The sequence below is a fragment of the Rugosimonospora acidiphila genome (assembly GCF_039543385.1).
GTDB classification, from domain to species: Bacteria; Actinomycetota; Actinomycetes; order Mycobacteriales; family Micromonosporaceae; genus Rugosimonospora; species Rugosimonospora acidiphila.
Window position 1 is genome coordinate 57,452 of the sequence record NZ_BAABJQ010000002.1, and the last position, 114,928, is coordinate 172,379.

Sequence of the window (114,928 nt, forward strand, 5' to 3'; positions counted from 1 at the left end):
CAGCTGGTGCACCACACCGGCGCGCTGCCGGCCGACGCCGAGATTGACGCCGCCGTCGCCGCGGACGGACCGGCGGATCGCACCAGCCATGGAGTACTCGACGCGCTGTCCCGGACGCCGGTGCCGCCAGGTGTGCCCGGCACCGAACACGTCTACTCCAACGCCGGCTACGTGTGCCTGGCGGCGGCCGCCGCCCGGGCGGCCGGCCGGCCACTGCCCGACTTCGCCCACCGGTACCTGTTCGAGCCGTTGGGCATGGTCGACACCCGCTACTGGCCCGGCCCGCTACCGGCGCCCGCCCGGGCGGCGCCGCTGGCGGCCGAGCATCCGGCACCGCTGTCACTGGGCGACGGCGGAGTCTGGAGTACCGCGGCGGATCTGATGCGGTGGAACGACGCGCTCAACGCCGACCGGCTGGGCATTTCGGATCTGCTGCAGACACCGGGCAGGCTCAACGACGGGACCGTGCTGGACTACGCCTGGGGCATGGGTGTGCGGTCGCGCGCCGGGCACACCGTGTACCGGCACGGCGGCGGGTGGCCGGGGCTGCGCGCCCTGGCGGCGCGGGTACCCGACGCCGGAGCGAGCCTCGTGATCGCGGCGGTCGCCGACGACACCGAACGCCGCGTCGGCCTGGCCGATGGCCTGCTCGACGCTCTCCTCGGCACCGCGGCACCCTGACGGCGGGCGTGAGCACCCAGCGCCGATCCGGTGTCGCTCCCGGGCCGATCGGTGGGTGCCGATGGTTGACACGAAAATGGTGTTGTCCCTGCGATCAACACGTCGTACCTTGGATTCAGCAAGGGAACCCGAAGCACCAACCACCACCATCGCCGATTGGCAGGAGTACGACCGTGAGGACCTGGACCGCCACGCAGAGCCGGCAAGCGATGCCGGTGCTGTGTGCCGCGCTGCCCATGGACCGATTCGAGTCGGCCTACTGTGGCGAGCCGGAAGCGCACCACGCGGGCAGGTGGCGAGGCTAGGAAGCGCAAGCTCCTCCAGCCGCCCGCCCCGCCAGGGACCGGGCGGTTTTTCGTTGCGGGGCAACAACTTCATAGGGGTGTAGCTCAGTAGGTAGAGCGGCGGTCCAAAGAGACCGTGTAGCGCGGGTTCGATCCCCGCCACCCTTGCGTACGGCCCCAGCATGCTGGCGGCGCATGGCACAGCCTTGAAAACTCCACAGTGGATGGCATACATACAACAACGGCCCGGTCGTCGGCGACGCTGACGTCGACGGCGGCCGGGCATTTCGGGGGCGAGGGAGCTGGTTGACCCGCCTGCCTTGGGAGCAGGACACACCGGGTTCGATTCCCGGGTCCCCGACGTATGGGCCGCGCGTCACTGGTGTGCGGTGCTGCCTGGCAGGCAGCGCGTGAGGGGTTCGACTCCCCTGCGGTCCACCCATGCCCTCTTGGTGTAACCGGCAGCACGGTTGGCTGAAAACCAGCGAGTCCTGGTTCGATTCCGGGGGAGGGCATTCATGGACCGTTGGAGCAGTCGGTAGCTCACCCGACCCTCATTCAGGAGGTCGCGGGCGGTATCCAGACGATGGGGAATGGTGTAACCGGCAACACGCCCGGCCTTGGACCGGGAGACGATCTCGCTCGTGCAGGTTCGAGCCCTGCTTCCCCAGCACAGGCCCCGGTAGCCCAACGGTAGAGGCGGCGCGTTCAAACCGCGTCCAGTGCGGGTTCGAGTCCCGCCCGGGGTACGCATGTCTTCGAAGCTGCGGCTATGGCTCAACGGCAGAGTGCCACCTTGCCATGGTGGAGACCCGGGTTCGACCCCCGGTAGCCGCTCCATCGTCCACACCAACAGCCGAAGGAGGTGACCCGGTGGACGCTGTACTCGTCGTCAACGCCGACCTGGGGCCGCTGCACCGGGTCAGTGTGAAACACGCGATCAGGATGTTGCTGCGCCAGGTCGCGGAGATCCACGAGGCCGAGCCGGACCGGCTCATCGGCGTCTACCCGATGCCGAGGGTCGTTCGTCTGGTGCAGTACGTCGTCACGAAGTGGCGGTACTCGGCCGGACCAGCCTGGTCTCGGACCGGTGTCATCGCCCGGGACGAGGGCCGGTGCGGGTACTGCGGTGGTCACGCGACCACCGTGGACCACGTCATGCCGCGCTCCCGTGGAGGTAAGAACACGTGGCGCAACACCGTGGCCGCCTGCGGCGGCTGCAATCAGCGCAAGGGTGACCGGACGCCGGCCGAGGCGCGGATGCCGCTGCGGGTGACCCCGCGGGTTCCGACGTGGGCCGCCCTCGCCGCGCGCTGATACCGGTCGGCGGGTTCCAAGGGCTCGCCGGCCCCTTTCCGGGTCGGCCAACCGGCAGGCCGCCGCGCTCTGAACGCGGTAATCGAGGTTCGAATCCTCGTCCGGGATCCAGGCCCTCGTAGCCCAACGGTAGAGGCACGACGTTGAGGACGTCGACGGTGCCGGTTCGAATCCGGCCGAGGGTACGCGCATGCCGGTGTAGCTCAAATGGTAGAGCAGCGCTCTTGTAAAGCGCGGATTGCGGGTTCGATCCCTGTCACCGGCTCTCCATGCCAGCGGAGCAGGTCGGGACCTGCGTCGTCCTCGTAAGACGGAAAGAGCCGGTTCGAGTCCGGCCGCTGGCTCCGTGGGCCGGGTGCTGGTGCACAGCGTCGCCTTGCAAGCCTCGCGTGCCCGGTTCGAAACCGGGTCGGTCCATTCAGGTGCTCGTGATGGAACTGGTAGACATGCCGGGCTCAGGTCCCGGTGCCGGTGAAACGGCGTGGGAGTTCGACTCTCCCCGAGCACACTCATGGTGGCGTAGCTCAGTTGGTCAGAGCGCCAGACCGTCAATCTGGAGGCCGCCGGTTCGAGACCGGTCGTCACCGCCATGGAGAGCTGGCCGAGTGGTAAGGCTGCGGCTTGCTAAGCCGTCGATGGGGTCACGCCCCACGGGGGTTCGATCCCCTCGCTCTCCGCCATCCCGTCGTGGCCCAGCGGTCAGGGCACTGCCCTCATAAGGCAGCGATCGGTGGTTCGAATCCACCCGGCGGGACGATGGATCAGGCCCCGGTGGCTAAGTGGATCCAGCTCTCTGTTAAACGGGCTGTGGCGCAGCTTGGTAGTGCGCTCGCTCCGGTGGCGAGAGGCCGCCGGCTCGAATCCGGCCAGCCCGACTCAGGGAGGAGCCAGCCGACGTGGTGACGGCACCCCGTTCGAAGCGGGACGAGCGCAAGCCTTGGCGGTTCGACTCCGCCCTCCTCCGCCTGTGGTGAGGCCAGCCGACCGGTGCCGGCCGCGGTCCTGAAAACCGTTGGGGCTCGCCGCCCGTGCGGGTTCGACCCCCGCCCTCACCGCCAAGCCCCCGTAGCTCAGAGGAAGAGCAACCGGTTCTTAACCGGTGGGTCGGGATGTCGGAATTCCCCGGGGGCACAACGCGGCACGCGCCGGACGCGCAGCTGGGTCTTCTAAGCCCGGCACGCCGGGTTCGACTCCCGGGTGCCGCTCAACCTCCCGCTAGCTCAACGGACAGAGCAGCGCTTTCCTAGGGCGTGAATCGAGGTTCGAATCCTCGGCGGGAGACCATGCGCCGCTAGCTCATCAGGTTAGAGCAGCTGACTTTTAATCAGCGGGTGCGGGGTTCGAGTCCCTGGCGGCGTACTGCGGGTGTGGTGGAGTGGAACCATACGGGGCCCATAACCCCGAGACGCCGTTCGAATCGGACACCCGCCACCAATGCCCTGGTAGCTCATGGGGAAGAGCACTGCTTTGACGTGGCAGGGGTGCCCGGTTCGAGTCCGGGTCGGGGTACGCGACGCGCGTTCGGTTATAGGTAGGCCCCTGCGCCTTCACCGCAGAGAAACGGGTTCGAGTCCCGTACGCGCGACTATTTTTGGCATCACCCGCAGCGGGGGGTTGACCCGTCAGGTGCAGGGTTCGAGTCCTGCTGCCGGAGCCGTGGAGGAGCCGGCTGGTTTCGGAACCGCCGCTGGAAACGGCGGGCACTTTCGGGTGCCGTGGGTTCGAATCCCACCTCCTCCGCGTTGTTCAGGCCCGTGTAGCTCAGTGGTAGAGCGCTGGTTCCACACACCAGAGATCGGGGGTTCGATCCCCTCCGCGGGTACGGTGCTTGTAGCGCAGTGGTTGTCGCGCCGGGTTGTGGCCCCGGAGCAGGCGGGTTCGATTCCCGTCAGGCACCCTCTTGAGAGCCCGCCGACGCTGGAGAGTCGGGCTGGTCTGTAAAACCGGTGCTTCGGCTGAGTGGGTTCGAATCCCTCGGCTCTCACCATGCCCCCGTGGCCGCAGGGATGGCGCTTGTGGTCTCCGGATCCGGAGGCCGCACGCTCGAATCCCGTCGGGGGTACCCAGTGACCTGGTGGCGTTCCTGGTGGAGCGGCCCGCCTGCAAAGCGGGTGATGTCGGGGTTCGATTCCCCGCCGGGTCTCAGTGCCATCCACTGTGGACGTTGATCGGAAAAGGGCTCCGAGGCGGCGAAGTGCTCACCCCAGCCTCAGTTCGGCGGTCCGAGCCGGACGATCCGCAGGCCGACATCGTTGAGGATGTCCGGCAGTCGGCTGATCGCGTTGCGGTCCTTGTCGCGCTCGCTCTCGGACAGTTCGTCCCAGCCGACCACGGACGGGTGCAGCCTGCGCTCGTCGTCGCGCTGCGGGCCGTAGCGCCAACCGGCGGACGTTCGCTCGTCGAGCCACCGCTGATGCTCCACCGTGGCGAGCAGCTCGAGCTCGTCCGCGCTCAGCGAGTGCGGCGGTCCGTCGCCGTCGCTCGGGGCGAGGGTGCAGCCGATCATCCGTAGTTTCGCGCCGATGTGCGCCGCCTGGTCGCGGCTGGCCGTCCGGTAATGCTCGGCCAGCTCCTCCCAGGTGCACATGGTCGGCCTGACACCCATCGCCTCACCGGTCGCCAACTGCTCCGCGACGTAGTGCTCGTGGATCGCCCTCGCCAGATGCTCCAACAGATCCTCCTGTATCACCGCCGGACGGCAGGCCAGTTCGTTGACGCCGATGAGCCAGAGTCGACCGTCGAGGTCGTCCAGCAGTTCGCCGCCCGGGCCGTGGAACGCGGTGCCGTGCCGGCCCAGGCGGTTGAGTCGGATGACCACCGACCGGGTGCCGCCGCGCCAGAGGCTGGCCGCGGTCAGCCCGGTACGCAGCGCCGCCTGCTCGTCCTCGTCGCAGAGGTACACCCGGTCCGGCGTCGGCACTTCCGCGTCCAGCGTGTCCGCGCAGCGCAGGTCGCAGCTTTCCCGGACCACCCGCCAATGTCCGGTGATCTCCCCGGCCGCCCGCGCCGCGTCGGGTCCGACCAGGCGGACGGCGAGCCGGTCCGGACCCGGGTGCAGGCGCCACAGGAGGGCCAGTTCGATGAGGACCCGGCGGCCGAACCGGCCGAGCCCGACGATGACGACCGGGCCGGACACCATCGGTTGGCGGCGGACCAGTTCCCGCGCGGCGAGTTCCTGAAGATTGAAGAAGTCGAGCCGCAACTGGGGCGACGCGGCGATGCCGAGCCGGCGCGCCCGCAGTGCGGTGGCCAGCGCCGGGTCGCTGATGTGCGCGTATGCCTTCAGTGGCGTGCCGATGCGGGTACCGCCGATCCGGGTCAGTGTCACGGCGAGGTTCACCGCACTGTCGAGGTTGTCCTCGGCGCACAGATATAGCACCTGCGCTCCACGGATACCAGCGTCCTCCAGCTCGTCAAGGGTGCCAGAGTCGACGCGGACCACGTCCCGGCCGGGCACGCCGAGCGTCGAGGCCAGTTCCAGTGCCTCCGGCGTCTGGCCGACGACGATCGCGTGTTGCTTGACCCGGCGGATACGCCACCGCCGCCACCGGTCGGCGAAAATGGTGTGGGCGGCCTCGATGAAGGCGTACAGGGTGACCGTGGGCGCCAGGAATCGGGCGGTCTCCAGCGGCCAGGGGATCCTGCCGCCGTCGCCCATGGGCGCGAAGTTCAGCACGAACAGCTGGAGGGTGTCGTACGTCATCGCCAGTACACCCCGGCCATATTGCTCGGCCCGCGCGCCGACCAGGTATTCGCTGTAGCCCCAGAGTCCGAAGGCCAGGGACAGCGCGCCGAGCAGCGCGACCACCGCTATGCGGGTGGCGGCGGAGGGCACGGGTCTCATCCAGGCCCCTCTCCCGGTTGGCTGTGGCGGGCAGGCTATCCGGTGAGGACTACCTTCAGTCGGCTCGCGGTCGGATCCGCGTGTTCGCGGAAGACCCGTTCGGCGTCGCTCCACCGCGCGTGGCCGGTGATCAGCCGCCGGAACGTTGCCAGGTCCTCATGCACCGCGCGGGCCCCGACCGGAAGGTAGGTCTGCCACGGTGGTGAGATGCTGCCCACGACGCACAGGTTGCGCCGCACGATGGTTTCCACGCCGACCGCGTGGGCGGTCTCCGCCGGATTGCCCAGGAGCAAAACCCGCCCGCCCGGGCGCACGGCACGCAGGCAGACCGGCAAGGTCTGGCCGTACGCGTCGTGGCCGACGGCCTCCACCACGATGTCGGCCCGCCCGTCCAGCTCGGCGTCCCAGGCCGGGTAGCCCTGCGCGTCCACCAGGCAGGCGCCCAGCGTCCGGCGGTACTCGTTCGGTTCGATCGCGGCGAGGTGCGCCACCCCGCGCCGCCGCAGCAGGATCGCGGCGATCAGCCCTATCCCGCCCAGCCCGACGATCGCCACACGCGCACCCGTGACGTCGCCGAGCCGATCCAGGCCGTGCAGCACGGCCGCCGTGGGCTGGCCGAGGGTGGCGTAGCGTAGGTCGTGCTCGCTCCAGTCGGTCAGCGGCGTGACCTGCTCGGCGCGGGCCAGGTACACCTGCGCAAGCCCGGCGTCGCGCTTCGGGATGGCAAGCACCGGCGTTCCCTCGGCGATGCCGGCGACGCGGCTGTGCTCCACGATGCCGACGCACTCGTGGATGGGTGCGCCCGGCACGAGCGGAGGACTGAACCGGGCCCACTCGCCGGTGAACTTCGGCACGTCCGACCCGCATACCGTGGCGAAGCGCAGCCGCACCGATACCTCGCCGTCGGCGGGCACCGGCCAGGGCAGCTCGACCGGTTCCATTCGCCACGCCCGGGTCACGTGCAGCGCCGGCATCCGGGGGCTGGTCATCACCGGGTGTCGTCTTCGGTGGACAGTTCGTAGGTCTCCGGCGCGACCATGGTCAGCTTTTGGGTCCACAGTCGCGGCACCGAGGCGCACGGTCCGAGACCGCTGCTCAGCTCGAACGGCAGGTTGTGCCAGGCGCAGCGCACCCAGCCGTCGACCACGTAGCCGTTGGCGAGGTCGGCGCCGGCGTGTGGGCACCGCCGGGCGAACGCGAAGACACCCGCGGCCGTACGCGAGACGCACGTGCGCCGGTCGACCGGGCGGATGCCGTCCACCGGCAGGTCGCCGAGGTCCCACCGCCGCGGGGTCACGGCCGGCCCGTCCGCTGCGACGCCGGAGCGTCCGCGGTGCGTGGCCGGACCGTCCGGATGGCCTGTCGCATGCCGCTGCGGGTCAGCCGCGAGCGCAGCGAGCTGATCCGGCGCATGGGCGTCTGTAGCAGCCGCAGGTCGTGGTACGGCACCCAGCCGGTGCCCTCGCGGCGATAGGCGGGCGGACCGACCGTGATCCGGGTGCTGACCACGAACCGGGTGCGGTCGGTGAGGTTGATTTCGGTGGAGTGCACGTGGTCGCCGTGGAACAGCAGCACGTCGCCCGGGTCCAGCGCGATGCAGCGCGGCAGACCGACGGGCTGCCCCGGATCGCAGGCCTCGTTCTCGCGGCGCAGCCCGTCGCGGTACTGCGAGGGAAAGAACAGCATGCCGTTGCCCGGCATCACCGTGCCCAGGGCCATCCACAGGTTGATGGTGTTGGTGCCCTGGCTGAACCAGGAGTCCAGATGCGGCCCGTGCGGGGTCATGAAACCGGCCTCCCGTACCAGCATCGTCCGGTGCGGCGCGATGACGTCCTCCGGCATCATGATGCGGGCGTAGAAACGGCCGCAGACATACAGCGGTCGGGACTGCGGGCGAAGGCTGCGCAGCAGCCGGCCGGTCCACACCAGTGAGCGGCCGGTCAGGGTGGCCGCCAGCCGCCGCCGCAGCTCGAGCGCCTGAGGGACGCTCAGGTGCTCGTGCAGCCGCTCCACGCCGTCTGCGGCCACGCCGGCCCGGGCCTGTGGCGAGGCCACCGACTCGACCAGTTCCAGGGTGTGGCCCAGCAGTTCGTCGTAGATGTCCAGCCGTTGCAGGGCCCCGGTCAGGTCGACCAGCGCTCCGGCCAGCACGTCGTCGAGGTCGACATCGACGCCCTCGGTGCCGGCCGGGACCGACCGGACCGCGGCCAGCGGGGCGGGTGGGAAGTTGGGCGGTGTGGGGTCCGAGTTTCGGTAGTCCATAGACACGCTCCCTCGTCGCTATCGAACGGGCCGCCCGTAGCCCGGCCGGTCAGGTCCGGTGCAGCAGCAGTTGGGTGAGGCGTTGGTACGACCGGGGGCAGTACCGCAGGAACAGGTCCGGTTCGACCAGCTCGAGCTCCATGAGTTTCGGGTCACCCGCCCGGTCGACGAGGAAGTCGACCCGGGCGTAGGCGGGCGCCGAGGGCGCCGCGGCCAGCACCGCAGCGCAGTACCGCGCGATCCAGTCCGTGGCGGCCACCGGCTCCGTGCGGCCTCCGAAGTGACCCTGCACCCGGAAGTCGCCGGCCGCCGGCGTTTTGCGCACGACGTGACTGAGTTCGCCGCCGAGGTAGACCGCGGAGAATTCCCCGAGCGTCTCGATGTCCGCCTCATATACCTGCGCCAGCACCGCCTCGGCGGGGGCCTGCCGCTGGATGGTCTGGTAGGCCAGCTCCGGCGAATCGCACAGCCACGCCCGGCGACCGCCGGCGGAGATGGTCGGCTTCACCACGATGCGGCACTCGCCGAGCTCGTCTCGCAGCCTCTGCGCGGACAGTGCCGAGCCGGTCAGGCCCAGCACGGTACGCGGCAGCGCCACGCCGCGCTCCTGCAGCTCCAGCAGGTAGCGCTTGTCGGTGTTCCACGCGATCAGACTCGCGTCGTTGGACGTCCGGCCACCGACCTGCTCCGATCCCAGCCAGCCCAGGAAACCGTCGAGGTGCTCCGAGTAGTCCCACGGCGAATGCAGGTGCACCGAGGTGTACCCGTCCCAGGCGACCTCCGGGGCGTTCCAGACCGGTAGGTCGGCCTCGGCGCCGGCCCGGCGGAGCTGCTCGATCAACTCCACGGTGTCCTCCATGCCCTCGCCGAGCCGGGCGGCGGTGACCAACGCGACTCGCTGCTCTACCACTACAGATCGCCTCCCTCGGGCCGGATGCCCGTGATCCCCCAGATCACGTGGTCCATCGGATCCGGCGAACTGCGCCGGAAGTCGACCCATTGCATGTTTCCCAGCAGGCTCGGCAGCTGGGTCTCGGTGGTGCCCTCCAGCAGTACCGGAATCACCGGGCAGCCGCGGGCGAGGAACTGCTGCAGCACGTACCACATCTCCTGGCGCTGCCAGGGTCCGATGCCGCTCGGGCCGAGCACCACTATCGCGCTGGGAATCGAATCGACCTGCTCCTGCAGGGAACCGAGCCACTGCTGGCCCGGAACGAGCTCCCAGATGTCCAGCCACGGCCGGATGCCCCGGGCCCGCAGCCGACGCACGAGGTCGACCACGGCCTGCTCGTCCTGGTGGCTGTAGGAGACGAACACGTCGTACAGGTCGCGCTTCTCCTTCAGCTGCACCTCCGCCGAGCGCAACGAGACCACCCGTTCGGCCGCGGCCCGGTGCTCGATGTCGTCCGTCCGGGACACCACGGTGGACTGTGCCGCCCGGGTCATGAGTGCCGGTTCCGCCGGCTCACCCGGCAGTTCGATCCGGCCGTCGCACACGCCACAGGTCATCCAGGACAGTCCCCGCTCGCGTCGCCGTCGCACCTGATCGGGTGAGACCACCGTCGCGCAGGTGCCGCACACCACGGTGACCTCCCGGGTGACCGCGCCGCCGACCGCGAAGTGCAGCAGGTTGGCCAGGCACAGCTCATGGAAGACGGCCAGTTCCACCTCGGTCACCTCGCGACCGTGCCGCACGTCGACCCGGATGCGCCCGGCGCCGTCGTGATCGGTACGGATCCAGGACCGGTGCCCGTTGGGCCGGGTGAAACAGGCTGTCATCGTCCACAGTTCGTAGTCTGTGAAGATGCCGGAGGCGTGCAGGGCGACCACCAGGGCGCCGTGGGCGTAGTCGGCGAGCGCGGTGAGGCGGTAGACGATTCCCCTGGCCAGTCCCTGCCAGGCCGACTCGTCGGGCAGCCGGCGCACGGCGCTGGGGAAGCGCAGTGCGGCGCCGGAGCTCTCGCGGATCACCACGCCGGCCGCGAGGAACTCCTGCAGGGCCGCATGCAGCAGGTCCCGCTCCCGTTCCCGGTCGTCGACCCGATCCGTGACCGGCAGCGGGACGCGCTGGGCCAGCACGTCGTCCTCGTTGAGCGTCCCGTCTCCGGCCGGGCAGCGTTGCGCGGCGACGAGCAGCATCGACGCGTACGAGCGCAGCAGCGCCGGGTCGAGCAGCACGAGGTTGCCGAAGCTCAGCCGCCGCACCAGCCCCTCGACGTCCAAAAAGGACAGTAGCGAGCGGAACTGCTCCAGGGACGGCTCGGCGGCCCCGAGCCGGCTGCAGTGCCGCACGTACTGCGCGTGGAAGGTGTGAATCCGTTCGAGGATCGTGCCCTGCGAGACACTTTGCAGCACGAACATCCGCAGTCGCTGGAAGCCGGCGTCGGAGGTGATCACTGGGACCCGGTCCCAGGCGATGTTGTCGAGGATCATGGTGCGCAGGGTGTCGATGTTGGTCCCGTCCTTGGCGCTGGTCTCCACCACGCCGAGCAGCCGCTCGATCTCCTGCCCCAGCGCCTGGCTGGGCAGCGGCTTCTGGACGCTGCCCCGGTCGACCCGGGCGACGACCACGATGCGGGCCGGCGCACCGTACGGCGTGGCCTGCGCCGTACGCAGCAGCGTCTCCCACTCGCGGATCTCCTCCCGCGGATCGGTGGTGTTGCGGTTGTCCAGCACCAGCAGGGCGATCGCCATGTCCTCCACATCGAGGCGCTGCATCAGCCGGTAGATCGGCTGGCCGGCGAAGTCCCAGAGGAACACCTCCCGGACCACTTCCCCACCGTCGTCGTCGACCACCACCCGGCTCAGCAGCGAGGCCCGGGTGCCGTGGGTGGACTCGGTGGGCTGGAACTGTTCACCGCGTAGCGCCGCGGCGAGCGCGGTCTTACCGACCCCGGTGTTGCCCAGCACGCCGATGCGGCAGTTCGCGTACCGCGGGGCACTGGTCTCGGCCGTGACCCGCCGGATCAGCGCGGGATCGTAGGACCAGGCGGTCAGGCGCCGGTCGCCGTCGCCGGTGGTGACCAGCCCGTCCTCGCTCGGGTGGAACCGCACGGTGCCGTACCAGTGGTGGTGGTCGGCGCTCTCGTCCACGACGTCGATCAGCTGGAACGTGTCGGTGCGGTAGAACCGGACGGCATGGCCGTCGTCCTTGACCGCGAGCAGTTGCTCATCATGCGACAGAGACAGGTCGTGCGGCGTTGCCTCGAACCCCTCGATCACGTGCAACAGGGCATGGTCGCGCCCGTCCCAGACCCGTACCGTGCCGTCGCTGGAGGCGCTGAACAGGGTCGGACTGTGCCGGGCGGGCAGCACCCGCAGCACGAATCCGCGGTGCGCGGCGATGTCGGCGCGCAGGTCGGCGGTTGCCGGGTCCCAGATGCGCACGTGTCCGTCGCGGGCGGCGGTCACCAACTGCCCATCGGCGCCCCAGAACGCGTCCTCGATCCGCGCGTGGTGCGCCGGTACGGTCCGCAGCGCGGCGCCGTCGGCGGCCTGCCACAGGCGCACGGTGCCGTCGTAGCTGGCGGAGAACACCGTGGCACCGTCCGGACTCCAGCCGACCGCGTGCACATCGTCCGAGTGGCCCCGAAGGGTGATGGTCTCGGCCCGGCGGGCGAGATCGAAGACCCGGACCGTGTTGTCCCGCCCGCCCACCGCGAGGCTGGTTCCGTCCGGCGACCAGCACGAGATCCACAACGGCTTCGCCGATGCGGTGAACTCGTCACGCCTGCTCAGGCTCGGGTAGTTGAGGATGCTGACCTTGCCGGTCTGGTCCGGCACCGCCAGCTGTGCGCCGCTCGGGGAGAAGGCCGCCCGGGTCAGCACCGCGGGTGCCGGTCCGAACGACGCCCTCGCGACGAACGCGCTGCTCGCGTGGGTCATACCCAGCTCCCTTCACATCCGGCCGCCGGCCGGACGCAGGAGACGGTCAGTAACCGGCATCGGGATCAGCCGCCAACCCGGGTCGTTTGCCGGCCAGCAGAGCCTCCCGGCAACGCCGGAAATCGGCGAGCACATCGTCGTCGGCGGTCACCCCGGCGATGTGCGGCGTGATCGTGGTGTTGGGCAGGCTCCACCAGGGATCCTCGGCGCCGGGCGGTTCGACGGGCAGTACGTCGAGCACCGCCCGGCGCAGCCGGCCGCTGGCCAACGCCGCACGGATGCCGGAATAGTCGACGGTGGCGCCCCGCCCGACGTTCATGAAGCACGCGTGGTCGCAGGCGTCGAACAACCGTTGGTCGAACAACCCTCGGGTCTGGTCGGTCAACGGGAGGGTGGAGATCACCCATTGGGCCGCGCCGAGCCGCCGCAGCGCCCCCGCCAGATCCACGACCTCGTCGAAGCCGGGCACGAGTTCGCCCCGGCGGGACACCCCGAGCACCCGCAGACCGCAGGAGCGCAGCAGTTGGCCGACGGCACCGCCGATCCGGCCGACACCGAACACCACGGCAAGGTCGTTCTCCAGCAGCCGGACCGGCTGGCGCCGCCAGTCGCGGCGTTGCCCCTGCGCGGTGAACGCCAGCGACTGCTGCGTCTCGACGAGCATCCAGCTCAGCAGGTACTCGGCGATCCTGCGCCCCATCCGCCCGGTGGTGCGGGTCAGCAGCGTGGCGGACGGCCAGGACCGACCGCCCAGTAGGCCGTCGACGCCGGCGTTGGTGCTGTGGAACCAGGCGAAGGCCGACGGCGGCCAGCCCGATGGCAGCCTCGCACCAATGTGGACCCTGCGTCGGTCCGCCTGGATCTCCTCGGATGCCGGCAACTCGGCGAGCCACTCGATGTCGTCTCCAACGAGCTCGGCCAACGCGGCCCGCAGGTCGGCAGAGACCTCGGGCGCCGCCGAGTAGCGTGCGGAGCGAACCCAGTCACCGGGCGTTGCGGTCCCAACCACTCGTCCTCCAGGATCGCGCTCACGCACCCACCGTGCGGCCCGACTCGCGGCTCATCCTAAGACGGATCGAACGAGGTCGACAGGACCGTTGGGCTGAATTGTCGCTCCGCGAGGCCAACGACCTGCGGATCAAGCGCCCGGCCGAGTTGGCTCTTGGCCGGAGATTGACGACAGAGATCAGCCTGCGGCACCGGCGGGGTTACAGGCGGAATGGGGTCAAATCTGTGTTCCACTGTCCGGCGCACGCGCCCTTGTTGCGGCCGCGCCCGGCGAGTTGACTCGCCTCACAGCCACTACTCTTAGTGATGTCGTCGTAGGTGCCGGGGAGGGCGTCGCGGTTCGGCCGCTGACCGCTTGGGCCTCGGCCACGGCCGCGGCGGACCACGTGAACAAATCTCCTTCTCGTCGGGCGGCGCTGTCCCACCAGTTTCGGAGCAAGGAATGATCGATCGACGTACCCTGTCCGCAGCTCTTGTTCTCCCGTTGACGGCCCTGGGCCTTGCCGTTGTCTGCGCCGCGCCGGCGTCAGCGGCCGGCGCCACCGGCCGGGTCTACGCCACCAACTTCATCGATGACACCGTCTCGGTCATCAACGCCGCGACCAACACCGTCACCACCACCATCCCGGTCGGCAACAATCCCGGCGGTGTCGTGGTCGACCCGGCCGGAAACACCGTCTACGTCGCCGACTTCAGCGACGGCAAGGTCGAGGTCATCGACGCCGCCACCAACACCGTCACCACCACCATCCCGGTCGGCAGCGTGCCCGGATACCTGTCCATCAACCCCAGCGGTACCCGCCTCTACGTGCCCAACGCCGGCGACAACACGGTGTCGGTGATCAACACCGCCACCAACACCGTCACCACCACCATCGCGGTCGGCAGCGCCCCCACCATGGCACAGGTCAGTCCGACCGGGTCAACCGTCTACGTCACCAACCAGGTCGGCAACAGCGTCTCCGTCATCAACGCGGCCACCAACGCGGTGACCGCCACCATCAACCTCGGACTGGGTGCCTCCCCCGCCGAGACCGCCGTCACCCCCAACGGGGGCAACCTCTACGTCGCCAACGCCGGCGCCGACAGCGTCTCGGTCATCAGCACTGCCACCAACACCGTCGCCACGACCATCACCGGTGCCTGCGACAAACCGGGCGGCGTGAAGATCACCCCCGACGGGACGGCCGCCTACGTCGCCTGCGGCCTTGACAACACCGTGCTGGTCATCGACACCGCGACCAACACCGTCACCACCACCATCCCGGTCGGCGCTAACCCCACAGATCTGGCCCTGGACGCCACCGCCACCCACCTTTACACCCCGAACCTCGCTGATGGCACCGTCTCGGTCATCGGCACCGCCACCAACACCGTCACCACGGTCACCGTAGGCGCCTTCCCGGTGGGAGTCGGCGCCCAGCCCCCGGCGGTGCGGTCGGCCGATGTGGATGTCGACCTGACCGCCTCACCGCAGCTCCAGCTGCTCCCCCCGTACATCCAGGTCGACGTCACCGCCCACAACCTCGGCCCCGACGCCGTCGCCTCGGCCACCCTCAGCACGGCCATCCCCACCGGGGTCACCGCCACCAACCTGAGTTCCGGCTGTAGCCAGACCGGTGCCACGATCAGGTGTACCTACCCGAACCTCGCCAGCTCCGCCAGCGCGACCAAGACCTTCCGGCTTCCCATCGGCCTACTCACCCTCGGCACCGTGTCCCTTGCCGCCACCCGTACGGCGTCCAACCTCATCGACCCGAATCCCGCCAACGACACCGCCACCGACACCTGCCTTGTCCTGTCGGTCCTCCTCGCCACCTGTTGAGGCGAGCGCGGATCAGATCGGCCCGGTGACCCCTCCCGGCTCCATTTGGGGCCGGGAGGGGTCCCGCCACAGCGCGTTCTAACCTTGGAGAATGGCGCGAATCGAACTGGTCACCACCATCGTGGCGGGTCCGGACGCGGTGTTCGACGCTTGCCTCGACGTCGATACGCATACCCGCTCGATGGGAAGGAGCGCGGAACGTGCGGTCGCGGGCGTCACGACGGGGCGCCTGAGCGCGGACGATGTCGTCACCTGGCACGCTCGCCACTTCGGCATCCCGTGGCGCATGACCGTGCGGATCACCGAATACCAACGGCCGGTCCGCTTCGTCGATGAACAGGTCAGCGGTCCATTCGGTCGGTGGCGACACGAGCACGTCTTCGCCTGCGACCCCCGCGACCCCACCACCACGCTCATGCGCGACGTCGTCGAGTTCACCGCCCCGGCGGGCGCAGTCGGAGCGTTGGTCTCCACCTTGGTCCTGGTTCCCTACCTCCGACGGCTGATCGCACGTCGTAACGGATTCCTCGCCCGGTCCTTGACTGCCCCGACGATTGACTGATCTGACAAGCCTTCAGGCGGCGGACAGCGATTTCACGATCGCGTCGGCGGCGTTGCGGCCTTCGGGCGCCGGGACCAGCGGATAGACGTGTACCGCGCCCTCGCCGACCGTCGTGGTGAGCTGCCACCCCTCGGCCTCGGCCCGCGTGCGCAGCAGCTCGGCGTCGGGCAGGGAAAGGTCGCGGGAACCGACGTAGACGTCGGTCGGGGGCAGCCCGGCCAGTGGGCCGTTGACCGGGCTGAGCCGCGGGTCCTCGGGATCGTCGCCGCCGGCCCACACCGTGCCGATCTCGATGAGCCCGGCCCTGGCCAGCCACGGGTCGCGCGCCTCGACGGCGGGCAGGTCCGGATTGCTCAGGGTCAGATCCAGCCACGGGGAGATCAGCACCAGCCGCCCTGGCCCCGGCAGGCCGGCCCCGGCCAGGGTCTGGGCGAACCCCAGCGCCAGACCCGCACCGGCGGAGTCACCGGCGATGCTGACCGTTGCCGCGTCCACCTCGCCGATCAGGTCGCGGTAGACCTCGGTGACCAAGGGGTACGCGTCCCGGTAGGTGTGCCGCGGGGCGAGCCCGTAGATCGGTACCTCGACCCGGACGCCGGCCCGCGCCAGCCGGGAGATCAGAGCCCAGTGCTGGGAGACGATCTCGTTGACGTAGCCGCCGCCGTGCAGGTAGATGACCGCCCGGGTGGCCGGTCGGTCGTTCGGGGCGACGGTCCAGCAGTCGAAGCCGTTGACCTGCCGCCGACTCACCCGATGCCGTCTGCCCAGCCGGGCGGGAGGCTGTGACGGGCCCTTGGCCGCGGCCAGCATCCGGCGAGCGCCGGCGACGGTGGCGAACCTCGGCTTGGCGGTCAACCGCACGTACCCGGCCACCGCCCTCATCAGCAGGCTCGTCACGTCCGGTTCCCTCCCCGTTGTGGTGGCCGGCCTCAGCGTACCGGCGGCACCGGCCGCGACGCTCACCGCTGCCGCGGCGAAGCTGGTTGGGTCTCTGACAGGATGACAGCGGACATGCGGGTGACGATCCGACGCGCGCGGGGCGGGAGCGGTCGAATGGCGATACTGCTGGACTTCGAGAAGGTCCGCGACGACGGCCGGGAGGTCGAGTACGTCTTCGGGTACCCGGAGCTGAACCGCCGCCTGGTCATCCTGAAGGACAGCCAGCAGGGCCGGGCGCTGGACGGGAACGAGGACCGGGACTACGCGGCCGTCCTGGTCAAACTGCTGCGGATCCGGCGCTCTCGCGGGACCTGGCCGGTCAAGGGCTCCTACGCGGCCTGACGGGCCGATCGGCACTCTCTGTCAAGCCTCCGAGGACCCGTCCACCCGCCGGACGGTCAGCAGCGCGGCGGCGGCCACCACGCACAGCCCGGCGATGCCCTCGACCACCCACAAATAGTCACCGGTGGCGTCCCGGATCGCCGCCGCCCCGAGGGGGGCGAGCGCCTTGGCCACGGTCAACGGTACGGCGAGGATGCCCGAAAGGGTGGCGTAAGCGGTGGTGCCGTACCGGTCGGCGAGGATGGCGGGGCGGGCGATGGTGGAGACACCGAAGCCGAGCCCCACGCCGAGCGTGGCGAGGACGGCGCCGAGGTTCCCGCGTCCCACCAGCGGCAGGCAGGCCGCCGCACCGGCCTGCACGACGAACATGGCCGCGGTGGCGGTGGCGGGGCTGGCCCGGCGGATGGTGGCCGTGGTGGCCAGGCGCCCGGTGACGGACAGGATGCCCAACAGCCCGGCGGTGTTGGCGGCGAACTGCGGGGTGTGGCCGAGTTCGGTGAGGTACGCGACGAGGTGGACCCCGACGGCGGCGACGGCGGCGTTGCTGGCGACGAACGCGACGGCCAGCGCCCAGTAACCGGGATCGCGCACGGCCGCGGACACTACGCGGCGCCGCTCACCGTCGTCACGTGACCGATCGGCGCCCGCCGCGCTCGGGGTTTTCCCGGCAGTACCCGGCGGTGCCTGCCGCTCATCGGCAACCGGCCGGGGCGCGCGCCGGACAAGCAGATGGCCCGGAATGGTGATGGCGGCGTGGATCGCGGCGAGGACGAGGATGGCGGAGCGCCAGCCGTACCGGCCGACGAGATGCCCGGTCAGCGGCAGGAAGATGCTGGAGGCGAAGCCGGCCACCACGGTCACCGCCAGCAGCGCGGTGCCGCGCCGTTCACGGAACCAGGCGATGACCACGGCGAAGGCCGCCTCGTACAGCACGCAGGCGGTGGCCACCCCGATACCGGTCCACACCAGGTACAGGGCGAGGATGGTGTGCACCCTCGACCAGGCGAGCAGGAGCAGGGTGGCCGCGATGGAGCCGCCGGTCATGAGGGCCCGTGCGCCGTGCCGGTCCAGCCACCGTCCGACCGGTACGGCGGCCGCGGCACTGGCGAGGATCGAGCAGGTCAACGCTCCGGCGATGACGGTGGTACCGGTGTGCAGGGCGGTGGCCATCGGGGTGAGGAACACGGCGTACGCGTAGTAGAGCACGCCGTACCCGACGGTCGTGGTCGCCGACAGCGCGGCGACGATGAGCCACCCGTACGTCGGCACCCCGGTGGCTTCCCCACCGGCCCGGGTGGCACGCGGTGCGTGGAGGTGGGTCACGAATCGGGTCGCCGCCTACACGCCGAGAGACGCCGCGCTGATCACCTCGTCGAGCACGTCACGGGAGTTGGCCAGGTCGGCGATCATCCGGTCGATGCGCTCCCGTTCACCGGTCAGGTCGGTGACCAGTTGCGGGGTGGCTATCTCCGAGGGGCCTCCGTCGGCGTCTCGCATGCACGGCAGCAACTGCCCGATCTTCTTGCTGTGCAGCCCCGCGGCGAACAGCTCCTGAATGCGCACCACCCGGTCGACCGCCTGCTCGGGATAGTCCCGCTGGCCACCGGACGTGCGATCGGCCGCCAACAACCCCTGCTGCTCGTAATACCGCAACGACCGCTCGCTGACTCCGGTGCGCCGCGCGAGTTCCCCGATCCTCATCACACTCCTCACGCTTGCAGCTGACACTGATGTTAACTTCTACCGTGTCGGCATGACGAACACCGATCTGTCCCAGACCAGCGAACCGACACTCTTCGACTACCGCCCCATCACCCAACGTCCGGCGATCCGCTGGCCGGGCGGAGCCCGGGTGGCCGCGTACATCGGCCTCAACGTCGAGCACTTCCTGCTCGACCGCCCCTCCACCAGCATCTGGCCCGGCACCGCGGACCTCGTCCCGGACGCGCTCAACTACGGGTGGCGCGACTACGGGGCACGGGTCGGGGTGTGGCGCACGATGGACATCCTGGACCGGCACGGTATCCGGGCCAGCGTGCTGCTGAACTCCATGGTGGCGCAGCGGTACCCGCAGATCATCGAGGCCGGGCGCAGCCGCGACTGGGCCTGGCTGGCCCACGGAAAGACAAACTCCATCCTGCACACCGGCATGTCGCTGGACGACGAACGCCACGTGCTCACCGAGATCGTCGACACCATAGCGGATGCCACCGGCCAGCGCCCGCGAGGCTGGATGGGACCGGGGCTGACCGAGACGCTCAACACCCCGGCGCTGCTCGCCGAACTCGGCCTGAGCTACGTGCTGGACTGGACCAACGACGACCAGCCGTACGAGCTGAACGTCCCCGGCCTGATGAGCGTCCCGTACACGCTCGAACTCAACGACCTCGGGCTGTTCGGCAAGGGCACCACTGGACCCGAATTCCTGCAGATCGTGAAGGACCAGTATGAGCAGTTGCACGCCGATTCCGCCGACAGCGGCCGGGTGATGGCGTTGGCCCTGCACCCGTTCGTGACCGGTCAACCGTTTCGGGCCAAGTACCTGGATCAGGCGCTGGCCTTCCTCGCGGCGCAACCGGACATCTGGCTGACCACCAGCGACGAGATCGCCGAGCACTACCGCCGCACCGGCGGCCAGCAGGAGCGGCGTAAGGCCTGAGGGCTGGTAATGATCGCCCGCCATCGACTGCCGGCCACGTGCGAGGATCGTCGCGTCAGTTGAGATACCGGTGGATGGCATGCCGGATCTGCTCGGGTGTCATCGGCTCGGTGGACAGGGCGCTGTGCAGGACAAGCCCTTCGATCAGCGCGTCAACCTCGCGAGCGGTGGTGGGGTCGAAGTGATACTCCAGGGCACGCCGGCTGCGTTGCATCCAGGCCTGGGTCACGGCCCTGAGGGCGGGCTTGCGCGCGGCGGCAAGGTAGAGCTCGACGGCGAGGATGAGGTCGCGCTCGCCGCCGAGTAGCTGGTCTGAGATGACGGCGATCACGGCTTCGATGGCGGACTCCCGGTCGGGGGCTGCTCGCAGGCGCTGGTCGAAGACCGTGGCCACCGCGTCGGCGTGCCGGGTGAACGCCTCGGCGAGGATCTCGTCGAGGCTTGCGAAGTGGTAGGTCATCGAGCCCAGTGGCACGTCGGCGGCGCGGGCGATCTCCCGATGGGTGGTAGCGGCGACGCCGTGTTCGGCGATGACGCCGAGCGCGGCGTCGATGAGACGGTCCCGCCGACCGGGGTCGTGGCGGCGCGGCCGCCGGCCGGCGGAATGCGCAGTGGTGGAACGGCTCACTGCGGCGCCGTTTCGATCGTGCGGATTACGCGGGCGGGGTTGCCGACCGCGACCACGTTCGCCGGCAGGCTGCGGGTGACCACCGCGCCGGCGCCGACGACGGTGTTGTCCCCGATGGTGACGCCGGCCAGGACGATCGCCCCGCTGCCGAGCCAGACATTGTCGCCGATGACGATCGGCTTCGCGGCCTCCCACTTGGCCCGGCGTGGCTCCGGATCCACCGGGTGTGTCGGGGTGAGCAGCTGCACGTTCGTGCCGATCTGCACGTCGTCGCCGATGGTGATCGGTGCGACGTCGAGTGCGACGAGGCCGAAGTTCGCGAACGATCGGGCGCCGATGCGCAGGTTGCTGCCGTAGTCGACCCGGATCGGCGGCCGGATCTCGGTGCCCTCGCCGAGGGCGCCGAGCAGTTGGGTGAGCAGTGCCCGTCGCCCCTGCGCGTCCCGGGCCGGCGCCGCGTTGAACGCCTCCATCAACTCCGCCGCACGCAGCATGTGCTCGGCCAGTTCTGGGTCGTCGGCGAGGTACAGGTCGCCCGCGAGCATCCGCTCCCGCATCGAGCGGTCATCTCGATCAGAGGTCATATGTACGACAGTACGCAGCGGTCGGCGCCGGCCAGTTCGACGCCGGATCGCGCCCCGGGACGCGCCCGGCACGGACCCGGACACGATCGGGTGACGGGGCGGTAAAAGGCGACTGGGCCCGGGTGCGTTCCGGCACGGTGGAGCCGCCCTACTGTTAGCTCGCCATCATCGGGATAATGAAGATAGTTCGGACGATCGCTTCCATCGTGACACTCACCGTGCTCGCGGCCCTCGTCGGCACGGCCATCGCAGTGCCCGCCGAGCCGGCAGTCGTCGATACCTCCACCATCTCGATCCTCGCTGCCGGCACACTGTCGATCACGGCGCCCGCCAACGTCAATCTCGGCTCGACCCGTGCCAGCGGCACACTTACCGGCTCGCTCGGCACCGTTACGGTCTCCGACACCCGAGGCAACCTGGTCGCCGCCTGGACCGCGACCGTCAGCAGCACCGACTTCACCACCGGCCCCGCCACCCCGGCCGCGACGATCGGCAAGGCCAACATCCGCTACTGGTCCGGCACCGCCACCGCGACCAGCGGCGTCGGCGTGTTCATCGCCGGACAGGGCACGGCCTCCAGTGCCGTGGTGCTGTCGACCACTCGCACCGCGTTCAACCTGACCGCGGGCGTCGGGAACAACTCGGCCTCCTGGAAACCGACCGTCATCGTCACCGTCCCGGCCACGGCGCTCTCCGGTACCTATACCGGGACCATCACCCATTCGGTCGCCTGACCGGACCCAGTTCCGAGACTCCGGCCGCGACCTGGTCGGGGGGTCCGGGCGGGGTGTCCCCCGCCCGGACCCTCACTCATCAGCCCTGGGTAGCGGTGGTCGGGGGCGCCGGCAGGGTCTGCGCCGTGAAGCCCGTCCGAGCCGGGCCGGCGACCCTGGCCGCCTGTGCCCCCACGCCCGTCGAGCGCGCCTCGTAGATGCGCGTGTCGTTGTTGTCGTTGCGGAACACGAACGCCCAGGTGGGGTCGGTCCCGGTGGAGTACTGGAAGACCGTCGGGTCGGTCGCCGCGACATCACCCACCGTGCTGACGCTCACCCAGTCCCGCCACTCTCCCGAGCCCTGGATGGTCTCGCCGGTGCTCCAGATCGCACCGTCGGCACCCCGGGCGACCAGCTCGGTCTTACCGGTTGACGGGCTCAGCAATGCGGCCGGCGGCCCGGCCGCGGTAAACGTGCCGATCGTGTCCCAGGTCTCCGGGAACGCGCCGGTGGCATCCTGCTTCACGGTCTGGATCGAGCCGTCGGCCGCCCGCGCGAAGATGGCCAACCGGTTGCCCGGGTAGGCGATGACCGAGGGCTGGCCGGTGAAGCCGGAGCCGGCCAGCGTGGTGCAGCCGGACGTGGTGCGGTTGCTCGCGTACAGAACGGTGGTCACCGCCCCGGACGGGGTCAGCGCGAACACCTGGAGCCCGCTGGCGACCGGCACCACCACGGGGGTACCGGACAGGCCGCCGACCCCGAGGCTGACCCAGGAGGCGTACCCGCCGTTGGCCGCCTTCTCCGGCAGCGCCCACAGCACGCCGCTCGCGTCGACCGCGAAGGCGACCAGGGTGCCGTCGGTCTGGCGGGCGATCGCCGGCTCCGAGGCCATCGGGCCGGCCGGGTCGCTCCAGGCACCCCAGACCGCCGGGTCGTTGCTGGTCTCGGTGTTCACCGCGATGGTGCCGTCGGCGTTGTGGGCCACCACGGCCAGCTTGCCGTCGGCCTGTCCGGCCAGCGACGGAGTGCCGGTGAGCGCCAGCGTGCCGGAGATGACCGTCCACTGCACCGACAGCACGTTGTTCGGGTCGGTCTGGTGGCCGTGCAGCAGCCAGCCGACGTTGTTGGTGTAGGCGTACTCGATGGTGCCCGCCGATCCCCCGTTCGCGGGCGCCTGCATGGCGACCGTCGGGGTGAACTTCTGCAGATCCACCGCCGCGGCCTCGCGCGGCGCCAGGTTGGTCAGCGCCACCACGTTGCCGGAGGCCGGCGTGCCGCTCCCCGCCTCACCGGACGCGCCGACGGCCGCTTCCGCCTTGCCGTCCCCGGTGATGTCGCCGAGCGCGACCCCGGCGCCGAACGCGTCACCGGTCTCGTTGCCCTCGCTCACGTCGGTCTGCCCCAGGCGCCGGCCGAGGTTGAGGCTGCGGGTCGAGCCGGTCTGCCGCGGGCCACCGCCGAACAGGTACGCGTCGCCCGCGCCGGTCGCCGTCCCGTACGACTTGCCGGGCGCGCCGATCAGCAGGTCCGCGTACCCGTCCTTGTCCACGTCCCCGGTCGCCAGCGAGGCGCCGAACTTGTCACCGGCCCCGATCACCTCACCGGTGTACGACTCATCCAGCGTGTACCCGGCGGCGACCTGCGAGGACGCGCCGGGGAAGATGGCGATCGAGCCGCCGGCCGGCGCGGTGGCCGGAGCCTCGCCGGGGATGCCGACCGCGATGTCGGCGAAGCCGTCCTTGTCGAAGTTGCCGACGGCCACCGCAGTGCCGAACGCGTCGCCGGTCTCGCTGGCGCCGCCGTCGCTGCCCTGGCTGCGGCCGAATCCGGCGCCCTTGCCGCCGCTGGCGCCGGGGATCACGTAGATCGCGCCGCTGCCGGCCGGCTCGTCGCCGGGTGCCTCGCCGGGGGTCCCGACCACCAGGTCTGCGTGGCTGTCCCCGGTCACGTTCCCGATCGCCAGGGAGGTGCCGAACTTGTCACCGGCCTCGTTCGTGCCCTGCGCATCGGACTGGTCGACCCCCCAGCCACGCACGACGCCGGTCGACGATCCCTTGTAGACGGATGCCGATCCACTGTGGACGGTACCGCCGCCGGGCGCCTCACCCGGTGCCCCGATGGCCAGGTCGGCGTACCCGTCACCGTTGAGGTCACCGGCCGCGAGCGCGGAACCAAAGGCGTCCCCCGCCTCGTCGCTGGCACCGCCGGTGGTCTGGCCGTAGAAGGTTCCGGTGTTCAGGCCGCTCGCCGAGCCGGGGAAGACGGCGACAGCGCCGGAGCCGGTCGCGGTGCCGACCGCCTCGCCGGGGATGCCCACGGCCAGGTCGACGTACCCGTCCTTGTTGAAGTCGCCGGCGGCCAGCGCCGCGCCGAACTTGTCACCGGCCTCGTTGCCGGCGCCGATGTTGGTCTGGGTGAGCCGCTTACCGGTGGTCGACAGCCCGGCGGCCGAACCGTTGAACACCGTGACCGTGCCGGAGGCCGCGCTGCCCACCTTGTCGGCTGGCGCGCCGACGGCCACGTCGGCGAAGCCGTCCTTGTTGAAGTCGGCGACCACGACCGCCGACCCGAACTTCGCCCCGGCAACGTCGGCGCCGCCCGTGGCGGCGGCGGGGTACACGATGTGGTGTGTGTACAGGTCGGGCGCGACGCACGCGGTGGCGGCGTCGGCCGGCGACGGCGCCACACCGGCGACCACGAAGGCGGTCGCTGCGGCGGCCACCGAGGCCGTACTGAGCAGGCGGATTAACTGACGATGAGCCATGGCGCCCTTTCCCCGATATGTTGCCCGTCGCGGACGCGACGGGCACGTTGACCGCGCCGGCAGGTTTCGACGCCGGCACGGCAGCGTGCTAGTCGAACCCGACCAGGTTGGGTTGAAGCATCTCCGGATCGTCGGCGTGGAACACACGCAGTAACCCGTTCCTCACCCGCCCGATATCCTCGGCGCCCAGCTGCAGTTCCAGCACCACCCGGGCGGGCAGCCTGAGTACCTCGCGAGCCTCGTCGGTGAGGTCCACCTCCACCGATGAGTCCCGCCAGGTCACCGTCCGCACTCCGCCGTAGTAGGTGCGATGGTCGGCGGTAACCACGCAGTAGGGCGGCGATCCGGCCCGCCCGTCCCCGTAAATTCCGCCGACTCCTCGCTGAAACTCCAGGCCAGAGACGTCGCCGTTGGCCTCTTCCCGGAACAAGGCCAGCGCGTAGTAGTCGCCGCGCGCGCTGGACTCTTCCTCCTGAATCTGGTTTGCCGAAAGGTTCATCTGTGACTCCCAACCATCATTTCGGCCAGGTGCCGCTCGGCCCGTGGTACTGGATGTCGGCACCCATGCCCTCGATGAACTCGCTCATCAAGTTCTTACACCGGCCGCACGGATCCAGCTCGCCCCACAGGTGCAGCGTGTCGCCCTCCTCGACCGGTACGTCAGCATGCAGCCCGAAGTACGGATCGTTGGGAATATTTTGTTTCGCCGGCAGCCCGAACATTCGCATCAGCCGGTTTTCGGTGTTCGTGACGGCCTGTCGGTTCCAGCCGCCCGGGACCTGGCTCTCCTCGGGCGTGGTGTTGCCACTCCACAGGCTGCCGGACACCTTGGAATTCCCTTCGGCGTCCCGCAGGTCGTAGGTCAGCCGGTGGCCGGCGTCCTTCGGAACGAACGTCGCGCAGTTGTGGACGAGGACCGGGGTGTCGCCAGCGAGTACGTAATAGGTGTGGACACCGTCGATCGTGAGGTTGTAGACCGTGGTGGTCAGCGTGTACGCGTCGGTGGAGACCACCGACGCGTCGGTGTCGTTCTGGCCCTCCAGCCGCTGCCCGGGGGTCAGCGAGTAGGCGTCCTCCCAGTGCCCGCCCGCCGTCGGGTCGTGGCTGATCGGCTGGCCCCGGTCGTCCACCCAGAACGGGTGGTTGGCGGTGGCGATGACGAAACCGTTCGCGTGCTGGCCACCGGCGCCGGTCGCGGCCGCGCTGGCCGCCACCGTCCCGGCCGAACCCCCGGCGCCCACGCCGGACACGGCTGCGACCGCGATCGAGACGAGGCTCTTCTTGCCGGTACCGGTGATGACATCGGTGACCGGCTGGACCGAGGTCTTCCCGGTGGTCGGGTCGGTGGCGATCACCTTGTCGCCGATCCGCACGTCCTCGATCCGCCGGTGGCTGCCGTCGGCCATCAGCACCTCGGTGCCGGCCGCGAAGCTGTTCCCGCCGCAGACGCCGCTCGCCAGCTTGCCCGCGCCGTGCAGCAGGCCGCCGGTGGCGGCGCCCACCACGCCCTGTTCGAGGACTTCCCCGGCATTGATGTGGCCGGTGGTCAGCAGCTGGGTGGTGGCGTCGCTGCCGGCCGCGGCCAGGCCGCCGCCGAGCATCGCCACGGCGAAGCCGCCGCCGAGGCCCCCGGTCGCCGCGGCGATCGCGCCGCCGACCCCACCGGCCACCGCACCGATGGCCGCGCAGCCGGCGATCGAGTGGCCCGGTGGACAGTTCATCGCGTTGGCCACGGCGCCGCCGACCGCGCCGGCCAGCGCCGCGCAGCCGACCGCGCCGACGCCGGTCCAACCGATGGCCACGCCACAGCCGATGCCGACCAGCGCGCCGGCCGCGATGCCGGCGATCTCGCCGGCGTGCTCCTGGGCGAACTCGGACACCGCCTGCGCCGCGGTGTCGACGGCCTGCACCACGACGCCGGCCGCCTGCACCGCCTGCTGGTAGATCACCTTGACGGACTTGGCGACATCCTGAACGACGTCCCGCACGGTGGACACCACCGAGGCGGCCACGTGGGCCGAGGCGGAGACCACCTTCTTCAGCCCGGAGTAGATGGGCTTGACCGCGGCGGCCAGCGCCGGCAACGGGTTGTGGTCGGCCGCCCACTTGGCCGCGCTCTTGGCGACCGCGGTGACGTGTTTCGCGGCCGCGAGCGCCGCGGCCTTCGCCTGGGCTGCTTTCTGGGCCGCCCATTGGGCGGCGGCGGCGGCCTTGTTGTAGACCCACTTGGCGGCCGAGACCACCTTGCTCGCCACGTATTTGACCGCGGCCTTGGCCTTGTCGTAGACCCACTTCGCGGCCGAGGAGATGGCGTGCGCGACCGTCTTGACGGCCGACCAGGCGTAGTTGGCCACCGTGACGGCCGCGTGGTAGACGGTGCTCGCGGCCTTCTTCACCGTCGAGGTGACGGCGTGCGCGGCCTTGTGGCACCAGCCGCAGGAGGGCCAGTGGCCGTCCGGGTCGGTCTCGTCCATCGGGTCGCCGGCCGCGTAGGTGTAGCGGTTGGCCAGGATGGAATCGCCGGAGGTGTAGTCGACGTCGTCACGGGAGTCGAAGGTGCCGCTGCTCGGGTCGTACCAGCGGGCGCCCATGTTTACCTGATCGGTGTCCGGGTCGGTCCACTCCCCCTGGTACCCGAGGTTGCCGTCGCTGCCGTCGGTGGCGATGACGTTGCCGTACGGGTCGTACGCGGTGGACGAGGACAGGCCGCTCAGCGTGGTGTCGTCCGGGTCGAAGCCGCCGACCACGTCGCCGTGCTGGTCGGTGACTGCCAGCTGATCCTGCTGATCCTGCTGGCCCTGACCGATCGCGAGCAGTTCGTCGAGGGCGCCGTAGGCGTAGTCGGTGGTGCCGTCGGAGACCGGCTGGTCGTCCTGGCCCGCGTAGTCGAACGTGGTGTCGTTGCGGGTGGCCAGCCGATCCAGGCCGTCATAGCTGTAGCCGTTGCCGTCGTCTGAGATGAGCCGGTCGAAGGCGTCGAACGAAAAGTCCTCGGTGTACCCGGAGCTGGTCCGGGAGGTGAGGTCGCCGCGGGCGTCGTAGTCGTAGGAGTATTCGCCGTCGGAGAGCACCCGGTCGCGCTGGTCGTACGTGGCGGTCTTGTCGCCGGCACGGGTGCGGTTGCCGGACGCGTCCCAGTCGTACTGGGTGGTGCCGGCGCTGCCGTTGGTCCACGAGGTCAACCGGCCGGCGTAGTCGTACCCGTACGTGTTCTGGGCGGCGCCCGCCGTACCGGCGGTGGTCTTGCTGGTCAGATCGTCGTTCGAGTCGTACCCGTACCCGATCGACGACACCGTCTGATCGGCGCCGTTGCGCAGGGTGTCCGAGTCGGTGCGCCCGAAATCGTCGTACCCGTAGGTGCGCACCCGGCCGGCGCCGTAGTCCACGGTGGACAGTTGCCCGGACGCGTCGTACCCGAGGGTCTGGGTCACTCCGGTCAGGCCGTCGGTCTCGGTGTTCAGGCGTCCGTTGAGATAGCCGAAGGTGGCGGTGCCGGCCGCGTCCGTGCGGCTGGTCACCTGGCCGTCGCCGTCGTAGCCGAAGCTGGCCGTGCCGGACGGGCCGGCCGCGCTCAGCATCAGCCCGCGGTCGTCATAGGTGTAGGTGTCGGTGCCGCCGGGCGCGCTGGCCTTGGTCAGCCGGCCGGCCAGGTCGTAGTCGAGTGCCCGGTCCGTGGTTTGCGCCTCGGCGCCGGTACCGGTCTCGGCGGTCAGTCGGTCGGCCGCGTCGAAGGTCCGCTGGTCGGTGACGCCGCCCGGTGCGGTCATCGCGACCGGGTTGCCGTTGGCGTCATAGGTCGCCGTCCAGGTGCGGTCGGCCAGCGCCGGCTGGGTGTCGGTGGCCGGTTCGATGACCGCCTGCGGCAGGCCCAGGCTGTTGAAGGTGTAGATGGTCGAGTTCTGGCGCCCGTCGGTGTAGCGGGTACGCTCGCCGGCCGCGTCGTACCCGAAGCTGGTGGTGATCGACGAGCTGTCGGTCACCGGCTCGGTCTGGCTGGTCAGCTGGTCGAGCGCGTCGTAGGTGTAGGTGGTGTCGTGCTTCTGCGGGTCGGTCGCGGTGGTCAGGTTGCCGGCCTGGTCGTACCCGTAGTGCTCGGTGCGCAGGACGTTGCCCTGAGCGTCGAGGTCCGAGTCGCTGCTCAGCAGGCCGAAACCGTCGTACACGCTCTGCGAGGTGCGGCCCATTCCGTCGGTCTGGCGCACCTGCCGGCCGTCGAAGTCGTACCCGTACTGGGTGACCACGTGGGACGGGTCGGTGCTGCGGGTCAGCTCGCCGGCCTTGTCGTACTCGCTGGTGGTGGTCGCTCCGGTCGGGGAGACGACCGAGGTGGCGTCGCCGGCGTCGTCGTAGGTGTATCGGGTGGTGAGGTTGACCGCGGTCGGCTTGCGCTCAACCTCGGTGAGGGTGACCGGGCGATCCAGGTCGTCGTAGGTGGTCTCGACGCGCGCCCCGGTCGGGTCGGTCACCGACAGCACGTCGCCGGTGCGCGTGTAGGTGTAGTGCCACACGGCGCGGTCGTCGTTGGTGGCGCTCGGCTCGTCCTGGGTGACCATCCGGTTGAGCCGGTCGTAGGTGTACTTGGTGACGTTGCCGCGCGGGTCCTTGGACTCGGTGACGTTGCCCAGCGCGTCGTACTGGCTGGACGAGACCGGCGTGATGGTGGAGCCGGCCGGCAGCTTGTACGGGGGCTCGGTGACCGAGGTCTGGCGGCCCAGCGCGTCGTAGCCCACCCGGGTGACGTTGCCGAGTTCGTCCTGCGTTTCGACCGGCTCGTCGAAGGTGTCGTACCCGGTCAGCTGGGTCGGATTGGTGGTGACCGGCGCTTGGCCGTCGTGCTCGGTGGCCACCGCGGGCATGGTCACCGTGGTCGGCCGGTTGAGCGCGTCGTACTGGTAGGTGGTGGTGTACTGGGTCGGATCGGCGCCGGAGACGTTGCCCCGCGGGTCGACGGTGGAGGTGAGCAGACCCCGGGGGTCGTAGTTGTAGGTGGTGACCCGGGTCGCGCCGCCCGCGGTCTGGGTCTGCCGGGTCTGGTTGCCGGACAGGTCGTAGTTGTAGTCGACGACCTCCGGGGTGGCCGACACCGCCCACGGTACGTTCGAGGGGTTGCCCGAGGTCCGGACCTCGGTGACGTTGCCGTCCTGGTCGTAGGTGAAGGCCGTGGCGCGGGACAGGCCGCCGGGGTCGACCACGGTGCTGGCCACCTGGCCGTTTGCCCCGTAGGTGGACGCCGTGGTGACGCTGCCGTTGCCGGTGACCTGCTGGGTGGGGTTGCCCGCGGCGTCGTAGGAATCGGACTCCACCACGTAGTCCCTGGTGCTGCCGTCCGGGTTGTGCATCCCCTTGAGGGTGATGGACTTGAGCAGGTCGTCGTCGTAGTAGGCGTACTCCAGGTGGTGGCCCATCGCGTCGGTGTCGCTGACCATCCGGCCGGCGAAGTCGTACGCGTAGGAGTGCAGCACCAGTTCGTCGCCCGGCCCCGCGTCGCCGGCACCGTCCGGGTCGTCGTGCCAGTCGCGCAGCCGGATCTCGGCGATCATGTTGCGCGCGGTGTACCCGTACTCGTACTCGTTGCCGTTGGCGTCCACCATGGACGTGCGGTTGCCGAAGTCGTCGTACCCGTAGCTGGTCTCGTTGCCCAGCGCGTCGGTGACGCGGACGAGGCGGTCGTGGTCGTCGTAGTCGTAGGTGGTGGTGCGGGTCGGGTCGCCGCCGAGCAGGTCGGCGACGTCCGTCCTGGTGAGGTTCCCGTCGGCGTCGTAGGTGTTGGTGGTGCGGCCCTGGTGCTGCACGTTGGTGACCACGTCGGTGGTGGGTGGCTCGGTCGTGCTTACCAGTCGCGACAACGCGTCATAGGTGTAGGTGGTGGTGACGCCCGACGGGGTGGCGCTGGACACCTCGGTCTCGCTGACCTTGCGGCCGAGGGCGTCGTAGGTGAACGTGGTCGTCAGCCCCGACGGGTCGACGGACTGGGCCAGGTCGCCGTTGGCGTAGTAGCTGTACTTGGTGATCGCATTGCGCGGATCGGTGCTCTTGAGCAGCAGGCCCGGTGGCATCGCGCCGCCACCGTAGGCGGCCTCGGCGCCGGTGGTGAAGGTGTTGAAGGTGGTTCCGTTGTCCGGGTTGGTCTGGGTGGCCACCTCACCGGTCGAGCTGTAGGTGTACGAGGTGCGGTAGGTGTTATCGGTGGCGCTGGCCGAACGGGCGTCCCTGGTCTGGATCGGCACGTCGTTGCGCGGGTCGAACGGGCTGGTGACCGTGGGGTAGGTGTTGTACGAGGTCTGGCACTGCGACGGTGTCGTCCTCGTCCGGCACGTCGTGGTGGAGGTGACGTTGCCGCGGGCGTCGTAGGTCATGGTGACCGTGTCGCCGTTCTCGTTCGTCACCTGGTTCTGGAAACCGTTGGCGTCGTAGCCGAACGTGCGGATCGCCATGCCGTCGAGGTCGTGCCCGACGAAGACCGGACCGTCGGCATCGCCCGGAATCGTGGTGCAGAACTGCGGGTCGCCCGGGTCGGGGCTGGTGCACACCTGGCTCGGGGTCGGGGTGGGCGCCGTGGTTGGTGGCGTGTAGCCGGCCTTGTCCTCGTCCTTGATGGTCAGGCCCAGCGGCGAGCCCGAACGCACCATCCGCCCGGCGAGCGCGTCGTACTCGTACAGGTAGGGCCGGCCGGACGGGTCGAGGACCTCCACGGCGCGGCGCAGGTCGGTGTCGCCGCCGTAGACGACGGGCGCGCCGATCGTCCAGGTGCCGCCGTTGTCGTCGGTGTAGGTGGTCACCCGGTCGGTGTCCGTGTCGTACCCGACCTGGGTGGCGACCTTGCCGCTGGGCAGCGTCACCGTGGTCAGCTGGTCGGCGGCGGTGGTGCCGTACTGGTAGTGGGCGGCGACCGCGGTCGGACCCAACGGGTGGGTGTAGGTGGCCACCTCGTCGACCACGCCGTTGTAGTACCGCTGTGCCGTGCTGCCCCAGCCCGGCCAGGACGTGGGCGACGACGCGTAGCCGGCACCCACCTGGTTGTAGGTCAACGTGGAGGTGTCGCCCGGGGACCCGGTCAGCGTCCCCATCACCGCGCCGTCCAGGTACAGCGTCTGGGTGTTGCCCATCTCCGACAGCACCGCGTGGTGCCACTTGCCGTCGTTGACCAGCTTGGTGGAGCTGATCGGCGCCGCGGTGCCGGTCCAGAACTGGCCGTGCAGCTTGCCGTCCATGCCCTGGTAGAGCACCGGCACGCCGAGCGTGGACGCCTGCCCGACGGCCTTGTCCTGGTACCCGACCAGGGGCCCGCCGCTGCTGGTCACGGGGGACTTGAACCACAGCTCGACCGCCGCGTCCCGGCTCTTCTTGAGCAGCCCCTCGGGCAGGTCCAGATAGGACGAGGTGCCGTTGAACGTGCCCGCGGTGTCGGCACTGCCGGCCAACGGGCTGCCGGTGGTGCCCAGCGTCACGTTGTGGTACGTGCCGGCGTCCTTGCCCAGGTTAACCGCGATCTGGCTGCCCGCCGCGGTGCCGCCGGACTCACCGAGCCGGTAGTAGGACTCGGGTCGGTCGTCCAGCACGCTACTGCGGTAGTGCGACCCGGTCTCGTAGTCGTAGCCGGTGCACACCGACCCGGGCGCGCACACCTTCGTGAGCAGGTCCCCGGTGTAGGTGTAGTTCCACGTCAGCCTGGCCCCGTCGACCGGGTCGGTGCTGACCGTGGCCACATGCGCGCCGCTCCAGGTGAACGTCAGCGACCGGCCGGCGGTGTTGGTCTGGCTGTTGGACACCTGCGCCTTGGTCAGCTTGCCGGTGTTGTCGTAGGTCAGCACGACCGAGCGCAGCGCGACATCGGTGATCTTCGCGAGCCGGCCGCCGGCGGCGAACTGGTAGCTGCTGCCGGTCTTGTCGAGCAGCTTCCAGCCGCCGGTGCCGTCCGGGGTCAGTTGCGCGTCGCGGCCGGCCGGTGGCGCGTAACTGCCGTCCGGATTTTTGCCGAACCGGACCTCTTCACCGTCCGGATAGGACACCACGACGTTGCCGGTACCGTCGTTGTCGGGCACCAGCTTCATGTCGTACTGGGTGGTCCACCCCGCACCGAACAGCGAGGTACGCCGCGGGTCCAGGCTGTTATACGTACGCACCACCGTCAGCGCCGGTCCCACGGTGGCCTCGGACGCGTCGACCGCGGCGGTGCTGTAGTTGCCGACCTGCGGGTCGTACTCCTTGTCCTGGGTGCCGTAGGGTGCGTTGGCCACGTGCGAGGTGATTTCCGGCTGCGGCACCGAGGTCAGCAGGGCGGACCGGTCCGAGGCCACCTCGTTGCTGGCGTCCTTGACGAAGGACCGCCACAGGTAGGTCTTGCTCCACTTCAGCTGCCCGGCCGGCACCGTCCACTCGGGAGTCTTTTGGTAAGCGGTGGTCGTGCAGTTGACCGGGTTGCCCGAGGCGTCCTGCTCGCAGACCTCGAACCTGTACTGCAACGAGCTGCCCGGTGGGGCGTCGATGTCCAGCGCGTTGGCCCACAGCTGCGGGGTCAACGTCTGCGCCTGGTACCCGTTGGGCGGGAACAGCGCCTGGAACACCGGCGGGATGTCGAACACCTGGATCACGATGCGGCCGGGCGGCACCTGCTCGTCGGTGAACACCGGGCCGCCGGTGCGCACCATGGTGAAGTCCAGGAAGTACTTGCCCGGCGGCAGCGCCTTGATGGTGGCGTCGAGGGTCACCTTCGCGTTGCGGGCCACGGTGCTGGTGAGGTTGGCAGCGCGCTGCTGGGTGACCGCCTTGCCGGTGTCCTCGTTGTAGGCGCGGTAGGCCAGGTAGTAGTTGCCGGGCGTCCAGGCCGCGGCGCTGAGGTTGGTGACGGTCACCTTGACGGTGCCGTTCTGGTTCTGTAACACCGGCGGGTTGGGCACCGGGCTCGGAATCGAGTACGTCGCGTTGTACGGGCTGTGCGTCACGTACAGCTTCGGCGCGTTCGCCGTACTCGTGCCGGCGAATGCCTTCCACGTGTCGCTCTCGCCGCTCGGGGCCTTGAAGGCCAGACCGTAGTTCGGCTGCCCGTTGACCCAGCCCTGCACCAGCTTGCGGCCGGCATTCCCGAGGTCGAACAGCACCGCGCTGGTCGGGCAGCTCGACTGCGACTGCCCGAGACCGATGTGCCCGTACGCGAACGACTTGCTGGTCAACGCGGAGCCGACGGACGGGGCGCTGCTGTCGTTCGACGACCACGACGAGGTGACCGGGTACACGCTGACCGGGCGCGCCTTGCACGACTCCGCGTCGTAGTTGACCACCTGCAGTTGGGCACCGTAGATGGTGTGGTACTGCAGCTGGGAGGGCAGGCCACCGAACTTGATGTACGAGCTGGCGTTGGAGCCGCCCACGTCGCCGACCTGCAGCTCGTTGTTGCCCGATCCGCCGTGCCCGCCGCTCACCACCAGGCTGCTGTCCGCGGCCGAGGAGGCCACGCTCGGGTCGACCCGCACCGGGAACGCGCGAGCCGGATCGGCCAGCCACCCGGCGTCCAGCGTGACTGTCAGCGCGAGGTTCGCACCGGCCCCGGTGAGCTGGTAGGTGACGCCGGCCCCGCCGTCCCGGGCGCCGGCCGCGTCCGACATCGACCCGGCCGGGATCACCGCCCGGGGGGCGCCGGAGGCGTCGCTGAGCACCACGTCGCCGCCCGACAGCCGCGCGGACAGGCCGGTCAGGTGCAGCGGGAACACGAACGAGGTGGGCGCCTGCGCCGAGTGCAGGACGAGGGTCTCCTTGACCCCGCCGTCCACCGACTGCAACTCCACGTCCACGCCGGGGCGCGCGCCCGGGTAGGTCACCGCGCTGCCGGACGCGGCGCCGGCGACCCCGGCGGCGCCCTGGAGCGCGAACGCCATCGCGTGGCCCGCGTCGAACGACACGCTGGCCAGGTCGGCCGCGTCGGCCCGCCCGGCCAGCCGCACACCCACCGAGTCCGCGGCGTTGCGCCATCCCCCACCGGCCGGCACCAGGCGCGGATCGATCGGCGCCCAGCTGCCGTCGGTGCTGCGGTAGTTCACCGGCGTACTGGAGAACTCGGTGGTCTCGGTGCCGTCAGTGTTCGCGTACGTGGTGTCGTACGCGCCCCGGTGCCCGGACTCCGGCATGCTCGTCTTCGGGTCGTACCCGCGAACGGTGCTCGGCGGCGGTGCGACCACCGACGCGGTGTTCGGCTTCGGTTTGGGCGGCGGCGCGGCGTCGTGCAGCGGATAGGTCGAGCGCAGCGTGGAGGGCTGCGTGTGGTTGCCCGAGGAACCGACGAGATGTTGTTGACCGGCCGCCGATCCCCAGCGCTGCGCCGGCATTGCCCCGACGCGGTGATGACCGCCTCCACCACCGAAGTGCGGCAACGGCCACGTCGAGGTGACCGGCACGCCTCCGCCGTCGCTGGCCTCCACGAGCAGCAGCGACAGCGTCACGAGGATGGCGCTCACCCGTAACGCGCGGTCGCGCAGTGTCCGAAGTCGGCGATCCTTGCGTCCGTGGACGCGGTCCAGCCCGAGCATGTCTCCCCCGTATGCATGCATCCGCCAGATGTATAGCAGAGGAGAACTATATGAAATTTTCGATCATTATCAACGCCGGGTAGACGGCGATGATTATCACAGCGATCGATAGCTCGGCCGTGATCGGGTCCGGTGCAGCGAGAACGTCAGGAACACCGGGGCGGCCCGTGATCGACAGTCGCAATACCGACATTCCCGATGCCGGTCATACGGGTAGCATCACCCGTTTGGCGGCGCCGCGCCGGCTTCGGCCGGGATCCTGGCAGCGGTGCTGGCGGCGCGGCACTGCCCGGGTACGCCTACTGGAGCGAGGGTGTGCCGATCGTCCGCAGCAGGCGGCTCACCTCGTGGGCCATCGCGGTCCGGGCACCGGCCAGATACTTGCGCGGATCGACCACCGCGGTGTCGGCGTCGAGGAACTGCCGGACGCTGCGGGTGTAGGCGACGTTCAGCGCCGTGCCGACGTTGATCTTCCGCATCCCGGCGTCGACGGCGCGCGCGAGTTCCTCGTCGGGCACGCCCGAGGAGCCGTGCAGTACCAGCGGGACCGGCACCGCCGCCGCGAGTTCGCGGATGAGCTCATGGTCCAGGGCCGCCGTGCGGGTGGTCATGGCGTGCGAACTGCCGACGGCCACGGCGAGCGCGTCCACGCCGGTGTCGCGTACGAACTGCCGTGCCTCGGCGGGATCGGTGCGCACTCCGGCGGCGACGTGTTGTTCTACGCGGTGCTGGCGACCATGGCGTTCCCCGCCTACACGACCCTGATCCCGCCGACCCCGCCGGATTCCTCGGCCCGGCCCACGTCGCCCGGTACGGCGACGACACCAGGCTGCTCGTGAAGCTGCTCAACCCGACCCAGCGGCTGTTCGTGCACTTCCACCCCGACGCATCCTTCGCCGCACGGCACCTCAACTGCCGGCACGGCAAATCCGAGGGCTGGATCATCACCGACGTCGACCCGGCCGCCGGCACCGGCGAGGTCTACCTCGGGTTCCGGGACGGCGTCGAGGGCTCCACGGTGGCCGCCTGGGTGGCCGGACAGCGCGTACCCGCGATGCTCGACGCGATGAACCGGATCGCCGTGCGCCCGGGCGACACCTTCTTCGTTCCCGCCGGAACTCCGCACGCGATCGGCGCGGGCATCACCGCCGTCGAACTGCAGGAGCCGACGGACTTCTCGATTCTGCTGGAGTGGACCGGTTTCGACCTCCCGGCGCGGGCGCGGCACCTCGGCCTCGAATCCGACGTGGCACTGTCCGCCCTGGACCGCACCGGCTGGGACGCCACCCGACTGGCCCAACTCCGCCTGGTCCGGGCGTCCCAGGACCCCGCCGTCACCCGGATCTTCCCAGCCGGCGCGGACCAGTTCTTCCGCGCCGAGCGCGTGCGGTCCCCGGCGACGTTCGAACCCGAACACACCATCCTCATCGTGCTGGACGGCGACGGTGCGCTGACCGCCGACGCCGGCACCATCGAGCTCCATTGCGGTACCTGCGTCCTGGTGCCATTCGGCGCCGGCGGGTACCAGCTCACCGGAGCGGTCGACGCCATCCGCTGCCTGCCGCCGGCGCCCTGACCGGCCACGCGCCCCGGCGGTACCGTCTCCCGTAGGCGCGGCCGACGCCGCGTCCCCATCGCTCAGCCGATGTCGTGCCGGTGCGCGTAACCGATCGCGGCGGCACGGTCGCGGGATCCGGTCTTGGCGAAGATGCGGTTGACATGGGTCTTGACCGTGTGGCCGCTGAGGAACAGCCGCCGGGCGATCTCCGGATTGGTCAACCCGTGCGCGATGAGGCCCAGGATCTCCAGGGCTGCGGCAGCCGTGGAGCCGGATCTGGCCGAAGCTCCGCAACTATGCATGAGCGTCATGGCTCGACGCGGCCGACGTGGTTTCGTCGTCGCTGATCGCGCATGAGCGTGGGCATCCGGCGACACTCGGATGGCGAGGTGACCCGGTGGCTCGGTGAGATCTCGGTCTCGTCCGAGGTCACGGTGATTGACCTCAACGTGACTTGAAGTTGCAGGCTTCCGCTGTTCGTGTCGGGGAAAGCCCGTGTCGGGAACGGAACGGAGAAGGTAGCGTGCGAGTGGTTCAGGTGACCCAGTTCGGGGGGCCTCAAGCGCTGATTCTCGGCGAGGCGCTGGATCCGGTGCCAGGGCCGGGCCAGGTCGTGGTCGAGGTCGCGGTGGCGGGCATGACGTTCGTCGAGACGCAGATCCGGCGGGGGGTCGATCGATGGCACGAACGGCCGCGGTTGCCGTACGTGCCGGGCGGCCTGGTGGCCGGGCGGGTGGGCACGGTCGGCGAGCGAGTTGATCCGGAATGGTTGGGGCGGCGGGTGATCGCCCGCACGGGAGAGACCGGCGGCTTCGCCGAGCGCGCGGTGGCCGCGTTCGGGGACCTGTTTCCGGTGCCTGGCGGACTGGGCCTGCCAGAGGCTGTCGCCCTGTACAGCGATGGCAGCACGGCGCTGGGGCTGGCGGAGAACGCCAGGATCGCCTCGGGTGATTGGGTGTTGGTCGAAGCGGCGGCCGGTGGCGTGGGCAGCCTGCTGGTACAACTCGCCGCGGTGGCGGGGGCGCGGGTCATCGGAGCCGCTCGTGGATCGCGCAAACTGGAGGTGGTGCGGGAACTGGGCGTCGACGTGGTGGTTGACTACTCCGAGGCGGACTGGGTCGAGCGGGTGCTGGATGCGACCGGTGGCGCGGGGCCGGATGTGGTGTTCGACGGTGTCGGCGGCCAGATCGGGCGGGCTGCGTTCGAGATGACCGCCCGCGGTGGGCGTTTCTCGGTGCACGGCGCGGCCAGTGGCGATGTCACACTCGTCGACCCCGAGGAGGCGCGCCGCAGGGGTGTGGACGTGATCGGCATCGGGCAGCTCTCGAGTTTCCGACCGAACGTAGCGCGGTGGGCGCAGCGGATGATGTCTCAGGCAGCAGCGGGACTCGTCCGGCCGATCATCGGGCAGACCTTCCCGTTGGAACAGGCCGCGGACGCGCACGCCGCGATCGAGAACCGGACCGCCGTCGGAAAGACCCTGCTGCTGATCTGACCGGGGCATCGCTACATCGGCCTTCCGGTCCGCGGTGCTTCGCCCGCGCCCTCATTCGATCCGCAGGGCGTCGGGTCGGGTCACGGCTCGGAGGAATGGCAGCGTGGCGGCCGTGGCGAGCAGGCAGGCGACCAGCGTGGCCGCACCGATGGCGGCGTACCCGTGCCACGGTAACGGCGGTGGGGCGACCCCGGTCGACGCGCTGAGCCCGATGAGCAACCAGGAACTGGTGGCGGTGACGAGTACGGCGAGGCCGATGGTGAGCACCAGCGGCAGCGCCGTGTACAGCAGGGCGCCGCGCCGTAGCACCCGGACGGGGGTTCCCATCGCGGCCAGTGCCGAATGTGCCCGGTGCCGCTCGCGGATGCCGTCGGCGGTGGTGACGGCCAGCGAGAGCCCGCCGGCCAGCACCACGGCGATGGCCATGAGCAGCGCCGCACGGGTGTAGCCGCCCGAGGAGGACCGGGTCAGCGCCACGGCCTCCTCGGCGGTCACCGGTGGAGGGGGGGTCTGCTGCCCGCCGAGGCGCGCTCGGACGCCCTCCAACGTTCCGGCCCGGCCATCGGTGGCGACGAGGAGGTTCGGGAACGGGCGTGCGCCCGACCATCCGGCGACCCGCCCGGAGCATCGAGCCTGGGCGCCTTATACCCTGTCGACCGACTTTCGCGACGGGACGGGGTGGGCTGGCTTGTTAACCGAAGCGGTCAATGGGCGGGAGATCGTCGTCGCGGTTGCGGCCATCGGTGGCGGAATCATCGGTGGTCTCATCTTGCGCACGGTGTTCGGATGGGCGGCCCGGGGCCTGCGCCGGACCCGGTGGACCGGCGACGAACTGGTCGCGGACCTGCTCCGCAACGTAACGTTTGTCGCCGCCGTCGTGGCCGGCCTGTGGGGTGCGGCGGTCAGCCTTCCGCTGACCGCACAGGCACGCGACGTGGCCGGCCGCGTGCTCATCATCGCGCTGGTGGTGGTCAGCACGGCGTACCTGTCCCGCATGATCGGTGGGCTGATCCGGTCGGTCACCGAAGCGCGAGTCGGCATCGCCTCGTCCGCCTCCATCTTCGTCAGCATCACCCGGCTGGCCATCTTCGTGCTCGGGATGCTCGTCCTGCTCGAGACGCTGGGGGTGTCGATCACGCCGGTGTTGACCGCGCTCGGCGTCGGCGGGCTCGCGGTCGCCCTGGCACTGCAGGAAACCCTCGCCAACCTCTTCGCGGGCATCCATGTGCTCGCGTCCAAGGAAGTGGAACCCGGTGCCTACATCAGGCTGAACAGTGGGGAGGAGGGGTACATCGTTGACGTGAACTGGCGCCAGACAACGGTGCGCCAGATCGGCAACAACCTGATTATGGTGCCGAACTCGAAGGTCGCCAACGCCATCGTCACCAACTTCCATCAGCCGGAGCGGGAGATGTCCGTGCTGGTGCAGGGACGCGTGGCCTACGACAGCGATCTGGAGCAGGTCGAGAAGGAGACGATCGAGGTCGCCCGAGAGGTCATGCGCGAGGTGAACGGCGGTGTACCGACACACGAACCCACCGTCCGCTTCCATACCTTCGCTGATTCCTCAATCAACTTCTCCGTCGCCCTCCGAACCAGCGAGTTCGCCTCCCAATACCTGATCACCCACGAGTTCATCAAACGGCTGCACGCGCATTACCGGCGGGTCGGCATCCAGATCCCATTCCCGACGCGAACGCTGTTGTCCGCCGAGCGCTCCGAGCGCTCCGAGCAACGGGAGCGCTGGGAGGACCGGGCATCGGTACCGCGAGGCCGGGTGGGTTCGATGACGTGAAAGCCGCGGCCGTACGCTCAGCCGGTCCGCCACCCGCGCCGTCTCCGCAGGAATCGGCCTGACATTCCCGGCACCTGCCTCGTCGTACCGGGAGAAGCCGAGATTCCACACCGATGGGAAGGGGTGGGCAGCGATGCCTACGCAACGCGAGGAAGCCGAAGCCAAGATCAGGCAGCAACTCGAGAGGATCGTCGAAGGAATCCGGGCCAAGGATCTCGAGGGCCTCAAGCGGCTCTACGCAACGGACGTGGTCTCCTTCGACGTCGAGCCGCCGCTGCAGCACGTGGGGATAGAGGCGAAGTTGAAGAACTGGACGAAGGTGTTCACGTTCTTCCGGGAGGTGAATTATGAGCTTCGCGACCTGACCCTTACCGTGGGCGATGATCTGGCATTCGGCCACGGTTTCGGTCGGCTCAGCGGCACGCTGAACAACGGGACGGCGACAGGCGGGATGTGGGTCCGAGGCACTTTCTGCTTCCGAAAGCTCGACGGCAATTGGTTGATCACGCATGACCAGGCTTCTGTGCCGTTCAACATCACAAGCGGCAAGGCAGTGACTGACCTCGAGCCCTGACGGCTCGCGGAATTTCGGGGCGTCGCGGGGTGGTGTTTTCCCATGCCCACCAGACAGCACCGGTGAGCTGATCCGGGCTCAGCCGGCTGCGACATCGGCCATCCGGCGTTCGGTGGCGGTGATGTCCTCCAGGCGGCGGCGTCGGGTCTCGATCACCAGCGCCAGCGCGAGCAGCGCGGCCAGCGCCATCGGCACCGCGCCGACCGCGGCCGTCACCGGCAGAGAAGGCGTTGCCACCGCGGCCACCACAAGCGCGATGATGAGAACCCCGCCCGCCTTGGTCATCGCGGCCACCAGGCCGGTGCCGCGCGAACGGATCCGCGTGGGATAGATTTCCGCGCCGTACGCCGACAGCACCGCGACCACCGAACTGGATCCCCAGATGGGGATCACCAGCAGAGCGTAGAGCAGGTTACGGTGGTGAACCGCCGAGGCGCCGAGGATCGCGAAGCATCCCAGGGCGGCGGCGACGACCGCGTTCAGCCCGATCAGCGTCCACCGGGTCGAGCGGTGGTAGCAGAACGCGATCACAAAGTTCAGCGGGAACCCGATGAGGGCGGAGTCACGCAGCACCCGGTCGGCGGTGACTCCCGAGTAGCCGAGTTGCCGCAGGTTGGTGGGCAGCCACAGCTGGAAGCCGTACAGGACCAGCCCGATACCCACGCCGGCCAGGATGAGCACCGCGGTGAGACCGAGGAACGGCGGACGAAGCAGCTGGCGGTACGCGGTGGCGAGGCCGGACTCCACCTCGAGTTCGGAGCGTTCGATGGGCGTGATCTCGGCGTGGTACAGCCGCAGAACCTTGCGCGCCTCGGCATTGCGGCCGACGGCGAGCAGGTACCGCGGTGATTCCGGAACCCAGCGGATCAAAAAGATCAGCAGCAGGCCGGTGGGCAGGCCGATCAGCCAGAGGATCCGCCAGCTGTAGGTCGGCGTGAGTGTCTCCGACAACCAGCTGGTGATGACGTAGCCGCCGGCGATATCGCCGCCGATCAGAACGATGAGCCAACCGCGGTGACGGGCCGGCACCGTCTCCGACAGCAGGGCGAAGGCCACCGGCAACATGCCGCCGGCCCCGATACCCATGATGAAGCACATCACGAGGTTGAGATTGAAGCTGGGCATCGCACCGCAGATGGAGGTGCCGACGAAGATGACCCCGGCGAGGAGCATCGCGGCTCGGCGTCCGATGCGGTCGCCGAGCCATCCCCAGATCAGCGAGCCGATCACCGTCCCGGTGATCCCGCACAGCGGCAGCAACGCGACCGGGATGTGGGCGTGCGGGTTGAGCGCCGACTGCAGGCCGTACTCTTTGGCTGCCCCGGGGGCGACGAACGCCAACGCGGTCGGCTTCATCACGTCGATGGTGACGGCGATGGCGAGCACGAGGAGCAGGCGGATGTGGACCCAACCGATGCGCGCGTCGTCGATCGCGCGGACCCGCAGGTGGCTCGTCACCTCGTAGTTGGCCTTACGTGGCACCAACCCGTAGCCGGTCAGAGCGAGGCCGACCACGATAGCGATCATTCCGGCGATCATGTCGGTGTCCATCGGCATTCCGGCCAGCTGATAGTGCATGTCGCGGGCGGAGATGTACATCGGTAGGTGTAGGGCTACTCCGGCGGTCGTCAAACCGAGGCCGAGCCAGAACATGCCGGCTCGCCGGCCGCTCCGGCGATAGCCGAGGTCGCCGCGCCGCGCTTCGGTCACTGCCTGGTCAGAGGACATCGTGAACCCGCTCTCGAGTGGGGAACGTGCTGAGCGTCTCCAGGACGAACGTCGGCGAGATCGGCTGCCGGGTGATTTCGATGTCAGCCGTTGGAGTGTATTCACCGGTGCGGGCTACTTCTTCTCGCAGCTTGCTCGATTGCGCAAGGTGGAGCCGGAGTACAGGCTGGGTTACTGGGGACTTTCCAGGGTTCGAAGGGTACGGCCGGCGTGGTGCCCTGGTGGGCGGCCGGTGGCGCGACCGGGCGCCCGGCCACCCCGAGGAGGCCGACCATGACCACGCACACTCCTGTCCTGTTCATCCACGGGCTCTGGCTGCATGCCACGTCGTGGAACTCGTGGATCGACGTGTTCGAGCAGGCCGGCTACGCGGCCTCGGCCCCCGGCTGGCCGGGCGACCCGGACACCGTCGCCGAGGCGCGCGCCAACGCGGAGAGCATCGCCGACCACGGCATCGACGACGTCGTCGCCCACTTCGCGAAAATCATCGAGGGCCTGGACGCGAAGCCGATCCTCGTGGGCCACTCCTTCGGCGGCATGATCGCTCAGAAGCTGCTCGGGCAGGGCCTGGCCGCCGCCGCGGTGGCGATCGACGCCGCGCAGATCAAGGGTGTGCTTCCGTTGCCGCTGTCGGCGTTGCGGGCCACGCTGCCGGTGTTCAAGAACCCCTCGAACCGGCACCGGTCCGTCTCGCTGACGCCCGAGCAGTTCCGGTACGCGTTCGGCAACGCCATCTCGCCTGAGGAGTCCGACGAGCTTTTCGAGCGGTGGGCGATCCCCGCGCCCGGCAAGCCGCTGTTCGAGGCGGCCGCGGCCAACTTCGACCCGCACTCGCCGGCCGCCGTGAACACCGCCAACGAGCTGCGCGGGCCGCTGCTGCTGATGATGGGCGGTCGCGACCACACCGTCCCCGAGTCGGTCACCCGGGCAACCCTGAAGCAGTACCGCCACTCCAGCGCGGTCACCGAGATCATGGACTTCCCGGACCGGGCGCACTCCCTGACCATCGACCACGGCTGGCGCGAGGTGGCCGACGCCGCGCTGACCTGGCTGGGTACGCACGCCGAGGCGATCGCGCGGCCGGCGTCGTGACCCGCCGTACCCGCGCGTCCCGCCGCTGGTCGGTGGCCGCGGCCGCCGTGCTCGCCGCGCTCCTGCTGACCCCGCTGGCACCCGCCGCGTCCGGGTCGCCGAACGGTCAGCCCGTCGCGGATGCGCGGGTCCCGGCCGGGTTCACCGAGCGGCTGACGAGGGTCGGGCAGGTCCGGATCAACTACGTCCGCGGCGGCCACGGCCCGACTCTGGTGCTCCTGCACGGTTTCCCGGAGACCTGGTACACCTGGCATGAGGTTATGCCGGAGTTGGCCCGGCACTACACGGTCGTCGCGCCGGATCTGCGCGGATCGGGCGGCAGCGACGCGCCGCCCAGCGGCTATGACAAGAAGACGCTGGCCGCCGACGTCCACGGGCTGCTCGTGCAGCTCGGGCTCAGCCACGACATCCGGCTGGTCGGGCACGACATCGGCACCATGGTCGCCTATGCCTACGCCGCCGCCCATCCGGACGAGGTCAGCAAGCTCGTGCTCAGTGAGGCACCGATCCCCGACGACAGCATCTATACCTTCTCGTCGCTGACCGCGGATGGTCCGGGCGCCTGGCACTTCGGGTTCTTCAACCTCACCAACGGCCTGCCCGAGGCGCTGATCCAGGGCCACGAGCAGGTCTGGGTACGGCTGTTCGTCGACTCGCTGGAGGTACGCAAGGGCAGCGTCGGCCCGGCCGAGATCGACGAGTACGCGCGGTACCTGCGCGACCCCGCCCACCTGCGGGCGGTCCTGACGTACTTCCGCACGTTCCCTCGGGACATCGCCGACAACGCCCGCTACGGCGCGAAAAAGCTGACCATGCCCGTGCTGGCCATCGGCGCCGCCGGCAGCCTGAAGGACTTCGTGCCGAACCAGGTCGCCGAGTACGCCACGCACGTCACCGGTGTCGTCATTCCCGACTCCGGCCACTGGATGTACGAGGAGCAGCCGGCCGAGCTGACCGCCCTGCTGCTGCGCTTCCTGCACTGACCAACTCCGCATTGACGCATGTTGTGGGGGTCGCCATGGAACTGCACCTGACCGGCAAGGTCGCCGTCGTGACCGGCGCGAGCCGGGGCATCGGCCTGGCCGTCGTCCGGGCCCTGGCCGGCGAGGGCGTGCGCGTGGTGGCCGGTGCCCGGACCGTCACCGGTGAGCTGGCCGAGCTCGCCGGTGACGGCGCCGTGCGGCCGGTGGCCGTCGACCTGTCCACCGTCGACGGGCCGGGCCGGCTGGTGGCCGCCGCGGTGGCCGCGTTCGGGCGCATCGACCTGCTCGTCAACAACGTCGGCGCCGTCGCGCCGCGCCCGACCGGCTTCCTGGCCGTGCCGGACGCGGACTGGATCGCCACGCTGAACGTCAACTTCCTGGCCCACGTACGCACCGTGCGCGCGGCCCTGCCGCACCTGTACGCCGCCGGTACCTCGGCCATCGTGACCATCGCGTCGGTCAACGCGGCGCTGCCCGACCCGCTGGTCATCGACTACGGCGCCGCCAAGGCCGCGCTGGTCAACTTCTGCAAGGCGCTGTCGAAGGAGGCCGGGCCCAAGGGGGTACGGGTCAACACGATCAGCCCCGGCCCGGTCAGCACCGAGCTGTGGCTGGGCACCGACGGCGTGGCCGCCACCCTTGCCCGCGTCACCGGCGGCAATCCCGCCGCGATCGCCGACCGCGCGGCGCACGAGTCGGTCACCGGCCGATTCACCGAGCCGGAGGAGGTCGCCGGCCTCGTCCTCTACCTGGCCGGCGACCTGGCCGCCAACCTCACCGGTGCCAACCTCGCTGTCGATGGGGGCATGGTCACCAGCTTGTGATCTCACCGACGATCGCGTGCAACTGCGCCCGCGCGGTGATGCCCAGCTTCGGGAAGATGTTGTGCAGGTGGGTGCTGACGGTGCGGTGGGACAGGTACAGGGCCTGGCCGATTTCCCGGTTGGTCAGGCCCTGGGCGGCCAACTGGGCGATCTGCAGCTCCTGCGGGGTCAGCTCGTCGCGGCCGGGCACGGGCCGGACCCGGCTGGCCTCACCGGCGGCCCGCAGTTCCTGCCGCGCCCGCTCCGCCCACGGCGCGGTGCCCAGCGCGTCGAAGGTGTTGCGGGCCGCCCGCAACGGCGCCCGCGACTCGACGGGGCGGCGCTGCCGGCGCAGCCACTGGCCGTACGCGAGCTGGGTCCGGGCCCGCGAGAACGGCCACCGGCTGGTCTCGGCGTTCAGCGCCTCACGGAACAGCGCCTCCGCCCGGGCGTCCTCGGCCAGCACCGCCCGCGCGTAGCGCAGCCCGGCGTGCAGGGCCGGCGACGAGGTGCGGCGGCCCGCCGCCTCCAGGTCGAAGACCACCTCGACGACCGCGTCCCGCTGCCCGCTGTGCGCGGCCGCCTCGACCAGGTCGGTCAGGCAGAAGCATCGCAGCCCGACGTGGAACGAGGGGTCGCCCGGGTCGTGCATCCGGCGCAGTTCGCCGTAGGCATCGGCGTAGCGGCCCTCCGCCAGCGCGCCCCGCCCCCGGGCGAGCTGCGCGGTGGCCAGCACCGGCCGCACGGCGGCGGCCACGCCGCGCTGCTCCGCCTCGGCGGCCAGTGCCACCGCCCGATCTGAGTGGCCGCCCGACGCGGCCATCACCGCGGCGGCCGCCCGGGCGATGCCGAAAAACAGCGGCTGCGAGGTCTCCAGTGCCAGCTGCGCGGCCTCCTCGGCGGCGGGAACGCCCGCGCTCAGATCGGCCTGGTGGGCCGCGCACCAGGCCAGCGCGGCCAGCGCCCGGGTCAGCGAGCCGAGCCGGCCCTGGGCCCGCAGGTCGGCCAGCGACGCCGCGCAGCACGCCTCGGCCTGGTCGAAGGCGCCGATGATGACCGCCGCGCTGCCGAGCAGGCGCAACGTCTGCGCGTCCGCGCCGGCGCGTGCGGAGATGCGGCGCAGGCCCTCGATCACCACCGATCCCCGCTCGATCGGCGCCGCGAACGCGAGAATGGCCAGCCGATCGGGATCGTCGGCCTCGGCGGGAAGGGACTCGGTCACCGCCACGACCCGGTCCCTGGCCTCCGCGCCGGCCTGCGACCAGAAGCAGCGCAGGGCGGCGCTGTTGAGCAGCCGCATGGCCAGCCGGACCCCGCCGTGCTCACCGGCGACCCGGTCCGCGACCTCGGCCAGCGCCGCCGGCCCGGTCTTCTGGTCGCGCAGGCCGTCGCCGAAGCTCGACTCCATCCACAGCCGCTGCGCCTGCTGCGCGAACGACAGGCCCCGGGCCTCCGCCTCCCGCAGCAGCCCGCCGACCACGTCGTAGCGTCCGAGGTCGACGGCCAGATCGGCGGCGCGCAGCAGCCGGTCGGCCGAGCGCCCCGGATCGACGGTGAGCTGCCCAGACCGCTGCAGGGCGGCGACGGCGGTGACCATGGCGCCGCGGTGGCGCGCGTGCTGAGCCGCCTCCTCAAGTTCGTCCGCGACGACGTCGTCGGGCCCGAGGCACGCACCGGCCCGGTGCCACACCCGCCGATCGGCCTGCCCGCCCACCACGCCGGCCAGCGCGGCGTGCGCGGCCAAGCGCTGCGCCAGCGGGGCACGCTGCTGGATCGCCGAGCGCATCAGCGGGTGCCGGAAGCGAATGGTGGTGCGGTCGACGTCAACGAGGTGCGCGTCGACGGCCGGGGTCAGGTCGTCGACCGCCACCGCGGCGCCGGCGACGGCCGGGGCGGCGGCGAGGGCCTCGGCAAGCGCGTCGCCGTCGTTGACCGCCGCGACCAGCAGCAGCGCCTGGGCCGCCTCCGGCAGCCCGGACACCCTTGCCGCGAACGCCTCCTCCAGACGGGCGGTCAGTGGCCGCCGCTGCGGCTCCAGCGGCTCGGGCGGCTCAGCGCCACGCCGCGAGGCCGCGATCGGCAGCTCGACCAGCGCGAGGGGGTTGCCGGCCGCCTCGGCCAGCAGCCGCCGCCGCACCTCCTCGGCCAGGCCCGGCGCGCGGGCGTCGAGCAGCGCGCCCGCCGACGCGTCGTCCAGGCGGTCCACGCGCAGCTGCTCGAGGGCGGCGCCGAGCCCGCCGGCGTACCCGTCCCTGGTCGCGGCCAGCAGCACGATCGGGTCGGCCTCCAGCCGGCGGGCGACGAACGCCAGCACCTCGGCGCTGGGCGGGTCCAGCCAGTGCGCGTCCTCGACCAGGAGCAGCGCGCCGGCCCCGGCGGCCGCCTCGGCCAGCAGGTTCAGCACCGCCAGCGCGATCAGGAACAGGTCCGGCGCCGCGCCCGGCGCCATCCCGAACGCCGCCAGCACGGCCGCACGCTGCGGGCCCGGCAGCTCCTCGGCCCGGCCCAGGACGGGCCGCACGAGCTGGTGCAGGCCGGAGAACGGCAGCCGCGCCTCCGCCTCGGTCCCGGTCGCCGAGAGGATCAGCAGGTCGAGGTCGACCGCGAGCCGGCGGGCCTGCCGCAGCAGCGCCGACTTGCCGATCCCGGCCTCGCCGCGCACCACGAGCGCGCCACCGCGGCGGCGGGTCGACTCGACCAGCTCGGCCAGGCGCCGCGACTCCCGCTCACGCCCGAACAGCGCCGGGCCCGGATCGTCAACCGTCATTGCCCATCCGCCTTCCGCGGCAACCGGCACCATCCTGCCCAACCGGCGCGGCCGGCGCCAGTACGTACGCAAGCCGTCACGTGACGTATGGAGCCCGCCCGCCGCGCCGGCCTAGGCTCGAATCCGTGATCACGCGGTCCTCGCCGCCGGAGGCGCGCCGGGCGACCGGCCCCCGGTCGGTGCCGTTGCCGGGCCGGCAGGAACAGTGCCTGGCCATCGACGAGCTCACCGATTCCGTCCGCGCCGGCCGCAGCGCCGTGCTCGTGCTGGTCGGCGAGGCCGGGATCGGCAAGACCCGGCTGCTGGAGTACGCGGCCGGCGCCGCGGCGGACCTGCGGATCGCCCAGGTCGCCGGGTGGGAGCCGGAGGCCCGGCTCGCCTACGCGGCCCTGCACCGGCTGCTGCGGCCGTACCTCGACCGGACCGCCCGGCTGCCGAGCCCCCAGCGCGACGCCCTGGCCGCGGCGTTCGGCCTCGCCGCCGGCGTGCGGGCGGACCGCTTCCTGGTGGGCCTTGCCACCCTCACCCTGCTCGCCGACGTCGCCTGCGGCCTGCCGCTGGTCTGCCTCGTTGACGACGCCCATTGGCTGGACCGGGAGACCGTGGCCGTGCTGGCGTTCATTGCCCGACGGCTGCGCGCCGAGCGCATCGGCCTGATGATCGCCGCGCGCGACGAGCCGGTGCCGCCGCCCGCGCTCGACGGCCTGCCGAGGCTGCCCATCGCGGGCCTGCCCGACCGGGCCGCGCGCGAACTGCTGGCGCTGGCCGCCCCCGGCCGGATCGCGCCGCTGGTCGCCGGGCGGATGATCGCCGAGACGCGGGGCAATCCACTCGCGCTGATCGAGCTGACCGGCCAACTGTCCGCCGACCAGCTGGCCGGCGGGGCCTCGCTGCCCGACCGGCTGCCGCTGAGCCAGGGCATGCGGGCGCACTTCCTGCGGCGCGTCCGGATAATGCCGGCCACGACGCGGTCCCTGCTGCTGATCGCCGCGGTGGCGCCCGCGGACGACATAGCGGTGATCTGGCGTACCGCGGCGCTGCTCGGCCTGCCCGACGACGCGCCCGACCCGGCGGTCGCCGCGGGGATCCTCACGGCCGCGCCCGCGTTCGCCTTCCGGCACCCGCTGATCGCCTCGGCGGTCTACTCGGGGGCCCCGGCGGCGCAGCGGCGCCGGGTGCACGCGGGGGTGGCCGAGGCGACGGACCGCGACGCCGACCCGGACCGCCGGGCCTGGCACCTGGCCGAGGCCACCGCGGGGCTGGACGAGGACGTCGCCGCCGAGCTGGAGCGCGCCTCGCCCCGGGCCCGCGCCCGCGGCGGGTACCCGATGCTGGCGAGGTTCCTGTCCCGCGCGGCGGAGCTGACCCCGCACCCGCAGCGCCGGGCTGGACGCCTGCTCGGCGCCGCCCAGGCGCACCTGGCCGCCGGCGATCCGGTCGCGGCCGGCCGGCGCCTGGAGCAGGCGGCGTCCGGGCCGCACACGCCCGCGATGCGAGCGGCCGCGCAGCAGACCAGAGCCGCCCTTGCCTGGTTCGGCGGCGAGGTGGCCACGGTGGTCTCGGCGATGATGCTGGAGGCCGCCACCGAACCCGATCTGCCCGCGCAGCTGAGCCACGGCATCCTGTTCGACGCCCTCACGGCCGCGATGCTGTCCCGGCAGCACACCGCCGGCACCACGATCGCCGACGTCGCGCGCGCCGCACGGCGGGCGCCCGGCCGCGGCCAAGCCCCGGCCTCCACGACGCGGCTGCTGCTGGACGCCTTCGCCACCCGGGTCCTCGACGGGTTCACGCCGGCCGTACCGCACCTGCGCGCGGCCATGGTGGCGCTGCGTACGGATCGGGAACTGGCCCACGGGGCCATCCCCTTCGCGGCGATCGGCAACTGGGCGGCGCAGGAGTTGCTCGACGACGAGGCGCACGAGGCCATCCTGCGGCACGCCGCGTCGCTGGCCCGCGAGCGTGGAGCGCTGCACGCGCTCGAAACCGCACTGCACGGCCTGGCGTCGTGCGCGACGTGGGCCGGCGACTTCGCCCGGGCCGATGCCCTCTACGCCGAGGCGGCCGACGTCGGCACCATCACCGGGACCGGCGACGACGGCTCGGCGGCCCGGCAGATCGAACTGTTGGCCTGGCGTGGACGCGAGGCGCCGGTACGGGCGGCCGCCGACTGCGCGTTCAACGACTGGGAAGCGCGGCGCGGCCTCGCCGTGGTGGGCAATCACGCCCGCAACGCGCTGGCCATCCTCGAACTCGGGCACGGCCGGTATCAGCAGGCGCTGGCCTGGACGTTGCCCGGCTTCCACGACGACGTGATCGGCCAGGGCAACCGCATGCTGCCCAACCTCATCGAGGCGGCCGTGCGTGCCGGGGACCGGCCCAGCGCACAGGCCGCGCTCGCCCGGCTGGCCGAGCGGGCCAGCGCCAGCGGCACCGCATGGGCGCTGGGGGTGCTGGCGCGCAGCCGCGCGCTACTGACCGACGATGACGGCGCACACGCCAGGTACTGCGAGGCGACCGAGGCCCTGGCCGGCAGCCGGATGGCCACCGAACTCGCCCGCACCCACCTGCTGCACGGCGAATGGCTGCGCCGCCGCAAACGCCGGACGGAGGCGCGCACCCACCTGCGGATCGCGCACGACGCCTTCACCGACATGGGCGCGACCGCGTTCGCCGAACGCGCCCGCGTCGAACTGCTGGCCACGGGGCAGCACGGCCGCCCCCGTACCGTCCCGGCCGGCCACGACCTCACGTCCCAGGAAACCCGGGTCGCCGCACTCGCCGCGACGGGGGCCACCAACACGGAGATCGCCACCCAGCTGTTCGTCACCGCCTCGACGGTCGAGTACCACCTCAACAAGATCTTCCGGAAGCTCGACATCACCTCCCGGCGGCAACTCGCACGTGCCCTCGCCGCGCCGCCCGACTGATCATCGACCCCGTGCTCGGCTACCGCCCGCCGCGCCGGCGCGCGAGATGGGCGACGATGTCGGCGGTAATCTCGACCGTCTCGGGCAGGACTCGCATGATGGCGGCATATACCTGCTCCTGCTTCGAGGGCGGCAATTCCAGGTAGGCCGAGACGGTTGACAGGTAGCCGACGTAGTCGCGAGCACTCATCGTCAAGCGTCGCTCGATCACGAGCTGCTGAACGTCGGCGAACCACTCGGACCGACGCAGCTCCGTACCCGGCCACTGCATCGCGTGTTCCTGTGGCGTCCCGTCCGGAGACGGAACCTCGTCGCTTTCCAGGAAGGGTGCCCGCGCCGCCCGGACCGCCTCCCCCACAGCCGGATCGGCCAGCTGCATTGGTCCTCCGAACGAGGCAACCACGCCGCCCGGCTCCAGCAGCGCGGCCATCCGCGACCACCGACCCTCCGGGTTCGTCCAATGGAGCGACGCTGCCGCATAGACCAGCCCGTAGGTCTCGCTCGGGCGCAGGTCCTCGAACGCGGCCCGCACGGTCTTCACGTTCGCCGGCACGTGCTTGCGCAGCTCCGCGAGCATGGCCGCGTCTGGCTCGGTCGCGGTGACCGTGATTCCCGGCCGAGCGAACACCCGGGTGGCCTTGCCCGTCCCGGCGCCGATTTCGAGGACAGTCCGGAACGGCTGACCCGCGTACGCGACCACCGTGTCGAACAGCTCAACAGGGTACCCCGGCCGGAACCGTTCGTAGGCTTCTGCCACCGCTCCGAAGCTCAATGCGCGACCAGACATACCGACCATCCTGACACGATCCGCGGCGTGAATGGGCAACCTGCGCGGTTCCACCGAGGCCACCCGCGCTCGGTCCGCTGGTCGTGGCCTCAGCACCCGCCTCAGTCGAGGGCGGCGACCTCGCGCACGGCCTCGGCGACGGCCGGGAAGTCCTTACGCAGGATCGCGCCGTGGTTGCTGGCGACCTTCGCGCTGATCCGGATGTTCGGGTTGCGGGCGCACACCGCATCGAGGCCCGCGCGGATGCGCTCCTGCTCATCGCCGCGGCTTCCGAGCGACGTCCCCGAAGCGACCACGTACCGCGCCGGGACGGTGAGGTTGTCCAGCACCGGGCCCAGCTCGCGCTCGCGGGCGAGCCTGCCGAGCTCGATGTTGCTGTCGGCCTGCTGCGCGGCGCTCATCCGGGGGGTCAGGCCCGTCGGGCGCAGCAGCGGCGTGAACCAGCCCATCCGCCGGAACAGCTTGCGGATCCGCTGCTCCATCGCCTCGTCGAGCCAGTCGTACGGTTGCGCGCCGTCGACCAGCACCGCACCTATGGCACGGTCCGGGTTCCGGCTGGCCCAGTGCGCCGCGACGAACGCCCCGTAGGACCAGCCCACGACCAGCGCCCGGTCCACACCCCTGGCCGCGAGAACGGCATCGACGTCCCGGACAGCGGCCTCGAAGGAGTAGTCCGCCGAACGCCGCGACTTGCCACGGGCCCGCTCGTCGTAGGTGATGTGTCGCCACCCCGTCCCCAGCTCCGCGGTCACCCGCCGCCAGTATCCCTGGGTGGCGAACTGGCCGTTGAGGTAGACCACGGGCACACCGGGACCGCCGGTGTCGCTGACGGCCAGCGCCGTATCGTCAACCGGCAGCATGCCGCTCCACTTCGCACTGATCGCGGTGGTGCTGTTCATCGTCATGTCTTCCTCCTGGTCGCGTTGGGTGTCTTGGACGACTTCTTCGGGCCGGCGGTTGGATCGCGGTCCCTCGGCACGGACGGCGACGACCGACCGAATCTCGATCGCGGTGCGCCCGGCCGGGCGGTTCCGGTCCTCGCTGCCTAGAGGCTGTGGGCGGTGATGTCGCCGTAGGAGGTGGTGGCGTGGATGTCGAGTTGGGTGGTGCCGTCGTTCTTGAGGGCGTTGTTGACCCGGCCGTAGCTGGTGCCGGCGTCCAGGGCGGCGGAGACGCCGGTGGCGGCGCCGACGGTGATGTCGCCGGACTGGGTGCGCAGCACGACCGCGCCGCCGGTGGCCTCGGTGATGCGGATGTCGCCGCGGGCGGTGCTGATCTGGGCGGGGCCGTGCAGGCGGCCGATCTCGATGTCGCCGTCGGTGGCGGTCAGGTGCAGGCTGGCGGTTTCGTCGAGCTTGATGTGGTGGTAGGCGCCGTCGAAGGTGACGTCGCCGAGACGCCCGACGGTGCGCAGTTCGGCCGCGGCGGTTTTGGCCTCGATGCGGGAGCCGGCAGGCAGTTTGACGGTGACCTGGATGGAGCCGGTGGGGCCGAGGTACTGGTTCTTGGTTGCGGTTTGGATGCGCAGGGTGCCGTTGGTGTATTCGACGGTGGTCTGCTCGGCGGCCTTGAGGTCGCGGCCCTTGTGGGCGTTGGTGGGCTGGATCTCGACGGTGGTCTCGGCGTGGTCGGCGGCGATGAGTTGGACGCGTCCGGCGGGGATGGTCAGGACGGTGGTGATGGGGGTGGGGGTGGTGAAGGTGTGCATCGTGGTCTCCCGTGTTTGCCCGGTTGTTTCTGACACCGGAAACGCTACGTTGCTTTCCACATCTGCGCAATGATGTCTTTGCTTGTGATGAGCATTCGTGCAGCTCAGAATGCTGTAATCATTGCAACGGGCTCCCGTTTAATGCAATGGCGGAGTGGTTGATCGTTGCAATATATGAAGGTGAACGCTATCGGACCAAGCCAGACCCAGACCGCTGACCTGACCGGTCAGGAGGTCTCGTCGAGCAGCGCGCGGATGTCGACGAACACCCGCTCCTGAGCGTCCGCCGCCTCGGGCGATGTCAGGTCCATGCCCTGGATGAAGCCGCGCCGTTGCGGGCGCGGGCCCGCTCGCGCAGTTCGGCCGGATGGAAGATCGCCACCGGGCGCATTCTCGCATCGATGCCCCGGAAACGGGGATGCTCGCGGGGCGGCAGCCGATCGCAGGAGAGGCGACGGCGACGGCACGCACCATAGTGGACGGTGCGGCGGACCCCGCCGATCGGCCGGCCATGGGACGCCGGTCGACGGGTGCTCCGCGTGCGAAGCAGCTCGAACGGCGGCGCGGGGACCGACTCGGCGGATCAGCGACCGCGCCGGCGCAGGGTCCGGTCGTAGTCCTGGAACCGGGCCTTCGCGATGGTCGACCGGTCGGCCGTGCGCAGCACCATCCCCTCCGAGCTGCCCGGCGCGGCGTCGTCCAACGCGACCCGGGTATGCGGCAAGTGCTCGGCCAGGAACGCGCGGGTCTTCGCCACCTCGGTCGGCAGCTCGGTCGGCTCGATGGTGAACAACCGCGGGGTCAGTTCGACGGACGCGGCCGAGGCCGTGGCGTTCAACTGCCGTTCGTCCACGAACCGCTGGCCGCCATCGTCGCGCCACCGCGAGATCCGCTCGGCCGGCCAGTCCAGCACCTCGGCGTAGTCGTCGATGCGCGCCTCGTCGAACAGCCGCCAGCCGACCGCACCGCACGTCGAGTACTTTTTCGCCGCGGCGCCGATCCGGCCGCCGTACACCTCCAGGTAGAGCACCCGGATCGTGTCGTCACGCTCGGACCGGACGGCCTCGGCCAGCGGCTTGACGGCCGCCACGATGCCCTGCGACGGATTGCCGATCAGATCGCCCCTGGCGTACAGCAGCTCCTCCCGGGAACCCAGCAGGTAACTGCCGTCGGGCAGCAGCAGGACCCGGGCGTTGGTGCCGTCGACCTTCTCGGTGCCGATGACCGGCTGCGCAAAGGCAACGCACTCGTCCAGCAGCCCACCGTCGCGCGGGTCGAGCGCATGGTAGGTCGGGATGGAGGGGTACTTTGTCATCGAGTTGAGCGCGAGCAGGTCCGTGGTCCGCACGTCGAACGTGGTCATGCCATGCTCCGTTGGTCGGTCCTCGTTGATCAAAATGAGGATAGGTCGGCCGACCAACCGATTTACGGTCGACGGGCCCAGTACAGGGTGTGCCCGCCCTGACCCTCCGGGACGAACTGTTCGCCCACGACGGCGAGGCCGGCCCGTTCGAGCCAGGTGCGGTAGGTGGCGTCGTCGGCGTGGCTCCACCACATGGTGGCGGGTCCGCCCAGCCAATTGTCCTCGGTGCCGGTCCAGGCGGTGCTGCCCACCGTGACCAGGAGCCAGCCGCCCGGTCGCAGCCAGGTCGCCATGCGCCCGATCAGGCCGGGCTGGGCACGCAACGGCATGTGGATGAGGGCGTACAAGCAGACGATGGCGTCGAATGACGCGGCCGGAAGATCCAGCTCGGTGGCATCGGCGCGGATGAACACTCCCCCGGGGACCAGGCGCCGCGCACGGTCGACCTGGACCTGACTGATGTCGACGCCGGTGACGCGGTGGCCGGCACCGACCAGGAACCGGCTGACCGGCACACCGCATCCGCAGCCGAGGTCGAGCACCGTGCCCCGGGCCGGCAACCGTTGGCGTAGCTCATCGAGCCACGGACCGTACTGGCCATCTTCGGCGTCATCATCCCGGTACCGGTAGGAGATCGCGTCGTAACCGCGCCGGACCAGCTCGCGCTCATCGTCCATCCCCCGCACGGTACGGACCGGCGGTCAGCCCCTCCACTCCTTTGCCCGCACCGTGGGGTGCGCGCGTGCTCAGATCGTTCCGGTGAAGAGGGATTCGGCGTACGCCCGCTTGTCCGCCGCGCCACGATCGGAGCGCAGGTACCTCGTCCATGCCTGATGCTCGTGCGCCACGGCGCCGAACTCCCACACGCACATCACGCCGCGATGCGTCGAGGAGGACATCGGCCCGAACGGGCCGTCCCGCCGGATGTCCTTGAGGTAGACCGTTTCCCACATCTCGTTGTTGCCGCGCCACGTGCAGACCAGCAGCAGATGGATGTAGTCGCCGGAGAGGTGCTGGATAACGAAGCCGAGATCGCCGGAGATCGGTAGCCGGCCGCCCGCGACCTCCTCGCTGAGGAAGGTGCGAGCCTGTTCGGTGACCGCGGGATCGATAACCTGGTCCTCACGGCGCACGTGGTACCACTTCAGGTAGGTGTCCGGCAGCACCAGTGGCGGGCCGGCCGAGATGTGCTTGGTCACGTGGCGGTAGTCAGGGTCGACGATGTTGCCGACCCGTGCGAGCTGTTCGTCATTCACGGTGACGATCCTGCCGGGCCATCCCTGACATCTTCTGTCACAGGCCGGCGGACTCGCCGCGTGCGAGCCCAGTCGACCGCTGGTCGCCGAGGGACTCCTCGATGCCGCGAAGCATGGCCCGCAGACCGGTCTCGAAGTGGTCGTCCGGTGCGGTCTCGTCGGCGGCCTGCGCCAACAGGTTGTACCGCGGGCTGCCCTTGTCGGGCTTCCGGCTGCGCCGCTGCGCCCCCAGCTGGAGGGTGGACACGCTCAGCGCGTGCCCGATGGTGAACTCGCGCAGGCAGCGCAGGACCCGCAGCGCCGTCGGCGGCGGCAGGCCGGCGTCCCGCAATTTCGCCACCGCCCGGACCCCCATCTCGATCGACGCCGGTGACCGCACCGGCCGGGTGGCGAACACCGACACCGCGTGCGGGTGGCGTAGCAGCACATCGCGCAGTCGGCGGCAGTACTGCCCGGCCAGTCGCTGCCATGGCTCCTGCCACGGCAGCGAGTCGATGTCCAACTCGGCGAACAGCGCCTCGGCGACGCCGTCGAACAGCTCCTCCTGATCGGCGAAGTGACGGTAGGCGGCCATCGGATCGACATTCAGTACGGCGCCCAGGCGGCGCATCGAGAACTTGCGCAGACCTTCGGCGTCGATCAGAGCGAGCGCGGCAGCCGCCAGGTACTCGCGGTTGAGCGCGCGGCGGGTCGGCGCTGGCGGCACCGCGGGATCACTCATCCGAACTCCTGCAGGACGCTCACCAGGGTCTCGGCGAACTCGGCCGGCTGTTCGAGGTAGACGGTGTGCCCACCGGGGAACTCCTCGCACGGCACGCCGAGTTGCTCGGCGAGCACGTGCGCCGGCCGGTGGTACGGCTTGCCGACGCTGTCCCGCCCGGTGGCCAGCCGCCACGGCACCGCTGCGTCGCGCAGCGCGTCCAGGTCGGGCTGATAGGTCAGGCCGACTGGCAGTTCGCGGCGCAGCAGCAGGTCCGCGTTGCCGAGTTGGCGCGTCATCGAACTCGGCCGACCGCCGGTGATCCGGCGCACGGCCGCGCCGACCGGCAGGGCGATCCGGGACGCGCCGGCGACCACGGCCTGCCCTACCGGGGACCGGAACAGCCACGGGGGATCCGTCATGGTCATGGCGCCGAAGGCGGCGTATGCCCGCAGGGGGCTCTTCTCCTGGGCGATCCGGGAGAGTCCGGCGAGGGCCCGCCACTCCGGGCTGTCGGAGGGCAGGATCGACACCAGCGGCGGCTCGTGGGCCACCGCGCCGAGCAGCCGATCACCGTGGTGAGCCAGCATTTCCAGGGCGAACAGCGCGCCGGCGCTGCCGCCGAAGAGGTATGCCCGTTTCACGCCGTAGTGGTCGAGAACCGCGACGGCGTCAGCCGCCTGGGTGCCGGCGTCGATCGCGGCACCCGGCTCGGTGAACCGGCTGCGCGAGTTGCCCCGCCGATCGTAGGTGAGCACGGTGTAGCGCTGGGCGAGCAGCGGAACGACGTTCTCGTACATGCCCGCGTCGCCGCCCCCACCGGAGATCAGCAGCAGTGGTGGACCGTCCCCGGCCCGCTCGCTGTAGAGGCGGGCGCTGGGAACCGCCACGTAGTCCGAGGCCAGGCCCATGGTCTACATCGTAGACTTTAGCTACGGCGTAGACAACGGGCCGCCCTGACGTAGAAAACGGCCGCCGCGGCGCGGACCCGCCGCCGCGTACGGTGGAGGTGCCATGAGCAGCGACAACCGCGGGATCCGCGACGAACTTCTGCGGCTGCGCGAGCAGGCCGCGGCCCACGTCGCCGCCCTGGACAGCGATCTGCGGGAGCTGTTCGAGGCGTCCCGGTCGTCCAACGCCGATGACGAACACGACCCCGAGGGCGCCACGATAGCCTTCGAACGAGCGCAGCTCGCGGCCGTGCGGGACGCGGCATCCCGGCACCTCGCCGACCTGGACGCCGCCGTGCGCCGCCTCGACGCCGGTACCTACGGTGTGTGCGAGCGGTGTTCCCAGCCGATCCCTGCCGAACGGCTTGCCGCGCGCCCCACCGCCCTGCGGTGCGTGCGATGCGCTGCCCGCTCGGTCTGACGATGGAGGTCCGGATGAGCCAGCAACAACAGGGCGCCGGTGCCCTGCCGAACCTCGCCCCGGACAGCCCCGACGAGTCGCTCGCCGGGCAGCGCGCCGACTTCGCCCGGCAGCAGGCTGCGGTACCCGACGACGTCACGGTCCGGGAGCGGACCCTCGGCGCCCGGCCCGCGCTCGAGCTCCGGGTCGCCGGCACCGCCAGTGCCGGGACGCTGCTCTTCCTGCACGGCGGCGGATACGTCCTCGGGTCGCCACGGACCCACGCCGCCCTCACCGCGACGCTGGCCCGCCGAACGGGCACCACCGCCGTCTCACTCGACTACCGCCTGGCGCCCGAGCACCCGTTCCCGGCGCCGGTCGAGGACGCACTCGCCGCGTACCGCGCCGTGCTCGACAGCGGAGTGAAGGCGGAGGACCTCGTCCTGGCCGGAGACTCGGCCGGCGGCGGCCTCGTGCTCGCCACCCTGCTCAGCGTCCGGGAGGCAGGGCTACCCCAGCCGGCCGCCGCAGCCGTCTTCTCGCCCTGGGTCGACCTCACCCTCTCCGGGGCGAGCATGCGGGGCAAGGAGGGCATCGACCCGATCTTCACGAAGGACAGTCTCCGGGTGTTCGCCGACCGGTACCTCGGTGACGGCGACCGCTCGGTGGGGCTGGCCAGCCCGGTGTTCGCGGACCTGCACGGCCTGCCACCGCTGCTCGTGCAGGTCGGCTCGCACGAGGTCCTGCTCGACGACGCGGTACGCCTCGCGGCCCGCGCGGGTGCCGACGATGTCAACGTCACGCTGGAGATCTGGGCCGAGCTGTCGCACGTGTTCCAGGACCGCTTCGAGACCCTGAAGGAGGCGGACCGGGCTCTAGACCGGGCGGCTCGCTTCCTCACCGACCACCTCGGCGCCAACGGTCGGTAGCGGCCGATCGGCCACCCGGGCGGACGGCGTTACCGCGCCGCGCGCGTCACGCACCCACCGGATCGGTGGTGGTCCCCTCCTCGGTGCTGATCACCTCGTCGATCAGTGAGAAGAATGCCTGGATGCCGGCGCGGTCGCCGCCCCGGCGCCGGGACTCGGCGAAGTCCTCGGGCGAGCCCCAGAAGACGATGTCCAGCCATTCGTCGCCGGCCAGCCGGATCAGCCGCGCGCCGAGGAAGCCGGTGCGATCGGCCTGGAAGTCGCGCAGCATCGCCGGCCGGGCGGCCAGCAGAGCGTCGGCGCGCGCCGCGGGCACGCGGAAACGGGTTATTTCGACAGTGGTCATGGCTCCTCGATTCATCGGGTATCGGGCAATCAGCCCTTGATCCCCAGCATCAGCCTGAGCTGGGCGAGCAGGACGTCGCGGAACTGCGCGGGCGACGGCATGGGCTGGTGCTGGACGCGAGAGGTGATCAGCCCGGCCAGGGCGAAGAGCCCCGCCACGCCCTCCAGCACCACTGCCCGCTTCGCCCCGCCCGCACGCCTTTTGTGGATCGTCACGGGGTTATCGCCGCGATGGGAGGTTGCGGTTTCCGCGAAGCCTGACGCGCTGGCATGAAAGCACGGTACCCGCCGTACCGGTCGAGCACCTTGCACGCCCTCGGAGTCGGCGGCCCCGACCAGGCGGGCGCCATCACCTCCTACGCGGAGGAACTGATCCGTCGACTCCGTCCGCGGAGCACGGGAAAGCAGAACGTCCAATACCTGACCGCCGCCGATGCCAACCCCGAGGGCGTGCGCCGGGCGTACGACTCCGGCACCCTCCGGCGGCTGGTCACCGTGAAGCGGACCTACGACGCGGACAACATGTCGCCGTCGTCTCTCATACGAGGTAGCCGACCGAATAGGCGTCGCGCTGGGTGATAGGCCGCGCGCGGAGGGGGTATCGGCGAGGAGGGACGGAAAGGCAACGAGGCCAGGGGGCCACGGGATGACGTACGTGATCGACCGGGACGATCTGGCCCGGCTGTCCACGGCGGCCGCCGGCCCGGTTGTCGCCCCCGGCGACGAGGGATACCTCGCGGAGACCGCCACCTGGAATACGGCTCTCGCGCAACGCCCCACCGTCGCGGTCGGCGCCACGTCCGCCGCCGACGTGCGGGCCGCCGTCCGCTTCGCCGGCGCGAACGGTTTGCCGGTTGCCGTGGTCGCCACGGGACACGGCGCGGTCGTGGCCGCGGACGACGCAGTCATGATCAACCTGCGCCGGCTGAACGACGTCAAGATCGACGCGCAGTCGCGTACGGCGACGATCGGCGCCGCCGTCAAAGCCCAGCAACTGATCGATGCGGCGGCCGAGGTCGGTCTGGCCCCGATGGCCGGCTCGTCGCCCAACGTCGGCGTGGTCGGCTACATCCTCGGCGGCGGAGTCAGTCCCACCCTCAGCCGCACGTACGGCTTCGCCGCCGATCACGTGCACAACGCCGACATCGTCTGCTCGGACGGCTCACTCCGGCGCATCGACGCGAACCACGATCCCGACCTGTTCTGGGCAGTGCCCGGCGGCGCGGGAAACTTCGGCGTGGTCACCTCGCTGACCATGGACCTGGTGCCGATGACGGACCTGTACGGCGGCGGGCTGTACTTTGCCGGCGAGCACGTCGAGCAGGTGGTCGACGCCTACTGCCGGTTGGCGGCCGCCGCCCCGCAAGAGCTGACGGTCTCGATGGCATTCCTGCGACTGGGGTCGGCACCGTCCGTGCCGGAGCCGTTGCGCGACCGCTTCAGCGTCCACGTCCGGATCGCCTACCTGGGGTCGGCCGACGACGGCCAACGGCTCGTCGCGGACCTGCGCGCCGCCGCGCCGTGCCTGATCGACACGGTGGCCGAGATGCCGTACACAGCGATCGCCTCCATCCACGCCGATCCGGTCGAGCCGACTCCGACGTACGAGATGTCGGCCCTGCTCCAGGACTTTCCCGCCCAGGCCGCCCAGGCGCTGATCGCCGCCGCCGGGCCTGGCCTCGACACCCCGGTCGGAATAATTGAGATCCGCCAGTTCGGCGGCGCGCTTGCCGGCGAACCCCGAGTGCCGAACGCCGTCGGCAACCGGGACGCCGCCTTCCAGCTCTCCGCGGCCGGGTTCGGCGCACCGGGCATGGCGGAGAAGTTCCGTGCGCCGTTGGCCGCGCTGACCCAGGCGATGGCCCCGTGGACGACGGGCGGCAAGCAGGCCAACTTCCTGACCGGCTACGACACCACGATCGAGGAGGTCGCGCGGGCTTACGAGCCAGACACCTTCCAGCGTCTGGTGGAGGTCAAGCGCGCCGTCGACCCGCCCAACATGTTCCGCATCAACCACAGCATCGCGCCGGGGCAATGAGCGGGCCAGTTCAGCGTGGTTGGGCAGGTGACCGTTGCGCGGTCAGTCCGGTGCGCCGGAGCACGACGTCGAACTCCAGCGCCACCTTCTTACTGATCGACGCGCTGGTCGCGGCGTTCCAGTTCACGCCCCAGTCCGCGCGATTGATCATTGCACTGCCCGTGAACTGAATCCGGATACCGTCCCGGGGGTCACGCTGGATGCCGGTCCGCTCGAAGGCCACGGTGACCGGCTTGGTGACGCCGCGAATGGTCAGGCCACCGGTGAGTTCGAAGGCGGTTTCGTCGACCTGCCGCACCCCGGTCGAGGCGAAAGCGATGGTCGGATAGTGGTCCCGGTCAAGGAACTTTCCGCGCAACAGGCCGTCGCGCTGCGAGTTGTGCGTCTGGATGCTGCCGGCCTGGATCGTGAGCTTCACGCGTGACCTCGACGGATCGTTACCGTCCAAGTGTCCGCCGCCCGCGAACTCCTCGAACTGCCCGCGCACCTTCGGACCGATCGGGTGGCGGGCAACGAAGCCGATCCGGGTGTCGGCGGTGACGAGGATGTAGTCGCCGGTCAGCTCGCCGAACGTGGCTGTGCCTGTCATGCCATTTACTCCTGGATGAATCAAAGAGGTAGAGGGTTGGTGGTTCGGCTTGCGCTGACAGGTTCAGCATTCAGGCAGCCCGGAGGCGTAACAAGGTAAGCTTCGTGGGGCGATTGATCACGCTGGAGTTATCAGTGGAGCTGCGGGACATCGAGATCTTCCTGACGCTGGCCGAGGAGCTGCACTTCGGCCGCACCGCCGAACGGCTCCACGTGTCCCAGGCCCGGGTCAGCCAGGCCGTCAGCAAACAGGAACGGCGCCTCGGCGTGGCCCTGTTCGATCGCACCAGCCGGCGGGTGAGTCTGACCCCGGTCGGCCGGCGCCTCCGCGAAGACCTGCGGCAGGCCCTCGACCTTCTCCACGAGGGACTCGCTCGCGCCGAAGCGGCCGGCCTGGGCGCGGGCCAGACCCTACGCGTCGGCGTCTTCGGTCACGCGGGACACGAACTACGCCCCCTCGTCGAGGTGTTCCGCGCTCGCTACCCCGGCAGCGATGTCCAGTTCAACGAAATCACCGGCAGTCACCCGTTCACCGCCCTGCGCACCGGGGACAATGACGTGAACGTGCTGTGGTTGCCCGTTGCCGAACCTGACCTCACGGTCGGCCCCACCGTGTACACCGGGGGCCGCGTGCTGGCCGTGTCGGCCGACCATCCGCTCGCCGAGCGCGGCACCGCATCCCTGGAGGACCTCGCCGACTACCACGTCGTCGACCTCGGCCCCGACGCCCCCGAGTACTGGGTCGCGTCCATGGTCCCGACGCGTACGCCGGGCGGCCGCCGGATCCCACGCGGACCTACCGCCCGGACCTTCCACGAGGTCCTTTCCCTGGTCGCCGCCGGGAAGTGCGTCCAGCCACTGGGCGAGATCGCCGCCCGCTACCACAGTCCCCCGGGCATCGCCTTCCTGCCTGTGCGCGATGCTCCGGACGTTCATTGGGCGCTGACTTGGCACTCCGCCGCCGACAGCCCCGCTATCCGCGGCCTGGCCCGAACCGCCGCTGACCTCGGCCCCATCGCGCTATAACGACGACGATAGGAACGCGGAGAGTGGTTGCACAGCGACGCGTACAGGGGGCCGCGCCGCCGAGGCAGAACGGCCCCCTGTATCGGGAAACGGGATAGGTCCGCGGTAATTGCCACCGGCGGCGCCGCTGCCTCTGCGCCGCCGCCGAGACACCCTCGTCGGGCCTGGACAAACTCCTACAGCACTCCATCTGCGCGAACGCCCAACTCTGGGCCGCACGGTTCAGGCTCCGGCCACCCATCCCGTCCGGGCTGCAACTTCTCATGGGCCGTCCACGTGTATAGGGGGCAACATCTTATTTTCGACAAAGGGATGTCATGGGACACGCAGAGCAGGGCCGCGAGCGGGCACACGACGAGCCGGGAGGAGCGCCTGTCTCGGGCACGAGGCGCGGCGGCCAGGTCGTCGGGTACGTCCTCGTCTCCGGGGTCGTCTATCAACTCGACGGGATTCTGCGACGTCACCGCGTCCGGAACCGCTGGATGCGGATCTCCGTACCGCCGGACGCGGTCCCGGGCTGTAGGTCGCGGTGGCCCGCGTTCTACTCGGCCTCTGGCCTGCCCGGGCATGAGGTGATAGACGCGGCGCGGGCGCTGAAGATTCAGCATGAGAGCCTGGAGCGGCTGCGCACCTTCGATGCCCGGACCACCGCGCCGACCATTCGCACCGTGCAACCTTTTGAACGGTCACACCCGTGTCCAGGAAAGGATGACCACTTCGAGGGTCGGATGGGCTGGCGGGATGCGGGCTGATGCTGAGGCAGAGTACGGCGATTTTGTCGAGATGCGGGACTGGTCCGTTTCGCGTACCTCATGTGTGGTGACTGGCATCGGGCCGAGGATGCGGTGCAATGTGGTTGGGGATCGACCTCCCCGACGGGGGCGGCGTGGGAGAACTGTGGAACGATCTCGCGGCGCTCCATCTGGACCGGGCGCAGCGCTGCGTCGTACCGTTCCAACTCACCGACCTGCCCGCGGGCGCCAAGGTGCTCGGCTGCACGGTGAGCTTTCCACCGCTGGGGCAACGGTACGCGAGCGCACAGCTCGTGGTTGGTGATGGGAAGGGCAGCCAGGCGAACGTGGAGCTCGGGGCCACCACCATACTGGGACCGGCCGTACCCGACCGCACGGTCAACGGCCACGCCGTCCAGTGGATAGCGACGAAGGACCTCAGGGCTTCGTGTCGAACGACTTCGTCGACGGTGTGCCGCTCGTGCCGCAGATCGAGGGTGGCTACGGGCAGGCGCAGGCGACGCAGATCCTGGCCGGCATGAGGGCCAGCGCGAGCCTGAACGGGCGCAGCTCCCCGAGCTGGCCCAGCAACCCCGTGGGGCAAATGACCCGGAAGCCGCGGCCGGCCGACGGTGACGCCGTCAGGCCGCCGCGGCAAACCGGATGGCCGTCTGGTCGCGGCCGCGGATACGCTGCCAGGATGGATCCGTCCTTGATTGACAGCCTGCGGGCGGCCATCGCTGACCGCCCGGACGACATTCCCCTGCGGGTACACCTCGCCGAATTGCTACTCGCCGCGCACCGCCGTGACGAGGCCATCGAGCAGCTCGCCCGCGCACTGGCCAGTGATCCCAACGACGCGGGCGTGCGCACGCTGATGGCGCGCGCGATCGCGGGCGATGGCTCAGCCCGCGACAGCGATGCCGAACCCAGCCCGACGCACCCCGCCGCATCGTCACGGGGCAAGGACGACCAGCCCAACATCTCGGCCGGGCCGCAGGCTTCCTCAGCGGACGCGGACTGGTTTGCGATCGTGGAGGACCTGGACGGCGTCATGCCTCCCCGGTTCCTGCGCTCCGATGACAGGCCGGATCCGATCCAGGAGGACGCCGACGGCATCGTGCAGGCCGAGGTCTCCGCGGTACGGCTGAGCGACGTCGGTGGGATGGACGACGTCAAGGCACGCCTGGAGCTTGCGTTCCTCGCACCAATGCGCAATCCGAAGCTGCGGGCGTTGTACGGCAAGAAGCTGCGCGGCGGTCTGCTCATGTACGGTCCGCCGGGCTGCGGCAAGACGTTCCTGGCCCGCGCCGTGGCTGGTGAAATGGGCGCCCGGTTCATCTCGGTGGCGATCGCCGAGGTTCTGGACATGTGGTCCGGCCAGTCGGAGCGGAATCTGCATGAGATCTTCGACACGGCCCGGCGCAACGCGCCGTGTGTGTTGTTCTTCGACGAGATCGACGCGCTCGGCCACAAGCGCAGTCAGCTGCACTCCTCGGTCATGCGAACCCTCGGCAACCAACTGCTGGTCGAACTCGACGGTGTGGCGACCACCAACGAGGGGGTGTTCACCCTGGCCGCGACGAACGCGCCCTGGGACGTCGACGCGGCGCTGCGCCGGCCCGGGCGGCTGGACCGGATGCTGTTCGTCGCGCCGCCGGACGCCCCCGCCCGGGCGGCGATCCTCGAATACCACCTGCGGGACCGCCCGATCGCCAACATCGACCTGAGCAAGCTGGCGGCGGCCACCGAGGCGTTCTCCGGAGCTGACCTGGAGCATCTGTGCGAAACCGCCGCGGAGCACGCGATCCAGGATGCCATCACCTCCGGTGAGGTGCGCATGATCGAGCAACAGGACATGCAAGCCGCGGCGCGCCAGCTGCGCCCCTCGACCGGCGCGTGGTTCGCCTCAGCGAAGAACGTCGCTCGGTTCGGCAACCAGGACGGCAGCTACGACGACTTGGCGCAGTACCTCAAACGGCACCCAGCGACCCGATGAACGAACCGGAGCTGCGACGGGTCGACGCGCTGCTCGAGCTGCGCCGCTGGCAGCCCGCCCAGCAGATACTCGCCGCTGTCGCGGCCGGCGACCCGAACTCGGTTCGAGTGGCGTGCCTGCTGGCCCGGTGCCATCAACTCGCCAAGAACTGGCCGGCGATGCTGGCCGAAACGCAGCGGGCGTGCGCGCTGGAACCGAACCACGAATGGGCCCATCGGCTGCGATCTGTCGCGCTGCGCGAACTGGACCGGCCGGTGGAGGCCGCCGAAGCGGCGCGAGAGGCGCTGCGTCTCAAACCGCAGCTCTGGCAACCGTACGTGGTGCTCGCCCAGGCGCTGCTGGCCCGGCAGGACACCCAGTCCCGGATGGCGGCACGCGACGCCGCGCACCAGGCGCTCACGCTGGCACCGAACGAGATCGAGGTATGGGCGCTCGCCGGCCGGGTCGACGCGACCCTCGGCGACCTGCGCACCGCCCGGGCGCATTATGAGCGGGTACTGGCCGTGTCACCGGACCACGCGGTGGCCCGCAACAACCTTGCCCTGCTGGATCTGCGCAGGTCCCGGACGACCGTGGCCGCTGGCCAGATCCAGGCCGCGATCGCCGCTGACCCTGACAATCCGCTGTTCGTCCACAACGCTCAGGTGGCCGCCACCCTGTGGCTCGGTCGGCTGCACCTGGCCACGTCGGGACTGTATTTCACCTGCTGGTTCGCGGCTGCGGCGCTGCCGTACGGGGCGCCACGCCAGGCGCTGGCAGCGGTGGTCGCGGCGGCTACCGTGACCCTCACCGCCCTCGCGTACCGGCGGCTGCCGCGCGGCATCGCCCGCATGGTCCTGCGGCCGGCGGTCGAGCTGAACAACAAAGCGCTGAGTCTGGCGACACTACGGCGCTCGCACCCAATTTTCATCGCCCTCGCCTGCCTCCAGGTCGGCGTCGCGCTCGCCATGCTCGCCACCACCCTGCCGCTGGGGACGTCGCTGCAGTTTTACACGACGCTCGCCGCGGTACCGGCACTGATCCAGCTGGTCCGCGGCTGGATCAGTGCCGCCTCCCGTGTCAGGCAACGCCGACGCAGCAGGATGTCGCTTCGCCAAGGCCGGGCAGTCCGTGTGGCAGTGGCCGAGACGGACCTCAGCACCAAGGAATACCCCGACGGCAATTGACGACTGAGGTCGATAACTCCGCAGGACATAGGGCGTCATATCTTTCCGGTTCCAGCCGCTGGACGCGCGTTCGGCATATCAGGACATGGGCCGGCCCGCCCTGGCCTGAGCCGATGGCGACCGGATCGCTGAACGACCCAACCGCGCCGGGGGAACGAGGCACCATGCCCCCTCAGCTGAGTGGCCCGACGCCGAGGTGGGAGCGAGTCAGGACGGCGTCGTGACGGCGGTCGGATCGCTGGACTGTACCCGCGGCGCGGACCCCTCCCCGGGCTTCGACTTCACCAGCCACAGGCCGGTGAGTACGGCACCGGCCAGGGTGACGGCACCAGCCGCGACGAAGGCGCTGTCGAGACCGGCCTCGAAGGACGCACCACCGGTTTGACGGGTGCGCACGATGGCGCCGAGTACGGCCACGCCGAGCACCGCGCCGATCTGCCGGGTGGTGCTGCTGATGCCCGACGCGAGCCCCGCCTCCGGCGGGTCGACCGCCTGGATGGCGGCGCCGGTCAGCGGGGACATGGCCAGCGCGAAGCCGACGCCGACGATGGCCAGCCGCCACCACACGTTGCCGTATCCGGTGTTGGCGTGCGCGAAGCCCAGTGCCAGCAGCCCCAGCCCGGCCAACACCAGGCCGGTGGTCACCACGAGCCGGAAGCCGTACCTGGCGGCGAACCGGCCCGCGTACGGGCTGACGACGACCATGGCCAGGGAGGTGGGCAGGGTCTGCAGGCCGGCGCGCAGGATCGAGGCGCCCTGGACGTAGACGAAGAACTGGGAGAAGAAGAAGGCCGAACCCATGAGAGCGAAGCCGACCACGACCATGGCCGTGTTGGACACCGTGAACAGTTGCTGCCGAAACATCCGCAGCGGCAGCATCGGGGCCGAACGACGCGCTTCGACGGCGACGAAGACGGCGAGGGCCACCGCCGCGACGGCGAAGCTACCCAGGATCACCGGTGAGGTCCAGCCACGGGAACCGCCCTCGATCAGACCATAGGTCAGCAACCCCACGCCCAGGACGGACAGGATCGTCCCCGCGACGTCGATCGCCGGTGCGCCGGGGTTGCGGGACTCGCCCAGGGTACCCAGACCGGCCAGCAGCAGGACCGCGCCGACGGGCGCGTTGACCAGGAAGATGGCGGGCCACCCGAAGGCCTCGACCAGGAGGCCGCCGGCCAGCGGTCCGGCGGCCAGGCCAATCCCGCTGAATCCGGCCCACAACCCGATCGCCCTGACTCGTTCTCGCGGGTCTGGGTACGCGGCGGCGAGCAGGGCCAGCGAGGCGGGGCTCAGTGCGGCGGCCCCGATGCCCTGCACCACGCGCCCTCCGGTCAGCCAACCGATCGAGGGCGCGACACTACACAGCACGGACGCGGCGGTGAACACCGCGACGCCGGCCAGGAACACCCGCTTGCGACCGAAACGGTCGGCGAACACGCCGCCGGACAGCAACAGCATGGCGACCAGCAGGACGTAGGCGTCGACTATCCATTGCAGATCGTTCAGCCCGGCGTGCAGGCGCCGCTGCATGTTGGGCAGTGCCGTACTGACGATCGTGCTGTCCAGCAGCACCATGAACTGACCCAGGCAGGTCACCGTGAGCAACGCTGCTCGGCTCGATCGAATGCCTGCGGTCACCGGCGATCCGGCCGTTGTCGCGTCTGCGGGTGCGGTCAACGCTGGCCCCTCTCGTGATGCGGATGACCCACACCATAGTTCGACAATCCCGAACTGTCGAATGACGAGGTATCGTGGGGGCATGCGACAGCTGCCCCAGCCCGCGCGCGACTCGCTGACGCTCGCGCCAGTGCTGCACGCGCTCGGTGATCCGGTGCGCCTGGAGTTGGTGCGGCGAGCCTCGGCCAATCCCGAGTCGACCTGCGCCGCTCTCGCCGACGGCCTGGAGGTGCCGATGTCGACCCTGACCAACCACTGGCGGATCATGCGCGAGGCCGGGGTGATCAGCATGACCGTCGACGGCCGGCACCGGCGGATCCGGATACGCGCCGACGACCTGTGCGACCGCTTCCCGGGTCTGCTCGATCCGGTCCTGCGGCTCGCCGCGGCCGAGTCGCCGGACGACGCCCCGCGGTAGCCACCTGCGCCGAGGCATGAGTGATCGGAGCCTGGGCGGGCATCCCCCCGGTGCGCCATCCACTGTGGACGCCCCATATCGGTGCGATCGGTGGGACTTGATTCCCACCGTTACCCTCGCGCCATGGCATACCCTGCGCCGGTTCCCCCACCGCGGCGAACGAATACCGCCAGAACAGTCCTTATCATCGTGGGAATCGTCGTCGTGGTCTGCTGCGGCGGCGCCCTCACGGGTGGCATCTTCTTGTTCAAGTCCGTCCAAAGCGCCACCGGGCCTGCCCACGACAGCGTCGACACCTTTCTCGACGAGATGACGGCCGGCCAGACCGAGGCGGCGTACGAGGATCTGTGCTCCGCGACTCGCCAGCAGTTCACCACGGAGCAATTCACGCAGATCGTCGATGGCCGGCCGAAGATCGTCCAGCACTCGATCACCGGCACGAACGTCTCGAACTTCAACGGTCACGTCTCCGCGGCGGTCAACGCGGAGCTTCGCTATGCCGACGGCAGCTCCGACACACACCTGTTCCAGCTCACCAAGGAGGACGGGGCGTGGCGAATCTGCGGTCGCCCGTACTGATCCCGTAGCCGCGGCACCATCGTCTGCCGCGCGTGCTGACAGCGCCCGATGCGGTCGCTACGCTGGCGCCGGTATCCGGTCGGAGTACCACCGGCAAGGGGGTCCTTGCGTGGCAGTTCAGATCCGAGGGACAGTGCTGCCGGAGCGCGAACCGCGGTCCTTCTGGATCGACGGCGAGGTGCTGCGCACCGAGCCGGTCGGCGCCACCGAGGCGGTCATCGACGGCGGATGGCTGTTGCCCGGTCTGGTCGACGTGCACACCCACCCCGGCTCGGAAGACCCCGACGATCCCTTCGACGACGCGAAGCTGCGCCAGCACCTGCTCGACCATCGCGACTCCGGCACCCTGGCCATCAGGGCTCCGGGCATGGCCTCCCGCCTGCCCGGCTGGGTCCACGACGACCCGCGGCTGCCGCGCGTGCGTTCGGCCGGCCGGTGGCTGACCACGCCGGGCCGCTTCTTTCCCGGCTGGGGCCGGGAGGTCGACGAGCAGGAGCTCGTCGCGGCCTGCGTACAGGAGGCCACGGCGTCCGAGGGATGGTGCAAGATCATCGGTGACTGGCGGCACGACCAGCCGCCGCTCGCGCTCGCGGTGCTGAGCGCCGCCACCGCCGCCGTACACGAGGCGGGCGGTCGCGTGGCCGTGCACTGCCAGACCGCCGAGGGCTGCCGCAACGCCGTGCTGGCCGGCGTCGACAGCATTGAGCACGGCATGCACCTGGACCCCTCGCTGCTGGACCGGATGGCCGCTGGGGGCACCGCGCTGGTACCCACCCTCGCCGCGTTCGGCGGCGACGTGGATCAGGTCCGGGCGGCTTCGGCCAGCCCCGGCCGGGACTGGTGGCTGACCGGCTGGGAGGGGATGCTGACCACCGCCCGTGCGGCACACGACGCCGGCGTCACCGTCCTGGCCGGCACGGACAGCGTGCCGTTCGGCACGGTGGCCGCCGAGGTCGGATGGTTGATCCGGGCCGGGCTACCGGTCGAGGCGGCGCTCGCGGCCGCGTCCTGGTCGGCGAGGTCCTGGCTGGGGCTGCCCAACCTCGGCGACGGCGCCCCGGCCGACCTGGTCGCCTACGACCGCGACCCGGTCGCCGACCCTGGTGTCCTGCACGAGCCGTCGGTCATCGTGCTGCGCGGCCGGATAGTCAAATCCGCCCGCCAGGCATAACGTTCCACCCACTGCCACCACCCGTGACATCAGGATCACGACCCGTGGATACATCCAGCGCCGGCCGGCCGTTCTGCGTAGCCGCGACTTCCCCATGGGCAACTGTGGTCAGATCGTCAGCCCGTTGGGGACGCCGACCGGCGTCCCCAACGAGGCCGTGGATCAGTTGGTGCTCCCCGTCCAGACAAACTGAGGCTGGGTCGTCGCGTCTCTGGTGCCGTAGACCGCGCCCGGGTTGGCCGTGCTGGTGTACAGCCAGGTATCGGCGTAGGAGTAAAGGTTGTGCGAGTAGGCGAAGTACTCGCCATCACTCTTCAGGCTGCAACTGTCGGTCCAGACGACGTTCTGGGACGACTTGTTGTCGGTGTCGAGGCAGAGGCCGGTTGCCTTGTTCTTCAGTTGCTGTTCGCCCTTGACGCCGCCGACGAAGTCCCACTCCTGGCTGGCACCGTAGGTGCAGGTGGTGACGTAGGCCTTGCCGGTTCCGCCGTTGTTCACGCCTGCGGTCAGACAGTTGCCGGTATAGGCGTTCCTGAAATTCCAGTAGACAGCTGCCGCATTCGCGGGTGTCGCGGGTAGGGACAATGCGCCGATGGCCGCGGCGGCGAGTGCCGCGGTCACCCTGAGGCGCTGACGCAGAAGGGTGCGAATCTCCACGAATGGATCTTACTGCAGGCAGGTAGCTGGCGCCTGACGAGCATGGCGCCATCGCCACCGTGGTCCGACTGTTCGACATCATCGGGCGAACCAGGTGCGCCGCACATCAAGCGCGATGTTGCGATCCTCGCCCGATGGGATGGCAGGCACGTTGTTGCCGAAAGCAGGCCACCGTCGGGAGAACGCGTTCGCCATATGTTCTGCGTTTGTTCGCCAACGCGCGATGACCGGATGCGAATTCTGTCGACCGGTGATCACGCCGGCCATAGGGTCCTGGGGTGACCGCCGTCGAGGTACCCTTCCGCGCCCTCCCCATCGACCAGTCTGACGTACGCTACGCCCACGGCCCCGATTCGACCCGGCAGCCGGCCGTGCCCGTCGGTCAGACCATCGAGTTCGACGGCAGCGGCAGCGCCGCCTATCCGGGCACATCGCGGAAGTTCTGGGTCCACGTGCCCGCTCGGTACGACCCGTCGCAGCCCGCATCGCTGATGGTGTTCCAGGACGGAGGGTGGTATCTCGATCCGGAGGGAGAAGTCCGGGGCGCGATAGTTCTCGACAACCTCATCCACCGCGGCGACATCCCCGTCACCATCGGCGTGTTCGTCGACCCTGGCATCGTCCCGGGCGCCGAGAATCCGAAGAACCGCAACGTCGAGTACGACGCGTTCAACGACCGCTACGTCACCCTTCTTCTCACCGAGATCATCCCACGGGTGGCGGAGCGCTATCCGATTGCCGAAGCTCCAGACCAATGGGGCATCTGTGGGGGCAGCAGCGGCGGCAACTGCGCGTTCACCGCCGCATGGCTGCGCCCGGACAGGTTCCGACGCGTGATCTGCTGCCTTTCCAGCTTCGCGCAGATGCCCGGCGGCAACCCCTACCCCGAACTCATCCCCAGCGTTCCCCGAAAGCCGATACGGATATTCATGCAGGCCGGCCACCGAGACCTGCACTGGAACAGGCCTGAGCGCAACTGGCTCGCCAACAACCTGCGCGTCGCGGCCGCCCTGGCGGAAGCTGGCTACGACTTCCGACTCGCGCTCGGCGATGGCGGCCACAACCCGAATCACGGCGGCGCCCTTCTGCCTGACGCGCTGCGATGGCTGTGGCGGCCTGTCGACGAGTGACCGTCATCCGGTGGGCAGCCGAGCCAGAGGATCGACGCCACGGCGCTGATACCCGGTTGACGACGGTGGGGTACTCGGCGCGTGCCCGATCGCCCTGAGATTCCCCCACCACGCCGCTTGAAATCCACCGTAGGCTTTCCGGGTGACCGCGTACGACATCGCCGCCAAGCTGCCCACTATCGATGTGCTGCGGAGCCGCTGCAAGTCCCTCGCGGTGCTGGAGTGCATCGTCGACGGCGGCTACCCCTACTACACCTACACCCGCAGTTGGGGTGACGACGAGGCCGCCCTGATGAGCAACGGCAGCGGCGACGAGTGGGCCGTCGTGTTCACCGCCGAGGGCGCGTTCATCCGCGTGTTTGACCACGAGTCGGCGATGACGCCCTATCGGGATCCGGACCACGAGCTGTGGCCGGGGTTGCTCGACGGCCTCCCGGAGGTGTTCGGTCCGCAGCTCGAGGAACCAGCGTTCGGTGACGACGAGGGAGGGTTCGTCGCGACCGCCGCACTGTGGCGACTGTCCACAGGCGACCGGTGGCACGCGGGCGAAGGCATCACGTTCCCGCCGCTGCGCGGCCCGTCCGACAACATCGGCCCAGACGGTTCCGGCCTGCTCGAGATCCTGCTCGACGACATTGCCGATCGGTACATCGCGTTCGCCGAGGACTTCTACGAGATCAAGGTCGACCCGAGCGTGGTCGGGCATGTCGTCGCGCACCGTCCGCTCACCGACGCCGTGGTGAAGGCCCTGAACCCGGATGTGAGTGTTGCCGGGTTGCTCGACGAGATCGCCGCCATCGGGTACCCCGTCGCGGCACCGTGAACTCGGCCCCTACACCTGGAACTGCTCACAACACGCCGCCCGCCCCTCACCGCGAACAGACCCTGACCGACGCCCGCCCCGGCCGACTCGAGGCACGTGCGGAGGTAGGCGCACTATTCGACCTCCTCCCCAGGGAGGAGACGGCGCTCCGACCACTGGCCCCGACCGCGGCTTGTGGTCGGGCGCTTTCCGGTTTGCCATTCACCAGCATCTACAGTTATGACTGGTGCACTTCGCAGGGCGGCGTACTGGGACCGCCCATTGATGGTCTTCGTCTGCGCGATGGCGGTGCTCGCCGTGGTCTGCGGGGTCGGTATCTTCGCCGATCCACGGGTCCTGACCGGCGTGCCGATCTGGCTCAAGCCGTTCAAGTTCTCGGTGTCCTTCGTGCTGTACGGCGTCACTCTCGCCTGGATGCTCTCGCTGCTGCCGCAACGTAACCGGGTGGCGAAGTGGGCGGCCACGGCCGTCGTCGCGATGGCGCTGTCGGAGATGGTGGTGATCGTCGGGCAGGTGCTGCGCGGAACGACCAGCCACTACAACGAGACCACGCCGCTGAACGCCGCCTTGTGGAAGGTGATGGGCGCCTCCATTGTGCTGCTGTTCCTCGCGCACTTCGTCATCGGGATCGTGGTGCTGCGCCGGCCGATCGCGAATCGGGTCGCCGCTTGTGCGGTCCGGCTGGGGCTCGGCCTGTCGCTGCTGGGCATGCTGGCGGCGGTACCGATGGTGCTGCCCACCCAGGCCCCGGGGATCGAGGGGGTCGCTGGGGCGCACAGCGTGGGGGTACCGGATGGTGGGCCGGGGCTGCCGTTGGTCGGCTGGAGCACCACCGGCGGGGATCTGCGCGTCGGGCACTTTGTCGGGCTGCACTCCTTGCAGGCGCTACCGATCCTGGCGATCGTGCTGAACCGGTTTCTCGGGACGCGGCTCGACGAGCGTAGCCGGGTGCGGCTGCTGGTCGTGGCGGGCGCGGCCTACGGGGTGCTGACGATGCTGCTGACCTGGCAGGCGCTGCGCGGGCAGCCGCTGCTGCGCCCGGACGGGCTCACCCTGGCCGCCGTGGCGGTCGTGGTGGTCGCGACCGGGACCGCCGTCGGCGGGGTCGTGGCTCGCCGCCGCCGCCCCGAACTGGTGCTGGCCGCATGACCGGGACACTGCTCGTGGTTCGGGCCGGCTATCGGGCGGCCCGAACCAGGTGGGCGCGGCCGACGGCCGCTTCTGCGCTCGCCCCGCAGCACTTAGGCTGATCCCGTGAGCTGGGTGGGACGGCTGTTCGACGAGCGCTACACGCTCGTGCGGATGATTCTGCTCGACCTCAGCGGCGTCGGCTACTTGGTCTTCGGCGCGCCGGCCGGCTCGCCGACGGCCACGCAATGGATCCTCGCGGTGGCCGCGTTCATCGTCGCGCTGGCCCTGCACCGCCGGCTGCTGCTCAACCTGGTGGGACAGGCCGCACTGCTCGCGATCGCGATCGGCGTCATCGACGACGGGATGATCAATCAGGTCGGCGCCAGCTGGGTATTGCTCGAGCTGACCATGTGGACGCGCCGGCCGCGGACCATCTGGCTTGCCGCCGGGCTGCTGGCCGCGGTCGACCTGACCGACTCGATCGGCGACCCGTTCAGACGGTTCGTCTCGGGGGTCTTCGGGCTGTGGGCGGTGGTTGGCGTGCCGCTGCTGCTCGGTCTGGTCATCCGAACCACCCGCCAGCTCAGCACGCAGGCCGAAGAGCGGGCAGCGGAGCAGCAGCGCCGGCGCGAGTCCGACAATCGCGCCGCGCGCGCCGACGAACGCAGCGCCATCGCCCGGGAACTGCACGACGTGCTCGCGCACCACGTGGCGTCGATGGTGCTGCGGGTCGGCGTGGCCCGGCACGTGCTCCCCGACCTGGATCCGCGCGTGGGCGAGGTGTTCGACGACGTGCACGGCACGGGGACCGCGGCCCTGGCGGACCTGCGCCGGTTGGTCGCGGTGCTGCGCGACCCCGACGGGGTACGCGGCGACGCGGCGCTGGCCGCGATCGAGCCCTCGGCGCTGCCGGCAGCACTGCGCGCGGCGGTCGATCGGGCCCGCCAGGCCGGTGTCACGGTGGAGGCCGACATCGATCCGGTGGTCGGCTCACTCGATGCGGTGCGGGGCCTGGCGGTGCTGCGACTGACCCAGGAGGCACTGACCAACGTCGCCAAGCACGCCGGCACGTCCGCGCTGGCGCACCTGTCGGTTTCCGTGGTGGACGAGGCCGTCCATTGGGAGGTCTCGGACAACGGAGGTGGCTGGGTGCCGGCCACGGCACCGTCCGGCGGCGGCCACGGCATCACCGGCATGCGCGAACGCGTCGAAGTTCTCGGCGGCCAGTTGGAGGCGGGTCCGACCGGCTCGGGATGGCGGGTGCGCACCATTCTCCCCGCCACGCTCACCGCGCCGGGGGTCCCTACCGCCTCCCCCGCCGTCATGCCGGCGCCCGACGCCCGCGAGGCCTCACCCGGGCCGCGCACGCCCGAGCCGGCATGATCCGCGTGCTGCTGGTCGACGACCAGCACCTCATCCGCGCGGGCCTACGCATGCTGTGCGACGCCCAGCCCGACATCGAGGTCGTCGGTGAGGCCGACAACGGCCGCGAAGCGGGTTCTCTGGCCGCTCGGCTACGCCCCGACCTCGTCGTCATGGACCTGCGCATGCCCGGCGTCGACGGGATCACCGCGACCAGCCGGATCCTCGCCGATCGCCCCGCCACCCGGGTCCTCGTGCTGACCACGTTCGGCGACGACGATCACCTCTATCCGGCCCTGACCGCCGGCGCCTGCGGGTTCCTGCTCAAGGACGCACCACCCGCCGATCTGCTGGACGGCATCCGCCGGGCCGCCGCGGGCGACAGCCCGTTCAGCCATGAGGTGCTGCAACGCCTGATCCAGCGCGCGGTGCACGCCCGCGCCGAGACCCCTCGGCAGGCCCAGGGACTGACCGCGCGCGAACAGGACGTGCTGAACCTCGTGGCCGAGGGTCTGTCCAACGCGGAGATCGCCGAGCGGCTCCACATCGGCGTCACCACGGTCAAGACTCATATCACGAGTTTGATGACCAAGACCGACAGCCCGAACCGGGTGCGCCTGGCCTTGTACGCCCGGGGCGCCTGACAGCCGAGGCATCTCGCGCCGATGCTCGGCGGCATCGTTCATTTCGACCTGCTCTCCGATGCCTCCGGAGCTTCGAGGAGCGGTCCCAGAGTCAATCGCGGGCTCACGTGCCGCACGAAGCACTGCCGGTGTGCCGCCATCGTCTGACCAGCAGACCCGCCGTTGTGGACCTCGACGAACAAACCCTCCCCGGCTTCGGTAGGGTCCACCGACGCCCAGCAGTAGGCGCAGTTCCAACGGTCAGGGATACTCACGCACGCACCCTATGCCGTCCGCCCCGCAGCAAGATCAGGCACACCGGTCTCGGCAGTTCGCTACGTCCGGCACGCGGCCCGTCGGTTCCCTGACACGGCACTAGCTGGGCTGGAGTTTGCCGGCCAGGCGGGGCCATGGCACACCACCGACCGTGGTGCAGATGCCGTAGACCCTGGCGTGGCTGGTCCAACCGTTGATCCGACCACGGTTGTTGCTGATCTGAACCCGCAAGCGATGATTGTCCACCGCCGAGACCAGGTGAAGATGGACGCTGCCCGCCACCCTAGCCAGCACGATGTCGCCGACCTCGACCGCAGTCGGGTCGACTGGGACAACAGTTACCAGTTGCCGACTACGGATCAGCGGCACCATTGACGAGCCGGTCGGGCGGAAGCTGACGGTGACGCCCGCGGCAACCCGGGCCGCGATCGCGTCCAGCGCTCCCATGGCCGACAGCGTGCTCGCTCACACCACGCCGGGCAACCCAGTTTCTTCCCGTCCCGGAGGCGAGCGGACAGCAGCAAAAGCGTGCACCAAATTGTGCCTCGGCCGAGGGCTACCGAGGTCTGATGCTCACGCACCACCCGCCAGCCTTGTTGCCACTGACTTGCAATAAGGTGGTGGCACGCAATGAAGCCAAGCAAGGGTGGACGACCGTGTTGCTTGAAGAAATCGGGACCGGGCCCCATGGCGATCTGGCCAGCTTAGTGAGCGCATGGGTACGTGGTTGGGTCATCTCCCGAGCCACGCCTCCACCCACTAGGGTGCCCGGCGGATGGCGTGTCGACGTGGGACTGCACGCTCACCGCCTGCGGTACGTGCTGCACGATCCCGACGAGCAGACCCTTGCTTGGCTCGGCCGGCACCAGAACGCACCTGGAACCTGGATCAAGATCGCAGGAAATCCGAACCACTTGCGTGCTGCTCTCCCGGCCGAGTGGAGGCTTGCGGACACCGGCTACCTCATGACGACGACGTACCGGGCCGCTTCCGACGCAACTCCTCCGTCGCCGTACACCGCCCGGCTTGAGACCTCCGGCGATGTTGTCACTGCTATCATTCTCGACCCTGAGGGGCAGGTTGCCGCGTCCGGCAGGTTCACGACCGCCGACGCGCTCGGGATCGTCGACCAGGTCGAAACCGCACCTGCACACCGGCGCCGCGGACTGGGCAGCGTCGTCATGCGCGCGCTCGCGCTGCACGCCCTTCGAGTCGGCGCGGACACCGGTGTCCTGGTCGCTACTGACGAGGGTCACCGCCTTTATCGAGCTCTCGGGTGGAAAGTACGCACACCCATCGCGGCCGCGTACATGCCAGAGCCCAGAAGTGCCTGATCTACGCACGTTCATCGGCAAATGTGCGAGTCTGGCCAAGCGGCCACGTCCCGTCCGGACCTCGCCGCTGGTCCTTGTCGCAGGCACTGGAGTGCTGGCAACGCATCACCCGCCAGTACCCCAGGCCGTTCGCACATTTGGGCATGGACGTCAACGCACTGGGGCTGATCCTGCTCGTACCACTCGGTGACCTGGTGGAGCGGCGGCGGCTTGCCGTGTCGCTCTACGCGGCGACCGCGGTGTTCCTGCTGGTGTCGGCCACCGCAGCCAACGGCATGGTGCTCTTGGTCAGTACGGCCCTGACCGCACTGACCTCGGTGGGAGCGCAGGTCGTGGTGCCGTTCGCGGTGACGCTGGCGGCCCCGGCCGAACGTGGCCGGGTGATCGGCACGGTGATGACCGGGCTGCTGGTCGGTGCGTTGCTGGCGCGCACCGCGTCCGGACTGCTCTCGGGGCTGGGCGGCTGGCGGACGGTGTACTGGGTGAACGCGGTCCTGATGACACTGATGGCCGTGCTGCTGCGCGTCTTCCTGCCCCGGCTCGGCGGCGACGGCGGACGCCTGTCTTACCCAGGTCTGCTGCGCTCGACGGTTGCGATGTTCCGGTACGAGCCGCTGCTGCGGTCGCGGGCGGGTATCGCCGCCTTGAGCATGGCTTCGTTCAACGTGTTGTGGACGGCGCTGACCTTCCTGCTGGTGCGGTCGCCGTACGGCTGGTCGGCGTCCGCCATCGGCCTGTTCGGCCTGGTCGGCGCCGCGGGGGCGCTGACCGCCTCGGTGGCGGGGCGGCTGGCCGACCGCGGCCACGTGCAGATCGTGACCGGCGCCGGGACGGTCCTGCTGGTGGCGTCGTGGCTGGCGATCGCCAACGGGGGGCGCTCGCTGGGCTGGCTGCTCGTCGGCGTGGTGGTGCTGGACTTGGCGCACAAGGCGGTGCTCAACAGCAACCAGAACGTCATCTACGCGCTCCGGCCTGAGGCCCGCAACCGGATCAACTCCGCCTTCACGACCTCCTATTTCCTCGGTGGCGCGGTGGGCTCCGCGCTGACTTCGGTGGTTCGGGTGCACGGCGGCTGGACTGGCGTGTGTGTCTTGGGCGCCGTCTTCGCCGCCGGGACCGTCGCTGTCTGGGCTGTGGAGCGCGTCAACGTCAACCGGGCGGCGGGGATGCCACCGAAGAGCCCGGTTCAACCCGGCCATGACCCGGCACCGGCCGCCTCAACCAAATGACTCAAGGAGCTGAAGCCATGCGTATGACCGAGTTCGGAGCGGCGCGAGACGTGGGGAGCCGTGTGGTAGCCCGCGGCCACGAGGTCCCCGCCGAGGGAGACGCCCCGACCCGTATCCCCGCTACCGCCAAGGAAGAATGAGCGTGTCACGTACCGTGCTGATCACCGGAGCCACCGGAACCGTGTCCACCGCACTGATGAATGCGCTGGAAGGAGCCGATGTGGATCTTCGTGCTCTCGTCCGCGAGGAGTCCAAGGCGGACGGCCCGCGCAAGCGGAACGCCGAGGTCGTCGTCGGCGACCTAGCTGACGCTCGGTCGTTGCCGCCCGCCTTCGAGGGTGTCCAGGACGTATGGCTACTCACCCCGAACGGCCCGCGTGCCCCGGAGCACAACATGAACGCCGTGTGGGCCGCACGCCAAGCCGGTGTGGAGCGCATCGTGCGCTTGTCCGTCGTCGGCGCGGCACACGACGCGCCGAACCGCAGCGGCAGGCTGCACGCGCTGTCCGACCGGGAGACCGAACGGTGCGGGATGCTCTGGACGATCCTGCGTCCACTCTGGTTCATGCAGAACCTGCTGAACGAGGCAGGCGACATCTCCGCCACCGGTACATTCTCGCTGAACATGGCCTCAGCCCGGATCGGTATGATCGACGTACGCGACATCGCCGAGTGCGCTGCGCGCGTACTCCTCGACGACCCCGATCGCCATCATGGCCAGACGTACACCCTCACCGGCCCGCGTTCGCGGACGTTTGCCGAGGTCGCCGACCAATTGAGTCTCGCCCTCGGCAGGCCCATCACGCACCTGCCGGTCAGCGACGACGCCAAGCGCAAGACACTGGTCGGCTACGGCGTTCCGAAATGGATCGTCGATATGATCGAGGAGTATGCGCAGGCGTATGCCTCCGGCTGGGGCGACTTCGTCACCGATACGGTCGCCGACCTTCTCGGCCATCCCCCGCGCGACATCGCTGACTTCGTCCGCGACCACGCCGCAGCGTTCACCTCGGCCGATGACACCTGAACCCGTGACCCGCTGGTCCGCCGCGAGACTTCTGCGCCTCGGCGACGATGCCCTTTGCCTCGGTCCGCGCGACTTGCGGCATGAGCGTGCACCCGCCGAGATCGCGTGGTGTCTACGGTTATCAGCTGTCCGCTATGGTTGGCAGTTGATGACTACGGGTTACGTGTGGGCCGCCGATGCCGCGCCGGTGGCCGGCGACCGGGTACGAACGGCCGGACCACCGTGGACGGTTGTGTGGGCGACCGTCGCGATGATGCCGGTGGCCGGCTGGCCGGGCCGCCTGTTGTCGGTGAACGTCATTGAGCCGGCAGCCGATAAGGACCAGCCTCGCGCCGGCGCCCGATACCTGCGGGCAACCGACGTCGAAGTTCTCGGTGAATTGCCGGTGGCGCCGGTCTTCGGGCAGCATGGGGACGCCGTGGTCGAGGTGTTGACGGTGGCTCACCAGCTCACGGTGGACGAGGCCGCCGTCCTGGCCGGTGCCCACAGCCCGGACGCCGACACCGCGTTGGACCGGACCTGGGAACGCTGGTTGGCGACGCAGCCGAAGGGCGCTGTATACGCCGGTCGCGGGCACTGGGGTGTCCTCGCGATCCCTGGCGCTGGCGCGGCATACTCGCCGGTCGGCCACGGGCTGACGCTGGTGTCGTCGCTCGTGTTCAAGGCGGCCGGACCGGCGGCGTACACGGTGCCGGACGATCGTGACGAGGACGGTCGCGATTGGGTGCTCGATCAACCCTGGTGCACGGCCCGTGACGCGCTGACCTCGGCCGCGATGGGCCTCGGTGCCCCAGAGTTCGCATCCGATGATGTGGCCGCGCTCACCGCCGGTTGGCGCACGTTGCGAACAGGGACATGACCCGAGCCGTCCGCGCAGAGCTGTTGCACCGCGTCGCGGTAGCGCCGATCGCCGACGAGCTCGGGAACAGTTTTGCCGCGATCGTCGCGCCGTCCGGGCACTCGTACGGTGAGGAAGTCGCTCAGCCGGTATAAGGCGTCCTCACCAACGATGGGGTCGTATCGATCGGTGAGCGCGTCGGCCAGGTCCCGCAGGCCCCCCGGGTCGATGAGGAACTTGGTCTCCATGGGAATCCGATGGATCAGCGGATGTTCGCCGATGATGTCGGCGATCCGTGACGTTCCCGAACGACCCGTACCCGCGACGAAGATCGGTGAGGGGGAAGGCATGGCGAGCAGTCAAGCTCTCGGACCGACGGCTGTGCAAGCCATTTATCCTTGTCAACCGGTGCTGCGGGTCAGACGCCCACCCGTCACGCTCGGTGCCTGCCGGACGGCAACCTTCATGGACGCGGGGCGCCGTCCCAGGTCCAGGAGGTTTGCGCGGGTAGGCCGGGAAGGTCCGCACGTCCGGTGGCCCACAGAAGTGTCGGCCACGGTTCGCCGTCCGTTGGCGCGGACGGGAACAACCGGCGCAGCGCTCCGGTACAGAGATCGGCGGGCGGGGACCACGTCAGGTCCAATCCGACGGCCACGTCATGCGTATGAACGAGCACCTCGACGACTCCCATCGCGGCAAACCCGGAGGGGTCGGAAGGGCCGTACGCGTGAAATGACAGCCGGTCCGGTGGCACGGCGTCTACCACCGCCGCCAGCATCGTCGCGCAGGTCTCGAAGACCTGCAGCAGCCCGGACGGCCCTTCGGCCGGGTCCACGAAGACGGTCAGGCACGGCCCACCCGGACGGCGTCGGTGCCAGCCGAAGGGCACATGGGTGCTCGTGGACGGATTCGCGGGACCGAGCTGCGCGGCGTACACGAAGAGATCGTCACTCATGTGCTCGACCGTCTCCCAGCAACTCCATTCCAGGCCGCCGGCCAGTTTCTGCCAGTCGAGATGGGTGGCTGCCGCAAGGGTTTCACGGGCAAGCTCGGCGGTCCGTGTCACGTCATCGGCGATCATCCATCAATAGGGGATCATCGCGGCCCCTGACGCAACCCAATTTCCGTACCGTTGGCGAAGTGCCGGGGCGAATCAGACTCCCTCGGTCGGCGGTGCTGGAGACAGGCACGGACGAATTCGCCGATCACCGGGTTGTTGTCATCGCCGAGGGCCCAGGCCACCCCGACCTGGCTGGGGCTGACACCCGTGACGGGCCGGTAGGTGACCCCGGGACGTTGGTAGAAGCGGGCGGTGGCCTCCGGGGTGAGGCTGACACCATAACCGCTGGCGATGGCCGTCAGCCACTCATCCGGATTGTGCGTGACGGCACCGATGCGGACCTCATGACCGTCTCGTTCGTCCGTGGACAGCCAGTAGTCACGCCACCAGCCGGACTCCGGCGGAGTGGCGATGAAGGGCTCGTCCCATAACCGCTGGAAGGGGATCTCGGTGAGTTCGGCGAGTGGGTGAGAGCCGGGTTCTTACGCGGCAGATCGCTGAGCAGCCCCCGCACGTACTTACCCGCCTGCACCAACGGCTCCCACCGGGCGAAATGCGCACCCAACAGGCCCATCAACTCGGCGAGCTTCCCCGCGGCCCGCCCGGCCTCTACCATGGCCGCACCGGCCACCTCGTGATATTCGTTTGTCGACACAACATCGGACGCTCACGCGGTGGCCGCCCTCTTGCTGCACACCCTGTCCGACAAGACGCAACTGACCAAAGATCAGGTCACGAAGTACGGCTGCCCCACTATGCCCGCCTTTTCCGGCTCCAGGCGGACGGATACCAATTGCTCGCGTCCAGCCAGTGAACGTCGCGACCGTGGCGCGCGAACGTACGGAGTTATGTGACACGCACAGGGATATACGGAAGGGCACATATGTTGGGCATCGTACTGGCGCAGCTACGCCACCGGTTCGGGCGCGCGGTCGCGCTGCTGGCGGCGCTGCTCGTCGCCGTGACCTCGTTCGCAGTTCTGACGGCCACCGTCAGCACGCAGCGCCTCGAGGTGACCGGCACCGTCAATAACAACGCACGCGGCGCGTACGACCTGCTTGTCCGTCCGGCCGGATCGAAGTCGGACCTGGAGGTCCGAGATAACCTGGTCTCGTCGACCGCGCTGACCAGTTTGACCGGCGGCATCACCACGGCCCAGTGGCAGCGGATCTTGAAGATCTCCGGCGTCGGTGTCGCGGCGCCGATTGCCCTCGTGGGGTACGCGCTGCCGACGGTGAACGTCCCCGTCGACCTGTCCGGAGTGGTGACCCCGGGCCAGAAGTCGCAGGTGTACCGCGTCGAATCCACCCAGATCTCCGAGCGGGGCCTCACCTCGATCCCGGCCCACGATCAGTTCAGCGCCCCCGGTTCCTACGTGTTCATCTCGAATGCGCCGATGGGTGCCGCGGACTCGCCGAACGGGCCGGTGCCGGTGCTCAACAAAGCCAACGGCGAGGGCAAACAGATCTGCCCGCGTCCGACGCTGACCGTCAACCCTCAGACAAACGAGGTGTCGACGTTCGTCGAGATATCCTGCGGCTCGATCAACGCCACCAATACCTACAACGCCCCGGGCGGCGCCAACAGCCACGCCTCGGGTAGCGCGGAGCCGACCGGCGTCACGTCGGTCTCATGGACGTTCCCGTACCTGATCGAGGCGATCGACCCGGTTCAGGAGGCCAAGCTGGTCGGGCTGAACACGGCGGTGACGAAGGGCAACTACTTCTCCGGTGACCAGGGTCCAACCCAGGCGACCGGCACGCTCGCCGCGCTGCTGGGGGACCAGGGCGCGGACGGGGACGAAAAGACGACGCTCACCAGGATCCCAGTGCTGCTGGCCAACCGGACACCCGTCGACGAACAGCTGAAGGTGGCGGTCAGCCGCCTGCCTGCCGCCGCCGCCGACCAGGTCGCGGCCGGACTGGATCCGACGCAGCTCGTGTCCACGCTGCCGCAGATGTCCGGTACCCCGGTGACCACGTTGACCGTCGATGCGCCGACGGCGTACTCGGCGCTGCTCGCCGCACTGGAGGGCAAGTCCGCGACGAACAGCGGGCAGAACACGCTCGACCAGTACCTGAGCGCGCTCCCGATCACCTACAACGATCAGGGGTCGGGTCTCGCCGCAAGCGCGCTGCCCAAGGGCGCCAACCCGCTCCTCCCGTCGCACGCGTTGAGCTTCCGCCTCGGCACCGGTGACCTCGGCAACACCGGTGACCTCGTCGACACCGCCACGCGTTCGATGAAACTGCACGTCGCCGTACTGAACCAGCAGGTCGGAAACCAGGTACAGACCGCGCCGGGCTTCGATGTGGTTGGCGAGTTCGATCCGGCCAAGCTCACCGCATCGTCGTCCGGGCTCGGCGGCGTACCGATGGAGACCTACTTCCCTGCCGCGGCCTCCGGAGCCGACCCGACCTCGCGAGCGGCGTTGGGCGGCAAGACGCTTCTGCCCAACGGCAATGTCCGGGGCCTGTTGTCGGTGCCGCCGAGCATGATCACTACGCTGTCGGCGCTTTCCGTCATCGACAACCCCAAGCAGTACGACAACACCACCGCGGCGGCCGGAGTGAGCACGGCGGCACCGATCAGCGTGATCCGGGTCCGGCTGTCGGGCGCGCTCGGACTGGACGCCGCCTCGCGAGAGCGGGTCCGGCTGATCGCCCAGGAGATTCACGATCAGACCGGACTCGACGTCGACGTCACCATGGGCTCGTCGCCGGCACCGGTGACGATCCAGGATCCGGCCGGCCGGTACGGGCGACCGGCGCTGGCCTTGTCGGAGCTGTGGTCGCGCAAGGGCGTCGCCGCGCTGATCGTGTCAGCGGTCGATCGCAAGTCACTGATCCTGTTCATTCTCGTGCTGGTGGTGTGTGCGCTGTTCGTCACCGGTGCGACCGGCGCCGCGGTCCGCGCCCGCCGGACCGAGCTGGCCGTACTGGCGTGCCTCGGATGGCCGCCTCGACGGTTGTTCGGCCTGATCCTCACCGAGGTCGGCGCGCTCGGGCTGGTGGCAGGCATCGCCGGTGCGCTGCTGTCGTTGCCGATCGGGCATCTCGTCGGTGTGCCGGTGGACGTGGGCCGGGCAGCCCTGGCCGTACCGGCGGCGCTGCTGCTGGCGGTGATCGCGGCACTCTGGCCCGCGATCCAGAGTTCCCGCGCGCACCCCGGTGCCGCAGTGTCACCGGCGGTCTCCGGACCCAAGCGGGCAGTGCGCCTGGCCGGGATCTTCCGTCTGTCGCTGGCGAACCTGCGGCGCGTCCCGGGCCGGGCCGTGCTGGGTGCGACCGCGCTCGGTGTCGGCGTGGCCGCGCTGGTCAGCCTGGCCGGCATCAGTTCGGCGTTCCACGGCGCCGTCACGGGAACACTGCTCGGCGATGCGGTGAGTGTCCAGGTTCGCGGCACCGACTATGTGGCGGCCGCGATCGCCGCCGCGCTCGGAGCGTTCACGGTGGTGGACATGCTCTACATCAACATTCGGGAGCGGTTCGGTGAGTATGCGCTGCTGCACGCGATCGGCTGGGACGACGGCGCCGTCGTCCGGCTGGTGCTGTCGGAGGCGGCCGTGATGGCAGCCATCGGCGCGGTCGGTGGCGGCGTCCTCGCGTGGGTCGCGCTGACCGTGTTCGGTGGCCCGCTGCCCGGCAGCGTGGTGCTCCCGTCGGCCGGCATCGTCGTCGTGGCGGTCCTGCTGACCGTGATCGGTGCCGCAGCCCCGGTGAGCGTCATGCGCCGTTCGTCGGCTGCGGCGATCCTGGCCGAGGACTGAGGGCAACGGCGATGGCAATTCCGTTGGTGGATCGAGTGCAAGAGGAGAAGGTCATGTCAGGCGTACCGGTCCGGGTCGAATCGGTGTCCAAGACGTTCGGCAGCGGCAGTGCCGCGATCACGGCCGTCGATGACGTCAGCATCGAGCTCGGCGGCGGTACGGTGACGGCGCTGACCGGCCCGTCCGGATCAGGCAAGTCGACGTTGCTGCATGTGATCGGCGCCATCGAGAGCGCTGACAGCGGCGCGATTGTCGTGGGCGATACCACGATCACGTCTGCGGGGCGTCGTGAGCTGGCCGCGTACCGCCGTCATGTGGGGTTCGTCTTTCAGAGGTTCCACCTGCTCCCCGCGCTGACCGCGCGTGACAACGTGATCGCGCCGCTGATTCCGGATCGGAGGCGGGCGCGTGGCGCCGCCGACCGAGCGATGGAGCTATTGGCGTCGGTCGGCCTGGCCGGGCGCGAGAACGCGCTGCCGTCACAGCTGTCCGGTGGTCAGCAGCAGCGCGTGGCGATTGCCCGGGCCTTAATCGGCGAGCCGGGGATCCTGATCGCCGATGAGCCGACCGGCAATCTCGACTCCGCCAACGGTACGGCGATCGTCGATCTCCTGCTGGCGTTGAACGCCGAGCACGGCACGACGCTGGTCATCGCCACACACGACGCGGCGCTGGCATCGCGCTGCGGGCGAACAGTGACCCTCGCCGACGGGCGGATCCTCAGCGACACCGGCAGTGCGACCGGCACCGAGATGGCCGTGGCGGACGCTCTCTAGATGATCGTGTTCCGGCTGATGTAGGTGCCGGTCGGCCGGCACCTACATCAGCGGGGTTACGTCTACGCGGCGAGCGCGGTCGAGCGGAACAGGCCGACGATGTCGTCGAACACGATCGACACCGCAGCCGCGATATCGCCGGTCGTCGCGGCGATGATCCAGCCGGCGGCAGCGAGCGCGCCGCTGGGGTGGAGCGCGTCGGCGACCGTGGCAATGGCGCCGGCCAGGGCCACGGCAAGGTAGTGGGGCAGCCGTACTTCAGGAGGTCGCGGCCTTTTTCACTCAGCTGGGCAAGGCCGGATTCCAGGCCGAACCGTTGTTCCTGGAAGCCAACGACGAGTATGTGGTCGACATCCACCGCGGCTGGACCACCGAGGGTGTTGGCAAGGTCGACACTCTGTGGGCGTTGGTATGGCACTTCGACGCCGAAGGCAAGATCGACCGAGTGGTCAACCTCTCCGCCGACCAGCACCAGATGGACAGCAGTGCGTGGAAGGCAACGACACCGGCCGCATCATCCGCGCGTACGGACGACCGCGTCGGCTGGCGGCGGGGCGGCGTGCCCTCCTCACTCCACCCCGAGCCTGTTGCCCAGCCCGCCTCCGGGGTCGCCCGCGAGACCGACCCGGGCGCCCGACGCGGCGGGCGGAAGCGGGTAGTCGTCAACGGTCATGGCGTTGTAGACGCGTGCGGTCTTGGTGGTGAGGCGGAGGAGGGCACGGCTGGGCCCCGCGGGCAGGGCGGAGATCAGGCGGGCGCCCTGGACCAGTCCCCGCACCCCGAGGCGGGACGTGGGGATCAGGGTCTTCGCCGCGCTGAGCGCCGACGCGCGGCTGCCGCGCACGTGCTCCGCCATGGCGCGCTCGTAGGCGGGGAAGGCGCGCTCGTGGTCGCCGTCCGCCCGCGCCAACTCCCCGGCGAGGACGTAGGCGCCGACGATGGCGAGGCTGGTGCTGCCGCCGACGGCGGGGCCGGGGCAGTAGCCCGCGTCGCCGACCAGCGTGACCCTCCCCCGCGACCAGGTGTCCATGCGGAGCTGGGTGATCGAGTCGAAGTAGAACGCCGGAGTGCGGTCGAGTTCGTCCAGCCAGCGGTCCACCTCGGGATGCATGCCGTCGAACGCACCGCGCAGCAGCTCCTTCTGCCGGGGCACGTCGTGGTGGCCGTAGTCGAGCTTGCGCTCGCCGCGGAACAGGAACAACACCCGTGCGTCGCCGAGGTGCCGCGCGCCGTACATGCCGGCGGTACGCCCCACGCCGACGTGGATGAGCAGCTCACGGTCGAGGCCGGAGGTGTTGGGCAGGGTCAGCACCCCAAGGTAGGCCCCGATGAAGGCGTCGAAGCGGGACTCGTCGCCGAAGACGAGGCGGCGCACGTTGGAATGCAGCCCGTCCGCGCCGACGACGAGATCGTAGCGGCGCGGCGCGGTCTTCTCGAACTCCACCTCGCCGTCGGGCGAGATAGCGGTGATCGAGTCGCCGAAAACGTACTCGACGTCGTCGCGCGAGGCGTCGTAGTAGATCTCGCTCAGGTCATCGCGCATGACCTCGGCGTGCCGGTCGGACGTGGCGCTGAAAATTTTGGAGAGGTCCAACCGGACGGGGCGCCGTGCGCCCTGCGGGCAGAGGGTCATCCGGCTCGTGCCGGTGGCCCGCTGCTCGATGCGCGGGAGCACGCCCATCCTCTCCGAGATGGTCATCGCGGGCTGGTACAGGTCGACCGCGTGCCCACCGGTCTTGCGCAGAGCCGGCGCGCGCTCGATGACGGTGACGGAGAAGCCATACCTGGTGAGCCAGTACGCCAGCACCGGACCGGCGACGCTGGCGCCGGAGATGAGAACCCGCATGACCATTGCCTCCTGACTTAACGGTAAGTAAGTCTATCACGATACTTACCTATCGGTAAGTCAGATACACTGGGAGCATGCCTCGTCCCTCTGACACCAAGCAGCGGATCCAGGAGGTCGCCCGCGAACTCTTCGCACAGCAGGGTGTGCAGCGGACCAGCCTGCAGGAGATCGCCGACCGGCTGAACATCACCAAGCCCGCGCTGTACTACCACTTCTCCTCCCGCGAGGAACTGGTCCGCAGCATCGTGCAGCCGATCATCGACGAGGAAGAGGCGTTCCTCGTGAGCCAGGAGGCGCGCAGCGAGGTCGAACCCCGCGCCCTGCTAGAGGGCTACTTCGACTTCCACTACCGCAATCGCAAAGAGATCGTGCTCATGCTCAGCGAGCTGACCACGCTCGCCGACCTCGGCCTGATCGACCTCGTGCTGGCCTGGCGCAGCCGGCTGGCGAGGCTGCTGCACGGCCCCGAACCCACGCTGGAGCAGGCCACCCGGGCCGTGATCGCCTTCGGCGGCATCCAGGACTGCACCATCCAGTTCGCCGAGACGCCCAAGGACGAGCTGCGCCGGGCGGCCGTGGACGGCGCCTGCGCCGCCCTCGGCATCGAGTCCCGGCGCGAAGCGTCTGACGAAGGCCCGCGTACGACGTTGCCGGGCAGCTGAGCGAAAAGACGGTAGGGCGCGGTGCGCGACCGGCGCGGCGTCGGCGATGCCGCGCCGGTCCACCCCAGCTGCCGGACGGACTGGCCGCCCGGCCGTCTCAGGCGATCCGGGTGATCGCATCCCAGCCGCTGTCGCCGACCTGCGTGCGGGGACCGTCGGCGGGGTTTCCGGAGCTGTTGGTCCCGCCCGCGTAGAACTGCAAGGTCGCGTCGCCCGCGGTGGCCCACAGGTCGGTGGTGCCATTGCCGTCGGCGTCGCCGGCGGCGAGCAGCGGCCGGTTGCCGAGGGTCCAGCCGCGCGTACCGAAGACGGTCCGGTTGCCGAACGTGCCGTCCGGCTGGCCGCGGTACAGGTACAGAATGCCGCTGCCCGTGTCGCGGACCAGCAGGTCGGGACGGCCGTCGTGGTCGGCGTCCCCGGGAGCCGTCAGCGTCGTCGGACCCCAGCCACCGGTGCCGATTAGCCGCGGCGCGAGCAGGGCCGGCCGATGAGCGGGATCGCCGGGGTAGAGGTACAGCTGGTCACCGCGGATCGCCACCACATCGGGGTATCCGTCGCCGGTGAGGTCGCCGACACTGATCACTTGCGACACGGCGGACCAGCCGGAGGCGCCGAGCGCGACGCGCGGACCAAGACGGCCGTAGCCCTGGTTCGGATAGACCCAGAGGCTGTCCCCGACCCGGGCGACGATGTCCTCGGTGCCGTCGCCGGTGAAGTCGCCCCGGTGGCTGATGGCCGCGCCGGACCACCCGCCGGTGCCGATGACCCCGTTCGGCCAGACCACCGAACCGTCGCCGCGCCCCTGGTAGAGCCGCAGCCGGCCGCTCGAGTCGATCGCGGTGAGGTCGGGCAAGCCGTCGCCGGTCAGATCACCGGGAACCGAGGCGGCGGCGGGTGTGCGCGTGCGCAGATAACCGATCAGCGGGGCGTGGTCGGAGTAGCCGGTCGGGCCGTCCGGCAGCCCGTAGTGTGAGACGTCCACTTCGGACAGATCGGCGTCGCAGTAGTGGAAAAGCGTACCGGCGCCGGGCAGCGCGGCGAAGATGTGGTCGCGTTTCTTCCACACCTCCGTGCTGCCCGACCACGCGTGATGGGTCACCTCGTTGACCGCGTCCCCGGTGCTGTAGGAATTGCGGTCACACTCGTCGAACGCATCCTCCAGCGGGGCGAGCAATGTGGAGTCCGGGAACAGGTTGAAATCCCCGCCCAGCACCAGGTCGTACCGGTCCGGCCACACGGCATCGCGGATGGCGTCGATCTGGCCGGCCCGGCGCGGGTCGTCCGCGGCGGCCAGGACGTGTGTCGTACAGATCCGGGTTGTCCATTCCAGCGTACGCACGCACAGGATCGGCAATTGTTGAAAGTTGACGGCGGGCGTGCTGGGCACGGTCGGCTGGATCGTCGTCTCGGTGATCGTCGCCTTGACCGCGATGGCTTCGCCGATGTCGCCCTTGAGGTCGTTGGCGCCGTCGCCCCGGCAGTAACTGTTGCCGTCATCGGGCCGCTGCGCCACGGCGTGCCGGACGCTCCACTGTGGCCCCAGATCGGCGGCGAGCAGGCTGAGTTGGCTGCCGTCCTCACCGCCGCAGATCTCCTGAAGCAGGACGACGTTCGCGTCGTGCTCGGTGACCACCTTCGCGATCTCGGCCGCCTTTGCCGTCGGGTCGTTGCGATAGGGGCAGTACGCGTCGCTGCCCGGCAGCCCGCCCGCCTCACCACAGATGTTCCAGGTGACCACCCGCAGTTCCGGGTAGGCCGTTGCCGCCGAGCCTTCGGCCGGCACCGCCCCCAGGCCGAGCGATACCGCCGCCGGCAGCAACATCAACGCACGTAACGCGGGACGCATGGAGAACCTCTTCCCAAAGTCTGGTATCACGACGTTCAGAAACCGCCGTGACGATCCGGGGAACACGACAAGGCCCGCGCCCGATTCGCGCGAACACGAACTCTCCCCCGGTGGGGACAATGCTGGTTGTTCGCTTCGATCGACGGAGCAGCCCCACGGGATGTGATGCCCCGTGACCCACGTCACACTGATGAGTGTCGAAGTCCGCCCGTCATTTCGACGGAGGGCAGTTCGCAGCCGTCTCGACCAGTCCGGCGGGACGGCACACCGAACTGTGCGGCGGATTACCTCACGTCACATTCCGATCGGCTGCGGAGTCCTACTGCCGAGACGAGCACACCAGCCCGTGCGAACAGGACCAGGAAAGGGTGCCATGGTTCACCGTCAGCTATCCCGAATGCTCACCGTCGCCGCGACAACCGTCGCGGCGACCGGCGCGGTCGTCGTCGGTGTCGCGCCGTCGATGGCATCGGCCGCCACCGCCTGCGTCACACCGGACCTGTACGCGCACCAGACGGTGACACCCGCCAACGCCAGCGGCGGGGCCGACGTGGCCGCCGCGCAGTTCGGGGCGGCGGTGGTGGTCGCCGACTTCAACAAGGACGGATTCGCCGACGTGGCGGTCGGCGCACCGGCCGACAAGGTCGGCACCGTGGCCTCCGGCACGGTGACCATCTTCAACGGTTCGGCCGCCGGGCTGTCCGCCACCGGCAAGCGGCTCACCCAGACCAACATCGCCTCAGGGAACGAGGCCGGTGACAAGTTCGGCGCGTCGCTCGCGGCCGGCGACTTCAACAAGGACGGGTACGCCGACCTGGCGGTCGGCATCCCCGGCGAGGCGCTCGGCACCGCGGCCGGCTCCGGGGCTATCGCGGTCTTCCCCGGATCGGCCGGCGGCCTGAACACCGGCACCGCGTACGGCCAGACGACGGGCGGCAACAGCGACGAGGCCGGAGACGCCTTCGGCACCGCGTTGGCGGCCGGCGACCTCAACGGCGACGGGTACGCCGACCTCGCCATCGGCACCCCGGGCGAGGCTCCCAACGGCGGCACGGTCCACGGTGGAGCGACCTACGTCTACAAGGGATCGTCGACCGGCATCGTGCGCGGCTGGTCGGTCGACCAGAGCGACGCGACGGGAGCGAATGAGGCCGGTGACAGATTCGGCGCGGCGCTGGCCATCGGCAACGTGACCGGAGACAGCCACGCCGACCTGGTGGTCGGTGCGCCCGGCGAGGCACCGGGTAGCGACCCGGCCGCCGGTGGGATCTACATAATCCCGGGCTCCAGTACCGGCAAGGCCACCGGGTTCGGGCGCAACGAGGTCAGCGACGGCGGCACCAACGAGGCCGGGGACGCCTTCGGCAGCGCCCTCGCGGTCGGCGACTTCGACAGGGACGGCTTCGCCGACATCGCGGTCGGCATCCCCGGCAAGGCGTCCGGCGCATCCGCGGCCGCCGGCTCGGCCGCCATCTTCCCCGGCGTCTCGTCGCAGCTGGCCGCCGGGTACACGATCGACGAGTCGGCCACCGGTGAGGCGATCGGCGCCGGCGACGCGTTCGGCAGCGTGCTGTCCACCGGCGACGTGGACCAGGACGGGTACGCGGATCTGCTGGTCGGCGCCCCCGGCAAGGCGTACGGCAGCGCGCCCGCGGCCGGCGCGGCGTACCTGTTCGACGGCGGCGCGCGGCAGGCCGGCTCGACCCGCGGCCTCAACCTGGGCCGGCGCCTCGCGCAGACCGACGTCGGTGAGAGCAACGAAACCCACGACGCGTTCGGGGCGGGCGTCGCGCTCGGCGACATCACCGGAGACGGCAACGCCGATGCCGTGATCGGCTCCCCCGGCGAGGCGCCCACCGGTCAGCCGGCCTCCGGCACGGTGGTCCAGTTGACCAATCTGGCACCCCGTCCGGCCGCGGCGGTGAGGCGGCAGAATTTCACCCCGACGGTCGCGATGCAGGCGACTCCGAACGGCGGGTCCGCGGGCACCATCGAGTACGCGTACACCGACAACATCGGCCAGCTTGTACACGGGCACCGGGTCGATCTGGGCAACACGCTGTCAACCCAGTGGACCGTCATCTCCGGCGACCTGGCCTTCGCCGGCGCGCCGGCGCTCGCCGAGCAGGCCGACGGCAAGCTCGTCATGGTCGCGCACAACACCGACGGCACCATCGCGGTGAACACCGAGACCAGCACCAACCCCCCGGTCTGGGGCGGGTGGACCGACCCGGCCGGCCCGATGGCCTCACACCCGGGAATCGCCCGGCAGGCGGACGGAACCCTGGTGGCCTTCGCGGTGGACGCCGGTGGGGTGCTGTGGGCACTGCCCGAAATCGCGGCCAACGGCGGGTACGCGTCCTGGGTCAGCCTCGGCGTCGGGGGCCTGTCCGGCACCCCGGTGGTGGTGCCGGACAGCAATGGTCTGCAGGTGTTCGCGCTGACTCCTGCGGGGGCGGTGACCACGGCGCTGTACGCCAATCGCACCGTGTCCGGCTGCACCACGCTGGCCGGCTCCGGCTTCACCGGTCAGCCCTCCGTCGTCGCGTACCCGGGCAGCCGGTTGGCCATCTTCGCGCGGGCGGCGGACGGTTCGATCCAGACCATGACGCAGGACGATGCCACCGGCACGTTCCCGGACACCTGGGACACGATCGGCACGTTCACCGCGGCCGGGCCGCCGGCCGCGCTGCTGAGCCCGTCAACCGGCAAGGCCGAACTGGTCGCCCGCGACGCCGACGGTACGATCTGGAACACCGGCGAGACAGTCCAGGGTTCGGGCGTCTGGCGGAACTGGACGAACGTCACCGCGGCCGGCGACGTCGCCAGTACCGATCCGACGGTCTTCCGCTACTCGGACAGCGTGCACCTCACCTGGGCGTTCGTGTTCCGCAACAGCGACAACGTCTCCCGCGAGTACGAGGCGGTGTCCGTGGGGATCGGGCCGCAGGCGGCTAGGGCGGCCGCAGCCACGACGAAATTCACCGGGCGGACTCTGCCGGCGGCTCCAGCGGCCGGCCCGGCCGGTGGCGGGCTGGGCTGACTGACGGCTGCGTGAGCGATGGGCGGGGCGCCGCCGCGCCCCGCCCATCGCGCCGGGAGTACTGATGACGGGAACGTGCCACGACGGCGAGCGGTAGACCCTCTCGCGCGAACCGCAGCGCGACCGAGCGACCGATTCCGGGCCCTACCCCGATGATGACCGCGCCTGACATTGCCCACTCCCCGATCTCGTCGGCCGCTGACGGGTGAGGGCTAAACTTTCACATCGGCGTGAAGGTCAAGGACGGTGCGGAGGCCTCGGATGCGGATCGGCACGCTGGCCCGCGAAACAGGGGTAAGCGAACGCCTCCTGCGTTACTACGAGGAGCAGGGGCTCCTGCGGCCGGTGCGGCTGGCCAACGGCTACCGCGAGTACGACGAATCGGACGTCACCACGGTGTCCCACATCCGCGCCCTGCTCGCCGCCGGACTCCCGGAGCGCCACCGCCATCACGCAACTGGGGGCAGCGCAACAGGCGCTGGACAACCTGCTCGCCGCCATGGTCGCCCAACCCGGGCAGTCATCGCGGCGAGCCGCCGCGCCGCCCGTGGTGGTGGCCGACGTGGGGCAGCACGGCCGGCGCGCACCACAATTCAGTCGCGAGACCGCAACCCGATCCTCGCGGAGTTCCTCAGCCCGCTGAGCCGAGCGCACCCCGCCGAGCCGAGTGCCTCGACCACCCGGCCTCGGCCGTGGCGGAGCGGCACCGAGGTCAGTAGTCCTTCAGCGTGATCGCGTCGGCCTTCTGAAACTGCTTGGCGACGAGCGCGCGCCACGGCCAGCGAGTCATCATGGCCATCGAGAGGTTGCGCATCCGGATCATTAGCCCGCTGTTCGGCGCGAAGCCCTTCACGCCACCGGGTGGCAGGGTCTGGCACTGCTCCACATAGGCGCGCATGCCATCCTGGTACCGGGTGAACGCCGCCTCGTGGTCGTCCGGTGTCGCGGACAGCTCACCGGCGAGCACGTAGGCGCCGACGAGCGCCATCGCGGTACCGAGCCCGGCCAGCGGCGAGCCGCAGTATCCGGCGTCGCCGAGCAGCACCGTGCGCCCTCGGTACCACCGTCCCATGTGGACCTGACTCAGTGAGTCGAAGTAGAAGTCATCGGCGCCGGGCATGGCCGCGAGGACCTGCGGCACCAGCCAGCCCACTCCGGCGAACTTGGCACGCAGAATATCCTGCTGGGCCGGCACATCGCGCCGGTCGTAGTCCAGTGCCGGTGAGGTGAAGCTGAGCATCGCCTTGGCCGTGCCGCCATTCTCCGGCCGGATCCCGGCGACCAGGCCGCCCGGCGCGCCGTGCATGAGGAACCAGTGGTCGAGGTTGCCCGGGTCCGGGACCGTGAAGTAGCCCATGTAACCGCCGAGGTGCCGCACAAACTCCTGCTCCGGCCCGAAGGCCAGCCGGCGTACGCCGGAGTGCAGCCCGTCCGCGCCGACCACGATGTCGAAGCGCCGCACGGTACCGCTGGCGAACGTCACCTTGACGCCGTCCCCGTCCTCGGAAAGCCCGGTGATCCGGTCGTCGAACAGGTATTCGGCGCCCTCGCGCGTGGCGTCGTACAGGATGCGAGTCAGGTTGCCGCGCATGATCTCAATTTCGGCGACCAGCCCCTCGCCGTCGAACAGGTCGGCCGGCATTTTCGCGGTCCACCGGCCGCGACCGTCCACATAGGCGAATCCGCGCTCGTCGACGCGCTGCGCCCGTACCGTGTCCAGCAACCCCATCCGCTCGACCACTTCGCGCCCGGCACCGCGCAGGTCCACGGCGTGCCCGCCGGGTCGGGGCGCGGGCGCGACCTCCACGACCGTCGGCGCGAAGCCGTGCCGCCGCAGCCAGAACGCGAGCGCCGGCCCGCCGATACCGGCGCCCGAAATCAGTACCGTCCGGTTGACCATGGCTGTGCTCCCTCGTCGCGTACGATGTACCAACTCATGCGTACACCGTATGTGTACTAGTCAAACCCGTCTGGTGTACTAGTACGGGAAGGGAGGGCGATCGATGAACCAGCCGCCGTACCGGCGCATCGCCGACGAGATCCGCGCCCGCATCACCGCCGGACAACTGCGACCCGGCGACCCGGTACCGTCGGCACGCCGCATCACCCGCGAGTGGGGTGTGGCCCTGGCCACCGCGACGAAGGTGCTCGCGACCCTCAACACCGAGGGGATGACCCGGGCGCTACCGGGTCGGGGCACGGTGGTCGCCGATCCGACCGTACCCGCCCAGCCGGCGGGCACGGCGGCGCGCGCCGCGCGCCACAACGAGGGCGACCCCGACCTGACCCGCGAGCGAATCGTGGCCTCGGCCATCCGGGTCGCCGACGCCGAGGGTCTGGCACAGTTGTCCATGCGCCGCATCGCGACCGAGCTGGGCGCGGCCCCGATGTCCCTCTACCGCCACGTCAGCGGCAAGGACGCGCTGCTGATATCCATGATGGACAGTGTGCTCGGCGAGGACCCCCTGCCGGCCCGGCCGCCGAAGGGCTGGCGGGCCCAGCTGGAACTGTCCTCGCGCATGCAGTGGCGAGGCTTCCGCCGCCATCCGTGGCTGGCCCTGGCGCTGTCCATCACCCGCCCGCAGCTGGTCCCCAACGGGATGCGGCACACCGAATGGGCGCTGCGCGCGCTGGACGGGTTGGGCCTGACGATCCAGGAGATGATGCACATCCACATGACGCTGTTCAGCCACGTACGCGGCCTGGCCCTCAACTTCGAGGCTGAGGCCCAGGCCGAGCAGGACTCGGGGCTGACCAGCGACGAGTGGATGCAGACCCAGGAACACAGCTTCCGCGACGTCGCCGGTGCCGGCGACTTCCCGCTGCTGACCCGGCTGATCAACAACGGAATGGAGCTGGACCTGGATCAGGTTTTCGAGTTCGGCCTGGGCCGCCTGCTGGATGGCCTGGAGCGACACCTGGCCGGACGGTGACCCGGCCCAGAGAGACTAAGCGGCAGCCGCCGCGGCAGGGACCCAGGACGCGATGCGATCCCACAACGCCGCGCGGTTGGTGGCGAAGTTGTGGCAGTGCCCGGAACCTGGGAGCAGGTAGAGCGTGAGGTCACGGGCCGTGCGGTAATACCTCGGCTCGCCCAACGGATCGGGCGACAGGTCAATGTCGCCAAACCCCAGAAAGACCGGGACGTCAATCTTTTCCGCGTAGGGAATGTAATGGTCGCCGGCCAGTGCGGTTTCGGCCAGGGCCCGAACCGGCCCCCGAGTCTCGGCCGCGGTGTCCGCGGCGATGACGTCGTCGGGAACATCCTGGGCATAGAAAACGCCGCTCAACGCCTCGCGTGGCAGCCGGACCCACGCCGCATCCGGCGCGGCGTCGCTCTGCTCTCGGACCACGGCCTCCATGTGCCTGACCCGAGTGTCCGGGTCGGCGTCGTCCACCTTCTCACCGACAACGTTAGTGACGCTACCGGCGAAGCCCAGCAGTACCACCGCGTCGAAGACGTGATGATTGGCCTGGACGACGGCCGTGAGGCAAGCCCCGAAAGAGTGACCCACACCGATCAGCGGGAGACGCAGCGGCGGAATCCCGGCGGCCAGGGTTCCGGCGTTCAGTCGCTGCCTGATCTGGTCCGCCACCGCCGCATCTCCCCGGGCCAGCAACTGCAGGTCAACGTCGCCTGACTCGTGCGGGTCACTGCTGTCACCGACCGCGAGGTGATCGATCGAGACGACCACGAACCCGTGGGAGGTCAGGTGTTGTGCGAAGCTGTAACCGGGATGTCCGGGGATCTCCATGTGCCAGTATCTCTTGTCGTAACTACCGCCTGGAAGGCAGACAAGGACGCCTCTGGCATGTGCCGGATCGTTCGGTAGGAACATCCAACCGGACTGCCGCAGGCTCTCGCCGGAGCCGATAGCGTCGGTGACGTCGAACGACTCTTCCAGCATGCCTTCCACTGTTGCTGCCTTTCTTATCGGGAGCTGTCCACTGAGTTGTCGCGTGTCGAAGATCAGTGGCGTAAAGGCATGATGATCTTGATACAGAGCCTATCGGTAGCCGGCGAGTGAACATCGGCCACCGCGCTGATGCAGTACGGATGCGCGAGTACCGGCGTGGGCCCGCGGCGTACGTTCCGGCGGAAGTGCGTCGGCGGCGGGCCGCGGCTCGCCCACGTCGCCGACCCCATCATTGACGCTCGCAGACGATCATGATCTCCTTCCTGGGTGGGCGGGCCGGCACGCCTGAAATGCCAGCACCTGCCTCCGGCCGCGACGAGCGGTCGCGGGCCCATCCCCTAGCTCTGAGATCGCGGAGAACATCGTGACCGTCCAGTACGCCCCGACAAGCCCCGGCTCCGACACGTCCCACGCGGTGGTGGAGACGGTAGCCGGGACGATTCCCGTGTCGGCCCTCGGCACCACGCTCATGCACGAACACCTGTTCGTCACGTCCGAGGAGATCCGCCTGAACAACCCGGGCGGCTGGGACGAAGAAAAGGAGGTCGCCGCGGCCATCGAGCGGGCCCGCGCGATGACGGACCGTGGGGTGAACACCATGGTCGACCTGACCGTCTACGGGCTGGGCCGCAACATTGCCCGCATCGCCCGGGTCAACGCCGCCGTTCCCGAGCTGAACATCGTCGCCGCCACCGGGCTGTACACGTACGACGGCCTGCCGTTCCCGTTCATCTACCAGGGTCCCGGTTCGCTGATGGGCGGGGACGAGCCGATGGTGCAGATGTTCACCTCCGACATCCGCGACGGCATCGCCGGTACCGGCATCAAGGCCGCCGTCCTCAAGTGCGCCCTGGAGAACGAGCTGACCCCGGGCGTGGAGCGGGTCCTGCGCGCGGTGGCCGAGACGCACAAGCGCACCGGAACCCCGATCACCGTGCACACCAACCCGACGGCCAAGACCGGGCTGGTCGCGCAGCGGATCCTCGCGGAGGAGGGCGTCGACCCCGGACGAGTCGTCATCGGCCACAGCGGTGACACCACCGACCTCGACTACCTTGACGCGCTGATCGCGGGCGGCACGTACCTCGGCATGGACCGGTTCGGGCTGGACTTCCTGCTCCCCAGCGATCAGCGCGTCGCCACGGTCGCGGCGCTGGCCGAGCGGGGGTACGCCGACCGGATGGTGCTCAGCCACGACGCGTCGTGCCACATAGACTGGTTGCCGCCGGGGGCCAAGGAGCAGCTGGCGCCCAACTGGCACCACACCTACCTCCACGACGAGGTGATACCCGCCCTCCTGAAGGCGGGAGTCACGCAGGAGCAGCTGGACACGATGCTCATCAGCAACCCCCGCCGTTACTTCACCCCGGCCGGCTGACGCCCGACCGGTCAGCCGACCGGTGCCGTGGGTCGCACCTCGGGGCCCACGGCAACCATCGGCAGACCCTGAGGGACCCGGACGGCCAGGGCGCTGGCCAGCCGTGGCCGGTGGCTGAGCCAGCCGCCCGTGCCCGGAAACTACTGGCCCGCCCTGCTGCCGCTGACCGGACGCAGCTGGGTGATGCGCATGCCCATGCTCCACTCACCTCTCGGTCGCCTGCGGCGATCAATATGCCGAGGTCATCCCACCGTCGCCGTTTCACCAGAAACGCGATATGAGCCGGTGCGCGCCCCCGGACCTTTCGGCCAGGGTTCGCACTTCGTTTTCCGGCCGCGCTCCAGCAAGAGCTCGGCGAGGTGCCGGCCTGTCGGCGATCAGGTGATTCCTCCGGGCTACGATCACGCGACTCCCGGTGCGCGAATCCCGTCGCCACGAAGATCAGCGAGAAGGTCCGGCAGCCGCGCTTCCTCGTATACGCCGTCAGCGTCCGGTAGCCACTCCTGGGCGCCGGGCAGGGCCAGCATGTCGGCGAGGAACCGCAGGCCGGACTTGTCCCGGTCCGCGGTGACCAGAAGCGTGACTCCAGCGGTGGCCAGACCGCGTAGCAGCGTCCATGCCGCGGACGAGGGCTGGCCGTAGATGCAGACCAGCGGTCGACAGCCGGCCCCGAACTCCGCCGCCCCAGTCTCGACGATCGCCGGATTTTCACACACCCGCACCACCGACGTGCCCGCGCCGGGCCGCCAGTCGCCGCGCAGCGACCGTTCCGTCAGCCATACCGGCTCGCCGCAACTCGCCGCGGCCTGTGAGATCGCGGCCGCGGCCGACCCGCCTGTCAGGGTGAGCCCGAGGATCAGGACGGTGGACGAGACCTCGTCGCAGCTGATCCCGTACGCCGCCCACACCTGCCGCCACCGTGCCGCGGTCAGCGCCTGGTCCGCGGCCTGTTCGGCCGCCGCCGGATCGGCCTGGGCCGCGGCGAGCAGCCGCGCGGCGACGCGGCCGAGCTCGGCTTCCCGGTCGAGGCGGTGCGTGTCGGCGAACAGGGTGTTGGACAGCTCGGGCAGTGGCCGCCCCGGCATGGGCAGCAGGTGCCACAGCCGGGCCAGGGCATCGGCTCGGCCGGCGAGATCGGCGGCGCCGGGCCGGCCGAGCCACCGGCGCCGCCGGGCGAGCGCGACCGCGTGGGCGGGTATGCCCGCGGCGATGAGCCGGTCATGCGCGCCATCGACCGACGCGGTGAGCGCCGCCGCGTCCCGGGCGCGTCTGGCGGGTAGATCGTCCAGCGGTCCACCGATGCGCGTCAGCAGCGCGTCGAGGTCGTCACCGGTGCGTGCGATCGCGGCCCGCAGCTTCCCGAGGGTGATGGCCGCGCCCGAGGTTTCCCAGGCGAGCCCGAGGAGTCTGCCCACCTGGCCCCGTTCGGCCTCGGTGAGGGTCACCTTGACCCGCACTTGGTCGCCGGATCGTCGCTGCTCCAGAAGCGATCGGGCGGCGGCGAGCACCCGGGCCGGACCGGTCTGGGTCGCCCATCGGTCCGCGGCCGCGCTCACGCGTCCGGGTCGCCCTCGTCGAGGACGCTGAACAGGTCGGCGGTGGTGTCGCGGTCGGGCGGCCGGCGTGGGGTGAGCACCCGTGCGGTGATGTCGGGGACCGGGAGCTGTTCCAGAGTGCGCCCGGCCCACAGCATCAGCGACAGGTCGACCCCGGGTGCCGGACTCGGGGCGCGCGAGATGATCCACACCGCGGCGGCGGGGACCTGCGCCGCGGCCACCAGCGGGGCCGGCCCGGCGAGCAGGAAGTCCAGGTCGAACTCGACGAGCATGCGTAGCATCGTGGCCCGGTTGGCGCCATCTACGCCCTCGAAGGCCTCGTCCAGCCACAGCGGCCGCGGCGCGTCGTCGGACTCCGAGTACAGCGCGACGAGCGTGGCCAGCAGCGGCTGGAGCAGGGTGACGACCTTCCCGCCGCCGGAGTCGACACTGTGCACCTGTTTGGTCAGTGGCTTCCAGTCGCCGCCCTCGACACGGAATTCGGCGACGACGTCGAACCAGTCGCGGTAGTCCAGCAGGGTCGCCAGGTGGTCGGTCCAGTCTTCGGTGCCGGTCAGGCCCGCGTCCTGTGCCTCGCGGAGCCGGTCACCGAGGAACAGCCGGATCTGCTCCTGTGCCGTGTCGGACTCGATCGTGCCCTCCTCGAGGGCCCGCAGGATGTTGTAGCCGTGCCGGTGTCCCTCGGCGGGATGGCGGCGCAGCCGCAGCGTGGTCCGGTTCGCGCCGGTCCGGTGCCGTTCGAGCACCTGGTTGACGGTCTTGAGCAGGAGCAGAACCTTCTTCAGCCGCTCGGCGAGGTGGTCGACGAAGGTGGACGACAGCAGCTCCGTGTACATCTGGTGCAGCTTCGCGTCGTGCGACGCGGACAGTTCGGCGACCAGGTCGTCCAGGTGCCGGATCGCGGCGGCCGGGCTGAGCTGGGTGCCGGACGCGTCGACGATCAACGCGACCCCGGGCATCGGGTTCACCTCGTCGGCCTCGAGCACGACCACCGAGCGGCCACCGGACCGTTCGAGCAGTGCCCGCAGTTCGATCAGGGGGGCGCCCAGCGCCCGGGACAGGGCCGCCTCGGCGCGGCGGGCCTTCTCCGGTGCGGCCTCGGGCCAGTTCGCCGGGCGTAGCGCCTGGGCCGCCGCGCGGGCATGCGCCAGCGCCTGAGGCAGGTCGCGGCTGGTGGGATCCGGCAGGTTCCGGGCGGCAGCCAGGCCAGCGTCGACCGGCACCCACCACGCGGTGGCCGCGGCCTCGCGGCGCTGGTTCGCGCCGGCCTGCTGGGTGCGGCGCTGCTCCCAGCGCTCCTCGGCTTTGCTGGCCTTGGCGGACAGGTCCAACCCCCGTTGCTGGCTTGCCGCAAGCGACGTGTCGAGGCCCTTGATGCGCCCTTCGAGTTCGGCGGCGCGGTCGAATTGTTCCTGGTCGTTACGGTCGACGGAGGCGGCCGCCTCGACGGCCTCCTCCCTGGCCTGCGCCGCCTCGGACGCTGCGGCGCGCGCGGCCTGATCGGCCTCCTGAACGTTGCGCGCGGCGTTCTCCAACGCGACGCCGGCGGCGACGAACACCCGTTCGGCGGTGGCCTGTTCGTGCAGGCTGACTCGCAGACCGGACACCGCCTGGGCCACGTCGTCCAGCTTGCCGCCAACGGTGTCGAGTTGGTCGTCGGTGGTGGGCAGATGATGCCCGGTCGCATACCCGGTCGCCTCGCCGGTGGCGTCGTCGGCCGCACGCTTCGCCTCCGCGGCGGCCTGCCGGGCGACGGCGAGGGCGGCCTCGGCCCGTTCCCGTTCGGTGTTCGCCGCAGCCAGCGCCGTGCCGGCCTCGACCACCTCGGCGTCGTCGGGGGCCTGCTCGGCGGCGGCACGCAGCGCGGTCGCCTGGTCGGCGAGCTCATCGGCCCGCGCCAGTAGCGTTTCGGCCTCGTCCCGGTCGGCGGCGGCCTGCCGCCGCAGCTCGGCGATGTGCCGGCGGCGGGCGTTGGTACGGGCGGCGGCACCGATCAGCTCGGCGCCATGCGCGGACCGGCCGGCGCGGCCCTCGGCGGCGGCCGTGCGCCACCGGCCGTCGCCGGCGACCGCCACCGCTCCGCTCAGCGGCGCACCGGCGGGGGCGTACCCGATTCCGGCCAGGATGCGCCCGACTGCGGCGGCCAGCGGACCGGCGTCCTCGGCCGGTTGCAGGACGGCGGACAGGGTCGTGGCACCGGCTGGGGTGTCGGTGCCGATGGTCGTGATGACGGCGTCGTCGCCGTCCCGGTCGGTCGACCACCTGCCGTCCGGGGTGACCCACGCGTCGAGCAGGCCCGCCGCGGCCAGGGCCGCCTCCACGTGGTCGAGGGTGGCCGGGTCGAGGTCCGCGGGCGGGTCGACCAACCGCCACAGCGGGGCGCCGTGAGTACTGGGGAACGCCGGCCGGTCCCGGCGGGTCCAGCCGGCCGGTTCGGCCGGCTGCGGCTCCCCCGCCTGTTCGAGCTGATCCGCGGCCGCGTCGGCCTCGGCGGCGCGCTTGCTCGCGGTGCGGGCCTCGGCCCGCAGGGTGGCGATCCGCTCGGTCAGCGGGTCCACCGCCGGTTGCAACCACTGCCGGGTCAGCAGGCCGGTCAGGACCTGGCGCGGCCGGGGCCCCGCCGCCTGGTCGGTGACCTCACGCAGCCACGCCTCGCGGTCGGCCACCGCGGGCGCCGGCACGCCGAGGCCAGCGGCCCACCGCTCGAGCCGGTCCGACAGCTGCTGCTGCGCCGCGGACAGCACCTCGATGGCGGTGGCCGCGGCCGCGTCCCGGACGGCGAACTCGTCGCGGGCCTTGCCCGCCGCGTTGTCGGCGGACTGCCATCGGCCGACCGCGGTGGTGGCGGCGCGCAGCAGCCTGCGCAGGGCGGTCACGTGGCCACGGCGGGCCGCGACCGCCGCGTCCAGCCGGTCGACATCACCGTTGCCGACCCACAGCGGCGTCTGGTCGCCCAGCCCGGCGGCCGTGGCGGCCTCGACGGTGTGCTCGGCCGTGACCGTGGCCTCCTCCCGCGCCGAGTCCAACGCGGTCTGCGCTCGCTGCTGCGCGTCGGCGGCCTGGCCGTGGTCGCCGTGCGCCCGGGTCAGCTGCTGTACGGCCGTCTGTGCGCGGGTCCCCGCCGCTACCGCGTCGGCCTGGAGCTTCTCCGCGTTCGCGGCCCGCCCGGCCGCGTCCTGATAGGCCGCGGAGCGCAGCAGTTGCGTCAGGGCCGCCCGAGCACGCTTGGCGGCCTCATCCAGGGTGCCGGTGTTGGCGGTCTCGGCGTTCAGGTCGTCGCGGGCCTGCCCGAGCGCCGCCTCGGCGGTGACCAGTGCCCCGCCGGCGGCGCTCACCGCGTCGTCGGCGGCCAGCAGCTCGTCGGCGTGCTGGCGCAGCACCGCGTCGGCCCACGGCCGCCACGCCTTCGTCACGTAGACCGCTATCGCCTTGCTGGCCTGGTCCGCGTCGTCCCGGTCCCGGCCCAGCTGCTCCAGCTGCTGCCACCCCTCGGCGAGCTCCTCGACCTCGCCACGGGCGATCGGAGGCAACGCCGAACGGATTTGCGCGGTGAACCAGTCCGGGTTCAGCTTCTGCCCCAGGTGCGGGGTGCGCAGCACCTTGAGCATCTCCAGCACGGTCGCGAACCGGTCGGCGTCGGCGAAGCCGAACACGTCGGTCGCCAGCTTCTCCGCGTACTTGCGGCCGCTGTCGTAGCTGACCACACCGTCGACGCCCTGCAGGTCCCTCGGCTCGACCACCGCCTGCCCGACCGCCAGATCCAGACCGTCCCGAACCCGGGCGGCGCCCTCGCAGACCATCCACGTCGGGGTCAGCTGGTTCACGCCGCGCTTGGCCTGCGCGTACAGCAGCGTGGTCAGGAATCGCGGCCCGTCGGGGCCGAGGCGGCCGAACTCCATCCACGCCCAGCCGCGGTTGGTCGACGCCGACGCGTCCCGGCGGTCGCGGGCGTCCTCGGTCGGCTCCACGTAGTACCGGAAGGACTTGTCCGACTGGCCGAACGTGTCGATGTACTGCCGGTCGAGACTGCCCGACAGCATGATCAGCGTCGTCAGCGCCATCAGCGTCGACTTGCCGGACTGGTTCGCGCCCACGAACTGGGCCCGCCCGTCGGCGAACCAGTACTCGGCGACGTCGAACTCCCACAGGTTCACCACCCCGGCGCGCAGCACCTGCCACCGGGTGCGCGTCGGATCCGGCAGCCCCGCGTGCGACAGCGCGTCCCGCCACGCGGCCAGTTGCTCATCGCTGGCGGCCGGGCCGGGAGCAGTCAGGGTCGGGTCGGCGGCGAGCGTCATCGAGGCTGCTCCGTGGTATCAGTGATCGTCACATCCGGGTCGCGGTAGCGCCCGGCCACCGGCAGCAGGGTCCAGGACCGGTCCGCCGCCACCCGCAGCAGACCCAACTCGGTCAGCTGGGTCTCCGCGTCCAGCCGGACCGCGCCCGGCGTAGTCTTCTGCGCCTTGCTCAGGTACTCGCCGCGCCACCCCACGAGGTCGTCGACGACCTCGTCCACCTGCGCGTCGGTCAGGTGCACGGTGCCGTCCAGGCGGCGGGTGCCGTGCCGGCCGGCGATGTCGGCCATCAGCAGTGCCACCCAGTCCGCGGCGCGGGCACGCGGCCAGTCCGCCACGGTGGCGGAGTCTTCGTCGTCGCTCAGCACGAGGACCAGACCCTCCGCCCGGGCCTCGACCGTCCCGCCCGTCATCGACGCGACGTCCCCGGAGCGCAGGCCGCGGCTCTTGCGCAACGCGTCCGCCTCCTCAGCGGGCAGATCCGCGTACAGTACGGCCGGGGTCTCCACCAGGGCCCGCAGCTGCCGCATCGTCCGGCTGGCGACCACCTGCTCGTCGGTGACCGGCTCCGGATTCAGCGCCAGGTCCAGCACGTCCGGGCTCGTCATCAGCAGCAGCGCGTCCCGGTCCACCTCGTACCCGGCGCCGGGCCCCGACCCCGCCTCCGTCCACTCCTCGAGCATGCTGTCGTCGCTGGTCCGGCGGCGCAACACCCCCCACTGCTCCAGCAGCCTGGCCGCGTCGCGCAGCTGGCGGCGCTGCGCCCGCTGGTCAGGGTCGTACTCGGCGACCCGCACCCCCGGGGCGACGCTCAGGTCACGGACCAGGTCCGACAGCCGCTGCAGCGTGACCGTCCCGGCGATCTCCTCACAGCAGGCGGCCAGGCAGCACACCAGGGACAGCAGGCGCCGGCCCGGCGCCCCCGCCGGCTTCGGTGGCGCGGTGACGGCGCCGGCGACCGGAACCCGGATCAGCCGGACCGCGCGGCCCACCTGCTGCACCCGGTAACCGAGTCGACGGGCGTAGTCGGCCACCGCGTGCTGGTGGCGCAGCACCAGGCGGTGCAGGTGCGGATCCGTCGCCGGAGTCACCAACGGCTGCGCGAGCAACCCGACGAAGGCGCGTTGCGCCTCCCGTACCGACGCGGACGTGGTCATGCCACGCTCGCAGCCGGAGTGATGTGCAGCCGAATGTCCGGGTGAACGAGTCGCCCGTCCGGGGTGTGCACCACCGCGGCTGGTGCGTCCGTTGGCGGCGGATCGGCGCGCAGCATCCACCGGTCGTCACCGGTCGTCGCCGTCCGGACCCCGGCGGAATCCGGGCGGGCACCCGCGACGACACCCAGCATCACCAGCAGCATCTCCAGCTCCGGGCCGGTCAGGTTCCGCCACTGCGACAAACGCTGACCCGACCGCGCCAGCACGCCGGCCTCGGTGCGCGCCGCCGCGGCCTGAACCTGCGCCGTGCGCTCCTTCGCCGCCCGCCGGCCCTCGGCACGGTCCTGGATCCGCGCGGCGGTGCCGGTCGTCGCCTTCGGACCGTGCTTGCGCAGCCGGGCCTCCACCTGGACCGGTTCGGCCTCCCAGAACGAGGCCGCGCCGGCATTCCCGGCCGGCGCGGGTGTTGTCCCGGGTAGGTGCCGAGCGGAAAACAGCCCCGTCGCCGTGCACCACGAAGCCCAGCCGGCCTCATCGTCCGCCGATTCTTCCAGGCGCGCGGCCAACGCCAGCAGTTCCGCACGACGAGAAATGTGCCCACCGACCGCGGCCAGCGTCCGCTGGCCGCGCAGCAGCGGGCCGATCGTGTCGCGCATCTGCCGGCGCAGCCGGCGCGCCTGGCAGTCCGGGCCGTCGAACCAGCGGCGCAGCGTCGTCAGCGTCAGCGAGTAGGACGCGATCAGTTCGTCGATCGCGGCGTCGTCGGCGGAGGGACCCAGATTGTGTACGGCGATGCGCCGCCACACCGGCGCGGCCACCCCGTTCAGCGATTCGACCAGCGCCGTGATGCTCTCGGAGTGCGTGTCCACCCCGGCACCCCACATGTCGACGTAGCGGCGCAGCGTCTCCTGGACAGTCGTGATCTTCTTCTGATCCGGAGCCCCGGCCAGCGCCCCGGCGAGGCGCGCCTGCCACCCCGCGGCCGCCTTGGCCATCGACTGGTGCGTCGTCTGAAGAACCGACCAGGCGGCCGCCGCGGCGGCCGGGTCGGTGGTGACGGTATCGCGCAGCGCGGCCAGGTTCGCCGTCAACACGCTCGGAGCCAGCGTCGCCGCGGCGGCCGACGCGACGTCGTGGCCCAGGCTCAACACCGCCCGGTGCAGCTCGGCGGCAACCTCAGTGAGCTGGTAGCGATCCAGGTCACGAACGAAGTCGGCATCGCGCTCGGCCCGGTCCTGGAAGATGTCGACGACTCGCCACTTGTCGAGGCGATCCATCCGAAGCTTGAGGTTGAAGGCCGGGTCGTCGAGGATCGCCGGGTCGGCGCCGGCCTTGGTCACGTGGTCGCGGAGCAGACCGGGCAGGTCGGCTGCGGCCACCCCGGTCAGCGTGTACTGCTGCTGGTCGAGCAGGACGTCGACGATGAGCCGGTACTGCGCCGCGTACCTGCTGGTCAGGTAGCTGGCCTGGATGAGCCCGCCGGGCAGGCCGGCGAGCTGCCAGAGGTCCGGACCCGAGCCGGTGCTCTCTTCGCTGTCATCGATGTCACCGTGGAGCACGCTCGGCCGCACCCTCCCCTCTTTCTCATCGGCTGCCGCCAAGGCCAATGACCCAGGTCAGTCAGGCACTACGCAAAGGAGCATAGAGGCGGGATCAGACAACCCTCAGGCAGCGACGTGCAACGCGGCGCAGCCCACAGCCACATCCTGGGGCGAAACGGCATCAACTTCGCTAGCGCGACTTGAGCGTGGCGCGCACCGGCTGACGGTCACTCTTATCCGCCACAAGGCGGCAGATAGCCGCGCTCCTTCAACCGGCGACGCGCGGTCTCTCGCTCGTCGTCCGTGAACAGATCAGCGAACCGCTCCTGCAGCACCAAGGCTTCAGCAGCCGCGTGACGCTGTGAAACCGAAACGAGGTCGCCACGGTTCATCAACGGCCTGCGTTCCTGTCGCCGTTTTGGGCCTTGTAGCGTACCGCCATCGGCACGATGACCGAAGAACACGCGTCATCGGCCAGACCCGGCCTAGCACCCTCCAGCACCCTGGTCGTAAAGCGTCTTGGACAGCCGGCTGCCACGAAGTTGACCATATGAAGGATGAGAGCTTACCCATTGTGGCCGCTGACCACGATGGGCATATTCGCTATGGTGGCGACCGCGGCAAATGCGGTCTGAAGGGGGTTACGTGTCACGGCGTCGGGGCTTCATCGCTCAGGTCCAGCGCGAACTCGCGCGCCAGCAGCGAGCGGCTGCACACGCTCAAACGGTGTACTACCGGCAGCAACAGGCGATGCGCCGAGAGGCTGAGCGGGCCGCGAAGGCCGCCGAGCGCGCGGCCGTCGCTGACGAGCGCGAACGCAAACGCCTGTACCTCGAGGCCCGTGCCGCCGAGGTAGCGGCGAACAACGCGGACTTGCAAGCCCGGCTCGACGAACTCGACGGTCTACTCGCCGCCACGCTGGCTATCGACGACTACATCGACCTCGCACGGCTGAAAAAGAAGCCGGCGCATCCCCCGTTCAACCCCGGACCGCTGGCGGTGGCGGCACCGCCGCCAGACTGGAACGCATTCCTCCCGCCCGCACCGACGGGCTTGGCGAAAATGTTCGGGGGCCAGGGCAAGTACAACCAGCAACTGGCCGCCGCACAGCAGGCGTTCGCCCAAGCGCAAGGACAGCACGCCGCGGCAGAGGCCGACCGGCAGAATCGGCTGGGGGCCGCGCAGGCGACGTATCAGCAGCAGTGCCAGCAGCGCGAAGCAACCGTCGCCGCGCACAACGCCGAGATTGAACGCTTCGCCAAGTCGTTCGCGGCCGCAGAGCCCGGGGCCGTCGTCGACTACTTCAGCATGGTCCTGGGCAACTCGGTCTACCCCGACGACTGGCCACAGAAGTATCGGCTCGCCTACATCCCCGAGTCGCGGCAACTCGTCGTGGAATACGAGCTTCCCGACCTGGACATCGTGCCGGCCGTCCGTGAATATCGCTACATCAAGACCCGTGACGAGGTGACGACCACGGCGCGGCCCGCCAAGGAGATCCGCGAAAGATACATCAACGTCGTCACCCAGGTAACCCTTCGGACCATCCATGAGCTCTTCGAGGCGGACCGGACACCGCTGATCGACACGATCGCCTTCAACGGCATCGTCGACACGGTCGACAAGGCAACCGGTGCCTCGATCCAGCCATGTCTGATCACCTTACGCACCACACGGGATGAGTTCACGCCGATCAACTTGGCGAAGGTCGACCCCGTGGCCTGTCTTCAGCATCTCAACGCCTCGGTCACCAAGCGCCCCGAAGCACTCGCACCCGTACGCCCGGTCCTCGAATTCGACATGGTCGACAAGCGCTTCGTCGACGAGGTCGACGTTCTCGCCGATCTGGATCAGCGACCCAATCTTCTCAGGCTGACGCCGACCGAGTTCGAAAGCCTCATTCAGAACCTGTTCACCAAGATGGGCCTGGACACCAAACAGACCCGCCCGTCGCGCGACGGTGGCGTCGACTGCGTCGCCTTCGACCCACGACCGATTTTCGGCGGAAAGGTAATCATCCAGGCCAAGCGCTACCGCAACACGGTCGACGTCTCGTCTGTGCGTGACCTGTTTGGCACGCTGCAGAACGAGGGTGCTTCCAAGGGGATCCTCGTCACCACCAGCGGCTATGGCCCAGCCTCGTACGAATTCGCCTCCGGAAAGCCACTCGAACTCATCGACGGCTCCGGCCTGCTGTACCTGCTGGGCGAGCACGCCGACATTCGGGCCCGCATCGACCCGTCGGAACTCGACTGAACCGTACGCCTGCCGTCGAGGGTTCTCGTCGTGGTCGGTCGAGGGCACTCCAACTGGCATGGCCCGCACCACTCGTGGTCGTGGTCCTGCAACTGACGAATCGGCGCGGACACGAGCTTATGCCCGGCCCGGCGTCATCGGCGCCCAGTTGGTGGTGGTATCCCTGGACGGTGACCGCACTCGAGGACCTCCGTGACCAGGTACGCCAGTTCGCCCACGAGCGAGACTGGGAACAGTTCCACAACCCCAAGAACCTTGCTATGGCAATGGCGGCCGAGGCCGCTGAGGTCCTGGAGATCTTTCAGTGGCTCACCGCCGAACAGTCCTCGGCGATCATGACTGATCCCCGAACCGCCGAAGCTGTCCGGCACGAACTCGCCGACGTGCTGTCCTATCTCCTGCATCTCGCCGACGTGCTTGAGGTCGACCTCGGCTCGGCCCTACAGGAGAAGCTGCGGATCAACGAGCGGCGCTACCCGGCAGACAAGGCGCGCGGTCGTAGCGACAAGTACGATGTTCTCGGCAATTCGGACCAGTAACCCCGACGGTCGGACCGGGCCAAGGGTCGCCGATGCCCCTGGCCCTCAAAGGTCGCGGGTCGAGCCAGGGGACTTCGACGCGCTATCGCCCGAGCCTCGACCGGACGACCACCCGGTCGTCAGGCGCCGTCGGGCGCCGTCAATCCGCCCAGGGAACCGTCGGCTAGCCGCACGCGTCCGGAGTCGTTGAGAGACCTGACCGACTCGGCGACAGCCTGCAAGGAGGTGTACCGCGGGCGGTACCGAAGGAGCCGCTGCGCCTTGGCGATGCTCACCGAGTGACTCCGCGTGACGTGGTCGCTGCTGATCAGCCCCTGCTCCCCGTCCGAGTGCCGGACAAATTCCGCGAGCGGTACGAAGTCGAGTTCGGCTTGCCGCCCGAACCAGCCGGCGACCCCGGTCGCGAAGCCGCGCAGCGTGAGGGCCCGCTCCGAGGTGACGTGGAACGCTTCGCCCGCGGCCTCCGAGTGGTGCGCGATGGCGAGTTCGAACGCCTGCGCCACATCGTCCGCGTGGACGTGGTGCAGCGTCTCCAGGCCCAGGTTCGGCAGGGTGAGGGGCTGACCGGTCGCCAGCCGCTCCCAGACCTTGACGTCGAGGTTGCCTACCGGATTGATGGCAGGCCAGCCGGGGCCGCTGATGTGTCCCGGACGTAGGACCACGGTGGGCAGTCCGTTCGGCCGCGCGGACTGGTCGAGCAGAAACTGTTCCATGGCGAGCTTGCCGAGACCGTATTCACCCCACGGCTCGAGGTCGGCTTCCTCATCGGCCGGAACCTCGCTCAGAGTTCCGTGGACCCAGATGCTGCTGCAGCTGACCAGCAGACTCGCCCGGCCGCGGATGGCCTCAACCAGGTGTTCGGCCGACGCGCGGGTGAAGCACACCATGTCCACGACGATGTCGGGGTTCAGGTCGGCGATGCGCTCGCCGAAACGCCCCGCGAGCTCCTCCTGGTCCCGGTCGATGGAAACGCTGGTCACTTTCTCCCAGGCGACGTGCTGGCGGTAGCGGACCTGCGTGCCGCGGCTGACCGCGACGACGTCATGCCCGGCTTCCACGAGCCGTGGTACGAGGTAGCCCCCGACATGACCGGTCGCCCCGATGACAACGATCCTCACGCTTCCCGCTCCTTCCCCACCGCTGACAAACCACGGTCTCGCCCGGTCCTCGGATAGAACCCGGTGGCCTCGTGCGCGTCGACCAGCCGGTCGAGGGCGGCGTCGACGGCGGGATCGACGACACGCCGCCGCTCATCCTCGTCGTACCAGTCGACGATCTCCCGCGCTCCCCGCCAGAAGGGGATTGTCGCGCGGTACTCGGGGACGATCGACTTGATCTTCGAGTTGTCGAAGACGACCGAGTGCGCCTTGTCCCCCAGCACGCCGGGCCCCCAGTCCGGCAGTGCCGCCGCGATCGCGGTGGAGGAGACGTGCATGATGTCGGCCGTCGTGCCGGCGGCGGATGCCAGGCATTGCGCGATGGCGTCCCAGGTGAGCGCCTCGTCCGAGGTGATCTGGAAGGTGTCACCGATTGCCGCGGGGTTGCCCAACAGCCCGGTGAAGGCGACGGCGAAGTCGCGGTGGTGGGTCAGCGTCCACAGCGACGTGCCGTCGCCGTAGATGACGGTGGGTTTGCCGCGTCGCATCCGGTCGATCACGGTCCAGCCACCGTCGAGCGGAATGAGTGTCTGGTCGTAGGTGTGCGACGGCCTGACGATGGTGACGGGAAAGTCCGTGTCGCGATAGGCGTCGGTGAGCACGCGCTCGCAGGCGATCTTGTCGCGGGCGTACTGCCAGAAGGGATTGTGCAGTGGTGTGGACTCCGTGATCGGCAGCCGGCGTACCGGTTTGTGGTACGCGGCGGCGGAACTGATGAAGACGTACTGGCTGGTTCGGCCCCGGAAGATGTTCACCTGCTCGGCAATGTCGGGCGCGACGAATCCCCGGAAGTTGACCACGACGTCGAACTCGCGATCGCCCAGGGCGCCGCGCAGCGACGCGTGATCCGTCGCGTCACCCACGATCGTCTTGGCGCCGTCGATGGGCGGCCTCGTGGAGTCGATCCCCCGGTTCAGCAGGGTGAGGTCGATGCCACGCTCGATGGCCAGTCGGCTGCACGCCGAGCTGATGATGCCGTTCCCACCAATGAACAGGACCGAAAGCTGTCCCACGCGTTGTCCCTCCTGTTGAATTTTCTGATGGGCTGGCCGACGTCGACCGGATCGGCGGAAACGGGACGGCCGGCGGCCACGGAGCGGACGTGCGCCATCAGAGATGCGCGGACCATGTTGCGCCAGCGGTGTGGGGCGAGTGCGTCGCGGGGCCGCCCATCAGTGGCGCCCGGCGCGCCTGCCGGTTCCCGGCACCGCCACTGACCTCGGTTCGATTGGGTCGTGGCCCGGTCAGCGGCGCAAGATCATACACAACTGCCGAGTATCGCCGGTAAGTCAGAGGTTTTCAAGCATGGTTTTTCGTTCGGCTACCGCGCATGCTCGACATCCGCGGAGCGCCGTGCGAACGGGCGGGTGTTCGATCCGCGCTGCTCGGCGGGCAGAGCCGGGACGGGCTGCTCGCCTACGGTCACGCCAGCGGCGCCGACGAGGCTGCGCTGTTCGACTCCATCCGGGAACACCAGGCGCTCGGCTACCGGGCGATCCGGGTACAGACCGCCGTGCCCGGACTCGGCTCCGTCTACGGCGTCGCCTCGGCGCCCGCCGCCGGAGGTGACCGGTACGACTACGAACCGGCCCGGCGCGCGGCGGTCCCTACCGAGGAAGCCTGGGACACCCGCGCGTACCTGCGCCACCTGCCTCGCGTCTTCGAGGCCGTACGCGCCGAGTTCGGGCCGGAGCTGCCCCTGCTGCACGACGCGCACCACCGGCTCACCCCGGTGCAGGCGGCCTCGCTGGGCAAGGCGTTGGAACCCTACGACCTGTTCTGGCTGGAGGACTGCACGCCGGCCGAGAACCAGGAGGCCTTCCGCCTGATCCGCCAGCACACCACCACACCGCTGGCCACCGGCGAGGTGTTCAACACCGTCTGGGACTACCAGACCCTGATCCGGGAACAGCTCATCGACTACGTCCGGTCTGCGGTCACGCACACCGGCGGCATCACGCCGATGCGGCGACTGCTGGACTTCGCGGCCCAGTACCAGATCAAATCGGGCATGCACGGGCCGACCGACATCTCCCCGGTGGGCATGGCCGCCGCGCTGCATCTCGGCCTCGCCACCCACAACTTCGGCATCCAGGAGTACATGCGGCACAGCCCGGTCACCCTTGAGGTCTTCCGGACCAGCTACACCTTCCAGGACGGCTACCTGCACCCGGGAGAGAACCACGGATTGGGTGTCGAACTCGACCTCGCCGCGGCGCGGGCCCACCCGTACGAGCCGGCCTACCTGCCGGTCAACCGCCAGCTCGATGGGACGGTGCACGACTGGTGACGCTGGTCGCGCGGGCGGGCGAGCCGGCGGACCGGTGGCCTTCCTGGCAGCCAAGCCCACAATGGCCTTTCCATCCGGCCTCGCGCGCTCCACTCACCTATGAGGTCACGGAGGGTTGGAGGTGGTACGGCCGTTGTCGCGCCGGCGCAGGGCACCCGCGTGCGACCGCCGGTCCGGGTGAGCCCGCGACACGAGCAGGCTCGCCGCCGCCGTGACGGCCAGGGCGACGAGGATGACCGCCAGAGCCACTGGTATCGGAATGGCGGGCACGGCGGCGGAGACATGCTGATGCATGAACTCCAGGATCAGCTTCACGCCGATAAAGCCGAGGATCCCGGCCAATCCGAGCGACAGGTAGATCAGCCGTTCGAGCAGTCCCTGGATGAGGAAGTACAGCGCGCGCAGTCCGAGCAAGGCGAAGGCGTTGGCGCAGAACACGATGAACGGGTCCCGGGTCACGCCGAACACGGCCGGAATCGAGTCGAGAGCGAACAGCAGGTCGCTACTGCCGATGCTGAGGAACACCAGGAACAGCGGCGTCACGGCCCGCCGGCCGTCGACCCGAGCAAACAGTCGGCCGCCGTGTAGGCCGGCGGTGGGCAGCACGCGACGGGCGTACCGCAAGATCGGGTTGGCCTCGGGATCGGGATCATCGTTGCGATGCCGGACCAGCTGAACCGCCGTGAATATGAGCAACAGTCCGAACAGCACAAACACTGGGGAGAACAGCTCGATCGCCGCCGCGCCGGCGGCGATGAGGATCGCCCGGAGCGCCAGCGCGGCGGTGATGCCGAACAGCAACACCTTGTGCTGGTGATCCGGAGGCACCCCGAAACGGCCCATGATGATCACGAAGACGAACAGGTTGTCCACCGACAGGCTCTTCTCGATCAGCCATCCCGTGTAGTAGGCGGTACCGGACCGGGAGCCGAGCAGCAGCCACAGCGCCAATCCGAACGCCAGGGCGATACCCACGTACGCGGCCGACCACACGGCGGCCTCGACCAGACCCACCCGGTGCGGGCGGCGGG

General features: G+C 70.1%; 92 protein-coding genes, 28 tRNA genes and 1 pseudogene (2 of these 121 cut by a window edge). 72 read left to right on the plus strand and 49 right to left on the minus strand.

Annotated elements, in window-relative coordinates:
• From ABEA87_RS03160 to ABEA87_RS03305, 30 genes are all read left to right on the plus strand, one after another.
• Positions 1-681: the 3' portion of a serine hydrolase domain-containing protein gene (locus tag ABEA87_RS03160; protein ID WP_345625879.1), read on the plus strand. It extends 291 nt beyond the left edge of the window; the window shows 681 of its 972 coding nt (coding positions 292-972); its start codon lies off the left edge, out of view; the stop codon is at positions 679-681.
• A 378-nt stretch (positions 682-1,059) separates the two neighbouring features.
• Positions 1,060-1,133, plus strand: a tRNA-Leu gene (locus tag ABEA87_RS03165).
• 120 nt (positions 1,134-1,253) lie between these two features.
• Positions 1,254-1,326: transfer RNA gene (locus ABEA87_RS03170), tRNA-Pro, on the plus strand.
• A gap of 82 nt (positions 1,327-1,408) precedes the next feature.
• Positions 1,409-1,480, plus strand: a tRNA-Phe gene (locus ABEA87_RS03175).
• A gap of 72 nt (positions 1,481-1,552) precedes the next feature.
• Positions 1,553-1,636: transfer RNA gene (locus ABEA87_RS03180), tRNA-Gln, on the plus strand.
• A gap of 5 nt (positions 1,637-1,641) precedes the next feature.
• Positions 1,642-1,714, plus strand: a tRNA-Leu gene (locus tag ABEA87_RS03185).
• Positions 1,715-1,731: 17 nt separating this feature from the next.
• Positions 1,732-1,805, plus strand: a tRNA-Gly gene (locus ABEA87_RS03190).
• A 33-nt stretch (positions 1,806-1,838) separates the two neighbouring features.
• Positions 1,839-2,282: an HNH endonuclease gene (locus ABEA87_RS03195; RefSeq protein WP_345625881.1), complete on the plus strand. Its 444-nt coding sequence runs from the start codon at positions 1,839-1,841 to the stop codon at positions 2,280-2,282.
• Positions 2,283-2,318: 36 nt separating this feature from the next.
• Positions 2,319-2,393 (plus strand) — tRNA-Gln (locus tag ABEA87_RS03200).
• 1 nt (position 2,394) lies between these two features.
• A tRNA-Leu gene (locus tag ABEA87_RS03205) sits at positions 2,395-2,467 on the plus strand.
• A gap of 7 nt (positions 2,468-2,474) precedes the next feature.
• A tRNA-Thr gene (locus tag ABEA87_RS03210) sits at positions 2,475-2,547 on the plus strand.
• 6 nt (positions 2,548-2,553) lie between these two features.
• Positions 2,554-2,626, plus strand: a tRNA-Thr gene (locus ABEA87_RS03215).
• Between the two features lie 78 nt (positions 2,627-2,704).
• Positions 2,705-2,790, plus strand: a tRNA-Leu gene (locus ABEA87_RS03220).
• Between the two features lie 5 nt (positions 2,791-2,795).
• Positions 2,796-2,872: transfer RNA gene (locus ABEA87_RS03225), tRNA-Asp, on the plus strand.
• A gap of 1 nt (position 2,873) precedes the next feature.
• A tRNA-Ser gene (locus ABEA87_RS03230) sits at positions 2,874-2,962 on the plus strand.
• 1 nt (position 2,963) lies between these two features.
• Positions 2,964-3,036, plus strand: a tRNA-Met gene (locus ABEA87_RS03235).
• Positions 3,037-3,083: 47 nt separating this feature from the next.
• Positions 3,084-3,157: transfer RNA gene (locus tag ABEA87_RS03240), tRNA-Pro, on the plus strand.
• 5 nt (positions 3,158-3,162) lie between these two features.
• A tRNA-Ser gene (locus ABEA87_RS03245) sits at positions 3,163-3,246 on the plus strand.
• A 5-nt stretch (positions 3,247-3,251) separates the two neighbouring features.
• Positions 3,252-3,340, plus strand: a tRNA-Ser gene (locus ABEA87_RS03250).
• Position 3,341: 1 nt separating this feature from the next.
• Positions 3,342-3,413 (plus strand) — tRNA-Lys (locus ABEA87_RS03255).
• Between the two features lie 78 nt (positions 3,414-3,491).
• Positions 3,492-3,566: transfer RNA gene (locus tag ABEA87_RS03260), tRNA-Arg, on the plus strand.
• A 1-nt stretch (position 3,567) separates the two neighbouring features.
• Positions 3,568-3,641: transfer RNA gene (locus ABEA87_RS03265), tRNA-Lys, on the plus strand.
• Positions 3,642-3,643: 2 nt separating this feature from the next.
• Positions 3,644-3,712, plus strand: a tRNA-Met gene (locus ABEA87_RS03270).
• A 6-nt stretch (positions 3,713-3,718) separates the two neighbouring features.
• A tRNA-Val gene (locus ABEA87_RS03275) sits at positions 3,719-3,791 on the plus strand.
• A gap of 5 nt (positions 3,792-3,796) precedes the next feature.
• Positions 3,797-3,867 (plus strand) — tRNA-Glu (locus ABEA87_RS03280).
• Between the two features lie 73 nt (positions 3,868-3,940).
• Positions 3,941-4,022 (plus strand) — tRNA-OTHER (locus ABEA87_RS03285).
• Positions 4,023-4,032: 10 nt separating this feature from the next.
• Positions 4,033-4,104, plus strand: a tRNA-Val gene (locus tag ABEA87_RS03290).
• A 2-nt stretch (positions 4,105-4,106) separates the two neighbouring features.
• Positions 4,107-4,179, plus strand: a tRNA-His gene (locus ABEA87_RS03295).
• A gap of 5 nt (positions 4,180-4,184) precedes the next feature.
• A tRNA-Tyr gene (locus ABEA87_RS03300) sits at positions 4,185-4,269 on the plus strand.
• An 81-nt stretch (positions 4,270-4,350) separates the two neighbouring features.
• A tRNA-Cys gene (locus ABEA87_RS03305) sits at positions 4,351-4,425 on the plus strand.
• Between the two features lie 66 nt (positions 4,426-4,491).
• Here the strand turns inward: ABEA87_RS03305 and ABEA87_RS03310 are convergent.
• Genes ABEA87_RS03310 through ABEA87_RS03340 form a run of 7 tightly spaced genes read right to left on the minus strand, consistent with a single transcriptional unit; the run spans position 4,492 to position 13,282 of the window.
• On the minus strand, positions 4,492-6,126 hold the full coding sequence (locus ABEA87_RS03310) for a RyR domain-containing protein (RefSeq protein ID WP_345625883.1): 1,635 nt from the start codon (positions 6,124-6,126) through the stop codon (positions 4,492-4,494).
• Between the two features lie 35 nt (positions 6,127-6,161).
• On the minus strand, positions 6,162-7,115 hold the full coding sequence (locus ABEA87_RS03315) for a zinc-dependent alcohol dehydrogenase (protein ID WP_345625885.1): 954 nt from the start codon (positions 7,113-7,115) through the stop codon (positions 6,162-6,164).
• Entirely contained in the window at positions 7,115-7,423 is a 309-nt protein-coding gene (locus tag ABEA87_RS03320; RefSeq protein WP_345625887.1) for a Rieske (2Fe-2S) protein, read from the minus strand. The genes ABEA87_RS03315 and ABEA87_RS03320 overlap by 1 nt, the downstream gene beginning before the upstream one ends.
• A complete protein-coding gene (locus ABEA87_RS03325; protein WP_345625888.1) occupies positions 7,420-8,388 on the minus strand; it encodes a phytanoyl-CoA dioxygenase family protein in 969 nt (322 codons plus the stop codon). The genes ABEA87_RS03320 and ABEA87_RS03325 overlap by 4 nt, the downstream gene beginning before the upstream one ends.
• Positions 8,389-8,437: 49 nt before the next feature.
• Positions 8,438-9,298 carry an ATP-grasp domain-containing protein gene (locus ABEA87_RS03330; RefSeq protein WP_345625890.1) on the minus strand — a complete coding sequence of 287 codons (861 nt, stop codon included), beginning with the start codon at positions 9,296-9,298 and terminating at the stop codon, positions 8,438-8,440.
• Positions 9,298-12,273: a TIR domain-containing protein gene (locus ABEA87_RS03335; RefSeq protein WP_345625891.1), complete on the minus strand. Its 2,976-nt coding sequence runs from the start codon at positions 12,271-12,273 to the stop codon at positions 9,298-9,300. The genes ABEA87_RS03330 and ABEA87_RS03335 overlap by 1 nt, the downstream gene beginning before the upstream one ends.
• Positions 12,274-12,319: 46 nt before the next feature.
• On the minus strand, positions 12,320-13,282 hold the full coding sequence (locus ABEA87_RS03340) for an NAD(P)-dependent oxidoreductase (RefSeq protein WP_345625893.1): 963 nt from the start codon (positions 13,280-13,282) through the stop codon (positions 12,320-12,322).
• A 441-nt stretch (positions 13,283-13,723) separates the two neighbouring features.
• Between ABEA87_RS03340 and ABEA87_RS03345 the strand changes: the two genes are divergently transcribed.
• Both ABEA87_RS03345 and ABEA87_RS03350 read left to right on the plus strand, forming a co-directional pair.
• Positions 13,724-15,106: a YVTN family beta-propeller repeat protein gene (locus ABEA87_RS03345; protein WP_345625895.1), complete on the plus strand. Its 1,383-nt coding sequence runs from the start codon at positions 13,724-13,726 to the stop codon at positions 15,104-15,106.
• A 91-nt stretch (positions 15,107-15,197) separates the two neighbouring features.
• Positions 15,198-15,668, plus strand: a complete 471-nt coding sequence (locus ABEA87_RS03350; RefSeq protein WP_345625897.1) for an SRPBCC family protein — start codon at positions 15,198-15,200, stop codon at positions 15,666-15,668.
• A gap of 12 nt (positions 15,669-15,680) precedes the next feature.
• On the opposite strand, the gene ABEA87_RS03355 is transcribed toward ABEA87_RS03350, so the two are convergent.
• Entirely contained in the window at positions 15,681-16,565 is an 885-nt protein-coding gene (locus tag ABEA87_RS03355) for an alpha/beta hydrolase (protein ID WP_345625899.1), read from the minus strand.
• A 156-nt stretch (positions 16,566-16,721) separates the two neighbouring features.
• Between ABEA87_RS03355 and ABEA87_RS03360 the strand changes: the two genes are divergently transcribed.
• Positions 16,722-16,949: a hypothetical protein gene (locus ABEA87_RS03360; protein WP_345625901.1), complete on the plus strand. Its 228-nt coding sequence runs from the start codon at positions 16,722-16,724 to the stop codon at positions 16,947-16,949.
• A 21-nt stretch (positions 16,950-16,970) separates the two neighbouring features.
• Here the strand turns inward: ABEA87_RS03360 and ABEA87_RS03365 are convergent, their stop codons facing one another.
• Together ABEA87_RS03365 and ABEA87_RS03370 are read right to left on the minus strand one after the other, a co-directional pair.
• Positions 16,971-18,272 carry an MFS transporter gene (locus ABEA87_RS03365; RefSeq protein ID WP_345625903.1) on the minus strand — a complete coding sequence of 434 codons (1,302 nt, stop codon included), beginning with the start codon at positions 18,270-18,272 and terminating at the stop codon, positions 16,971-16,973.
• Positions 18,273-18,287: 15 nt separating this feature from the next.
• Positions 18,288-18,650, minus strand: a complete 363-nt coding sequence (locus tag ABEA87_RS03370; RefSeq protein WP_345625905.1) for a MerR family transcriptional regulator — start codon at positions 18,648-18,650, stop codon at positions 18,288-18,290.
• 52 nt (positions 18,651-18,702) lie between these two features.
• Here ABEA87_RS03370 and ABEA87_RS03375 point away from each other — a divergent pair, with 52 nt between their 5' ends.
• Entirely contained in the window at positions 18,703-19,608 is a 906-nt protein-coding gene (locus tag ABEA87_RS03375) for a polysaccharide deacetylase family protein (protein ID WP_345625907.1), read from the plus strand.
• A 55-nt stretch (positions 19,609-19,663) separates the two neighbouring features.
• Here the strand turns inward: ABEA87_RS03375 and ABEA87_RS03380 are convergent, their stop codons facing one another.
• On the minus strand, positions 19,664-20,236 hold the full coding sequence (locus tag ABEA87_RS03380; RefSeq protein ID WP_345625909.1) for a TetR/AcrR family transcriptional regulator: 573 nt from the start codon (positions 20,234-20,236) through the stop codon (positions 19,664-19,666).
• Complete coding sequence (locus tag ABEA87_RS03385; RefSeq protein ID WP_345625911.1) at positions 20,233-20,820, minus strand: sugar O-acetyltransferase; 588 nt, start codon at positions 20,818-20,820, stop codon at positions 20,233-20,235. Before ABEA87_RS03385 ends, ABEA87_RS03380 begins: the two co-directional genes overlap by 4 nt.
• 176 nt (positions 20,821-20,996) lie before the next feature.
• Between ABEA87_RS03385 and ABEA87_RS03390 the strand changes: the two genes are divergently transcribed.
• Positions 20,997-21,554, plus strand: coding sequence for a hypothetical protein (locus tag ABEA87_RS03390; RefSeq protein ID WP_345625912.1), 558 nt, complete (start codon positions 20,997-20,999; stop codon positions 21,552-21,554).
• 79 nt (positions 21,555-21,633) lie between these two features.
• On the opposite strand, the gene ABEA87_RS03395 is transcribed toward ABEA87_RS03390, so the two are convergent.
• From ABEA87_RS03395 to ABEA87_RS03410, 4 genes are all read right to left on the minus strand, one after another.
• Complete coding sequence (locus ABEA87_RS03395; protein WP_345625913.1) at positions 21,634-24,297, minus strand: hypothetical protein; 2,664 nt, start codon at positions 24,295-24,297, stop codon at positions 21,634-21,636.
• Positions 24,298-24,385: 88 nt separating this feature from the next.
• Positions 24,386-24,796 carry a hypothetical protein gene (locus tag ABEA87_RS03400; RefSeq protein ID WP_345625915.1) on the minus strand — a complete coding sequence of 137 codons (411 nt, stop codon included), beginning with the start codon at positions 24,794-24,796 and terminating at the stop codon, positions 24,386-24,388.
• 16 nt (positions 24,797-24,812) lie between these two features.
• On the minus strand, positions 24,813-34,838 hold the full coding sequence (locus ABEA87_RS03405) for an RHS repeat-associated core domain-containing protein (RefSeq protein WP_345625917.1): 10,026 nt from the start codon (positions 34,836-34,838) through the stop codon (positions 24,813-24,815).
• Positions 34,839-35,116: 278 nt separating this feature from the next.
• A complete protein-coding gene (locus tag ABEA87_RS03410) occupies positions 35,117-35,602 on the minus strand; it encodes a class II fructose-bisphosphate aldolase (protein WP_345626556.1) in 486 nt (161 codons plus the stop codon).
• 50 nt (positions 35,603-35,652) lie between these two features.
• On the opposite strand from ABEA87_RS03410, the gene ABEA87_RS03415 reads away from it, so the two are divergent.
• A complete protein-coding gene (locus ABEA87_RS03415) occupies positions 35,653-36,393 on the plus strand; it encodes a class I mannose-6-phosphate isomerase (protein ID WP_345625919.1) in 741 nt (246 codons plus the stop codon).
• Positions 36,394-36,455: 62 nt separating this feature from the next.
• On the opposite strand, the gene ABEA87_RS03420 is transcribed toward ABEA87_RS03415, so the two are convergent.
• Positions 36,456-36,686: a response regulator transcription factor gene (locus tag ABEA87_RS03420; protein ID WP_345625921.1), complete on the minus strand. Its 231-nt coding sequence runs from the start codon at positions 36,684-36,686 to the stop codon at positions 36,456-36,458.
• 212 nt (positions 36,687-36,898) lie between these two features.
• Between ABEA87_RS03420 and ABEA87_RS03425 the strand changes: the two genes are divergently transcribed.
• Positions 36,899-37,870 (plus strand): zinc-binding dehydrogenase, encoded by a 972-nt coding sequence (locus tag ABEA87_RS03425; RefSeq protein ID WP_345625923.1) that lies wholly within the window; start codon positions 36,899-36,901, stop codon positions 37,868-37,870.
• A 51-nt stretch (positions 37,871-37,921) separates the two neighbouring features.
• Here ABEA87_RS03425 and ABEA87_RS03430 read toward each other — a convergent pair whose 3' ends face one another.
• Positions 37,922-38,365: an FtsX-like permease family protein gene (locus ABEA87_RS03430; RefSeq protein ID WP_345625925.1), complete on the minus strand. Its 444-nt coding sequence runs from the start codon at positions 38,363-38,365 to the stop codon at positions 37,922-37,924.
• Positions 38,366-38,558: 193 nt separating this feature from the next.
• Between ABEA87_RS03430 and ABEA87_RS03435 the strand changes: the two genes are divergently transcribed.
• Both ABEA87_RS03435 and ABEA87_RS03440 read left to right on the plus strand, forming a co-directional pair.
• Positions 38,559-39,665 (plus strand): mechanosensitive ion channel family protein, encoded by a 1,107-nt coding sequence (locus ABEA87_RS03435; RefSeq protein WP_345625927.1) that lies wholly within the window; start codon positions 38,559-38,561, stop codon positions 39,663-39,665.
• 133 nt (positions 39,666-39,798) lie between these two features.
• Positions 39,799-40,239 (plus strand): YybH family protein, encoded by a 441-nt coding sequence (locus ABEA87_RS03440; RefSeq protein WP_345625928.1) that lies wholly within the window; start codon positions 39,799-39,801, stop codon positions 40,237-40,239.
• Between the two features lie 78 nt (positions 40,240-40,317).
• On the opposite strand, the gene ABEA87_RS03445 is transcribed toward ABEA87_RS03440, so the two are convergent.
• Complete coding sequence (locus ABEA87_RS03445; protein ID WP_345625930.1) at positions 40,318-41,892, minus strand: MFS transporter; 1,575 nt, start codon at positions 41,890-41,892, stop codon at positions 40,318-40,320.
• Positions 41,893-42,240: 348 nt separating this feature from the next.
• Here ABEA87_RS03445 and ABEA87_RS03450 point away from each other — a divergent pair, with 348 nt between their 5' ends.
• From ABEA87_RS03450 to ABEA87_RS03460, 3 genes are read left to right on the plus strand one after another with little or no spacing between them, the layout of a single operon-like run.
• Positions 42,241-43,059, plus strand: a complete 819-nt coding sequence (locus ABEA87_RS03450) for an alpha/beta hydrolase (protein WP_345625932.1) — start codon at positions 42,241-42,243, stop codon at positions 43,057-43,059.
• Positions 43,056-44,042, plus strand: coding sequence for an alpha/beta fold hydrolase (locus tag ABEA87_RS03455; protein WP_345625934.1), 987 nt, complete (start codon positions 43,056-43,058; stop codon positions 44,040-44,042). The genes ABEA87_RS03450 and ABEA87_RS03455 overlap by 4 nt, the downstream gene beginning before the upstream one ends.
• Positions 44,043-44,053: 11 nt before the next feature.
• A complete protein-coding gene (locus ABEA87_RS03460; RefSeq protein ID WP_345625935.1) occupies positions 44,054-44,866 on the plus strand; it encodes an SDR family NAD(P)-dependent oxidoreductase in 813 nt (270 codons plus the stop codon).
• Here the strand turns inward: ABEA87_RS03460 and ABEA87_RS03465 are convergent.
• Positions 44,853-47,612 carry a helix-turn-helix transcriptional regulator gene (locus tag ABEA87_RS03465; RefSeq protein ID WP_345625937.1) on the minus strand — a complete coding sequence of 920 codons (2,760 nt, stop codon included), beginning with the start codon at positions 47,610-47,612 and terminating at the stop codon, positions 44,853-44,855. The two genes, ABEA87_RS03460 and ABEA87_RS03465, sit on opposite strands and share 14 nt — an antisense overlap.
• A 125-nt stretch (positions 47,613-47,737) precedes the next feature.
• On the opposite strand from ABEA87_RS03465, the gene ABEA87_RS03470 reads away from it, so the two are divergent.
• Positions 47,738-50,542 (plus strand): helix-turn-helix transcriptional regulator, encoded by a 2,805-nt coding sequence (locus tag ABEA87_RS03470; RefSeq protein WP_345625939.1) that lies wholly within the window; start codon positions 47,738-47,740, stop codon positions 50,540-50,542.
• A gap of 19 nt (positions 50,543-50,561) precedes the next feature.
• Here ABEA87_RS03470 and ABEA87_RS03475 read toward each other — a convergent pair whose 3' ends face one another.
• The 8 genes from ABEA87_RS03475 to ABEA87_RS03510 all read right to left on the minus strand — a co-directional run bounded on the left by ABEA87_RS03475 (position 50,562) and on the right by ABEA87_RS03510 (position 57,267).
• A complete protein-coding gene (locus ABEA87_RS03475) occupies positions 50,562-51,299 on the minus strand; it encodes a class I SAM-dependent methyltransferase (protein ID WP_345625941.1) in 738 nt (245 codons plus the stop codon).
• Positions 51,300-51,430: 131 nt separating this feature from the next.
• Positions 51,431-52,234 (minus strand): alpha/beta fold hydrolase, encoded by an 804-nt coding sequence (locus ABEA87_RS03480; protein WP_345625943.1) that lies wholly within the window; start codon positions 52,232-52,234, stop codon positions 51,431-51,433.
• 140 nt (positions 52,235-52,374) lie between these two features.
• On the minus strand, positions 52,375-53,037 hold the full coding sequence (locus ABEA87_RS03485) for a DUF4097 family beta strand repeat-containing protein (protein WP_345625945.1): 663 nt from the start codon (positions 53,035-53,037) through the stop codon (positions 52,375-52,377).
• A 583-nt stretch (positions 53,038-53,620) separates the two neighbouring features.
• Positions 53,621-54,400, minus strand: a complete 780-nt coding sequence (locus ABEA87_RS03490) for an RNA ligase family protein (protein WP_345625946.1) — start codon at positions 54,398-54,400, stop codon at positions 53,621-53,623.
• 62 nt (positions 54,401-54,462) lie between these two features.
• On the minus strand, positions 54,463-55,077 hold the full coding sequence (locus tag ABEA87_RS03495; RefSeq protein WP_345625948.1) for a class I SAM-dependent methyltransferase: 615 nt from the start codon (positions 55,075-55,077) through the stop codon (positions 54,463-54,465).
• 69 nt (positions 55,078-55,146) lie between these two features.
• A complete protein-coding gene (locus ABEA87_RS03500) occupies positions 55,147-55,656 on the minus strand; it encodes a hypothetical protein (protein WP_345625950.1) in 510 nt (169 codons plus the stop codon).
• A 37-nt stretch (positions 55,657-55,693) separates the two neighbouring features.
• On the minus strand, positions 55,694-56,377 hold the full coding sequence (locus ABEA87_RS03505; protein WP_345625951.1) for a TetR/AcrR family transcriptional regulator C-terminal domain-containing protein: 684 nt from the start codon (positions 56,375-56,377) through the stop codon (positions 55,694-55,696).
• Positions 56,374-57,267 (minus strand): alpha/beta hydrolase, encoded by an 894-nt coding sequence (locus ABEA87_RS03510; protein ID WP_345625953.1) that lies wholly within the window; start codon positions 57,265-57,267, stop codon positions 56,374-56,376. The genes ABEA87_RS03505 and ABEA87_RS03510 overlap by 4 nt, the downstream gene beginning before the upstream one ends.
• A 103-nt stretch (positions 57,268-57,370) precedes the next feature.
• Between ABEA87_RS03510 and ABEA87_RS03515 the strand changes: the two genes are divergently transcribed.
• Positions 57,371-57,727 (plus strand): TraR/DksA family transcriptional regulator, encoded by a 357-nt coding sequence (locus ABEA87_RS03515; protein WP_345625955.1) that lies wholly within the window; start codon positions 57,371-57,373, stop codon positions 57,725-57,727.
• Between the two features lie 14 nt (positions 57,728-57,741).
• A complete protein-coding gene (locus tag ABEA87_RS03520; RefSeq protein WP_345625957.1) occupies positions 57,742-58,635 on the plus strand; it encodes an alpha/beta hydrolase in 894 nt (297 codons plus the stop codon).
• Between the two features lie 46 nt (positions 58,636-58,681).
• On the opposite strand, the gene ABEA87_RS03525 is transcribed toward ABEA87_RS03520, so the two are convergent.
• Positions 58,682-58,981 (minus strand): hypothetical protein, encoded by a 300-nt coding sequence (locus tag ABEA87_RS03525; RefSeq protein ID WP_345625959.1) that lies wholly within the window; start codon positions 58,979-58,981, stop codon positions 58,682-58,684.
• 29 nt (positions 58,982-59,010) lie between these two features.
• The gene (locus ABEA87_RS03530) at positions 59,011-59,196 is read right to left on the minus strand and encodes a hypothetical protein (protein WP_345625961.1); all 186 of its coding nucleotides are present in this window, start codon (positions 59,194-59,196) and stop codon (positions 59,011-59,013) included.
• Positions 59,197-59,250: 54 nt separating this feature from the next.
• Here ABEA87_RS03530 and ABEA87_RS03535 point away from each other — a divergent pair, with 54 nt between their 5' ends.
• Together ABEA87_RS03535 and ABEA87_RS03540 are read left to right on the plus strand one after the other, a co-directional pair.
• The gene (locus ABEA87_RS03535) at positions 59,251-59,559 is read left to right on the plus strand and encodes a hypothetical protein (RefSeq protein WP_345625963.1); all 309 of its coding nucleotides are present in this window, start codon (positions 59,251-59,253) and stop codon (positions 59,557-59,559) included.
• Between the two features lie 67 nt (positions 59,560-59,626).
• The gene (locus tag ABEA87_RS03540; protein WP_345625965.1) at positions 59,627-61,018 is read left to right on the plus strand and encodes an FAD-binding oxidoreductase; all 1,392 of its coding nucleotides are present in this window, start codon (positions 59,627-59,629) and stop codon (positions 61,016-61,018) included.
• 10 nt (positions 61,019-61,028) lie between these two features.
• On the opposite strand, the gene ABEA87_RS03545 is transcribed toward ABEA87_RS03540, so the two are convergent.
• Positions 61,029-61,607 (minus strand): YceI family protein, encoded by a 579-nt coding sequence (locus ABEA87_RS03545; RefSeq protein ID WP_345625967.1) that lies wholly within the window; start codon positions 61,605-61,607, stop codon positions 61,029-61,031.
• A gap of 104 nt (positions 61,608-61,711) precedes the next feature.
• Between ABEA87_RS03545 and ABEA87_RS03550 the strand changes: the two genes are divergently transcribed.
• The 3 genes from ABEA87_RS03550 to ABEA87_RS03560 all read left to right on the plus strand — a co-directional run bounded on the left by ABEA87_RS03550 (position 61,712) and on the right by ABEA87_RS03560 (position 66,528).
• On the plus strand, positions 61,712-62,632 hold the full coding sequence (locus ABEA87_RS03550; protein WP_345625969.1) for a LysR family transcriptional regulator: 921 nt from the start codon (positions 61,712-61,714) through the stop codon (positions 62,630-62,632).
• Between the two features lie 1,431 nt (positions 62,633-64,063).
• A complete protein-coding gene (locus ABEA87_RS03555) occupies positions 64,064-65,362 on the plus strand; it encodes an ATP-binding protein (protein WP_345625971.1) in 1,299 nt (432 codons plus the stop codon).
• Positions 65,359-66,528 (plus strand): tetratricopeptide repeat protein, encoded by a 1,170-nt coding sequence (locus tag ABEA87_RS03560; RefSeq protein WP_345625972.1) that lies wholly within the window; start codon positions 65,359-65,361, stop codon positions 66,526-66,528. The genes ABEA87_RS03555 and ABEA87_RS03560 overlap by 4 nt, the downstream gene beginning before the upstream one ends.
• Before the next feature lie 207 nt (positions 66,529-66,735).
• Here the strand turns inward: ABEA87_RS03560 and ABEA87_RS03565 are convergent, their stop codons facing one another.
• Positions 66,736-68,169: an MFS transporter gene (locus ABEA87_RS03565; protein ID WP_345625973.1), complete on the minus strand. Its 1,434-nt coding sequence runs from the start codon at positions 68,167-68,169 to the stop codon at positions 66,736-66,738.
• Positions 68,170-68,290: 121 nt separating this feature from the next.
• On the opposite strand from ABEA87_RS03565, the gene ABEA87_RS03570 reads away from it, so the two are divergent.
• From ABEA87_RS03570 to ABEA87_RS03580, 3 genes are all read left to right on the plus strand, one after another.
• Complete coding sequence (locus ABEA87_RS03570; RefSeq protein WP_345625975.1) at positions 68,291-68,626, plus strand: ArsR/SmtB family transcription factor; 336 nt, start codon at positions 68,291-68,293, stop codon at positions 68,624-68,626.
• A 123-nt stretch (positions 68,627-68,749) separates the two neighbouring features.
• Positions 68,750-69,205 carry an Rv0361 family membrane protein gene (locus tag ABEA87_RS03575; protein WP_459112882.1) on the plus strand — a complete coding sequence of 152 codons (456 nt, stop codon included), beginning with the start codon at positions 68,750-68,752 and terminating at the stop codon, positions 69,203-69,205.
• A gap of 109 nt (positions 69,206-69,314) precedes the next feature.
• A complete protein-coding gene (locus ABEA87_RS03580; protein ID WP_345625979.1) occupies positions 69,315-70,376 on the plus strand; it encodes an amidohydrolase family protein in 1,062 nt (353 codons plus the stop codon).
• Positions 70,377-70,538: 162 nt separating this feature from the next.
• On the opposite strand, the gene ABEA87_RS03585 is transcribed toward ABEA87_RS03580, so the two are convergent.
• Positions 70,539-71,033 (minus strand): RICIN domain-containing protein, encoded by a 495-nt coding sequence (locus tag ABEA87_RS03585; RefSeq protein WP_345625981.1) that lies wholly within the window; start codon positions 71,031-71,033, stop codon positions 70,539-70,541.
• 78 nt (positions 71,034-71,111) lie between these two features.
• The gene (locus ABEA87_RS03590; RefSeq protein WP_345625983.1) at positions 71,112-71,300 is read right to left on the minus strand and encodes a hypothetical protein; all 189 of its coding nucleotides are present in this window, start codon (positions 71,298-71,300) and stop codon (positions 71,112-71,114) included.
• A gap of 11 nt (positions 71,301-71,311) precedes the next feature.
• On the opposite strand from ABEA87_RS03590, the gene ABEA87_RS03595 reads away from it, so the two are divergent.
• The 5 genes from ABEA87_RS03595 (at position 71,312) to ABEA87_RS03615 (ending at position 76,123) form a co-directional block, all read left to right on the plus strand.
• Complete coding sequence (locus ABEA87_RS03595; RefSeq protein ID WP_345625984.1) at positions 71,312-72,163, plus strand: alpha/beta hydrolase; 852 nt, start codon at positions 71,312-71,314, stop codon at positions 72,161-72,163.
• 142 nt (positions 72,164-72,305) lie between these two features.
• Positions 72,306-72,986, plus strand: a complete 681-nt coding sequence (locus ABEA87_RS03600; RefSeq protein ID WP_345625986.1) for a hypothetical protein — start codon at positions 72,306-72,308, stop codon at positions 72,984-72,986.
• A 219-nt stretch (positions 72,987-73,205) separates the two neighbouring features.
• Positions 73,206-74,135: a hypothetical protein gene (locus ABEA87_RS03605; RefSeq protein ID WP_345625988.1), complete on the plus strand. Its 930-nt coding sequence runs from the start codon at positions 73,206-73,208 to the stop codon at positions 74,133-74,135.
• A gap of 105 nt (positions 74,136-74,240) precedes the next feature.
• Entirely contained in the window at positions 74,241-75,500 is a 1,260-nt protein-coding gene (locus ABEA87_RS03610) for a sensor histidine kinase (protein WP_345625990.1), read from the plus strand.
• Positions 75,497-76,123, plus strand: coding sequence for a response regulator transcription factor (locus tag ABEA87_RS03615; RefSeq protein ID WP_345625992.1), 627 nt, complete (start codon positions 75,497-75,499; stop codon positions 76,121-76,123). Before ABEA87_RS03610 ends, ABEA87_RS03615 begins: the two co-directional genes overlap by 4 nt.
• Before the next feature lie 354 nt (positions 76,124-76,477).
• Here ABEA87_RS03615 and ABEA87_RS03620 read toward each other — a convergent pair whose 3' ends face one another.
• Positions 76,478-76,825, minus strand: coding sequence for a hypothetical protein (locus ABEA87_RS03620; protein WP_345625994.1), 348 nt, complete (start codon positions 76,823-76,825; stop codon positions 76,478-76,480).
• 341 nt (positions 76,826-77,166) lie between these two features.
• Between ABEA87_RS03620 and ABEA87_RS03625 the strand changes: the two genes are divergently transcribed.
• From ABEA87_RS03625 to ABEA87_RS03640, 4 genes are all read left to right on the plus strand, one after another.
• A complete protein-coding gene (locus ABEA87_RS03625; protein WP_345625996.1) occupies positions 77,167-77,712 on the plus strand; it encodes a GNAT family N-acetyltransferase in 546 nt (181 codons plus the stop codon).
• A 143-nt stretch (positions 77,713-77,855) separates the two neighbouring features.
• Positions 77,856-78,941, plus strand: a complete 1,086-nt coding sequence (locus ABEA87_RS03630; protein ID WP_345625998.1) for an MFS transporter — start codon at positions 77,856-77,858, stop codon at positions 78,939-78,941.
• A gap of 142 nt (positions 78,942-79,083) precedes the next feature.
• Entirely contained in the window at positions 79,084-79,968 is an 885-nt protein-coding gene (locus ABEA87_RS03635; RefSeq protein ID WP_345626000.1) for an SDR family oxidoreductase, read from the plus strand.
• A gap of 4 nt (positions 79,969-79,972) precedes the next feature.
• The gene (locus ABEA87_RS03640) at positions 79,973-80,827 is read left to right on the plus strand and encodes a hypothetical protein (protein ID WP_345626002.1); all 855 of its coding nucleotides are present in this window, start codon (positions 79,973-79,975) and stop codon (positions 80,825-80,827) included.
• Positions 80,828-81,269: 442 nt separating this feature from the next.
• Here the strand turns inward: ABEA87_RS03640 and ABEA87_RS03645 are convergent, their stop codons facing one another.
• Together ABEA87_RS03645 and ABEA87_RS03650 are read right to left on the minus strand one after the other, a co-directional pair.
• Complete coding sequence (locus ABEA87_RS03645; RefSeq protein WP_345626003.1) at positions 81,270-81,887, minus strand: hypothetical protein; 618 nt, start codon at positions 81,885-81,887, stop codon at positions 81,270-81,272.
• Between the two features lie 14 nt (positions 81,888-81,901).
• Positions 81,902-82,327, minus strand: a pseudogene (locus ABEA87_RS03650) (LysR substrate-binding domain-containing protein); the annotation flags it as partial.
• A 422-nt stretch (positions 82,328-82,749) separates the two neighbouring features.
• Here ABEA87_RS03650 and ABEA87_RS03655 point away from each other — a divergent pair.
• On the plus strand, positions 82,750-85,635 hold the full coding sequence (locus tag ABEA87_RS03655; protein ID WP_345626005.1) for an FtsX-like permease family protein: 2,886 nt from the start codon (positions 82,750-82,752) through the stop codon (positions 85,633-85,635).
• Positions 85,636-85,646: 11 nt separating this feature from the next.
• Positions 85,647-86,411, plus strand: coding sequence for an ABC transporter ATP-binding protein (locus ABEA87_RS03660; protein ID WP_345626007.1), 765 nt, complete (start codon positions 85,647-85,649; stop codon positions 86,409-86,411).
• 62 nt (positions 86,412-86,473) lie between these two features.
• Here the strand turns inward: ABEA87_RS03660 and ABEA87_RS03665 are convergent, their stop codons facing one another.
• Both ABEA87_RS03665 and ABEA87_RS03670 read right to left on the minus strand, forming a co-directional pair.
• Entirely contained in the window at positions 86,474-86,644 is a 171-nt protein-coding gene (locus tag ABEA87_RS03665; protein ID WP_345626009.1) for a hypothetical protein, read from the minus strand.
• A 335-nt stretch (positions 86,645-86,979) separates the two neighbouring features.
• A complete protein-coding gene (locus ABEA87_RS03670) occupies positions 86,980-88,257 on the minus strand; it encodes an FAD-dependent monooxygenase (protein ID WP_345626011.1) in 1,278 nt (425 codons plus the stop codon).
• A 77-nt stretch (positions 88,258-88,334) separates the two neighbouring features.
• Between ABEA87_RS03670 and ABEA87_RS03675 the strand changes: the two genes are divergently transcribed.
• Positions 88,335-88,922 (plus strand): TetR/AcrR family transcriptional regulator, encoded by a 588-nt coding sequence (locus ABEA87_RS03675; RefSeq protein WP_345626013.1) that lies wholly within the window; start codon positions 88,335-88,337, stop codon positions 88,920-88,922.
• Positions 88,923-89,019: 97 nt separating this feature from the next.
• On the opposite strand, the gene ABEA87_RS03680 is transcribed toward ABEA87_RS03675, so the two are convergent.
• Positions 89,020-90,768 (minus strand): FG-GAP-like repeat-containing protein, encoded by a 1,749-nt coding sequence (locus ABEA87_RS03680; RefSeq protein ID WP_345626015.1) that lies wholly within the window; start codon positions 90,766-90,768, stop codon positions 89,020-89,022.
• A gap of 397 nt (positions 90,769-91,165) precedes the next feature.
• On the opposite strand from ABEA87_RS03680, the gene ABEA87_RS03685 reads away from it, so the two are divergent.
• A complete protein-coding gene (locus ABEA87_RS03685; protein ID WP_345626017.1) occupies positions 91,166-93,811 on the plus strand; it encodes a hypothetical protein in 2,646 nt (881 codons plus the stop codon).
• 261 nt (positions 93,812-94,072) lie between these two features.
• Positions 94,073-94,543 carry a MerR family transcriptional regulator gene (locus tag ABEA87_RS03690; RefSeq protein WP_345626019.1) on the plus strand — a complete coding sequence of 157 codons (471 nt, stop codon included), beginning with the start codon at positions 94,073-94,075 and terminating at the stop codon, positions 94,541-94,543.
• Here the strand turns inward: ABEA87_RS03690 and ABEA87_RS03695 are convergent.
• The gene (locus ABEA87_RS03695) at positions 94,524-95,711 is read right to left on the minus strand and encodes an FAD-dependent monooxygenase (protein WP_345626020.1); all 1,188 of its coding nucleotides are present in this window, start codon (positions 95,709-95,711) and stop codon (positions 94,524-94,526) included. The genes ABEA87_RS03690 and ABEA87_RS03695 overlap by 20 nt on opposite strands.
• A gap of 103 nt (positions 95,712-95,814) precedes the next feature.
• Between ABEA87_RS03695 and ABEA87_RS03700 the strand changes: the two genes are divergently transcribed.
• A complete protein-coding gene (locus ABEA87_RS03700; RefSeq protein WP_345626021.1) occupies positions 95,815-96,744 on the plus strand; it encodes a TetR/AcrR family transcriptional regulator C-terminal domain-containing protein in 930 nt (309 codons plus the stop codon).
• A 15-nt stretch (positions 96,745-96,759) separates the two neighbouring features.
• Here ABEA87_RS03700 and ABEA87_RS03705 read toward each other — a convergent pair whose 3' ends face one another.
• Positions 96,760-97,719, minus strand: a complete 960-nt coding sequence (locus ABEA87_RS03705) for an alpha/beta hydrolase (protein ID WP_345626023.1) — start codon at positions 97,717-97,719, stop codon at positions 96,760-96,762.
• 373 nt (positions 97,720-98,092) lie between these two features.
• On the opposite strand from ABEA87_RS03705, the gene ABEA87_RS03710 reads away from it, so the two are divergent.
• Entirely contained in the window at positions 98,093-99,106 is a 1,014-nt protein-coding gene (locus tag ABEA87_RS03710; protein WP_345626025.1) for a phosphotriesterase family protein, read from the plus strand.
• A gap of 401 nt (positions 99,107-99,507) precedes the next feature.
• On the opposite strand, the gene ABEA87_RS03715 is transcribed toward ABEA87_RS03710, so the two are convergent.
• The 4 genes from ABEA87_RS03715 to ABEA87_RS03730 are packed head-to-tail and all read right to left on the minus strand — an operon-like array spanning position 99,508 to position 107,673.
• Complete coding sequence (locus tag ABEA87_RS03715; RefSeq protein WP_345626027.1) at positions 99,508-100,662, minus strand: TIGR02679 domain-containing protein; 1,155 nt, start codon at positions 100,660-100,662, stop codon at positions 99,508-99,510.
• Positions 100,659-104,960 (minus strand): SbcC/MukB-like Walker B domain-containing protein, encoded by a 4,302-nt coding sequence (locus tag ABEA87_RS03720; protein ID WP_345626029.1) that lies wholly within the window; start codon positions 104,958-104,960, stop codon positions 100,659-100,661. Before ABEA87_RS03720 ends, ABEA87_RS03715 begins: the two co-directional genes overlap by 4 nt.
• A complete protein-coding gene (locus ABEA87_RS03725; RefSeq protein ID WP_345626031.1) occupies positions 104,957-106,114 on the minus strand; it encodes a TIGR02678 family protein in 1,158 nt (385 codons plus the stop codon). Before ABEA87_RS03725 ends, ABEA87_RS03720 begins: the two co-directional genes overlap by 4 nt.
• Positions 106,111-107,673, minus strand: coding sequence for a DUF2397 domain-containing protein (locus tag ABEA87_RS03730; protein WP_345626033.1), 1,563 nt, complete (start codon positions 107,671-107,673; stop codon positions 106,111-106,113). The genes ABEA87_RS03725 and ABEA87_RS03730 overlap by 4 nt, the downstream gene beginning before the upstream one ends.
• Before the next feature lie 708 nt (positions 107,674-108,381).
• Here ABEA87_RS03730 and ABEA87_RS03735 point away from each other — a divergent pair.
• Positions 108,382-109,911 carry a restriction endonuclease gene (locus ABEA87_RS03735; RefSeq protein ID WP_345626035.1) on the plus strand — a complete coding sequence of 510 codons (1,530 nt, stop codon included), beginning with the start codon at positions 108,382-108,384 and terminating at the stop codon, positions 109,909-109,911.
• A gap of 170 nt (positions 109,912-110,081) precedes the next feature.
• Positions 110,082-110,450, plus strand: a complete 369-nt coding sequence (locus ABEA87_RS03740) for a nucleotide pyrophosphohydrolase (RefSeq protein ID WP_345626037.1) — start codon at positions 110,082-110,084, stop codon at positions 110,448-110,450.
• A 119-nt stretch (positions 110,451-110,569) separates the two neighbouring features.
• Here ABEA87_RS03740 and ABEA87_RS03745 read toward each other — a convergent pair whose 3' ends face one another.
• On the minus strand, positions 110,570-111,568 hold the full coding sequence (locus tag ABEA87_RS03745) for an NAD-dependent epimerase/dehydratase family protein (RefSeq protein WP_345626039.1): 999 nt from the start codon (positions 111,566-111,568) through the stop codon (positions 110,570-110,572).
• Positions 111,565-112,620 (minus strand): NAD-dependent epimerase/dehydratase family protein, encoded by a 1,056-nt coding sequence (locus ABEA87_RS03750; protein WP_345626041.1) that lies wholly within the window; start codon positions 112,618-112,620, stop codon positions 111,565-111,567. The genes ABEA87_RS03745 and ABEA87_RS03750 overlap by 4 nt, the downstream gene beginning before the upstream one ends.
• Before the next feature lie 317 nt (positions 112,621-112,937).
• On the opposite strand from ABEA87_RS03750, the gene ABEA87_RS03755 reads away from it, so the two are divergent.
• Positions 112,938-113,897 (plus strand): D-galactonate dehydratase family protein, encoded by a 960-nt coding sequence (locus ABEA87_RS03755; protein WP_345626043.1) that lies wholly within the window; start codon positions 112,938-112,940, stop codon positions 113,895-113,897.
• 105 nt (positions 113,898-114,002) lie between these two features.
• Here the strand turns inward: ABEA87_RS03755 and ABEA87_RS03760 are convergent, their stop codons facing one another.
• Positions 114,003-114,928, minus strand: the 3' portion of a protein-coding gene (locus tag ABEA87_RS03760; RefSeq protein WP_345626558.1) for a TerC/Alx family metal homeostasis membrane protein. The gene runs 61 nt beyond the window's last position; 926 of the gene's 987 nt are visible here — the last part of the coding sequence; the start codon falls outside the window, past its right edge; its stop codon occupies positions 114,003-114,005.

What these genes read in the sequence shown, in the direction of transcription:
- ABEA87_RS03485 (WP_345625945.1), bottom strand. Translation starts at nt 53,037, where the DNA reads ATGCACACCTTCACCACCCCCACCCCCATCACCACCGTCCTGACCATC.
- ABEA87_RS03385 (WP_345625911.1), bottom strand. Translation starts at nt 20,820, where the DNA reads ATGACCTCTGATCGAGATGACCGCTCGATGCGGGAGCGGATGCTCGCG.
- ABEA87_RS03400 (WP_345625915.1), bottom strand. Translation starts at nt 24,796, where the DNA reads ATGAACCTTTCGGCAAACCAGATTCAGGAGGAAGAGTCCAGCGCGCGC.
- ABEA87_RS03480 (WP_345625943.1), bottom strand. Translation starts at nt 52,234, where the DNA reads ATGACGATGAACAGCACCACCGCGATCAGTGCGAAGTGGAGCGGCATG.
- ABEA87_RS03405 (WP_345625917.1), bottom strand. Translation starts at nt 34,838, where the DNA reads ATGCATGCATACGGGGGAGACATGCTCGGGCTGGACCGCGTCCACGGA.
- ABEA87_RS03655 (WP_345626005.1), top strand. Translation starts at nt 82,750, where the DNA reads ATGTTGGGCATCGTACTGGCGCAGCTACGCCACCGGTTCGGGCGCGCG.
- ABEA87_RS03630 (WP_345625998.1), top strand. Translation starts at nt 77,856, where the DNA reads ATGGACGTCAACGCACTGGGGCTGATCCTGCTCGTACCACTCGGTGAC.
- ABEA87_RS03350 (WP_345625897.1), top strand. Translation starts at nt 15,198, where the DNA reads ATGGCGCGAATCGAACTGGTCACCACCATCGTGGCGGGTCCGGACGCG.
- ABEA87_RS03395 (WP_345625913.1), bottom strand. Translation starts at nt 24,297, where the DNA reads ATGGCTCATCGTCAGTTAATCCGCCTGCTCAGTACGGCCTCGGTGGCC.
- ABEA87_RS03720 (WP_345626029.1), bottom strand. Translation starts at nt 104,960, where the DNA reads ATGACGCTCGCCGCCGACCCGACCCTGACTGCTCCCGGCCCGGCCGCC.
- ABEA87_RS03370 (WP_345625905.1), bottom strand. Translation starts at nt 18,650, where the DNA reads ATGAGGATCGGGGAACTCGCGCGGCGCACCGGAGTCAGCGAGCGGTCG.
- ABEA87_RS03510 (WP_345625953.1), bottom strand. Translation starts at nt 57,267, where the DNA reads ATGGGCCTGGCCTCGGACTACGTGGCGGTTCCCAGCGCCCGCCTCTAC.
- ABEA87_RS03755 (WP_345626043.1), top strand. Translation starts at nt 112,938, where the DNA reads ATGCTCGACATCCGCGGAGCGCCGTGCGAACGGGCGGGTGTTCGATCC.
- ABEA87_RS03605 (WP_345625988.1), top strand. Translation starts at nt 73,206, where the DNA reads ATGACTGGTGCACTTCGCAGGGCGGCGTACTGGGACCGCCCATTGATG.
- ABEA87_RS03685 (WP_345626017.1), top strand. Translation starts at nt 91,166, where the DNA reads ATGCTCACCGTCGCCGCGACAACCGTCGCGGCGACCGGCGCGGTCGTC.
- ABEA87_RS03680 (WP_345626015.1), bottom strand. Translation starts at nt 90,768, where the DNA reads ATGCGTCCCGCGTTACGTGCGTTGATGTTGCTGCCGGCGGCGGTATCG.
- ABEA87_RS03315 (WP_345625885.1), bottom strand. Translation starts at nt 7,115, where the DNA reads ATGACCAGCCCCCGGATGCCGGCGCTGCACGTGACCCGGGCGTGGCGA.
- ABEA87_RS03345 (WP_345625895.1), top strand. Translation starts at nt 13,724, where the DNA reads ATGATCGATCGACGTACCCTGTCCGCAGCTCTTGTTCTCCCGTTGACG.
- ABEA87_RS03360 (WP_345625901.1), top strand. Translation starts at nt 16,722, where the DNA reads ATGGCGATACTGCTGGACTTCGAGAAGGTCCGCGACGACGGCCGGGAG.
- ABEA87_RS03700 (WP_345626021.1), top strand. Translation starts at nt 95,815, where the DNA reads ATGAACCAGCCGCCGTACCGGCGCATCGCCGACGAGATCCGCGCCCGC.
- ABEA87_RS03505 (WP_345625951.1), bottom strand. Translation starts at nt 56,377, where the DNA reads ATGAGTGATCCCGCGGTGCCGCCAGCGCCGACCCGCCGCGCGCTCAAC.
- ABEA87_RS03695 (WP_345626020.1), bottom strand. Translation starts at nt 95,711, where the DNA reads ATGGTCAACCGGACGGTACTGATTTCGGGCGCCGGTATCGGCGGGCCG.
- ABEA87_RS03705 (WP_345626023.1), bottom strand. Translation starts at nt 97,719, where the DNA reads ATGCTGGAAGAGTCGTTCGACGTCACCGACGCTATCGGCTCCGGCGAG.
- ABEA87_RS03390 (WP_345625912.1), top strand. Translation starts at nt 20,997, where the DNA reads ATGAAGATAGTTCGGACGATCGCTTCCATCGTGACACTCACCGTGCTC.
- ABEA87_RS03645 (WP_345626003.1), bottom strand. Translation starts at nt 81,887, where the DNA reads ATGATCGCCGATGACGTGACACGGACCGCCGAGCTTGCCCGTGAAACC.
- ABEA87_RS03690 (WP_345626019.1), top strand. Translation starts at nt 94,073, where the DNA reads ATGCGGATCGGCACGCTGGCCCGCGAAACAGGGGTAAGCGAACGCCTC.
- ABEA87_RS03535 (WP_345625963.1), top strand. Translation starts at nt 59,251, where the DNA reads ATGAAAGCACGGTACCCGCCGTACCGGTCGAGCACCTTGCACGCCCTC.
- ABEA87_RS03620 (WP_345625994.1), bottom strand. Translation starts at nt 76,825, where the DNA reads ATGGGAGCGCTGGACGCGATCGCGGCCCGGGTTGCCGCGGGCGTCACC.
- ABEA87_RS03540 (WP_345625965.1), top strand. Translation starts at nt 59,627, where the DNA reads ATGACGTACGTGATCGACCGGGACGATCTGGCCCGGCTGTCCACGGCG.
- ABEA87_RS03725 (WP_345626031.1), bottom strand. Translation starts at nt 106,114, where the DNA reads ATGACCACGTCCGCGTCGGTACGGGAGGCGCAACGCGCCTTCGTCGGG.
- ABEA87_RS03560 (WP_345625972.1), top strand. Translation starts at nt 65,359, where the DNA reads ATGAACGAACCGGAGCTGCGACGGGTCGACGCGCTGCTCGAGCTGCGC.
- ABEA87_RS03515 (WP_345625955.1), top strand. Translation starts at nt 57,371, where the DNA reads ATGAGCAGCGACAACCGCGGGATCCGCGACGAACTTCTGCGGCTGCGC.
- ABEA87_RS03570 (WP_345625975.1), top strand. Translation starts at nt 68,291, where the DNA reads ATGCGACAGCTGCCCCAGCCCGCGCGCGACTCGCTGACGCTCGCGCCA.
- ABEA87_RS03590 (WP_345625983.1), bottom strand. Translation starts at nt 71,300, where the DNA reads ATGGCCGGCGTGATCACCGGTCGACAGAATTCGCATCCGGTCATCGCG.
- ABEA87_RS03445 (WP_345625930.1), bottom strand. Translation starts at nt 41,892, where the DNA reads ATGTTCTGGCTCGGCCTCGGTTTGACGACCGCCGGAGTAGCCCTACAC.
- ABEA87_RS03420 (WP_345625921.1), bottom strand. Translation starts at nt 36,686, where the DNA reads ATGACGCTCATGCATAGTTGCGGAGCTTCGGCCAGATCCGGCTCCACG.
- ABEA87_RS03520 (WP_345625957.1), top strand. Translation starts at nt 57,742, where the DNA reads ATGAGCCAGCAACAACAGGGCGCCGGTGCCCTGCCGAACCTCGCCCCG.
- ABEA87_RS03675 (WP_345626013.1), top strand. Translation starts at nt 88,335, where the DNA reads ATGCCTCGTCCCTCTGACACCAAGCAGCGGATCCAGGAGGTCGCCCGC.
- ABEA87_RS03670 (WP_345626011.1), bottom strand. Translation starts at nt 88,257, where the DNA reads ATGCGGGTTCTCATCTCCGGCGCCAGCGTCGCCGGTCCGGTGCTGGCG.
- ABEA87_RS03465 (WP_345625937.1), bottom strand. Translation starts at nt 47,612, where the DNA reads ATGACGGTTGACGATCCGGGCCCGGCGCTGTTCGGGCGTGAGCGGGAG.
- ABEA87_RS03335 (WP_345625891.1), bottom strand. Translation starts at nt 12,273, where the DNA reads ATGACCCACGCGAGCAGCGCGTTCGTCGCGAGGGCGTCGTTCGGACCG.
- ABEA87_RS03440 (WP_345625928.1), top strand. Translation starts at nt 39,799, where the DNA reads ATGCCTACGCAACGCGAGGAAGCCGAAGCCAAGATCAGGCAGCAACTC.
- ABEA87_RS03495 (WP_345625948.1), bottom strand. Translation starts at nt 55,077, where the DNA reads ATGGACGATGAGCGCGAGCTGGTCCGGCGCGGTTACGACGCGATCTCC.
- ABEA87_RS03325 (WP_345625888.1), bottom strand. Translation starts at nt 8,388, where the DNA reads ATGGACTACCGAAACTCGGACCCCACACCGCCCAACTTCCCACCCGCC.
- ABEA87_RS03490 (WP_345625946.1), bottom strand. Translation starts at nt 54,400, where the DNA reads ATGACCACGTTCGACGTGCGGACCACGGACCTGCTCGCGCTCAACTCG.
- ABEA87_RS03660 (WP_345626007.1), top strand. Translation starts at nt 85,647, where the DNA reads ATGGCAATTCCGTTGGTGGATCGAGTGCAAGAGGAGAAGGTCATGTCA.
- ABEA87_RS03615 (WP_345625992.1), top strand. Translation starts at nt 75,497, where the DNA reads ATGATCCGCGTGCTGCTGGTCGACGACCAGCACCTCATCCGCGCGGGC.
- ABEA87_RS03310 (WP_345625883.1), bottom strand. Translation starts at nt 6,126, where the DNA reads ATGAGACCCGTGCCCTCCGCCGCCACCCGCATAGCGGTGGTCGCGCTG.
- ABEA87_RS03555 (WP_345625971.1), top strand. Translation starts at nt 64,064, where the DNA reads ATGGATCCGTCCTTGATTGACAGCCTGCGGGCGGCCATCGCTGACCGC.
- ABEA87_RS03575 (WP_459112882.1), top strand. Translation starts at nt 68,750, where the DNA reads ATGGCATACCCTGCGCCGGTTCCCCCACCGCGGCGAACGAATACCGCC.
- ABEA87_RS03525 (WP_345625959.1), bottom strand. Translation starts at nt 58,981, where the DNA reads ATGACCACTGTCGAAATAACCCGTTTCCGCGTGCCCGCGGCGCGCGCC.
- ABEA87_RS03450 (WP_345625932.1), top strand. Translation starts at nt 42,241, where the DNA reads ATGACCACGCACACTCCTGTCCTGTTCATCCACGGGCTCTGGCTGCAT.
- ABEA87_RS03375 (WP_345625907.1), top strand. Translation starts at nt 18,703, where the DNA reads ATGACGAACACCGATCTGTCCCAGACCAGCGAACCGACACTCTTCGAC.
- ABEA87_RS03545 (WP_345625967.1), bottom strand. Translation starts at nt 61,607, where the DNA reads ATGACAGGCACAGCCACGTTCGGCGAGCTGACCGGCGACTACATCCTC.